General features: G+C 67.2%; 77 protein-coding genes, 1 tRNA gene and 2 pseudogenes (1 of these 80 running past the window's edge). 34 read left to right on the top strand and 46 right to left on the bottom strand.

Features of this window, described 5'->3' with window-relative positions:
* On the top strand, positions 1-171 hold the end of the coding sequence (gene lipL, locus MSP7336_RS06370; RefSeq protein ID WP_113963315.1) for an esterase/beta-lactamase LipL. The gene continues 1,143 nt to the left of window position 1, outside the view; the window shows 171 of its 1,314 coding nt (coding positions 1,144-1,314); its start codon lies beyond the left edge, outside the window; its stop codon occupies positions 169-171.
* Here the strand turns inward: lipL and MSP7336_RS06365 are convergent.
* The 10 genes and pseudogenes from MSP7336_RS06365 to MSP7336_RS06320 form a co-directional block, all read right to left on the bottom strand.
* Positions 138-473 (bottom strand): hypothetical protein, encoded by a 336-nt coding sequence (locus tag MSP7336_RS06365; RefSeq protein WP_244917428.1) that lies wholly within the window; start codon positions 471-473, stop codon positions 138-140. The genes lipL and MSP7336_RS06365 overlap by 34 nt on opposite strands.
* 172 nt (positions 474-645) lie before the next feature.
* Positions 646-1,683: an RNA 3'-terminal phosphate cyclase gene (rtcA, locus tag MSP7336_RS06360; protein WP_113963314.1), complete on the bottom strand. Its 1,038-nt coding sequence runs from the start codon at positions 1,681-1,683 to the stop codon at positions 646-648.
* An 82-nt stretch (positions 1,684-1,765) separates the two neighbouring features.
* A complete protein-coding gene (locus MSP7336_RS06355) occupies positions 1,766-2,203 on the bottom strand; it encodes an Hsp20/alpha crystallin family protein (RefSeq protein ID WP_069397345.1) in 438 nt (145 codons plus the stop codon).
* Positions 2,204-2,269: 66 nt separating this feature from the next.
* Positions 2,270-4,372, bottom strand: a complete 2,103-nt coding sequence (locus MSP7336_RS06350) for an amylo-alpha-1,6-glucosidase (RefSeq protein WP_113963313.1) — start codon at positions 4,370-4,372, stop codon at positions 2,270-2,272.
* Positions 4,369-5,502: a glycosyltransferase family 4 protein gene (locus MSP7336_RS06345; RefSeq protein WP_084226564.1), complete on the bottom strand. Its 1,134-nt coding sequence runs from the start codon at positions 5,500-5,502 to the stop codon at positions 4,369-4,371. The genes MSP7336_RS06350 and MSP7336_RS06345 overlap by 4 nt, the downstream gene beginning before the upstream one ends.
* Before the next feature lie 132 nt (positions 5,503-5,634).
* The gene (locus MSP7336_RS06340; protein WP_113963312.1) at positions 5,635-8,217 is read right to left on the bottom strand and encodes a cation-translocating P-type ATPase; all 2,583 of its coding nucleotides are present in this window, start codon (positions 8,215-8,217) and stop codon (positions 5,635-5,637) included.
* Positions 8,218-8,355: 138 nt separating this feature from the next.
* The gene (locus MSP7336_RS06335) at positions 8,356-9,795 is read right to left on the bottom strand and encodes an RtcB family protein (RefSeq protein WP_280524356.1); all 1,440 of its coding nucleotides are present in this window, start codon (positions 9,793-9,795) and stop codon (positions 8,356-8,358) included.
* Positions 9,792-10,247 (bottom strand): archease, encoded by a 456-nt coding sequence (locus MSP7336_RS06330; protein ID WP_084226556.1) that lies wholly within the window; start codon positions 10,245-10,247, stop codon positions 9,792-9,794. The genes MSP7336_RS06335 and MSP7336_RS06330 overlap by 4 nt, the downstream gene beginning before the upstream one ends.
* A gap of 10 nt (positions 10,248-10,257) precedes the next feature.
* Positions 10,258-10,908: pseudogene (locus MSP7336_RS06325) on the bottom strand (phosphoribosyltransferase); the annotation flags it as partial.
* A 229-nt stretch (positions 10,909-11,137) separates the two neighbouring features.
* Positions 11,138-12,328: a DDE-type integrase/transposase/recombinase gene (locus MSP7336_RS06320; RefSeq protein WP_113963309.1), complete on the bottom strand. Its 1,191-nt coding sequence runs from the start codon at positions 12,326-12,328 to the stop codon at positions 11,138-11,140.
* A 305-nt stretch (positions 12,329-12,633) separates the two neighbouring features.
* On the opposite strand from MSP7336_RS06320, the gene MSP7336_RS06315 reads away from it, so the two are divergent.
* From MSP7336_RS06315 to MSP7336_RS06300, 4 genes are all read left to right on the top strand, one after another.
* The gene (locus tag MSP7336_RS06315) at positions 12,634-13,212 is read left to right on the top strand and encodes a hypothetical protein (protein WP_069397340.1); all 579 of its coding nucleotides are present in this window, start codon (positions 12,634-12,636) and stop codon (positions 13,210-13,212) included.
* The gene (locus MSP7336_RS06310; RefSeq protein WP_142706753.1) at positions 13,209-16,277 is read left to right on the top strand and encodes an ATP-binding protein; all 3,069 of its coding nucleotides are present in this window, start codon (positions 13,209-13,211) and stop codon (positions 16,275-16,277) included. The genes MSP7336_RS06315 and MSP7336_RS06310 overlap by 4 nt, the downstream gene beginning before the upstream one ends.
* Positions 16,270-16,791, top strand: coding sequence for a hypothetical protein (locus MSP7336_RS06305; RefSeq protein ID WP_113963307.1), 522 nt, complete (start codon positions 16,270-16,272; stop codon positions 16,789-16,791). The genes MSP7336_RS06310 and MSP7336_RS06305 overlap by 8 nt, the downstream gene beginning before the upstream one ends.
* Positions 16,792-17,057: 266 nt before the next feature.
* A complete protein-coding gene (locus tag MSP7336_RS06300) occupies positions 17,058-18,221 on the top strand; it encodes a CapA family protein (RefSeq protein ID WP_113964796.1) in 1,164 nt (387 codons plus the stop codon).
* On the opposite strand, the gene MSP7336_RS06295 is transcribed toward MSP7336_RS06300, so the two are convergent.
* The 6 genes from MSP7336_RS06295 to MSP7336_RS06270 all read right to left on the bottom strand — a co-directional run bounded on the left by MSP7336_RS06295 (position 18,218) and on the right by MSP7336_RS06270 (position 24,054).
* Positions 18,218-19,531, bottom strand: coding sequence for a phosphoribosyltransferase family protein (locus tag MSP7336_RS06295; protein WP_113964795.1), 1,314 nt, complete (start codon positions 19,529-19,531; stop codon positions 18,218-18,220). The genes MSP7336_RS06300 and MSP7336_RS06295 overlap by 4 nt on opposite strands.
* 64 nt (positions 19,532-19,595) lie before the next feature.
* A complete protein-coding gene (locus MSP7336_RS06290; protein WP_069397337.1) occupies positions 19,596-19,811 on the bottom strand; it encodes a hypothetical protein in 216 nt (71 codons plus the stop codon).
* A 488-nt stretch (positions 19,812-20,299) separates the two neighbouring features.
* Entirely contained in the window at positions 20,300-21,103 is an 804-nt protein-coding gene (locus tag MSP7336_RS06285) for an HPF/RaiA family ribosome-associated protein (protein WP_113963306.1), read from the bottom strand.
* Between the two features lie 55 nt (positions 21,104-21,158).
* Complete coding sequence (locus MSP7336_RS06280; protein ID WP_113963305.1) at positions 21,159-23,246, bottom strand: adenosylcobalamin-dependent ribonucleoside-diphosphate reductase; 2,088 nt, start codon at positions 23,244-23,246, stop codon at positions 21,159-21,161.
* 18 nt (positions 23,247-23,264) lie between these two features.
* The gene (locus tag MSP7336_RS06275) at positions 23,265-23,531 is read right to left on the bottom strand and encodes a DUF1918 domain-containing protein (protein ID WP_113963304.1); all 267 of its coding nucleotides are present in this window, start codon (positions 23,529-23,531) and stop codon (positions 23,265-23,267) included.
* Positions 23,532-23,619: 88 nt separating this feature from the next.
* Entirely contained in the window at positions 23,620-24,054 is a 435-nt protein-coding gene (locus MSP7336_RS06270; protein ID WP_069397333.1) for a CBS domain-containing protein, read from the bottom strand.
* 227 nt (positions 24,055-24,281) lie between these two features.
* Between MSP7336_RS06270 and MSP7336_RS06265 the strand changes: the two genes are divergently transcribed.
* Positions 24,282-24,881 (top strand): Rv1733c family protein, encoded by a 600-nt coding sequence (locus MSP7336_RS06265; protein WP_244917425.1) that lies wholly within the window; start codon positions 24,282-24,284, stop codon positions 24,879-24,881.
* On the opposite strand, the gene MSP7336_RS06260 is transcribed toward MSP7336_RS06265, so the two are convergent.
* On the bottom strand, positions 24,878-25,456 hold the full coding sequence (locus MSP7336_RS06260) for a TIGR03086 family metal-binding protein (RefSeq protein WP_113963302.1): 579 nt from the start codon (positions 25,454-25,456) through the stop codon (positions 24,878-24,880). The genes MSP7336_RS06265 and MSP7336_RS06260 overlap by 4 nt on opposite strands.
* Positions 25,457-25,479: 23 nt before the next feature.
* Here MSP7336_RS06260 and MSP7336_RS06255 point away from each other — a divergent pair, with 23 nt between their 5' ends.
* The gene (locus MSP7336_RS06255; RefSeq protein WP_113963301.1) at positions 25,480-26,304 is read left to right on the top strand and encodes a crotonase/enoyl-CoA hydratase family protein; all 825 of its coding nucleotides are present in this window, start codon (positions 25,480-25,482) and stop codon (positions 26,302-26,304) included.
* Between the two features lie 29 nt (positions 26,305-26,333).
* A complete protein-coding gene (locus tag MSP7336_RS06250; RefSeq protein WP_069397329.1) occupies positions 26,334-26,531 on the top strand; it encodes a hypothetical protein in 198 nt (65 codons plus the stop codon).
* A gap of 43 nt (positions 26,532-26,574) precedes the next feature.
* On the opposite strand, the gene MSP7336_RS06245 is transcribed toward MSP7336_RS06250, so the two are convergent.
* Complete coding sequence (locus tag MSP7336_RS06245) at positions 26,575-27,942, bottom strand: HNH endonuclease signature motif containing protein (protein ID WP_113963300.1); 1,368 nt, start codon at positions 27,940-27,942, stop codon at positions 26,575-26,577.
* Between the two features lie 123 nt (positions 27,943-28,065).
* On the opposite strand from MSP7336_RS06245, the gene lipE reads away from it, so the two are divergent.
* From lipE to MSP7336_RS06230, 3 genes are all read left to right on the top strand, one after another.
* Positions 28,066-29,310 carry a lipase LipE gene (gene lipE, locus MSP7336_RS06240; protein ID WP_113963299.1) on the top strand — a complete coding sequence of 415 codons (1,245 nt, stop codon included), beginning with the start codon at positions 28,066-28,068 and terminating at the stop codon, positions 29,308-29,310.
* 18 nt (positions 29,311-29,328) lie between these two features.
* Positions 29,329-29,730 carry a hypothetical protein gene (locus MSP7336_RS06235; RefSeq protein ID WP_069397326.1) on the top strand — a complete coding sequence of 134 codons (402 nt, stop codon included), beginning with the start codon at positions 29,329-29,331 and terminating at the stop codon, positions 29,728-29,730.
* A gap of 91 nt (positions 29,731-29,821) precedes the next feature.
* Positions 29,822-31,012 carry an IS481 family transposase gene (locus tag MSP7336_RS06230; protein ID WP_113963298.1) on the top strand — a complete coding sequence of 397 codons (1,191 nt, stop codon included), beginning with the start codon at positions 29,822-29,824 and terminating at the stop codon, positions 31,010-31,012.
* Between the two features lie 43 nt (positions 31,013-31,055).
* On the opposite strand, the gene MSP7336_RS06225 is transcribed toward MSP7336_RS06230, so the two are convergent.
* Both MSP7336_RS06225 and MSP7336_RS06220 read right to left on the bottom strand, forming a co-directional pair.
* Positions 31,056-31,142 (bottom strand) — tRNA-Ser (locus MSP7336_RS06225).
* Positions 31,143-31,163: 21 nt separating this feature from the next.
* Positions 31,164-31,667, bottom strand: a complete 504-nt coding sequence (locus tag MSP7336_RS06220) for a MarR family winged helix-turn-helix transcriptional regulator (protein WP_069397325.1) — start codon at positions 31,665-31,667, stop codon at positions 31,164-31,166.
* A 66-nt stretch (positions 31,668-31,733) separates the two neighbouring features.
* On the opposite strand from MSP7336_RS06220, the gene MSP7336_RS06215 reads away from it, so the two are divergent.
* Positions 31,734-32,705, top strand: coding sequence for an NAD(P)H-quinone oxidoreductase (locus MSP7336_RS06215; RefSeq protein ID WP_181786600.1), 972 nt, complete (start codon positions 31,734-31,736; stop codon positions 32,703-32,705).
* Between the two features lie 5 nt (positions 32,706-32,710).
* On the opposite strand, the gene MSP7336_RS06210 is transcribed toward MSP7336_RS06215, so the two are convergent.
* The gene (locus MSP7336_RS06210; RefSeq protein ID WP_113963296.1) at positions 32,711-33,907 is read right to left on the bottom strand and encodes a cysteine desulfurase-like protein; all 1,197 of its coding nucleotides are present in this window, start codon (positions 33,905-33,907) and stop codon (positions 32,711-32,713) included.
* 109 nt (positions 33,908-34,016) lie between these two features.
* On the opposite strand from MSP7336_RS06210, the gene MSP7336_RS06205 reads away from it, so the two are divergent.
* The 6 genes from MSP7336_RS06205 to MSP7336_RS06180 are packed head-to-tail and all read left to right on the top strand — an operon-like array spanning position 34,017 to position 39,273.
* A complete protein-coding gene (locus tag MSP7336_RS06205; protein ID WP_113963295.1) occupies positions 34,017-35,972 on the top strand; it encodes a DUF6541 family protein in 1,956 nt (651 codons plus the stop codon).
* A 16-nt stretch (positions 35,973-35,988) separates the two neighbouring features.
* Positions 35,989-36,504, top strand: coding sequence for a bacterial proteasome activator family protein (locus MSP7336_RS06200; RefSeq protein ID WP_069397379.1), 516 nt, complete (start codon positions 35,989-35,991; stop codon positions 36,502-36,504).
* A 12-nt stretch (positions 36,505-36,516) separates the two neighbouring features.
* The gene (gene wzt, locus MSP7336_RS06195) at positions 36,517-37,323 is read left to right on the top strand and encodes a galactan export ABC transporter ATP-binding subunit Wzt/RfbE (RefSeq protein WP_069397321.1); all 807 of its coding nucleotides are present in this window, start codon (positions 36,517-36,519) and stop codon (positions 37,321-37,323) included.
* Positions 37,320-38,210, top strand: coding sequence for a galactofuranosyltransferase GlfT1 (glfT1, locus tag MSP7336_RS06190; protein WP_113963294.1), 891 nt, complete (start codon positions 37,320-37,322; stop codon positions 38,208-38,210). The genes wzt and glfT1 overlap by 4 nt, the downstream gene beginning before the upstream one ends.
* The gene (wzm, locus tag MSP7336_RS06185; RefSeq protein ID WP_113963293.1) at positions 38,207-39,040 is read left to right on the top strand and encodes a galactan export ABC transporter permease subunit Wzm/RfbD; all 834 of its coding nucleotides are present in this window, start codon (positions 38,207-38,209) and stop codon (positions 39,038-39,040) included. Before glfT1 ends, wzm begins: the two co-directional genes overlap by 4 nt.
* Positions 39,041-39,087: 47 nt before the next feature.
* Positions 39,088-39,273: a CsbD family protein gene (locus MSP7336_RS06180; protein ID WP_113963292.1), complete on the top strand. Its 186-nt coding sequence runs from the start codon at positions 39,088-39,090 to the stop codon at positions 39,271-39,273.
* A gap of 2,227 nt (positions 39,274-41,500) precedes the next feature.
* Here the strand turns inward: MSP7336_RS06180 and MSP7336_RS24745 are convergent.
* The 6 genes and pseudogenes from MSP7336_RS24745 to MSP7336_RS06110 all read right to left on the bottom strand — a co-directional run.
* Positions 41,501-41,893: pseudogene (locus tag MSP7336_RS24745) on the bottom strand (PGRS repeat-containing protein); the annotation flags it as partial.
* 971 nt (positions 41,894-42,864) lie between these two features.
* Positions 42,865-43,092: a hypothetical protein gene (locus tag MSP7336_RS06170; protein ID WP_142706751.1), complete on the bottom strand. Its 228-nt coding sequence runs from the start codon at positions 43,090-43,092 to the stop codon at positions 42,865-42,867.
* A gap of 219 nt (positions 43,093-43,311) precedes the next feature.
* A complete protein-coding gene (locus tag MSP7336_RS24450) occupies positions 43,312-47,229 on the bottom strand; it encodes a PGRS repeat-containing protein (protein ID WP_181786596.1) in 3,918 nt (1,305 codons plus the stop codon).
* A gap of 960 nt (positions 47,230-48,189) precedes the next feature.
* Positions 48,190-52,002, bottom strand: coding sequence for a PGRS repeat-containing protein (locus MSP7336_RS24445; RefSeq protein ID WP_181786594.1), 3,813 nt, complete (start codon positions 52,000-52,002; stop codon positions 48,190-48,192).
* 776 nt (positions 52,003-52,778) lie between these two features.
* Positions 52,779-56,324 carry a PGRS repeat-containing protein gene (locus MSP7336_RS24555; RefSeq protein WP_483403568.1) on the bottom strand — a complete coding sequence of 1,182 codons (3,546 nt, stop codon included), beginning with the start codon at positions 56,322-56,324 and terminating at the stop codon, positions 52,779-52,781.
* 1,401 nt (positions 56,325-57,725) lie between these two features.
* Positions 57,726-62,027: a beta strand repeat-containing protein gene (locus MSP7336_RS06110; protein WP_142706745.1), complete on the bottom strand. Its 4,302-nt coding sequence runs from the start codon at positions 62,025-62,027 to the stop codon at positions 57,726-57,728.
* A gap of 989 nt (positions 62,028-63,016) precedes the next feature.
* Between MSP7336_RS06110 and MSP7336_RS06105 the strand changes: the two genes are divergently transcribed.
* The 8 genes from MSP7336_RS06105 (at position 63,017) to MSP7336_RS06070 (ending at position 77,859) form a co-directional block, all read left to right on the top strand.
* On the top strand, positions 63,017-63,502 hold the full coding sequence (locus tag MSP7336_RS06105; protein WP_113963285.1) for a GreA/GreB family elongation factor: 486 nt from the start codon (positions 63,017-63,019) through the stop codon (positions 63,500-63,502).
* 20 nt (positions 63,503-63,522) lie between these two features.
* Positions 63,523-63,939 (top strand): GtrA family protein, encoded by a 417-nt coding sequence (locus MSP7336_RS06100; protein ID WP_113963284.1) that lies wholly within the window; start codon positions 63,523-63,525, stop codon positions 63,937-63,939.
* Between the two features lie 33 nt (positions 63,940-63,972).
* Positions 63,973-65,343 carry a decaprenylphosphoryl-beta-D-ribose oxidase gene (dprE1, locus tag MSP7336_RS06095; protein ID WP_069393964.1) on the top strand — a complete coding sequence of 457 codons (1,371 nt, stop codon included), beginning with the start codon at positions 63,973-63,975 and terminating at the stop codon, positions 65,341-65,343.
* Positions 65,344-66,108: a decaprenylphospho-beta-D-erythro-pentofuranosid-2-ulose 2-reductase gene (gene dprE2 / locus MSP7336_RS06090; RefSeq protein WP_113963283.1), complete on the top strand. Its 765-nt coding sequence runs from the start codon at positions 65,344-65,346 to the stop codon at positions 66,106-66,108. It begins immediately after the preceding gene.
* Positions 66,109-66,110: 2 nt separating this feature from the next.
* Positions 66,111-68,009: a galactan 5-O-arabinofuranosyltransferase gene (locus MSP7336_RS06085; RefSeq protein ID WP_113963282.1), complete on the top strand. Its 1,899-nt coding sequence runs from the start codon at positions 66,111-66,113 to the stop codon at positions 68,007-68,009.
* Positions 68,009-71,242, top strand: coding sequence for an arabinosyltransferase domain-containing protein (locus tag MSP7336_RS06080; RefSeq protein ID WP_113963281.1), 3,234 nt, complete (start codon positions 68,009-68,011; stop codon positions 71,240-71,242). Before MSP7336_RS06085 ends, MSP7336_RS06080 begins: the two co-directional genes overlap by 1 nt.
* A gap of 69 nt (positions 71,243-71,311) precedes the next feature.
* Positions 71,312-74,581: an arabinosyltransferase domain-containing protein gene (locus MSP7336_RS06075; RefSeq protein ID WP_113963280.1), complete on the top strand. Its 3,270-nt coding sequence runs from the start codon at positions 71,312-71,314 to the stop codon at positions 74,579-74,581.
* Positions 74,582-74,691: 110 nt separating this feature from the next.
* On the top strand, positions 74,692-77,859 hold the full coding sequence (locus tag MSP7336_RS06070) for an arabinosyltransferase domain-containing protein (RefSeq protein ID WP_069394283.1): 3,168 nt from the start codon (positions 74,692-74,694) through the stop codon (positions 77,857-77,859).
* Positions 77,860-77,880: 21 nt separating this feature from the next.
* Here the strand turns inward: MSP7336_RS06070 and MSP7336_RS23530 are convergent, their stop codons facing one another.
* Together MSP7336_RS23530 and MSP7336_RS06065 are read right to left on the bottom strand one after the other, a co-directional pair.
* Positions 77,881-78,336 carry a hypothetical protein gene (locus tag MSP7336_RS23530; protein ID WP_139819727.1) on the bottom strand — a complete coding sequence of 152 codons (456 nt, stop codon included), beginning with the start codon at positions 78,334-78,336 and terminating at the stop codon, positions 77,881-77,883.
* A gap of 75 nt (positions 78,337-78,411) precedes the next feature.
* Positions 78,412-80,700: an outer membrane protein assembly factor BamB family protein gene (locus MSP7336_RS06065; protein WP_084226244.1), complete on the bottom strand. Its 2,289-nt coding sequence runs from the start codon at positions 80,698-80,700 to the stop codon at positions 78,412-78,414.
* A 1,077-nt stretch (positions 80,701-81,777) separates the two neighbouring features.
* On the opposite strand from MSP7336_RS06065, the gene MSP7336_RS23710 reads away from it, so the two are divergent.
* Positions 81,778-82,011, top strand: a complete 234-nt coding sequence (locus MSP7336_RS23710; RefSeq protein WP_181786589.1) for a hypothetical protein — start codon at positions 81,778-81,780, stop codon at positions 82,009-82,011.
* Between the two features lie 70 nt (positions 82,012-82,081).
* Positions 82,082-82,750 (top strand): hypothetical protein, encoded by a 669-nt coding sequence (locus tag MSP7336_RS23705; protein ID WP_181786587.1) that lies wholly within the window; start codon positions 82,082-82,084, stop codon positions 82,748-82,750.
* Between the two features lie 553 nt (positions 82,751-83,303).
* On the opposite strand, the gene MSP7336_RS06055 is transcribed toward MSP7336_RS23705, so the two are convergent.
* The 11 genes from MSP7336_RS06055 to glf form a co-directional block, all read right to left on the bottom strand.
* A complete protein-coding gene (locus MSP7336_RS06055) occupies positions 83,304-84,857 on the bottom strand; it encodes an acyl-CoA carboxylase subunit beta (RefSeq protein ID WP_069393969.1) in 1,554 nt (517 codons plus the stop codon).
* Positions 84,854-90,142 (bottom strand): polyketide synthase Pks13, encoded by a 5,289-nt coding sequence (gene pks13 / locus MSP7336_RS06050; RefSeq protein ID WP_113963277.1) that lies wholly within the window; start codon positions 90,140-90,142, stop codon positions 84,854-84,856. Before pks13 ends, MSP7336_RS06055 begins: the two co-directional genes overlap by 4 nt.
* 11 nt (positions 90,143-90,153) lie before the next feature.
* Entirely contained in the window at positions 90,154-92,049 is a 1,896-nt protein-coding gene (fadD32, locus tag MSP7336_RS06045) for a long-chain-fatty-acid--AMP ligase FadD32 (RefSeq protein WP_113963276.1), read from the bottom strand.
* A 281-nt stretch (positions 92,050-92,330) separates the two neighbouring features.
* On the bottom strand, positions 92,331-93,350 hold the full coding sequence (gene culp6, locus MSP7336_RS06040) for a carboxylesterase Culp6 (RefSeq protein WP_113963275.1): 1,020 nt from the start codon (positions 93,348-93,350) through the stop codon (positions 92,331-92,333).
* Between the two features lie 101 nt (positions 93,351-93,451).
* On the bottom strand, positions 93,452-94,345 hold the full coding sequence (locus tag MSP7336_RS06035) for an alpha/beta hydrolase-fold protein (RefSeq protein WP_084226245.1): 894 nt from the start codon (positions 94,343-94,345) through the stop codon (positions 93,452-93,454).
* A 147-nt stretch (positions 94,346-94,492) separates the two neighbouring features.
* Positions 94,493-95,611 (bottom strand): diacylglycerol acyltransferase/mycolyltransferase Ag85A, encoded by a 1,119-nt coding sequence (gene ag85A, locus MSP7336_RS06030; RefSeq protein WP_084226246.1) that lies wholly within the window; start codon positions 95,609-95,611, stop codon positions 94,493-94,495.
* Positions 95,612-96,022: 411 nt separating this feature from the next.
* Positions 96,023-98,002 (bottom strand): terminal beta-(1->2)-arabinofuranosyltransferase, encoded by a 1,980-nt coding sequence (gene aftB, locus MSP7336_RS06025; RefSeq protein ID WP_425325733.1) that lies wholly within the window; start codon positions 98,000-98,002, stop codon positions 96,023-96,025.
* The gene (locus MSP7336_RS06020) at positions 97,980-98,894 is read right to left on the bottom strand and encodes a decaprenyl-phosphate phosphoribosyltransferase (protein WP_113963274.1); all 915 of its coding nucleotides are present in this window, start codon (positions 98,892-98,894) and stop codon (positions 97,980-97,982) included. The genes aftB and MSP7336_RS06020 overlap by 23 nt, the downstream gene beginning before the upstream one ends.
* Before the next feature lie 10 nt (positions 98,895-98,904).
* Complete coding sequence (locus MSP7336_RS06015; protein ID WP_069393976.1) at positions 98,905-99,459, bottom strand: phosphatase PAP2 family protein; 555 nt, start codon at positions 99,457-99,459, stop codon at positions 98,905-98,907.
* Positions 99,452-101,338 (bottom strand): glycosyltransferase, encoded by a 1,887-nt coding sequence (locus MSP7336_RS06010; protein WP_069393977.1) that lies wholly within the window; start codon positions 101,336-101,338, stop codon positions 99,452-99,454. Before MSP7336_RS06010 ends, MSP7336_RS06015 begins: the two co-directional genes overlap by 8 nt.
* On the bottom strand, positions 101,335-102,531 hold the full coding sequence (glf, locus tag MSP7336_RS06005; protein ID WP_069393978.1) for a UDP-galactopyranose mutase: 1,197 nt from the start codon (positions 102,529-102,531) through the stop codon (positions 101,335-101,337). Before glf ends, MSP7336_RS06010 begins: the two co-directional genes overlap by 4 nt.
* 256 nt (positions 102,532-102,787) lie before the next feature.
* Here glf and MSP7336_RS06000 point away from each other — a divergent pair, with 256 nt between their 5' ends.
* Together MSP7336_RS06000 and MSP7336_RS05995 are read left to right on the top strand one after the other, a co-directional pair.
* Entirely contained in the window at positions 102,788-103,747 is a 960-nt protein-coding gene (locus MSP7336_RS06000) for a hypothetical protein (protein ID WP_113963273.1), read from the top strand.
* 167 nt (positions 103,748-103,914) lie between these two features.
* Complete coding sequence (locus MSP7336_RS05995; protein ID WP_113963272.1) at positions 103,915-105,528, top strand: N-acetylmuramoyl-L-alanine amidase; 1,614 nt, start codon at positions 103,915-103,917, stop codon at positions 105,526-105,528.
* Between the two features lie 12 nt (positions 105,529-105,540).
* Here the strand turns inward: MSP7336_RS05995 and MSP7336_RS05990 are convergent, their stop codons facing one another.
* Genes MSP7336_RS05990 through MSP7336_RS05980 form a run of 3 tightly spaced genes read right to left on the bottom strand, consistent with a single transcriptional unit; the run spans position 105,541 to position 107,922 of the window.
* Complete coding sequence (locus MSP7336_RS05990; protein ID WP_425325732.1) at positions 105,541-106,359, bottom strand: HAD family hydrolase; 819 nt, start codon at positions 106,357-106,359, stop codon at positions 105,541-105,543.
* A 37-nt stretch (positions 106,360-106,396) separates the two neighbouring features.
* Positions 106,397-107,137, bottom strand: coding sequence for a lysophospholipid acyltransferase family protein (locus tag MSP7336_RS05985; RefSeq protein ID WP_069393982.1), 741 nt, complete (start codon positions 107,135-107,137; stop codon positions 106,397-106,399).
* Between the two features lie 5 nt (positions 107,138-107,142).
* Positions 107,143-107,922 carry a lysophospholipid acyltransferase family protein gene (locus tag MSP7336_RS05980; RefSeq protein ID WP_069393983.1) on the bottom strand — a complete coding sequence of 260 codons (780 nt, stop codon included), beginning with the start codon at positions 107,920-107,922 and terminating at the stop codon, positions 107,143-107,145.
* A gap of 92 nt (positions 107,923-108,014) precedes the next feature.
* Here MSP7336_RS05980 and MSP7336_RS05975 point away from each other — a divergent pair, with 92 nt between their 5' ends.
* A complete protein-coding gene (locus MSP7336_RS05975) occupies positions 108,015-109,565 on the top strand; it encodes an MBL fold metallo-hydrolase (RefSeq protein ID WP_113963271.1) in 1,551 nt (516 codons plus the stop codon).
* Positions 109,562-109,891 (top strand): PH domain-containing protein, encoded by a 330-nt coding sequence (locus MSP7336_RS05970; protein WP_069393985.1) that lies wholly within the window; start codon positions 109,562-109,564, stop codon positions 109,889-109,891. Before MSP7336_RS05975 ends, MSP7336_RS05970 begins: the two co-directional genes overlap by 4 nt.
* A 51-nt stretch (positions 109,892-109,942) precedes the next feature.
* Here MSP7336_RS05970 and MSP7336_RS05965 read toward each other — a convergent pair whose 3' ends face one another.
* Both MSP7336_RS05965 and MSP7336_RS05960 read right to left on the bottom strand, forming a co-directional pair.
* Positions 109,943-111,502: a phytoene desaturase family protein gene (locus tag MSP7336_RS05965; RefSeq protein ID WP_113964790.1), complete on the bottom strand. Its 1,560-nt coding sequence runs from the start codon at positions 111,500-111,502 to the stop codon at positions 109,943-109,945.
* A gap of 46 nt (positions 111,503-111,548) precedes the next feature.
* Positions 111,549-112,175: a TetR/AcrR family transcriptional regulator gene (locus tag MSP7336_RS05960; RefSeq protein ID WP_113963270.1), complete on the bottom strand. Its 627-nt coding sequence runs from the start codon at positions 112,173-112,175 to the stop codon at positions 111,549-111,551.
* A gap of 70 nt (positions 112,176-112,245) precedes the next feature.
* On the opposite strand from MSP7336_RS05960, the gene MSP7336_RS05955 reads away from it, so the two are divergent.
* Entirely contained in the window at positions 112,246-112,719 is a 474-nt protein-coding gene (locus MSP7336_RS05955; RefSeq protein WP_113963269.1) for a DUF2834 domain-containing protein, read from the top strand.
* Here the strand turns inward: MSP7336_RS05955 and serS are convergent.
* On the bottom strand, positions 112,716-113,969 hold the full coding sequence (gene serS / locus MSP7336_RS05950; RefSeq protein ID WP_113963268.1) for a serine--tRNA ligase: 1,254 nt from the start codon (positions 113,967-113,969) through the stop codon (positions 112,716-112,718). The genes MSP7336_RS05955 and serS overlap by 4 nt on opposite strands.
* Positions 113,970-114,080: 111 nt before the next feature.
* Between serS and MSP7336_RS05945 the strand changes: the two genes are divergently transcribed.
* Positions 114,081-115,343, top strand: a 1,263-nt coding sequence (locus MSP7336_RS05945) for a septum formation family protein (protein WP_425325765.1), incomplete at its 3' end; no start/stop codon positions are given.

The following is a 115,343-nucleotide window of genomic DNA, read 5'->3' as shown; positions in this document are numbered from 1 at the left end:
GACCAAGCCACGTTCATCGGATTGGGCGCACTGCTGCGACGCGGCGTCGCCGCGGCCCAAAGGTACGGCTTTCACATCGTGCCCGACCTCGGAGCGCCCTATCCCCAGCCCGCCGACGGCCGCCACCGGATCGACCCTCATTGCCACCGCAGATCCTCATCCAGTTGCTGAGCGTGTCTGTCACGTTGCTCCGCCGAGCGAGTATCAATCGTGACTTCTTGCCAGTACGCCGGACTGTAGAGATGAATGTCATTGCCACTGACGATCTTTAGCACGCCGCCCGTGAGAATTTCATAGGCGGCATCGTCTGGATACTCGTCATCCTCGTTGCGATCTTGAACCTGTATCCACATTTTCATGGTCGGGAAGCGGTCCTCTACATCGGCGGCGAATCCGGGTCTTGACGCTACCGCCCCGATGGCCGCATGCCCGGAGTCGCAGGTCCCGTTCATCTGTGCCAGAAGTCCCCACAAGGCGACCAACGTCCCGAACGGCAGCGACTTCGGGCCCTGCCGCGCTTCGGCCAGGTGATCCGATACCCGTGCGATGAACTCGTCTCAGCTGCCGGCTTGCGCCGCGATGTGCTTTCAGCGGCTGCACCAGACGATTGATCACGATGCTCCTTCTGGGGGCGGTGCGATCGGTTCACCGGATCAGCCCAACTCCTTGAATCTGCACACTTTTGCCGTCGCTGGCCACCTGCGCGCCGAATTGGTCGACGAGCCACAGGTTTGTCTCGAGGTGAGCACTGGTGCGCGGCACGATGTAGCTCGAACTGCCGTGGGCCAGCGCGCAGAACAGTACGAGTTGATCGGCCAGGTGACGATCCACCGTCGCCGCACTGCGCACGTCTTCGAGGAACGTCGCCGCGACGTAGCGGCCGATCTGTTCCGACGATCGGCGATACGTTGCGGCCCGGTCGGCACCGAGTCGGCTCCCGGTGCTGCTGGTCGCCCATATCGCCAGGCACGCGCCGGGATTGGCCGCGGTGACATCCTCGACGCGGTCGATGGCGCAGGTCATCCCCCCGGCTTGGATCTGCGCCTCACATGCCGATGCCATGCGCCGGCTCACTTGTCGGTCCGCCAGGTGGCTGGACAATGCGACGCCGTGAACGTCGCGAATCTGACCGGGGGCGTTGAGTTCCAGCGCGTCGAGTCCAGTACGCCTGGGTGAGACGGTCAGTTCGATGATGCCGCCGCCTGCCGGCAGGTACCCGGGCCGGATGACGTCGAGCGACACGTCCACCCCCATCGATTTGAGCAGCGGGGCGAGCACATGTTGCATGTGAAACGGTGACGGGGCGAAGTCTTGAATCAATCCGCCTGTGATGCGCGCGCGTACCGGCGCAGCGGCGAAGCATGCCACCGGCAGCACTCCCAACGCCAGCATGGTGGCCGAGCCCGAAGTGCCGATGTCCCATTCGAAGCTCCCGCCGCGGATATCCGGTCCGGGGATGAAATCGAATGCGCGGCTACCGACTTCGACCCCATCGACCGTCGCTCCGCACAGCTGCGCACAGGCCTGCACGTTCGTCATGTGTTGGGGTCGCAGCCCGGGTTGGGGGCGTTTCTGCCGAGCGTTGACGACGCGGACCGGCTCGCCGCGCAGCGCCGCCAACGCCACCGCGTAGCGGACGATGGTGCCGCTGCCGGACATCTGCGCGCCGTCAATGGTGATCACTGGCGACCCTGTCTACCGTTCGGCTCATGGAGCGGCCCCGGAGTCGGCTGGGATCCATCTCCGGGGCCGCAGGGAAACAGGCTCAGCTCGCGGCTTGCACCGGAACATGCTTCTCGGCCGGGGCAGCCCGTTCGGGAACGGCGACGTCCACGGTCAAGATGCCCTTGTCGTAGGTGGCCTTGATGTCTTCCTCATTGGCGCCCGCCGGCAAGGTGACCGACCGGAGGAACGAGCCGTAGGAGAATTCCGAGCGGCCCTTGTTTTCCTTCTTTTCGGTGCGTTCGGCCTTGATCGTCAACTGGCCGTTGCTCACCGTGATGTCGACATCCTTGTCCGGATCGATGCCGGGAAGCTCGGCCCGCAGCAGGTAGTGGCCGTCGGCCAATTCGTCTTCGATCCGGATCATGTGGGTGTCGAACAGCGGACGCAGGCTTGCCGCCCATGACGGAAAGCCGGTAAACATGTCAGACCAATCCGGCAGCCAGGACCCCGGCTGCCTGCGACGAGCGAGAGTCGACATGAGATCCTCCTTGATATCGGGTTGTCGTTGTGGGAGTTACCGTTTCCATCCTTCGCTTTTTGATGATCAACAGGTAGAGGCCGAAGTCCCATTCCGCGCAGACGTGACGAGTCGCCAATCGTCGGGCAGCCCGCGGGAAGTCACCGCCGTCCCTTGGGCCTCGATGTGCACGGTCGCCGGGCCGAGCCGCAGTTCGGTGAGCGCGAGTTTCCCCCACCGTTGCGGCAAGCGCGGGATCACGGTCAGTGTCCGCTTCGGCGTATGCGGCTCCAGGCCCAGAAACGACCGCACGAGCAGCAGGGGCGCGGCGCTGGCCCAGCCCTGGGGCGCGCACGCGGTGGGATAGGGCACCGGTCGGACAAACCGCGATCGGGAAAAGCCGCAGAACAATTCGGGCAGCCGCCCGTCGAACGCGTCGGCCGCGTCGAGCAGACCGCTTGCGAGCCGCTCGGCGAGCTCGACAGCGCCCGGCACGTGCCGGTAGCGCAGCAGGCCGGCGACCGCGATCGCGGTGTCGTGCGGCCAGACCGAGCCGTTGTGGTAGCTCATCGGGTTGTAGGCGCCCATCGTGGTGGCCAGGGTGCGCAACCCGAACCCGGAATCCATCTGCTCGCCGGAAAGCCGCTCGACGATGTCGGCGGCGTGCTGGTCGGTGGCGATACCGGTCCACAAGCAATGCGCGACGTTGCTGGTCAACGCGTCGACACGACGTTTACCGCCATCCAGAGCGACGGCGTACCAACCCTTTTCAGGAAGCCAGAACTCCTCCAAGAACTTGCCGCGCAGGGTGTCGGCCTGATCGCGCAGGCGGCTGGCCGCCGCCGGATCGCCGAAGGCCTCGGCCAGTTCGGCGCGCCCCAGCAGCGCCGCATAGTGGTAGCCCTGCACCTCGCACAGCGCGATCGGCGGTTCGGCCGGGTGTCCCTCGGCGTCGTTGATCGCGTCGTCGCTGTCCTTCCAGCCCTGATGGATCGGGCCGCAGGTGGTCGCCCGCTGGTACTCGATGAAGCAGTCGCCGTCGCGGTCGCCGTACTTCTCGGCCCAGGCCAGCGCGGCGTCTGCGGCGGGAAGAAGCGCCCGCACCGCGGCTTCGTCGGCTCCCCACCGCCAGGCCTCGGCCAGCAGCATGACAAACAGCGGCGTGGCATCGACCGAGCCGTAGCACGCGACGCCACCTCGGGTGTCGTCGGTGCCCGAGCCGCGACGCAGTTCATGCAGGATCCGGCCGGGTTGCTCCTCGGTCATGGGATCGACGTGGCGGCCCTGCAGCCGAGCGAGCCGCCGCAGCGTGCCGATCGCCAGGCCGACATCGAGCGGTAGCGCCATCCACGCGGTCAGCAGGCTGTCGCGGCCGAACAGCGTCATGAACCAGGGTGCCCCGGCCGCGACGAACGGGCCGGCCCCGGCGTCGTCGTCGCGGATCAGCAACGCGCCCAGATCGCTTTCGGTCCGCCGCAACACCTGGGCGAGTACCGGATCATCGGCGCTCAGGTCGGTCGCGGTGTCACGCCATGCACCGAGTTTGCGTGCAGGCGAGGCGGTTTCGCCGGTCCGACTGCGACGCGCCGGTGGCGGCGCGTGGGTCTGGCCGGGCTGCGCGAGGATCTCGGCCTGCCAGCGCTCATGGCCGGGCAGCACGATCTGCCACGACAGCACTTTGGGTATCACGGTGGGGTCTGCGGATGCGATCACCGGCAATGTGCGCAGGGGATCTGCCAGATCGGTGAGCACCAGTTCGGTTCCGAACACGGTGGGTTCCGCGCCGTGCAATGGTGCGCGGCCCTCTTTGACCGCGTACAGGTCGGCGAAATCGGCGTCGACGTGAACCTCGAGCGAGACCACAGTGGTCTCGTCGGTGAGGTTCTCCAGCGTGATGGTTTCGCGCAGGCCCCCGCCGATGACTCGTTCCCGCACCAGCAGCAGGCCGGTATCGGCGAAGCCTGCCCGCGGTGCTCTGCGCAAGACGAACTGTGCCGCAAAGGCTTCCGGGGTCTGCACGGACAGCGCCTCGGGCGTCTGACCGTCCAGCAGGAGCTCGTAGCGCGACAAGAATCGGGTATTGCGGACGAACAACCCGTGCGCGGTTCCCGGAACAATGTCGCCGTGGGTGTTGGACAGACAAAACGTCGAGCCCTCCACGAGGGTGACTGAGCCCGCAGGCGCAGTCATGCGCTCATCTCCATGACCTGGCGATCGACGCGGAGCGCTTGGCGGTAGATGTGCTCGTAGCCGTCGGCGAGTTGCTCGATACCGAAGTGGGCCTGGACGTGTCGGCGACAGGCCTCCGGATCGAGCTGCGATGCCTGCCGGATCGCATCGGGCAGCTCGCGTGGATCATCGCAGATGAACCCGGTGACACCGTCGACGACGACCTCGGGGACTGCGCCGCGGCGCAGCGCGACAACCGGCGTCCCGCAGGCCATCGCCTCGATCATCACCATGCCGAACGGTTCTTCCCACTGCACGGGAAACACCAGGCAACGGGCGTCACACAACAGGCGGCGTTTGGCGACCGCATCGGCTTGACCGAACAGCGAGTCACTTTCCCCCAGCAGGGGCTGGACCATCTCGCGGAAGTAGGCCTTCTCGGCAGGCTCGTCGCACTTGCCGGCAAGAACCAGCGGGACCCCGGCCTGATGGGCGGCCTGCACGGCCAGATGGGGTGCCTTGTCGGCAACAAAGCGGCCCAAAAACAGGGCATAGTCCTGCTTTTCGGCCTGAAATGGCCAATCGTCGATGCGCAGCGCGTTGTGGACGCGGCCCACCCAATTCAAATCGGGCGCCAGTACGCGCTGACGGTCGCTGATAGCGACCAGATGCACGTCGCTGCCGAGGCCGCGGTAGTAGTCGTACAAGTCACCGTGAGCGGGCCCGTGCGCGGTGACCACCAACGGCAACCCGAGCTCGCGATAGGCCGCCGCGTTGAGCGGCCCGGCCAGGGTGTGATCGTGGACGATATCGACCCCGTCGGTCTTGGCGAGCCTCTCGACTGCGCGTCGCGACCGCAGCGCATGCACGACCTCGGGGACCGGCTTCCCAAGCAGCTCGGGCACGGTGCGATCCCACAACGGCTGAAACTGCGCGGCGGTGCCCGGCCGGCCGGCGCCCAGCAGGGTCACCCGATGCCCGTGTGCCACCAGCGCATCGGCCAGATCGGCGACCACCGCTTCGATACCCCCGTATGCGGTGGGCGGAACCTCAAAGTAGGGCGGTGCCACCAAGACGACACGCAGCCGCCGAGGATGACCGTCGCCGTCGGCCAGTCCGGTGCGGAACCGACGGCTGGTTGCCGAACCCATTGCTGCATTCACGGTTTCATCGAGCTTCATCGCCAAGTCCTCCGAAATCGCCAACCACCATCCCCACAGTTAGTCGGATCGTGCGGAAATCCGTAGGGCCTACCGGCTCCCACCCAAAGGGCCCAACGTCCCTTAGCTCAACCGCGGTGCGCGGGTAATTCGCTTGTGGACTGTGTCGGCGGCCAGCACCGCGGGGGCGGTGAGCAAGGCGGCGAGGACGCCGATGAGGCTGGGCGGCGACTGGCCGAGCAGGTGTGCGAGGGGCGGGATGTAGAGGAACGCGGCCAGCATCACCAGCTCGGCGAGGACGGCCCCGATCAGCAGCCGGTTGTCGCGCAACGGGATCTGCCAGGCGAACCGGACGGTGCTGCGGCAGGCGAACGCGTTGGCCACCTGGCCGAAGACGATCGCGGTGAAGGTGGCGCCGGAGGCGGCCAGCATCGTCGCGCCGGCGGGGAACGGATCACCGAACCACCAGCCGGCGGCGAGGAAGGAGATCACGAAGGCGGCAAGGCTGATCGTCGCTTCGACCGGGCCGAGAATGCCGAACGCGCGGGTGAACAGCCTGCGGTCGATCAGGTGTCCGCGAGTCGGTGGACGGTCGAGCACGTGGCTCGCAGGTGGTTCGGCACCGAGGGCTAACGAAGGCAGAACGTCTGTTCCGATGTCGAGGGCGAGCACCTGCAGCACGCCGATGGCCAACGGGAAGGCCCCGCCCGAAAGTGCCCAGACGACAAACGGAGCGAGTTCGGCGACGTTGTCGGTGAGGTGGTAGGTGAGAAAGCGGCGGATGTTGACGAACGTCGACCGGCCCTGCTCCACGGCGGCGACGATGGTGGAAAAGTCGTCGTCGAGCAGAACAAGGTCGGCGGCCTCGCGGGCGACGTCGGTGCCGGAGCGGCCCATGGCGACGCCGATTGCGGCCTCCTGCAGGGCCGGCGCGTCGTTGACCCCGTCGCCGGTCATGGCGACGACGTGTCCGCGGGCTTGCAGAGCTTGGGCGATGCGCAGTTTGTCCTCGGGGGTCACCCTGGCCACGACGGTGCCGTCGCGATCCAAGAGCTCGCCCAGCCGGGCCTGGTCGGCCGGCAGCTCATGCCCGACGAACACCCGATCGCTGCTGCCGGTGAGCCCGACTTCACGGGCGATCGCGCCGGCCGTGTCGGGATGGTCTCCGGTCATCATCGCGACCCTGATGCCCGCCCGCCGGCACGCGGCAAGCGCGGCCGCGGCTGCTGGGCGTGGAGGGTCCTCCAGTGCGATCAGTCCCAGCAAGTTCAGGTCGGTTTCGGCCTCGTCGGCCGTCGTGGGCAGCGCGCCGGTGACTTCCCGGGTGGCGACGGCGATGACACGCAGGCCGCGCCCGGCCAGCCGGCGCAGCGCGTCCGTCGCCCCGGGTTGCGGGCCACAGCGGGACAGCATGGCGTCGGGTGCGCCCTTCACCAGCACCCGGTTTCCGACGACGACCGACATCCGGCGCCGGCGCGCGTCGAACGGGAACCGGGCTCGTTCGGGACGGCTCTGGATCTCGACGTCGACGTCGACGCCGGCGCGGCGGGCGAACGCGTCAAGCGCGGCTTCCATCGGGTCGCCCTGCGCAGTCCAGCGCCCGTGTCTGCGTACCGCCTGGCCCGAAGAGCAACGACGCGCGGCCAGCGCGAGGTCGGCCAGCGGGCCGCTGCAGGCCGGCGGCGTGCAGGTAAGCTCCCCGGTGGGTTCATAACCGTTGCCGGCGATGGTGACCGTGCCGCCGGGCATCCAGACCTCCACCACCGACATCTCGTTGCGGGTGAGTGTCCCGGTCTTGTCGGTACAGATAAACGTCGTTGAGCCAAGGGTTTCCACGGCCTCGAGGTGCCGCACCAGCGCGTGACGTTCAGCCATCCGCTGGGCACCCATGGCCAGCGAGAGAGTGACGGTGGGCAGCAGGCCCTCGGGGACGACGGCCACGCTGACGCCGACGGCGAACAGGAAACCGTCGGCGGCGGGTGTGCCCAGGAGCAACGCGATCGCGAAGAACCCGACACCGACGGCGATCGCGATGGCCGCGATGATGCGCGACACCCGGTCCAGCTCGCGCCGCAGCGGGGTCGGCGGGGGTCGTTGTGACGCAGTGAGTTTCGCGATGTCCGCGAGCCGGGTTCGTGCCCCGGTGGCGACCACCGTTGCTTGGGCCTCGCCTTCTACGATGAAGCATCCCGCGTAGAGCTGATCGCCCGCCGCAGGGTGCTCGGGCACGCTCTCCCCGGTCAGTGTCGAGGTGTCGACCGCCAGCGCGTGCACGGTGTCGAGGCGCAAATCCGCTGAGATGCGGTCGCCTTCGGCCAGCAGCACGAGGTCGCCGGTTACCAGCTCCTCGGCGGGCACCTGAATCGTGGTCCCGTCGCGCACGACGGTGACCTGCCGGGGCAGCAGGCCACGCAGGTGCTCGGCGGCGTGCGCGGCCTTTTGTTCCTGCGCGAAAGCGAACAGCCCGTTGAGCACGATGACCACGAACACCGCAATGCCCAGCTGCGGCATGCCGGCGATGAAGGCCAGCCCACCCGTCACCCAAAACAGCAAGGCGAAAAAGTGCACCATCTCCGAGATCAGGAGCCGCCAAGCCGGCACCTTGCGCCGCACGGGCAGCGTGTTAGGCCCCTCGGCGGCCAGCCGTCGCGACGCCTCGGCCGACGTCAACCCACGCGGCTCGGTCACACGCTCAGCCGTGCTCATGACCGTCGGGCATGCCGTGTGGGATGGCGTCGGGTCCACCAGAGCCCGACAGCCACTGCGACAGCGCACAAGATCGCGGCAATCACGACCGCCGCCGAACACAATGCGATCACTTCGACGGCGGTCATCCGCGCTCCCTTAGCCTTTCACCACTCCCAGCGGCACGAGCCGGGCGACCTTACGCGCCAGCCCGGCACGGTCGCTGGTCTCGATCACTTCATCGACGTCCTTGTAGGCGTCGGGTTTTTCCTCGGCGAGGCCGCGTCGCGAGGTGCCGCGCACCAGGATGCCGCGGTCCTTGAGGCTTTTGCGAAGGACGTCGGCGTTGGTGCCGCGGGCGGCCGCATGGCGGCTTTGCACCCGGCCGGCGCCGTGCGCGGTGGAAAAGAATGCCGGGTTGTCGCCGACACCCACCAGCACGTAGGAGGCGGTGCCCATGGTTCCCGGTATCAGCACCGGCTGGCCTACCTCGGCCAGGTCGGCCGGTAGCGCCGGGTGATGGGGCGGCAGCGACCGGGTCGCGCCCTTGCGATGCACACACAGGGTTCGGGTCTTGCCGTCGACGTGATGCTGCTCGATCTTGGCGAGGTTGTGCGAAATGTCGTACAGCACATCCAACGTGGTCGCCGTGTGCGCCTCGAACACCCGACGGGTGGCCTCGGTGAGCAGCTGCCGGTTCGCGCGACCGTAGTTGGCCGCGGCATTCATCGCGCCCAGGTATGCCTGGCCCTCCGGGGACGCGACGGGCACGCACGCCAGCTGCCGATCGGGCACCGTAATGCCGTAGCGGGACATCGCTGCCTCCATCTGGCGGACATGATCGGTGCAGATCTGATGGCCAAGCCCCCGCGAGCCGGTGTGGATCATCACGCACACCCTGCCCTCGGCCAGGCCCATCCGCGTGGCCACCGCCGAGTCGTAAACCCGGTCCACCGTTTGGACTTCCAGGAAGTGGTTGCCCGAGCCGAGGCTGCCGATCTGACCCAGACCCCGTTCGATGGCCCGCTCGCTGACCGCTGTCGCGTCGGCCCCCGCCAGCACGCCGCCGTCCTCGCAGCGCTCCAGGTCTTCTGCAACGCCGTGACCCTGTTCCACCGCATACCGGGCGCCGCCGGAGAGCACGCACTCCAGGGTCGCGCGGTCGCGCACCCGCCACACGCCCTTAGTGCCCACCCCGCGCGGTATCGCGTGGTCCAGGTGGTCCATCACCGCACTGATCGACGGCTGGAGTTGCTCGCGGTCGAGGTCGCGAGCCACCAGCAGCCGCACCCCGCAGGAGATATCGAAGCCGACCCCTCCGGGGGACACGACCCCGCCGTCATCGACGTCGGTTGCCGCCACGCCACCGATCGGGAATCCGTAGCCCCAGTGAACATCTGGCATCGCAAACGACGCGCGCACGATTCCTGGCAGCGTGGCCACGTTGGCGACCTGAGTCAGGGCCATGTCCTCGTGTTCGTCGGGCAGCAGCGCTTTCGTCGCGTACACGATCCCGGGCACCCGCATGGCGCCTTCTTGCTCGATGCGGAATCGGTACGGCGTTTCTTCGATGATCTTCATCCGCTCGGCCTCCCTCACACATCAAGCGTCACCAGGCATCGCCAGCCGGCATCACCGTGCGACAGCCGGAGATCATTGAGGGACACCGCCTTTGGCACCGCGCCCACCTGGGGCAGGGTGCTGGCGTCGACCATCTCGAAGATGACCTCCACGCTGTTGCCAGTGTCGCGCAGGGTGAGGTCGACGGGCGCTTCACCCTCGACGTCCAACAAGTAGATGACCTCCTCGAGCACGGCGACCAGCAGATCGTCGTCGCGCTCCTGCGTGAGCCGGGACCGGCGGGTGTGCGTCGGGCCGGCTACCGCGGTGTCCACAAAGCTTTCGACGGCGCCGAGCACCGCTTGCTTGATGCAGCCATCACGGGTGGGCGCCCACGCCTCGATCCGCAGATCAGCCGTGTGCGGCACGCTTCGATGCCCTGATGTGCTGTGCACCATGACTTTTCGACTCCCGCTACACGCCGGGCACATCCTGCTGGTGATTTTGGTTGGCGCGATCCAGCAGCTCGACGACTTCGTCGTCGGACGTCTGAGTGAAGTTGCGATAGCCCTGACCCACGGCGAAGAAGAACTGCGGCGTTTGTAGGCACACAATTTCGTCGGCGTAGCCGGTGAATCTCTCGGCGATGTCGGCACCGGCGATCGGCACCGCCAGCACAACCCGGCTGGCACCGCGGGCGCGGGCGACCTGACAGGCTGCTTTGGCCGTCGCGCCGGTCGCGATGCCGTCGTCGACGATCAGGGCGGTGCGGCCCGCCAGCGGGATCGGCGCACGTCCGCTGCGGAAGCGCTCCGCGCGGCGCTGCAGTTCGGCCCGCTGGTCGGCTTCGACCGCCGACATCTCCTCCTCGGACAGGCCGGCGTCCCGCACGACGGCGTCGTTGATCACCCGCGCGCCGTCCTCTCCGATGGCGCCGAAGGCCAGCTCGGGATGGAACGGCACCCCGAGCTTGCGCACCAAGAGGACATCCAGCGGTGCCCGCAGCGTTGTGGCGACTTCGAAAGCCACCGGGACGCCGCCGCGCGGCAAGCCCAGCACGACGATGTCCTGGCCGCGCAGTGGTTTCAGACGCTCCGTGAGCTGGCGCCCGGCATCGACGCGATCCGCGAACGGCCGCGTGTCATCGCGCAACGACGCCAATCGGTGGGCCAGCCACCGTAAGGCATCCTCGCGGTTACGGGACTGCGTCATAACCCCAGTGTGTCGCGCATCGGCGGCGTAGCGAAGGGCCATATGACCATTGCCGTCGGGACCAAGGCCTTCGATGGTCACAACGCTCGGTAATCCCCGTCCGAGGGTTCAAATCCCTCCGCACTGCCATTGTGATGTCTCAAGACATACGAATAGCCCGAACCCTCGTTTAGGGTTTGGGCTTTTTTGTTGGTCGACCGCTGGGCATGCCGCGGGGTTGGTAGTCGCGGGTGGGGTCGAGTGTTAGCTGGCGGAGGAGTTCGCCGGTGGTGGCGTTGATGATGCGGATGTTGAGGTCTTGGACGAGGACGAGTACACGGGTGCGAGCGTGGGTTCGTCCGACGCCGATGTGGTGTAGGCGTCCGGCGTGGCGCAGGGTGAGTTTTCCGAATTGGTCGATGCGGTCGGTGCGTACCCGGTTGTGGGTGTCGATGGATGTTGCTGGGTTGGCTTTGGGTCGGGCGGTGTAGGCGGTGGCGGGGGTGGCGTGATGGGGCAGGGATCGGTGTGGGCGGCGGTGGTTGTATTCCTCGGCGAAGGTGTCGAGTTGGGTTTGTAGCTCGGCGAGGGTGGGGGCGCGGGGTTGTCCGTTGATCCATTTTTTGAGGGTCTGGCGGCAGCGTTCGACTTTTCCGCAGGTGGTGGGGTGGTTGGTGGTGGAGTTGATCTGGGTGACGCCCAGGCGGTGTAGCTCGTTTTCGAATGCGTTGCGGCCACCTTTGCCGCCGGAAAGGCGGGTGGTGAAGACCATGCCGTTGTCGGTCAGGGTTGAGGCTGGAATGCCATGAGTTGCATAGGCTTTGCGGAATGTGTCGAGCACGATGGGTCCGGTGATGCGCAGGTGGGCGGTCAGCGAGAGGACGTAGCGGGCATGGTCGTCGAGCCAGTCGAGGATCTCCACGTGAGAGTGGTCGGCTAGCCACCAGTGGGTGAAGTCGGCTTGCCAGCGTTCGTTGGGTTGTTCAGCGGCAAAGCGGATGTAAGAGGACTTGGGCCGCTTGTGCGGGTGGGGTGCGATCAGCCCGGCCGCGCGCAGATGCCGGTAGATCGAGGCGGCCGAGACGATGCACCCATGGCGGTGTTGCAGATGCCAGGCGATCGTGTACGGCCCATTGTCGAGGCCTTTGCTCGCCAGCTTTTCCCGAAGCTCAATGATCAGCTCGATGGTGTCTTGCGCCAGCCGGGTGGGGGTGGTGTGCGGCCGGCGTGAGCGCGGCTGGAATGCGGCCTCGCCCTCCAGACGGTAGCGGGCCACCAGCCGGCTGACCCAGCCCTGGGAGACCCCATACTCGAAGGCCACCTCAGATTGGCTGCGGCCCTCAACGACAACGGCAGTGATGACTAGACGAGCCTTCGACACCCGCCGACAGTCGGGCGCTCACCTTATTCCGATGTCTTGCGACACGCTATTCGCATGTCCTGAAACCACACACCTCCGCACCGCCAACTGCCCCGCCGGTGTCTGCGCAGTTCAACCAGTGTTTTGCGGGTGGTGGCATCGGCTTCCACCCCCGGGGAACAGCCTCTCGGGCGCCGGGCCAGTACTCACGACTCCTGAAATGCAGTAGTCGACTACTCAGGACAGACCTTGCGAAAGCGCTGAGCATCGTGATGCGGGCCCAACGCCGGCCAGCAACACCTTCAAAGCGCCAACGGAGCAAAACAATGGCTAGCAGCGCCTACTCATGGAATCCGGCACCCGATCCGGCCCGCAGCACCGCCGCTCACCAGCGCCGGCCGGACCGCGGCAACTTGGTCGGCAGGAATGTCGGCCACGCTGTCATCGAAGGCCGGGTCCGCAACGTCGACAAAGGAATGCCGATCAACAACCAGGCCATAGTGCACTTCCGAGTCGAGCAATTCGACCGCGATGGCACCCGGCGCAGGATGGTATCGGTCCAGTACACCTCCTCCGGCGGATCGTTCGGCGGCAAGGATCTCGCGATTCATGACGGCGACCTGGTCCGGGTGCACGGGCAATGGGACGACGGCAGCATCGTCGCGCAGCGGGTGGAAAATCTCACCACTGGGGCGTCCAGTAAGGCCCCGAAGCCATTCAGCCCGCTCAAGCTTGTGATGATCGGCGCCGCCGTGCTGCTCGTCCCGATAGTGATCTTCTTAATCGGTACCTTCGCCGTCATTCCGATTTTCGAGAAGCACGAACGAGACACCACAAGCAGCTGGTGCCAGGACATGGTCGACGCCGGAATGCAGCCGCCGGCTTCGCAGTGCGGTACGCCATGACGGTCGCCACCGTCAGCGGCACCAGCCTCGACTACATCCAGCGGGTCGGTTTCGAACCACCGCAGGTGGAGCAGACCCGGGTCACTAGAGCACCGGCCGGCTCGCGAACGATGCTGCATGTCAGCGGGATCGGGCGACTGGGCAAGCACGAGAAGACGTCGCACCAGGCCGATGACATTCTGGGTGTCGACGACCTGTTGGTCGGTATGCACACCTCGCGGGTGCCGCTGGCATTCCGCGTGGGTCACATCGGTGGTACGGCGCGTGTCGAGTTCGGCACGTGGCTTCCCGGCACCTCCGACGGCACGGCGTTGGCGCGCCACACCCAGCTGTTGGAGTCCGGGTTGCGCTCGCTGTATCCCTCGATCGACATCACCGCGGTCGAGGCGCACGCCGGTCGGTGGCCACGAGGCGGACTGGTGATGGGAGTCCCGACGTTCAAGCTCCCGACCACAGGTGAGGGTGTCCGCCAGGTGGACCGACTGCTTCGCGCATTGTCTGGCCGCGACTGGTCCGCCCTGGTGTTGGCCCAACCCATCGATGACGCCCCGGTGCGCGATCTGAGGCTGCGCCTGATCAACGAGATGCGCGCAGTGCAGACTGATGCTGTCGATTTCGGTGTGCCCAGCCCGCTGGCCGAGAGTTACCTGGAAATGCTTGCCGCGCAGTTGGAAACGCTCAACAGCGGCCAGGGCGCAGGCACCTGGCGGACGGCCGTTTACATCCTGAGCGATCACGCCGGATATGACGAAGTGGCCAGCCTGTGGCGGGGGATCTACTTCGGCAACGAGTCGACACCTGAACCACTGCGGGTGTTCGACCGCGCTGATGCGCCAGCGCTGGCCGAGGCCTGGGCGTTGCCGGACCCGGTGGCAGCCGACAACCCGCCGGGGTACTACCGCCACCCGTTCCAGCACCAGACGCTGCTGAACTCGGCTCAGCTGGCCACCTATCTACAGTTGCCGCAGGTGGAGACACACGGCTTCGCCATCAAGGACATCGCGGACTTCGACGTCGTCACCGCCGCGCCCAATGTCGGCGACGTCACGCTCGGCCACATCATCGAACGGCGGATCGTCACCGGGCATACCTATTCCTTCGATCCCAACCGGTTGAACCGCCACGGGTTCATCTCCGGGGTGACTGGATCGGGCAAGACCAATACCGTGTTCCAGATCATCGGCGAAGTTGCTGCCCGTAAGATTCCGTTTCTGGTGGTCGAGCCCGCCAAAACCGAGTACCGGGCCTTACTCAATGATCCTGAGATCGGTTCCGCAATAAGCGTTTTCACGCTCGGTGACGAGCTGGTCTCACCGTATCGACTGAACCCGTTCGAGGTGCCCGACGGCATTCCCGTTTCGGTCCACCTCGACATGCTGCGGGCGGTGTTCAATGCGAGCTTCGGCATGTGGACCCCGCTGCCGCAGGTGCTGGAGACCTGCCTGCATGAGATCTACGCCGATCGGGGCTGGGACATCACCACCAACACCAACCCGCGCCTGCGGGGGTGTCGTGACCGGTCGCTGGCGTTCCCCACGCTGACCGAACTTGTCCGCAAGGTCGAGGTCACCGTCCCCAAGCTCGGGTACGACGAGAAGATCGCCAACGACCTCAGTGCCGCGTTGCGCACCCGGTTGAACAGCCTGCGCACCGGTGGCAAGGGCCGGATGCTGGACACCCGCCATTCCCTGGACTTCTCAGAGTTGTTGAGCCGGCCCACCATTTTGGAGCTGGAAGGGATGGGCGATGACGATGACAAAGCCTTCCTGATGGGTTTGGTGATGATCCGGCTCATCGAACACCGGCGCGCCCAAGGCGATTATGACGGGCTGCGCCATCTGTTGATCATCGAGGAAGCGCATCGGCTGCTGGCCAACACCGCACCCAAAGGCGGCGGTTCGGAAGGCGAAGGCGATATGAAAGGCAAGGCGGTAGAGACATTCTCGAACCTGCTGTCGGAAATCCGGGCCTACGGACAAGGCGTGTTGGTGGTCGATCAGGTCCCCACCAAATTGGCACCGGACGTAGTGAAGAACACCAACCTGAAACTGGCACATCGATTGGTCGCCGGCGACGACCGCCAGGTGGTGGCCGACGCCATGGTGATGACCAAAAGCCAGGAGTTCGCCCTGGCGACGTTGCCGGTCGGCTGGGCGGTGGCCTTCAACGACGGCGAGGACGCATCGCTGCTGTTGCGCATCCAACGCCGCAAGGGCGGTACGGGTACCTGGCCCACCGACAGCGACGTGCGAGTCCGGATGACCGGCGCCATCGCAAACACAGGGTGCGCTGAATTGGTGGCCTGCCCGCGCGCTTTGAACATCGTCGAAACCCCCTCGGTGAAGCGAGCATTCGGTCGGTCGGTGTTGTCCGCCATCTACAACCCGGGCGGACTGGGCCGGACCTGGCCGGATCTGGTGAGCCTGGTCGAGCCGCTGCGGCCTCGCAATGTCAACCGTGATGTGTTGCTACGGTGCGTCATTCACCGAGGCGCCGAGCAATGGGCCGATGCCGCGGGTGCACGTAGCGGGTGGACCTTCGATGACACCGCCAACGTCGCCGAACTGATCGGTCGGGCGATGAGGGCAGCGCAGGACGGAAACGACAGCGATCCGGCGCTCGAGGAACTGCGCCGGCAACTTCGGATGCTGCGCGGCGAAGGCTTCGGTCCGTTCCCCGCATGCGGTCAGATATGGGCCACCGACCCCACCGACGCGTGCGCGTGTGCGGTTCCGGTAGCCGAGCTCGTGGCCTCCGGACAGTTCAACGATGAATGGGTCACCGCACGCAACGACGACATCAGCAACGACGGCCTGCCCGCAACCTGGAATCTGTGCGGTGACGCGGCTTTTGAATTGGTCGAACTCCCATCGGATGAGGTACCGGACGAGCACGCGGTGCAGGTACGCGATACGGCGCACCGCGTGAGGCTCTGCTTCGCCCAGCAGATGCTCGGCGCCGCCAAGGGGGCCCACCCCGCTGCTCAACGGCGTTCGCTGGCAGCTCTGTTCACCGAACGGCAATTCGAAATCGAGCTCGAAAAAGAAGGAGAAGACAATGGCTGACAACATCACCAAGGATCGGACCCGCAGGACTGAAAGGCAGGAGCAGGAGCGGCGCAACCCGCGCGACCGCGGCGACTTCTCCCGGTCCTACCGGAACTGCCCAGGCGATGCCGACACCGACAAGAAGACCGGCGACCAGCGCACCGGCGCAGGTGACAACAAACGGCCGTGGAAAGAAACCGACAAGTCCGGCAACATCCACACCAAGAGTTCCGAAACCAGGACAACGAACGACGGGTCAAAGCACACGACGACCACCAGGACATCCGACTCTTGGACGGACAAGAAGAGCGGAATCGAACGCCAAAGAGACACCGAGACAACGGTCACGAAGGACAAGTCCGACTGCAGCACGACAACGTCGAACACGACCACCGATAGGACGACTCAGAAGGACGGCAAGACGACGTGGAAGGTGACTACCCAGACCGAAACTCGCGATAGGAACAACAACAAGACCCACGAAGAAAAGCAGACGAAGACCTATTCCGCGGACAACAAGTGGGGCATCTGACCCGCGCCGACGCGTGAGGTCCGGCACCGCCGGGAAACTGCCCCGGCTACCGCCGGGCCGATGTGACCTTCGAGCGCGCTGTTGAGGACTTTCGACCCCTCGCGCCATGGCGGGGTGGATGGGATGGTTTTCGGTGCCGGGGAAACCGGTGGTCTGTCCCGAAGAGCGGCATGGTCGAGTAAGGGCGATAAGGCGTGATCGCGACCTCAATGCGGTAAACGCACATGCCGCCTTCGGGCAGATCTGTGTATCCGCGGGGGTCCAAGGTGGCTAGCAATTCCGACATCGTGACCGTGCTGCTGGGCGGGGACGTCATGCTCGGCCGTGGCGTCGATCAGATCCTGCCCCATCCGGGCGAACCGGTGTTGCACGAACCGTATATGCGTGACGCTCGGGGATATGTGCGGCTGGCCGAGTATGCCAACGGGACGATTCCGCGCCCGGTGGACTGGGATTGGCCTTGGGGCGAGCTGCTGGGGATTCTCGAGACCGCCGCACCCGACGTCCGTCTGGTCAACCTGGAGACAACGATCACCACCGCCGGAGAATTCGCCGAGCACAAAGCGGTGTGTTACCGCATGCACCCGGACAACCTGCCCGCACTGACCGCGTTACAGCCCGACGTGTGCGCCCTGGCCAACAACCACATTCTCGATTTCGGCTACCAGGGGTTGACCGACACGGTCTCGGCTCTCGCTCAAGCGGGAATCCAGGGCGTCGGGGCGGGGGACGATCTGGCCACCGCGCGGCGCCCGGCGGCGGTCCCGGTCCACGGTGAACACCGGGTGCTGGTCGGCTCGGTCGGGGTGACGTCCAGCGGCGTTCCCGACTCGTGGGCCGCGCGTCACGATCGGCCCGGGGTGTGGTTGATCCGCGATCCGTCAGCGTGTGTCGCCGACGGTGTCGCGGCAGAAGTGCTGGCGCACAAGCGTGGCGGCGATATCACGATCGTCTCGGTGCACTGGGGACCCAACTGGGGCTACGCCGTGGCGGCTAACGAGATCGCGTTCGCGCACCGGTTGATCGACGCCGGTATCGACATCGTCCACGGACACTCCTCACACCATCCCCGCCCGCTTGAGATTTACCGCGACAAACCGATCCTGTACGGCTGCGGTGATGTCATCGACGACTACGAGGGCATCGGCGGCCGCGAATCGTTCCGCAGCGAGCTCAGGCTGCTGTATCTGGCCCGTATTCATCGCGTCAGCGGTGTCATGGTCTCGCTGCAGCTGATTCCGCTGCGTGTGCGGCGGATGCGACTCGAGCGTGCCTCGCAGGCCGACGCCGGGTGGCTGCGCACCACCATCGAGCGCATCAGCCGCCGGTTCGGCATTCGTGTCACATCTCGACCCGACGATCTACTGGAGGTCGTCTCCTTGCGCCGCGCCGCGGACACTCGGATGACTCCGGCGAGGGTCGGCGGCTAAACGGACAGCTGGTCGATGAACCAGTCGCGGGCCAGCGCCGCAACCTGTTCGAGGGCGCCGGGTTCCTCGAACAGGTGGGTGGCGCCGGGCACCACAGCGAGCTCGCACGGTCCGGGGATGGCGGCCTGTGCGCGCCGATTCAGCTCGAGCACAACCTCATCGCGGCCGCCGACGATGAGCAGCGTCGGCACCACGACGTCGTACAGATACCTGCCGGCCAGATCGGGCCGGCCGCCGCGGGACACGGCCGCCTTCACTTTCACCTGGGGATCGGTGGCGGCGACCAGTGCGGCGCCCGCGCCGGTGCTGGCGCCGAAGTAGCCGATGGGCAGTGGCGCGGTGTCGGGCTGGGCGGCCACCCAGGCGGTGACGTCGACGAGCCTTCGGGCCAGCAGTTCGATGTCGAACACGTTGGCGCGGCTGCGTTCCTCGGCCGGGGTGAGCAGATCGAACAGCAGGGTGGCCAGCCCAGCCTGGTTGAGCACCTCGGCGACGTAGCGGTTGCGGGGGCTGTGCCGGCTGCTTCCGCTGCCGTGAGCGAAAACCACGATGCCGCGCGGCGCCTCGGGGATCGTCAGGTGCCCGGTCACCGTCACCGGCCCTGCGGTCACGTCGACCTCCTCGTCACGCAACAGCGGGTCGCCGGCCAATGCGGTCTCGTCGTAGCCTGCGTGGGCACGGCCGAGCAGCGCGATCACTTCGTCGTCGGAGGTCTTGCGGAATCGGCGGTAGCCCTGCCCGACCGTGACATAGCCGTAGAAGGGGGGCGTTTCCAGACACACCACCTCGTCGGCGTATGAGCGCAACATGTCGACGACGTCCGGCGAGCCCACCGGGGCGGCGAGCACAATCCGCTCGACACCCTGGCCGCGGGCCGCCTGACACGCCGCCTTCGCGGTTGCCCCGCTTTCGAACCCGTCGTCGATGATCAGCACCACCCGCCCGGCCAGCGGGATGCCGTCGCGACCGTGCCGGTACAGGTCAACCAGATGCCGCAGTTGGCTTTGTTGCGCGGCTTCGACGTAGTCGACTTCTTCGCTGCTTACCCCGGTGTGCTCCAGCACGGCGTCGTTGATCACCCGCACCCCGCCCTCGGCGATGGCGCCGAACGCAAGCTCGGGCTGAAACGGCAGCCCGAGCTTGCGCACCACCAGCACGTCCAGCGGCGCCTGCAGGGCCTTGGCGACCTCGAAGGCAACTGGTACTCCGCCGCGCGGAATGCCTAGTACGACGACATTTTCACCGCGCAACGACTCCAGGCGCTGGGCCAGCCGGCGGCCGGCATCGGCACGATCGCGGAACAACTGCATGTGGTCAAGTGTGTCGCGATGCGCCGATGCGCCGAAGGGTCCAACGGCCACTCATGTGCAGGACTTATGCCCTGACGGCGTCGATCTTGTCGAGGTAGGAATCCAGCCCCCAACGCGCCATGTGGGCCTGATACCAGGCCTGGGTCAGCGTCGGCGCGCTGGTGTAGCGCTTCGGATCGGCCGTGGCCATGGTGCGCTCAGTGAGCAGCGCCATCAATTCGGCACGGTTGCGATCAGCCGGGGTCGCCCAGCGCAGTCGGTCAGTGGCAAGTGTCGTCATTTGTCCAAAGCGAACGCGACAGGCTCGCTTGGTATTCCAAGCGTTCGGGCGGTCTATCGCTGTTGTTTAAGACTTTTCGCGATCTTGATGCTCTTGCGTCTCCTTACCCTCCTGGGCCGGGGCTTTGCGCTCACTCACCGGTCGACGCGATCGGAAGTATGTCTCCGCCATCAGCAGGCGCCGGATCGCTTCCAGCGCACGATTACTGGCCACCACTGTGCTCCTCCTGTCACGAAGACCGCGGCATCGGCGACGGCGTGAAAGCCGGCATTGTCGACGACGCGAGCGACCTCAAGTTGTCCAAGGAATTACTGGAGGCGTCCGCCAAGAATTGCCAGGCGCGGTCATCGTCGCCGCGGCGGGGCAGCGACGCAGGATCGCTGTCGAGAGCGTTCATGCGTCCATCGTCTCGATGCGCCGGCGTGTCGGCATAGGGTCCGAAGTCCCCAAAACGTGAGGTGGACTTGACTTTCGGGCTTACTGGGCCGTCAGCCTGCGGGGGTGATCAGCCCGTAATGCCCGTCATAGCGGTGATACAACACGCAGGCGCGGCCCTGCGCCGCATCGATGTAGAACAGGAACGGCAGGTCGAGCAGGTTAAGCCGCTCGATGGCTTCCTGCTCAGTCAGACATGGTGCCGGCTGTGAGCTGAAGGTCACCGGCAAGTCAAATGGCTCGAGTTCCTCAGGATTCACCGGTGTCACTTGCGCCAAGCGCCAACCCGTCGGGCCGGCGCGGTACAACACACTCGCCATCCCGGTGCATTTCTCGTTGAACAGGTGGAACTCGTAGTCGAGCATGTCCATGTCCACTGCCGCTTCGTCGATCGTGCAGGACGAGAGGGTGTACGACTTGCGCCGCACGATTCGGCGTTCTTCGGGCGGCCTGGGAAAGTATTTGGGCCGGTGCGTGGGCTCGGACTGGTGCCGCCACTCATGCGGAAGGCTCACCGGTAGCGCTCCGCGTCGTGATTCCCAATGCTCGGCGGTCCGCTCGAGCCGGCGCCGTAGTCGAGCCTCGAGCCGATCGATCGCCTCGCGCGCGGTGGTGCCCTCCACCTGGGCGCGGACCAGGCGTCCGTCCACGTCGAGATTGGCCTGCGCGACCACGGCCCGCTGCACTGCCGGGTCGGGATGTCTCGTCAGTCTGACGCGAGCGTGCCGTACCGGGCGATGCGTGTACCGACCGAGCCCCCCGATCTTCTTACGCGCGTACGGCGCCACATCCGGCATCTGGCCGTGCGTGGTCACCTCCACGTCGAAGAAGGTCGGCAATTGATTCCTCTCCCTCATGGTTTGTTGCTACGCCGCAGGTCGACGCGGACACGAGGGCCAAAGGTCACCTCCCTCAGAACTCGCAGGTACGAGCAACGCAGCCGCCACTGAACTCCGTATCGGCCTGGGCCAGCGCGGGGTCGGGCGCGGCGTAGGACAGCACCTGTTCGTCCCGGCTGCCGTAGCGATACACCGTGATGCCCTTGACCTTCGCCTTCCACGCAGCCAGGTAGATCGCGCGGACGTCGTCGACCGTCGCGGTGGCAGGCAGATTCACCGTCTTCGACACCGCGGCGTCGACGTGGCGCTGCACTGCGGCCTGCATCCGCAGATGCCACTCGGGAGCGATCTCAGCTGCGATCGGGAACGCCGCCCGCACCTCGGCCGGCAACCGCGAATAGCTCCGCACTCCCCCTCGCTGCGCGATCTCGTCGATCAGCTCGTCGCGATAAAACCCTCGATCGCGGGCCAGCCGGTCAAAGCACGGGTTGACCTCCAGCAGGCGCCTGCCGACGATGGCCCGGGTGAAGGCGATGGCGAACATCGGCTCGATTCCCGCGGTGGTGCCGGCGATCAGCGAAATGGTGCCGGTCGGCGCGACGGAGGTGAGCTGTGCGTTGCGCCGCGGTCTTGAACGCGCGAACCGGCTGTCGGAGAACGCGGGAAACGAGCCCTTGTCTTCGGCCAACCGCCGTGACGCCCTGTGCGCCGACTGCTGAATGCGGCGCATGACCTGGCCGGCCAACCGTACGGCCTCCTCGCTGTCGTACGGAATACCCAGTACGGCAATAAGTTCCGCTAAACCCATCACACCGAGCCCGATCTTTCGGGTCGCCCGGGCGGCCTCGGCGAGTTCGGGGAAGGGGTAGCGGCTGACGTCGATCACGTCATCGAGGAACCGCACGGCCACCTCGGTGGTGTCGGCGAGTTTGTCCCAGTCGACGCGGCCGTTGCTGACCATGCGGGCCAAATTGATCGACCCGAGATTGCACGACTCGTACGGCAGCAGCGGAACCTCGCCGCACGGGTTGGTCGCTTCGATTCGGCCCCGCGCCGGCACCGGGTTGGCCCGGTTGATCGTGTCCAGGAACACCAGGCCGGGATCGCCGCACGCATGCGCGGCGTCGCAGATGGCGTCGAACAGCTCCGCGGCCGGGATGCGGGCCACCGTCTTGCCGGTGCGCGGATTGACCAGCCGGTGTGTGCCGCCACGTTCGACGGCGCGCATGAACGCGTCGGTGACACCGACCGACAAGTTGAAATGCGTTAATTTGTCCTGTGATTCGATTTTCGCGGTGACGAAATCGCGGATGTCGGGGTGCGACGCATCCAGCACCGCCATGCAGGCACCGCGACGGCGCCCGCCCATCGCGATGACACTGGCGGCCGTGTCATAGAGCTGGAGGAACGACACCGGTCCGCTGGCGGTGCCACCGGTGCCGGCCACCCGATCCCCGGCGGGACGCAAGCGGCTGAACGCATATCCAGTGCCGCCGCCGCTGCGCTGAATCTCGGCGGCGTGCCCCAACGTGGTGAAGATCGAGTGCAACGAATCCTCAACGGGCAGCACGAAACAGCCGGCGAGCAAGCCCAGGTCGGTGCCGGCGTTCATCAGGGTGGGCGAATTCGGCAGAAACTCGAGGTTGCGCATCAACGCCGAGAACCGCTCGGCCCACCGCGTCGACGAACCCAGTTGATAGTCATCTTCTGCCGCCGCGACGAAGCGCGCCGCGCGATCCATCATCTGGCCGGTCGACTCGATCGGCCGGCCCGTCTCGTCGCGCAGCAGATAACGCTCGCGCAGCACGGTCGCGGCGGCCAGACTCAGCTTCAGCTCGTCACGGACACCAAGTAATTCCTTGGCCGCGCGCAGTTCGGCACGGCGCTGCCGGTAGATGATGTAGGCGCGGGCGACGTCGTGCAGACCGGCTTCGCCGAGCTGCTTCTCGACGAAATCCTGGATCTTCTCGACGTGCGCGATTCCGGGTCCGAGTGAGTCGGCGACCGCCCTCGCCACGGCCACCGGCATGTCCGGATCGTCATATGCGACCTCGCGGGCCGCCCGCGCGACCGCACCTTCGATCCGGACGATGTCGAAAGGTACCAGCGTCCCGTCGCGGCGCCGGACCTTCGCCGGCCACCCGGCGGTCGCCGACTTCATCACCTGACCCGACGCCGCCTACCCGCTTTGGCCGTGCAGGACCGCCGACTGCGTCGCACCGAACCGATGTTGTGCCCGCTCGTCGGCTTCTTGCTGCTCCTCGGCGGTGACGACGATCGCGTCCGGTCCCGGAAACACCGTCGCCTCGTGATCCGAGTCAAGCCACCGCACGACGTACGGCGGTGAGCCATCGGGTGAGTGCACTTCGGTGATCAGGCCCCGCTGATCCGGTCGATCGATCGTCGTTCCCTTGATCACCAACCAGTCACCAACTTTGGCCTTCATCAGCTACCCCTTTCTTACGGCCTCAATCGTTGGGGTTGCCCTCTCGTAGCCACTCACAATCGATGATATGAGCGGCGGCCGCCGAAAGTCAGTGGCTGGTGAGCGCCTGCGGAGCGCAAACCGCTTTGGCGAACTGCACGATGGCGTGTTCGGGCAGGTGCCGCGCGATGTCGGCTTCACTGATCATGCCGACCAGGCGGTGATCTTCGATCACGGCCAACCGTCGGACCTGGTGCTCCTCCATGACGCGAAGCACCTCTTCCATGCTGGCGTCGGCGTCGACGTAGTAGGTGTGGCCCTGGGCCAGCTCGGCGGCGGTGGTGGTGTTGGGATCGTGCCCGGCGGCGATGCACTTGATGACGATGTCGCGGTCGGTGATCATCCCCTTCAGGCGGTCATCGTCGCCACAGATCGGCAGTGAGCCCACGCCCAGGTCGCGCATGCGCTGGGCCGCGGCGGTCATCGTCTCGTGCTCACTCACACATGTTGCGCCGCTGTGCATGATGTCACGGGCGGTAGTCATGGTGTACTCCTTGAAAATCGTCGGTAACCCGGGTGATTCGGCTCCCGGGCAATTCGATACTTGAACGCGGTGAGCACGCCGATCTAGGGCCGTTCGGCCTTCGATGTGTTCCGGCTGGCAAGGACCAGTGCCCTTCGGCGCGAGGGCCATCCGACCCTAGAAGCCGCCAGCCGGCTATGGCGATCATCAAAAGGTCAGCACTGAGCAGGTTGACCCAAGGAGATGTCGTGGACACCTACATCCTGGGCCCACCGCGATGGCGAATACTTCGAGCGTTGGGCCGTAACCCGTTGGTGCGCACTAGTGATCGCATCGAGGCCCTGGTGTGGATGCTCGCGGTGATGGTGTCGATCCTGGCCATCCCGGCCGCCGCCGCGATCGGCACCGCGGTGCACGAGTCGATGAGCAACCGCTACGCCGAGCAGGCCCAAACCCGGCATCTCGTCCCCGCGACGGTGATCGACGGCCGTGCCACCAACGAGCCGTCGATAGCGAAGACGACGATCACCGTGGATGCGCGCTGGTTCGTCGGCGGGCGCGAATACACCGGCACAGTCGACGCGCCGCCCACCGTCAGGACCGGCGACCAGATCGACGTCTGGGTGGACAACAACGGTCGTCGGGTCGCGAAGCCGACACCGGTTTCTGCTGCCGCCACTGACGCGGCGCTGGTCGCACTGGCGATCTGGCTGACCGTGGACACCGCGGCGGCCACCCTCTACATGGTCACTCGGTGGGCCGCCGACCGCTGCCGCGCCGCCGGGTGGCAACGCGACATCGATATCCTCGTCGGCCACGGCGGCGGCCGGGCCAACAGCCAGCGCTAGGGCTGACGTCCGGTGAAGGCGACCAGCCGGTCCAGGGGCGGCGCGTCGTCGGGCACGTCGACGGGGTCGTCGAACCCGGCTCGCACGCGGCCCTCCGGCGTGATGAACTTTTTCGCTTTGCCCAGCACGTATTCGGCGAACGAGTCGGCGACGTCGATGGGATAACCGATCGCCTTCGCGTAATCCCAACCGTGGACCAGGAATTCAAGCGAAAGGATGCCGGCGGCGAAGGTGGCGGGCACCTCGTTGGGCCCGATCGTGACGGTGCCGTCCAGGCCCCGCTGATGCCAGGCGTCGAGCGCGGGCCGGGCCGCGGCGATGACCTGGCGCTCCACCGAGTCGCCCTGGTCGCGGTCGGGAACCTGCGCGCCCGCCGCGCCGCCGAGCAGGGTGATCGCGTTCAGCAGGTGGTCGGTCAGCTGCTCGACGTTGAATTCCGAGCACGGCGTGGGTTTAGCCAAGTCGTCGCGTGCGATCGGATGCAGAACCTGCTGCAGAACGCCGAGTGTGGCTTCGGCGCTGGCGAGTTCGTCGTTGGGTGGTGAGTCGGGTCCGGGTCGTAGGTCGGCAGGCATGCCCTCCACGGTACGGTCTGTTCATGGGTCAGCCGTATGAATCCGTCACCGTCGAGACCAAAGATCACGTCGCGCAGGTGACGTTGATCGGACCAGGCAAGGGCAACGCGATGGGCCCGGCGTTCTGGTCGGAGATGCCGGAGGTGTTCGGCGCGCTGGACGCCGACCGTGAGGTGCGGGCCATCGTGCTCACCGGGTCGGGCCGCAACTTCAGCTACGGCCTGGACCTGCCGGCTATGGGCGGGTCGCTGACCGCGGTCATGACCGAGGCTGCGTCGGCTCGGCCCCGCGCGGAGTTCCACGCCGAGGTGACGCGCATGCAGAAGGCGATCAGCGCCGTCGCCGACTGCCGGACCCCCACCGTCGCGTCGGTGCACGGCTGGTGCATCGGCGGCGGCGTCGACCTGATCTCGGCAGTGGATATCCGCTATGCCAGCGCCGACGCCAAGTTCTCGGTGCGCGAGGTCAAGCTGGCGATCGTCGCCGACGTCGGCAGCCTGGCCCGGCTGCCGTTCATCCTCAACGACGGGCACCTGCGGGAACTGGCGCTGACCGGTAAGGACATCGACGCGGCTCGGGCGGAGAAGATCGGCTTGGTCAACGACGTGTTCGACGACGCGGAGGCTTCGCTGGCCGCCGCGCACGCCACCGCCGCCGAGATCGCCGCCAACCCGCCGCTGACCGTGCACGGCATCAAGGATGTCCTTGACCAGCAACGCATTTCGGCTGTCTCGGCGAGTCTGCGCTATGTCGCCGCCTGGAACGCAGCGTTTCTGCCGTCCAAGGATCTGTCCGAGGGGATCGCGGCGACGTTCGCCAAGCGGCCCCCGGAGTTCACCGGAGAATAAGGACCGCCGCGATTGGGAACACTCGGGATATGTCTACTTACCGAGTGCTCAATCCGCACGGCGAGGTCGTCGCCACCAAGGACATCGCCAGCGCCGAAGACGCGCATGCCTGGCTCGTCGACACCAAAGGCGACAAGACCGAGCTCGGCTGGCGAATGGAGGTCAACATCGACGGCGATTGGCGCTTCTTCGACCAGACCGACGGCGACCGCGCCGCAGGCGGCTGAGGCGGCGTTCGTCCGCCAGCCCCGACCTTGTACTGATTACTGCCTACGGATCGTCGTCGTCTTCGTTTTTGCGGAGGAGTTTTTCGGGGTGGTGGTAAGTGTTGGTGCGGGGTTGGCCCCGGTCGAGGTGTGGGGGTGGGATCCATTCGGTGTCGCCGTGAGTGTTTTTGCGGGTGGTCCAGCCCTGTTCGGTGACGAGTTTGTGATGCGTTCGGCAGCACTGAGTGAGGTCATTGACGTCGGTGGTTTTGCATTGGGAGTAGTCGGTGCAATGGTGGGCTTCGGTGAGGTAGCCGGGCACCGTGCAATTAGGGAAGCTGCAGCCGCGATCTTTGGCGTGCAACACAATTCGCTGCCCTGGCGAGGCGAGGCGTTTGGTGTGATACAGCCCGATCGCTTTGCCCTTGTCGAAGATGCATAGGTAATGGTGGGCGTGGGAGGCCAGCCGGATCACATCGCTCATGGGCAACAAAGTGCCGCCGGCGGTGAGCGCTTTGCCCGCACCGGCCTCGAGCTCTGCCAGGGTGGTGGTGATGATGATGCTGGCCGGTAACCCGTTGTGTTGACCGAGGTCTCCGGAAGCCAGCAGGGCGCGTCCGGCGGCGTTCAGGGCGTCGTGGTTGCGTTGGCCGGCGCTGCGGGTGTCGTTGTCGATGGCCGCCTGCGACGGAGTGCCGCTCACACAGGGGGTGCAGTCGTCGGGGTTGCACATGCCCGGCGCGGCCAGTTTGGCGAACAGCGCATCGATGGTCGCGCGGGCCTCGGGGGTGAGGTAGCCGCTGATTTTGGACATGCCGTCGATATCTTGCTTACCGATGATCAGGGTGCGCCGTCGTGCCCTGTCGTTGTCGGTGAAATCGCCGTCGGGATTCAAACAGTCAGTGAGCCGGTCGGCCAGCTTGGCCAACTGGTCGGGCCGAAACTCGCCGCCCTCGGTTGCGAGTTGGGCCTCGGCGTGCTCGGCGGTCTCCACATCGACCGCGTCGGGCAACCGATGATAGAAGTTGCGGATCACCGCTACGTGTCCGCCACCAATCGTGCCGGCACGCTGGGCCTCGGCGGTCGCCGGCAACAACGGCTCCAGCGGCTCACCGGTCATGGCGCGGCGCGGGCCCAGGTCCGCGGCCTCCCCGATGCGCCGGTTGGCCTCCGCGCGGGTGATGCGCAGCCGCTCGGCCAACGCAAACGACAACTTGCCACCCAACTCGCTCTCGTCGGCCTGCTCGCCGATCTGATTGATCAACGGGTGCTCCACCGCCGGCAATTGACGGCGCACCTTCTCGCAGCGCTCCAGCATCGCCAACGACTCCGGCACGGTCAACACATCAAATGTCAGATCCAGGGCGCGTTTGAGGGCGGCGTCAAGCGCGTCGAAGACCGCCACGATCTCCTCACGACTACTCGAACGCATGTTCGAATCTTATAAGAGGGGTCCGACACCCTCACCCCCAAAATCCCAGCTTGTGGGCAAAACCCAAACTGTGGATAACTCCGCGAGCCACCGCCAAGCCGGCGAGCACGTAACCTCGCAGCGATGAGCATTTCCGACGGCACCATCCGGGTACCAGCCGACCTCGACGCTGTCACCGCGATCGGCGACGAGGACCATTCCGAGGCTGACCCCGCGGCCATCGAGCGGATCTGGCAGGCGGTTCGCCACTGGTATCAGGCCGGGATGCACCCGGCGATCCAGCTGTGCCTGCGCCGCAACGGCAAGGTCATCCTCAACCGCGCGATCGGGCACGGCTGGGGCAATGCCCCGACCGATCCACCCGACGCGGAAAAGGTTCCGGTCCGCACCGACACCCCGTTCTGCGTGTACTCGTCGGCCAAGGCGATCACCGCCACCGTCGTGCACATGCTGGTCGAACGCGGGCACTTCTCGCTCGACGACCGCGTGTGCGATTACATCCCGACGTACACCAGCCACGGCAAGGACCGCACCACGATCCGGCATGTGCTCACGCACAGCGCCGGTGTCCCGTTTCCGACCGGGCCGAAGGCGGACCTCAAACGGGCCGACGATCACGAGTACGTGCAGGAACAGCTGGGCAAGCTGCGGCCCCTGTACCGACCGGGGCGGGTGCACATCTACCACGCGCTGACCTGGGGCCCGCTGATGCGCGAGATCGTCTATGCCGCCACCGGCAAGGACATCCGCGACATTCTGGCCACCGAGATCCTCGACCCATTGGGCTTCCGCTGGACCAATTTCGGTGTCGCAGCACAAGATGTCCCGCTGGTCGCGCCCAGCCACGCCACCGGCCGGCAGCTGCCCGCACCGATCGCAGCGGCGTTCCGCAAAGCGATCGGCGGTACGGTCCACCAGATCATCCCGCTCACCAACACACCGCTGTTCCTCACCACCGTCGTTCCGTCGTCCAACACCATCTCAACTGCCGACGAGCTGTCGAGGTTCGCCGAAATATGGCGTCGCGGAGGTGAACTCGACGGAGTCCGCGTCTTGCAGCCGGAAACACTGCGTGCGGCGGTACGCCAATGTCGGCGTCTGCGACCGGATTTGGCGACGGGCTTGGCGCCGGCACGGTGGGGTACCGGCTTTCAGCTGGGCACGAACAGATTCGGGCCGTTCGGCCGTAACGCGCCGGCGGCGTTCGGTCACCTCGGCTTGGTCAACGTCGCGATGTGGGCCGACCCCGAGCGGGAGTTGGCCGCCGGGTTGATCAGCAGCGGCAAGCCCGGTAAGGATGTCGCGCCTAAGCGCTACACGGCGTTGATGGACCGCATCGCCGCCGAGATCCCACGGGTGGCTCGCTGATACGGCAGAGTTAGACAAATGACGTCACCGCAGTACCCCGGGACGCCGCAGCAGCCGCGATATCCGCCATTCCGCCCGGTGCACGCCCCGACTCAACGCTCGGCCGCCGACGTCACCGCGACGTCGGTCATGTCGGTGTTCGCCCTGCTGGCGGGGATGGGGTCGTTCTTCTTCTCCTGGTTTTTCGCGATGGCCACCGACGCATGCATGTCGGAATGCAACACCACCCCGCTCGATTTGGCGTACCTCGTCACCTGGGGCGGCATCGTGATCGCGGGACTCGTCGCACTGGTGGGCATGAGGGTGGCAGGAAAGCGTGGTTGGGCGATGTGGATCTGGCCGACAGTGTCGCTGGTGTTGATCGTGGTCACATTCCTGATCGGCCTGGAACTCGCCAACTCGCTGATAACCCAGGGTTAGCAAAACGCGGTGGCGGAGGTGTGTGGTTTCAGGACATGCGAATAGCGTGTCGCAAGACATCGGAATAAGGTGAGCGCCCGACTGTCGGCGGGTGTCGAAGGCTCGTCTAGTCATCACTGCCGTTGTCGTTGAGGGCCGCAGCCAATCTGAGGTGGCCTTCGAGTATGGGGTCTCCCAGGGCTGGGTCAGCCGGCTGGTGGCCCGCTACCGTCTGGAGGGCGAGGCCGCATTCCAGCCGCGCTCACGCCGGCCGCACACCACCCCCACCCGGCTGGCGCAAGACACCATCGAGCTGATCATTGAGCTTCGGGAAAAGCTGGCGAGCAAAGGCCTCGACAATGGGCCGTACACGATCGCCTGGCATCTGCAACACCGCCATGGGTGCATCGTCTCGGCCGCCTCGATCTACCGGCATCTGCGCGCGGCCGGGCTGATCGCACCCCACCCGCACAAGCGGCCCAAGTCCTCTTACATCCGCTTTGCCGCTGAACAACCCAACGAACGCTGGCAAGCCGACTTCACCCACTGGTGGCTAGCCGACCACTCTCACGTGGAGATCCTCGACTGGCTCGACGACCATGCCCGCTACGTCCTCTCGCTGACCGCCCACCTGCGCATCACCGGACCCATCGTGCTCGACACATTCCGCAAAGCCTATGCAACTCATGGCATTCCAGCCTCAACCCTGACCGACAACGGCATGGTCTTCACCACCCGCCTTTCCGGCGGCAAAGGTGGCCGCAACGCATTCGAAAACGAGCTACACCGCCTGGGCGTCACCCAGATCAACTCCACCCCCAACCACCCCACCACCTGCGGAAAAGTCGAACGCTTCCACCAGACCCTCAAAAAATGGCTCACCGGACAACCCCGCGCCACCACCCTCGCCGAGCTACAAACCCAACTCGACACCTTCGCCGAGGAATACAACCACCGCCGCCCACACCGATCCCTGCCCCATCACGCCACCCCCGCCACCGCCTACACCGCCCGACCCAAAGCCAACCCAGCAACATCCATCGACACCCACAACCGGGTACGCACCGACCGCATCGACCAATTCGGAAAACTCACCCTGCGCCACGCCGGACGCCTACACCACATCGGCGTCGGACGAACCCACGCTCGCACCCGTGTACTCGTCCTCGTCCAAGACCTCAACATCCGCATCATCAACGCCACCACCGGCGAACTCCTCCGCCAGCTAACACTCGACCCCACCCGCGACTACCAACCCCGCGGCATGCCCAGCGGTCGACCAACAAAAAAGCCCAAACCCTAAACGAGGGTTCGGGCTATTCGTATGTCTTGAGACATCACAAACGCGGTGGCGGAGGGATTTGAACCCCCGGACGGTTTTAGCCGTCTCTCGCTTTCAAGGCGAGTGCATTAGGCCGCTCTGCCACGCCACCGCCGACCAGCGTAACGGGGCGCTAAGCCTTCGAAGACCGCCCGGTGCGCTTCAGCGCGACGCTGATCCGCCGGCAGTTCTCCCCCATCGCCGCGACCTGCGAACGTGACAACGGTCCCAGGAAGTGGGTCTGCACGCCCTGCGCGTAGGTGACCATGGCCCGCTGCACCGCCTCCCGGCCGTCGTCGGTGATAGTGGCGAACACTCCGCGGCGGTCATCGGGGCTGGCCGAGCGCCGCACCAGACCCTGTATCTCCAGGCGCCGAATCTGGCGGGTCAGCCGACTCGGCAGCGACGGCAGCGCGTCGGCCAGATCGCCCATTCGCAGCGAGCCGCCGCGCGCTTCGTCGAGCATTTCCAGCACCCGCACGTCGACCAGCGACAGCTGATGCGCCTCGGTGAGGCACCGGTTGAGCGCGGCGTACAACCGCAGCGTGGAGTCCAAGTAGTTCTGCCAAGACTTCTGCTCAGCGATATCCAGTCCGGGCATCCGGCTGGCTGTCCGGCCGGCGATGAGGCCGTTCATCCCGTCATGCTATGTGACACTTCGCGGTTGAAACAGGCGAAATCACAAGACGGTAGCGTGTCGAGAATGCATGCCATCGTCGTCGACGCCGATCAACTCCTTTGGCAGCAAGTACCCGACGTCACGCCCGCCCGCGGCGAAGTGTTGATCAAGGTCGCCGCGGCCGGCGTCAACCGCGCCGACGTGCTGCAGGCCGCCGGCCGCTATCCGCCTCCGCCCGGCGCCAGCGAGATCCTGGGCATGGAGGTCTCGGGCACGGTCGCCGAAACAGGCGATGAAGTAACGGAATGGTCGGTGGGGCAAAAGGTTTGCGCGTTGTTGGCCGGCGGCGGGTATGCCGAGTACGTCGCGGTGCCGGCCGGTCAGGTGCTGCCCATTCCGGACGGTGTAGAGCTGCACGACGCGGCGGGGCTGCCGGAGGTGGCGTGCACGGTCTGGTCGAATCTGGTGCTGACGGCCGGGCTGCGGGAGGGCCAGCTGGCCCTGATCCACGGCGGGGCCAGCGGAGTCGGCACCCACGCGATTCAGGTGGCGCGCGCGCTGGGCGCGCGAGTCGCGATCACGGCGGGATCGCCAGAGAAGTTGGAATTCTGCCGCCAGCTGGGCGCCGAGATCACCATCAATTACCGCGACGAGGATTTCGTCGCCAAGATCAAGGAAGTCAGCGACGGCGCCGACGTCATCCTCGACATCATGGGCGCGGCCTATCTGGACCGCAATCTCGACGCGCTGGCCACCGACGGCCAGCTGGTCGTCATCGGCATGCAGGGCGGCGTCAAAGGCGAACTCAACTTGGGCAAGCTGCTGAGCAAACGGGCGCGCGTGATCGGGACGACGCTGCGGGCGCGACCGGCCGCCGGACCGCACAGCAAGACCCGGGTGGTCGCCGCCGTGGCGGAGTCGGTCTGGCCGATGATCGCCGACGGGCGGGTCCGGCCTGTCATCGGCGCCCGGATGCCGATACAGCAGGCCTCAGCAGCGCATCAACTGCTCACCTCGGGTGGGGTGATCGGAAAGATCGTGCTGACGCTGGATTAGCTGGATCAGCCCAAAGACGCTAAAGCCCGCACCAACTGGTCGACCTCGGCCATGGTCGAGTAATGCGCCAGCCCGACGGTCACCGCGCCGCCGACATCGTTGACTCCGATCACGTCGAGCACCCGCGACGTCGCGTTGGAGATCGCCAGAATTCCGTTGTCCGCCAACCGTTGCACCACCCGCTCGGCCGGGACCTCGTGCACGGCGAACGTGACCACGGGTATGCGTGCCTCTGGCTGACCAATCACCACCACCAACGGCAGCGACCGCAGCGACATCATCAGATAGTCGAAGATCCGATCCATGTAGTCGCTCGCGGATCTCATTGAGACGGCGAGTCTTTCACGCCGGGTTCCGCGGGCCGACTCGTCGAGCGAAGCCAGGTACTCGATACTGGCGACGAGTCCGCCCAGCAGCCCGAACTGATGCGCGCCCACTTCCAGGCGAGCCGGCCCGGTCGCGTGCGGGTTCGTCGACACCGACCCGAACGAATTGATCACCGCCGGATCGCGGAACACCAACGCGCCCACGGGCGGGCCGCCCCAACTGGCCGCGTTCACCGTCACCACGTCGGCGTCGATCTCGTCGATGTCGATCAGCCGGTACGGCGCGGCCGCGGAATGGTCGACGACCACCAGGCCACCGACTTCGTGGATCAACTTGGTGACGGGCCGCAGATCGGTCACGGTGCCCAAGGTCCCCGACGCCGACGTCACCGCGACCAGCCGCGTCGACTGGCCGATCAGGCTCTCCCACTGCCACGTCGGCAACTCACCGGTTTCGATGTCGACCTCAGCCCACTTCACCTTGGCGCCGAACCGGTTTGCTGCGCGCAGCCACGGGGCGATGTTGGCCTCGTCGTCGAGGCGGGTCACGATCACCTCGTAGCCCAGGCCCGCCCGTGACGAGGATGCTTCGGCCAGCGATGCCAGCAAAACCGCTCGGTCGGCTCCGAGCACCACCGCGCGGGGGTCGGCGTTGAGCAAGTCGGCCACCGCCTGACGGGCCGCTACCAGCACGGCGGCGCTGCGCTGAGCCGACGGGTGCGGACCCACAGCAGTGGGGAAGGAACCGCGGAATGCCGTCGATACGGTGGTGGCCACCGATTCGGGAATCAGCATCCCCGCGGGTGCGTCGAAGTGCACCCAACCGTCTCCGAGCGACGGATGCAATCCGCGTACCCGGGCGACGTCGTATGCCATGCCAGCCACCTTCGAGTTCCCGCATATCCGCAAACCATTACGGTTGCGGGGCGCCCAGATACGTCCCCGCCGACCCGAGCCCGGTCGCCCGGCCAGCCATACTAGTCCAGTGGGGCTGACGTTCGGAACGCTCGTTGCTTTGTTTTTGCTGATAGTGCCCGGGGCGATCGTCGCACGCAGCGCGCAGCTAACGTGGCCCATCACGGTGGCGGTCGGCCCGGCGCTGACCTACGGTGTCGTCGCGCTGGCAATCATCCCGTTCGGTGCCATCGGAATCGCTTGGAACGCTTGGACGGCGTTGGGCGCGCTGACCGTCGTCACGCTGCTGGCGGCCGTTTTCCGGGCGGCGCTGACGCGCTTCCGCGACGTCGACGGCGAAGTGCGGGCATTGACCGGCGCGGCGGCCGCGACAGTGACCGCCGCGGTTGTGCTGGGCGCGGTACTGATCTGGTTGGCGGCGCTGCGCGGCATCCCGGACTGGCAATCCATCCCCAGCACCTGGGATGCGGTCTGGCACGCCAACACCGTGCGCTACATCCTCGACACCGGCCAGGCGTCGTCGACACACATGGGGCAGCTGCGCAATGTGGAGACCCAAGACCTGCTGTATTACCCCTCGGCGTTTCATGCGCTGACCGCGGTGTACTGCCAGCTGACCGGCGCCGCGCCCACCACCGGCTACACGCTGAGCGCGCTGGCCGCCGCGATCTGGCTGTTCCCGGTCAGCGCCGCGGTGCTGACCTGGCGGCTGCTGCGCAGCCGCACCACCGAAACCCGCGCCGTCGCGGCAAGCGCCGCCGCGGCGATGCTGGCGGCATCATTCACCGCGCTGCCCTACGTCGAGTTCGGCACCGCCGCAATGCCCAACCTCGTCGGCTACGGCCTGGCGGTGCCGACGTTTGCGCTGATCACCTCCACGTTGCGGCATCGCGACCGCGTCCCGATCGCGGTGCTGGCGCTGGTCGGGGTCGTCTCGGTGCACATCACCGGCGGAATCGTGGTCGTGTTGTTCCTCGTCGCGTGGTGGCTGATGGAGGGCCTGTGGCATCCGGTGCGCGGCCGGGTCCAGGATGCGGCCGCGCTGGGTGCCGTCATGGTGCCGGCGATCCTGGTGCTGTTGCCGCAGTTTTGGGCGGTCAAACAGCAGGAGGACATCATCGCCGGGCATTCGTTTCTGACGCACCGCAGCACCAAGCGGGGGGTTTTCGACGCGGTGTTCCAGCACACCCGGCACCTCAACGACTTCCCCGTGCAGTACGCCCTGATCGCCGTGACCGCTGTCGGCGGGTTCATCTTCCTGTTCCGCAGGATCTGGTGGCCGCTGGTGGTGTGGCTGGTGCTGATGGTGGCGATCGTCGATGCGGGAACGCCGCTGGGCGGGTCGATCGGAAAGGTGGCCGGGGCGTTCAGCAAGTTCTTCTACAAGGATCCGCGCCGGCTTTCCGGGGCGGCGTCGTTGCTGTTGATGCCGATGGCCGGTCTGGGGCTGTTGGCGCTGGTCGCGCTGCTGGTGGTCGCCGTGCGCCGCCTCAGCGACCGGCGGCTGCCGTGGGCCGCGGTGACCGCGAGCCTGCTGGTGACGGTCAGCCTGCTCAGCGCGTGGCATTACTTTCCGCGGCACCGGTTCTTGTTCGGCGACAAGTACGACTCGGTGATGGTCGACCGACGTGATCTGGAGGCGATGGCGTATTTGGCCAAGCTGCCCGGCGCGCGAGACACCTTGATCGGGAACGGCAACACCGACGGCACGGCATGGATGTACGCCGTCGCGGGGTTACATCCGTTATGGACGCACTACGACTACCCGATGCAGCAGGGCCCGGGTTATCACCGGTTCATTTTCTGGGCTTACGCCGACGATGCGGACACCGATCCGCGGATCGCCGACGCGGTTCGGGTACTCAATATCCGCTACGTCCTGACCAGCACACCGACAGTAAGAGGGTTCGCGACGCCTGACGGACTAGTGTCACTGGACAAGTCGAAGTCGTGGGTGAAGATCTATGACAATGGCGAAGCCCGGATCTACGAGTGGCGTGGCGCCCCGACAGTCCGACAAGCCTAGAGGGAGAGTGACTGGATTGAGTACCGACAACCGCGACGACGGCATCGAGGTCATCGGCGCCGACCCCCGTCTGATGGCCAAGAACAAGCCTGACGAGGAGGAGGACTCCGAGGACCAGTCGTTGACCGACCTGGTCGAGCAGCCCGCCAAGGTGATGCGTATCGGCACCATGATCAAGCAGCTGCTCGAGGAGGTGCGGGCCGCGCCGTTAGACGACGCCAGCCGCAACCGGCTGCGCGAGGTGCACGCCACCAGCATTCGCGAGCTCGAAGAAGGGCTGGCCCCGGAGTTGCGTGAGGAGCTGGACCGGCTGACGCTGCCGTTCAGCGAGGGAACCCCGTCGGACGCCGAGCTGCGTATCGCCCAGGCGCAGCTGGTCGGCTGGCTGGAGGGGCTGTTCCACGGAATTCAGACGGCGCTGTTCGCCCAGCAGATGGCCGCGCGTGCGCAACTGGAGCAGATGCGCCAGGGTGCGCTGCCGCCGGGAGCCGCCCGCGGCGGGCACGGGCACGGAACCGGTCAATACCTGTAAAGCAGCACACCGGTGTCCGTCCCGCACATCGAGACACGCAATGCGTGGGTGGAATTTCCCATCTTCGATGCCAAGTCGCGTTCGTTGAAAAAGGCTTTTCTCGGTAAGGCCGGCGGCACGATCGGGCGAAACGCATCCAACGTGGTGGTCGTCGAGGCGCTGCGCGACATCACCATGACGCTTGAGTTGGGTGATCGCGTCGGGCTGGTGGGACATAACGGCGCCGGGAAATCGACTCTGCTGCGGCTACTTTCGGGCATCTACGAACCCACCCGCGGTACCGCGTCGGTGACCGGCCGGGTTGCGCCGGTGTTCGACCTGGGGGTCGGGATGGACCCCGAGATCTCCGGCTACGAAAACATCATCATCCGCGGCCTGTTTCTCGGGCAGACGCGGCGGCAGATGCTCAGCAAGGTCGACGAGATCGCCGAGTTCACCGAGCTGGGCGATTACCTGTCGATGCCGCTGCGCACCTACTCCACCGGTATGCGGGTCCGGCTGGCGATGGGCGTGGTCACCAGCATCGACCCCGAGATCCTGCTGCTCGACGAGGGTATCGGCGCGGTGGACGCCGACTTCTTGAAGAAAGCGCAGTCGCGGCTACAACAACTGGTGGAGCGCTCCGGAATCCTGGTGTTCGCCAGCCATTCCAACGAGTTCCTGGCACGGCTGTGCAAGACCGCCATGTGGATCGACCACGGCACCATCCGCATGACCGGCGGCATCGAGGACGTGATCCGGGCGTACGAGGGTGAAGACGCCGCCCGGACTGTGCGCGAGGTGCTGGCCGAAACGGCCGGCGACGAGGTGTCCGGATGAGTTCGGTGTATGCCGTCGTCGTCACGCACCGGCGCGCCGACGAACTGGCCAAGTCGCTTGATGCGCTGACCACCCAGACCCGGTTGCCCGACCACCTGATCGTGGTCGACAACGGTTGTGAATACCGGGTAGCGGAACTCGTTGCAGCGCAGCCGGTTCCGACGACGTATCTGGCATCGCGCCGAAACCTCGGCGGTGCGGGCGGATTCGCGCTCGGCATTCTGCACGCTTTATCACTGGGTGCGGATTGGGTGTGGCTGGCCGACGACGACGGCCGGCCGGCCGACAGTCAGGTGCTGGCCACGCTGCTGGATTGCGCTGCCACGCACGGGCTCGCCGAGGTGTCGCCAATGGTGTGCGACGTCGAAGACCCGCAGCGGCTGGCTTTTCCGCTGCGCCGCGGCCTGGTGTGGCGCCGGCTTGTCTCCGAGCTGCGGGCCGATGAGGCCGACCTGTTGCCCGGGATCGCGTCGCTGTTCAACGGGGCGCTGTTCAGAGCGTCGACGTTCGAGGCGGTGGGCGTGCCGGATTTGCGGCTTTTCGTGCGCGGCGACGAGGTGGAGTTGCATCGTCGGCTAGTGCGCTCCGGTTTGGCGTTCGGGACTTGTCTGACCGCGACGTACTTGCATCCGTGCGGCTCTTCGGAATTCAAGCCGATCCTGGGCGGGCGCATGCACACCCAGTACCCCGAGGACCCCGCCAAGCGGTACTTCACCTACCGCAACCGGGGCTATCTGCTGTCCCAGCCGGGCTTGCGCCGATTGCTCTTGCAGGAGTGGGTGAGGTTCGGCTGGTTCTTCCTGGTGTCCCGGCGCGACGTCGCCGGTCTGTTGGAGTGGATCCGGTTGCGGCGCTTGGGACGTCGAGAGAGGTTCAGGCGACCATGACGACCTTCGAAGACGCCGCGGCGCAATCCAAGACGTTGGCCCGCGCGTGGCGTGATCTGGTGGAGGGCTTCCTGCGCCGGGAACTGTGGCTGCACCTGGGCTGGCAGGACATCAAACAGCGGTATCGGCGCTCGGTGCTGGGCCCGTTCTGGATCACGATCGCGACGGGGACGACGGCGGTGGCCATGGGAGGCCTGTATTCCAAGCTGTTTCGTCTCGACCTAGCTGTGCACCTGCCGTACGTGACGCTGGGTCTAATCATCTGGAACCTGATCAACGCGGCCATCATGGAGGGCGCCGACGTGTTCGTCGCCAACGAGGGGCTGATCCGTCAGCTGCCCGCGCCGCTGAGCCTGCACGTCTACCGGCTGGTGTGGCGGCAGGTGATCCTGTTCGCGCACAACATCATCATCTATGCAGTGATCGCGATCATCTATCCCAAGCCGTGGTCGTGGGCCGATCTGATGGTGATTCCCGCGCTGGGTTTGATCGTGCTCAACGCGGTTTGGGTGTCGCTGTGTTTCGGCATCCTGGCCACCCGCTACCGCGACATCGGCCCGCTGCTGTTTTCAGTGGTGCAGTTGCTGTTCTTCATGACGCCGATCATCTGGAACGACGAGACGCTGCGTCAGCAGGGCGCGGGCCGGTGGGGCAAGATCGTCGAACTCAATCCGCTGTTGCACTACCTGGATATCGTGCGGGCGCCGCTGCTGGGCGCCCAGCAAGAACTGCGGCACTGGATCGTGGTCGTCGTGTTGACTGTGATCGGTTGGGTTTTGGCGGCGTTCGCGATGCGCCAGTACCGCGCCCGGGTGCCGTACTGGGTGTAAGCACACCTCCTCCGCGGGTACCCAAGGCGGGCAGAGGAGGTTTCACGATGAGTGCAATCGATAAGGCCCGAAACAAGTTGCAAAAGCTCGGCGGTCGAGCCAAAGAAACCATGGGCCGCGCCAGAGGTAACCGCAGGCTTGAAAACCGGGGCGTGGGCGAGCAGTTCAAGTCAGACCTGAAGGACGCCGGCGAGAAGGTCAAGGACGCGTTTCGCGGCGGCCGTGGGCGCTGACGGTAACTGACGTTGCTGCCAGGGATTGCTATGCCGGGTCGTCCGGGCCGTTCGGACCCCTAATGGAGCCTCCGTCCGTCTCGCCGCCGCCCGCTTGGACGATACTTGCAGTGCCGCCGTCGCCGCCGGTGTGACCGGCGCCAGTGCCGTTGCCGCCGTCTCCACCAATAACGCTGAAGTTCCTCACCGCCGGCTCACCGGGGGGAGCGTCTTGCCTAGGCAGTCCCACCCCGACGAAGACGTCGGCGCCATTGCCGCCGGCGCCGCCGTCGATACCGGCGCCGCCGTTGCCGCCCGCAGCACTGTTGTCGACGGCGGTGCTGGTGCCGTTGTAGGCGAAGATGTCGCTGTCGCCGCCGGTGCCGCCCGTGCCACCAGCGCCATCGCCAATGCCGCCGGCGCCGCCCTGCGACACACCAGCAGCCTCGGCGTCCTCACCGCCCGCGCTGATCCTGGCATTGCCGCCGACACCACCGGTACCGCCGTCGGCGGCCTCGCCGCCATCACCGCCGGACGACACACCGTGGGCCGTCCCACCAGGACCGCCCTGGTCGGGACCGATGGGGTCCGTACCAGTCGTAATGTCCGAGCTCTCGATGACTGAGCTGCCGCCGTCGCCGCCCTGGCTGCCGGAGCCGGTTGCGGCACCGCCGTTACCGCCGGTGGAGACGCCATAGGACAGACCGCCAGCACTGTTGGAGTTGAGTCCGCCGTCGCCGCCGACACCGCCGGTACCGCCGTCGGTGGCGTCACCGCCGTTGCCGCCGACGGCAACGGCACCATTATCGGCAGTCCCGACGGTGCCGCCGTCATCGACTACGAAGCCGCGACCACCGTCACCACCCACGCTGCCGCTGCCGGTGGCGTCGCCGCCAGCGCCGCCGGTGATGCTGGCGTTGGTCACGGTGCCGTCATCAGTTGCCACGACAGCAGCCTCACCACCGGCGCCACCGGCGCCTCCGTCGGTGGCGTCGCCGCCAGCGCCGGCTGTGATGCCGACGCCAGCGATGACGCCGCCGTCAGCTGCAAACGCAACAGCCTCACCACCGGTGCCGCCCGCGCCACCGTCAACGCCGATGCCGCCAGCGCCGCCCTCGACTGCGGTGTCGGAGATGCTGTTACCGCCGTCCTCGGCGTCGATCACCGCGTCACCGCCGTTTCCGGCCGTCGAGCCGGCCAGCGTGCCGTCCGCGCCCGCGCCGCCGATAGCGGTGCTGTCACTGACGGCACCGCTTTGGAAAACAATCGCGGCCGTGCCGCCAGTGCCGCCGTCCGCGCCTGCGGCACTGTCGGTGCCGTCACCGCCGTCACCGCCGGCACCGCCGATGACAGTGTTGTTGGTGACGGCGTCGCTACCTGTGCCGCTGAGCCTGGCGTCGCCGCCATCGCCACCGTCGCCGCCATCGTGGCCGCCGGCACCGCCGTTACCGCCCGCCCCGCCGTTACCGCCGGTGGCGACCGTGTCGCTGACCGCGCCGCCATCGGTGGCGCTGATCGAGGCGGAACCGCCGGTCCCGCCGGCGCCGCCCGTGGCTTCGGTGCTTCCGGCGCCGCCAGCCCCGCCGGTGCCGCCGGTGGCGGTGACGTTGGTCAGCGCGCCCCCGTTGGCGGTGGACGTCTGGGCGGAGCCGCCGCCACCACCACCGCCGCCGCCCAGCCCGGCCTCTTCGGCCGTGCCGACACCGCCGGCACCACCGGTACCGCCCTTGCCGCCGACCGCGCCGGTGCCCTCGGCATCGCCTTGGCCGCCGGCGCCGCCGGCGCCGCCATCGCCGTGAATTCCGGCCACGCCCGTGGTGCCATCCTCGGCGCCGGCACCACCGGCCTTACCGGCAGCGCCGCCGCTACCCACCTGGGCGCCCCCGGTCCCGCCGGTGCCGCCGGTCCCGCCATTTCCGGTGCTGTTCGGATTGGCAAAGTCACCGGCCGCACCGGCACCACCGGCGCCGCCATTGCCGCTGTTGCCACCAACCCCGCCGTCACCGCCGTCCCCGGCTAGACCCGCGGAACCGAAGATGCCGCCCTCACCGGCGGCACCGCCGTCGCCGCCGTTACCAGCATCCCCGCCGCTGCCGCCGTTACCACCGGTGCCACCGGTGCCGTCCCCCTCACCGGCGAAGCTGCCCTCGGCACCGGTGGCCCCGACACCACCAACACCGCCGTTGCCGCCAAGCCCGCCTTGGCCGCCGTTGCCGCCGTCGCCGAACAGGCCGCCTTTGCCGCCCTTGCCGCCGTTACCGCCGTTGGTGCCATCACCACCATTGCCGCCGACACCGCCGTTGACCCCGGCTACACCAGCAGCCCCGGCTGCGCCGTTACCGCCGGCGCCACCGTTACCGCCATTGCCGCCGTTGCCGAACAAGAACGCGTCACCGCCGGCGCCGCCACTACCCCCGGCGAGCTCAGCAGTGCCGGCACCACCGTTACCGCCGTTACCGCCGTCGCCCCACAACAGGCCACCGGCACCCCCGGCACCACCGTCGCCTCCGTCGCCACCGTCGCCTCCGTCGCCGCCGTTGCCGAACAAGAACGCGTCACCGCCCGCACCGCCGTCGACACCAGCCTCAGTGCTATCCCAGCCGTCACCGCCGTCACCGAACAACAGACCGCCGTCTTGGCCATCGGGGCTTTCCATCGTCCCGTCGACGCCGTTACAGATCAGCCCGCAGGTATCACCGAGCGACCACCCTGCGGCCAATGCGTTGAGCTGGTCATCGACAGCATCGCCGAACGGCGTGCCGATCCAGTTGTTGACAAACCACTCGTTGAGCTCCTGCCCGAACGCCAAGAACGGGTCAGTCCCTGCAGTCGCGTTAGCGTCCAAGCCGAAATTGTCGAAGCCGAGCATCCACGACGCCGGATTCAGCAATGCCTCCAAACCACCGGCGTCGAACTCCGCCGCAGGCGCGCTCACCCACGCGGCGGGGTCGAACAGGTCGAACAAGTCCTCGAAGTCCGCATGCGCCGGCGGTGCCGCCGCCAGCGGGCCCAGCCCAAACGCCACAACCGACACCGCACTAGCCCCCAATCCGGCGACATGCGCGCCACGACCAGCCTTTCCCTTGCGTGTTTGACGATTCCGCTTGCTGTGTTGCCCGCCCATCTTGTGTTTGCCTCCCAATGCCGCGGGGAGCGATCGATCTCAGTCGTCGCTAAGGAAACTATTAGCGCACTTTTGGCCATAAAACGAGACCCGAAAATGAGATTTCCCGGGAGGCCGGCTATTGCCTCCGAGATAGCAAATTAGCCTTTATATGCTAGATGCAAATTTATTGCAGTTAGCATTTCATTCACGTTAATTGTGCAGTTACAGCAACCAAGCCGATGTACTCGGCGTCGCGGACGAGCGCCGGCCCAACGCCTTACAGCTTCTCAGTCCCCCACTCGCCTGCCTAATCAACGGCCAGAGGCACGGCCCAAAGTACATCAAATTGCACAATAACCGGTTCGTGCTTCCAGGCGCCTAACGCCTAATTCACAGCAAGTATTCAGCAATATGACAGCCGACTCCCCGCCGCCATTACGCACCCGCGACAATCATCGAGCATTCAACCGGTCGAATGCGAACCACGGCTGCGAATACTGTTGGTGTTATGGCGGGTTGTTCACGCCATCGTGACCCTCACGGAACCCTCCGTCGGTTTCGCCGCCGCCGAGCTGAAAGATAAGTAGCGTGCCACCGTCGCCGCCCCTGTGGCCGGCGCCGGTGCCGTTGCCGCCGTCTCCAGCGATAGCGGTGAAGTTCTTCATAGACGGCTCACCGGGAGGAGCGTCTTCATTAGGGAACCCCGCCCCGATATCGGTGTCACCGCCGGTCACGCTGAGCATAACGTCGCCCGGCTCGACCAGCGCACCGAAATAGAAGTCGCTCGACTGGCCGCGGCAATTGCGCAGCCGGATCCGGGCAGCAGAAACACAATGAATGAGTTAGCTCCACGCTTTCGCCAATACCCGCGACAATGATCGAGGAATCCAACGGCACAAAAGCGAACCGCGGCCCAGGTTTCCTGGGCCGCGGTAGCTGTTGGTGCGGTTACCTCACGGGTGATTCGCGCCGTTGTCGCCGGTGATGTTCTTTCCGTCGTTCTGGCCGCTGTCTTGCTGGAAGACACTGCCCTCTTGACCATCGCCGCCGGTCACGCCGGTGCCGGTGCCGCTACCGCCGTTGCCGCCGACGAGGGTGTTGTTACTCGCCGACGGCTCACCGGTGGGAGCACCCGCGTCCGGGTTTCCGGCCCCGACGTTGGCGTCACCGGCGTTCCCACCGGTACCGCCGTCGATACCGTCGCCGCCGATGCCGCCGGTAACGCTGTTGTCGGTGGCGGTACTGGTGCCGTCCAGGGCGGTAATCCGGCTGTCGCCACCTTCGCCGCCCTTGCCATCAGTGCCGTCGCCGAGACCACCGATGCCGCCCTGAGACGTACCGCTGGCCTCGGCAGTGCCGCCGCCTGCTGCGATGCTGGCCTTGCCGCCGACACCACCGGTGCCGCCGTCGGTGCCCAGGCCCCCGTCACCGCCGGTCGACGTACCGTGAGCCGTCCCGCCGGCACCACCCTTGTGCGAACCGAAGAAGTCGGTGATCTTCGAGCTCTGAATGTCAGAGCTACCGCCGGCACCGCCGGTGCCGCCGGTGGTGGCGTCGCCGCCGTCACCGCCGGTGGAGGTGCCATACGACACACCGCCCGCACCGTTGGACTCGAGCTCACCGAAGCCGCCCGTACCGCCCGTGCCGCCGTCTACGGCGTCACCGCCGTTGCCGCCGACGGCAATGGCAGCGTTGTCCGCGGTGCCGACGGTGCCGGCATTGCCGCCCGGGTTGCTGGTGTTGTCGACGACCAGGAATGCGGAGCCGCCGTTTCCACCTGTGCTGCTGGGGCCGGTCGCAGCGCCGCCGTCGCCGCCGGTGGCGCTGGCGTTGGTGATGACGCCGGCCTTAATGCCCACGGCAGCAGCCTGGCCTCCCGTACCGCCCGTGCCGCCGTCGGCGCCGAGACCGCCGACACCGCCCGTGACGGTGGTGTCGGAGATGTTGGCACCGGTGTTGGCGCTGACGTTGGCCGCACCGCCGGTGCCGCCCGTGCCGCCGTCGATGCCGGTGCCGCCGGCGCCGCCCTCGGCGGTGGTGTCGGACACGCTGGCACCGTTGGCGGAGCTGATGCTGGCCGCACCACCGGTGCCCGCGGTCGAGCCGGCGAGCGTGCCGTCCGCCCCCGCGCCGCCGGTGGCAGAGCTGTCAGTGAGAGTGGCGCCACCGGTGCTAACGACGTTGGCCTCGCCACCGGTGCCACCGGCCCCGCCGGCGGCGGAGTCGGTGCCGGCCCCGCCGGCACCGCCGACACCGCCGGTGGCGGTGCTGTTGGTGACGATGCCCGCCGGGCCATAGCCGTTCACCGTTGCGTTGCCACCGGTGCCACCGGTGCCACCGTCGTGACCGGCTCCAGCACCACCGGCCCCGCCGGCCCCGCCGTTACCGCCCCGGGCGGTGTTGTCGGTACCGGCCCACAGGTGGCTATTGCCGCCCGCGCCACCGGTACCGCCGGCAGCACCGTCGGTGCCACCATTGCCGCCGACCCCACCATTACCGCCGATGGCACTGCCACCGGAAAGGGTGCTGGAGGACACCGCGTAGCCGTAACCGCCATTGCCGCCGTCGCCGGCGCCCGTGCCGGTACCGCTGTTGCCGCCGTTGCCGCCGACGCCGTGGCTGCCGGTAACGACGCTGCCGTACTCACCGAAGACAGCACCCCTGCCGCCGTCGCCACCGGTCGCGCCAGCAGCTAGGCCGGCACCGCCCGTCCCGCCGATGCCAACACCATTGGTGACGGTGCCGCCGCTAGGTTGGTAGCCCAGCCCGGCGTCCACCAATCCGCTGCCGCCGCGGCCGCCGGTACCGCCGTTCAGGGCGTAGCCGCCGGTGCCGCCGGTGGCGGTGCCGGTCGCGGTGGCCGCGTGGCCAAGCCCACTGCCAGCCACCACCTGGGCGCTGCCGCCGTCGCCGCCCACGCTGTCGGCGCCGGTGGCCGCCCCGCCGTTACCGCCGGTGGCGGTACCGCTCGCGGCACCCGGGTGCGCTGCGTCGCCGAAGCCGCCCGAGATCCGGCCGAGCCCGCCGTTACCGCCCTGGCCGCCGTCAATGCCCACACCTCCGGTGCCGCCGGTGGCCGAACCGCTCGCGGTGCTGTGCGTGCCGGTGGCGTCGATAATCGCGGCGCCGCCGTTGCCGCTGGTGCCACCGCCAGTGCCGCCGACCCCGCCGGTGCCGCCGGTGGCCGACGCGGCGTTCACCGCGCCGCCCTGGCTGGCCGTGACCGTGGCGGACCCGCCGGTCCCGCCGGCATCGCCGATGGACTCCGTGCTGCCGGCACCGCCTTTACCGCCGGTCCCGCCGGTGGCCGTGACGTCGGTCAGGGTGCCGCCCGTGTCGGCGGACGTCTTGGCCCAGCCGCCGCCGCCACCGCCGCCGCCGCCAAGGCCGGCGTCTTGGGCCGTGCCGACACCGCCGGCACCGCCGGCACCGCCGTCGCCGCCGACCGCACCGGCGCCGTCGGCATCGCCTTCACCGCCGGCACCGCCAGCCCCTCCGTTGCCGTAAGTCCCGTTGTCGCCAGTGGCGCCAGTGTTGCCGCCGTTACCGACGCCAGCGGCGCCACCGTCGCCGCCTTCGCCCACATGGTCACCACCAGTGCCGCCGGTGCCACCGGCGCCGCCATAGCCTTGGCTGTTCGCGAGCTCAAAGTCGCCGTCTGCGCCGACGCCGCCGGTGCCGCCATTGCCGCTGTTGCCACCGACGCCACCGTCACCGCCGTCACCGGCTTGGCCCGCGCTGCCGAATGTTCCGGCAGCCCCGGCGTCACCGCCCTTACCGCCGTTGCCGGCATCGCCGCCGCCACCGCCATTACCACCGGTGGCACCGGCTCCGTCTCCGCTACCCGCGAAGCTGCCGGCCAGGCCCGTGGCGCCGGTACCACCGACTCCGCCGTTACCGCCGACACCGCCTTCGCCGCCGTTGCCGCCGGCGCCGAGGAAGCCTCCCTTGCCGCCCTTGCCGCCGTCGCCGCCGTCAGTACCAGTGCCGCCGTTGCCGCCAACACCGGCGTTGACCCCGGCTACGCCCGGATCGCCGGCAACGCCGGTCCCGCCGGCGCCACCGTTACCGCCATTACCGCCGTGCGAGAACCAAGCGAATAGACCGGCGTCACCGCCAGCACCTCCATTGCCGCCGTCGTCAGTGGCAGTGCCAATGCCGCCGTCGCCACCGTTACCGCCGTTGCCAAAGAAGAGGCCACCGTCGCCACCAGCGCCACCGTCGGCGTTGGCACCGCCATCGCCGCCGTTACCGCCGTTGCCGAACCAGAACGCGTCGCCGCCGTTGCCACCGGACGTCCCGGCCTCGGTGCTATCCCAGCCGTCACCGCCATTACCGAACCAGATACCGCCGCCTTCACCATCGGGGTTGTCCATGGTGCCCTCAGCACCGTTGCAAATCAGGCCGCACGCGCCGGCTGTGGGATCGCCGGCCGCCGTGGGCAGCGCCGCATACCAAGCGTTGAGCTGGTTATCCACGGCGTCGCCGAACGGCGTGCCGATCCAGTTGGTCTCAAACCAGTTGTTGAGCTCCTGCCCGAATGCCATGAACGGATCGGTCCCCGCCACGGCGTTAGCGTCCAGGCCGCCGAGGTTGTCGAAGCCGAGCAGCGAACCCCACGAGGCGGGGTTGAGCAGTGCCTCCAAGCCGCTGACGTCGAAGTCAGGAGCGGTTGCGCTCGCCCAAGCGGTCGGGTCGAAGAGGTCGAACAGGTCCTCAAAGTCGGCGTGTGCCGGCGGTGCCGCGGCCAGCGGGCCTAGCCCGAACGCCAGAAATGCTCCCGCGCTGGCCCCCAGTCCAGCGAGATGTGCACGACGGCGAGACTTCTCCTTGCGTGCTTGACGATTCCGCTTGCTGTGTTGTCCCGCCATTTGTGTGCCTTGCCCTCCCAGAGACATGCTGGAGCGGTCGCTCTCAGTCGCGTTAAGGTAACTCTTAGGTGCACCGTTTTCTCCCAAACGGGACAACTGACCCAAATGTATTTGAACAATCATCTAATTGGCTCCGCACAGCAAACGATGACGATCGATTGTGTCTACAAAGCCGCAGCCCTCAGTGCCTGAGCCAGCAGGAGCATGCAGACTCAGCGAATGTCGGCCAAAACATATCAGTGGGCGGCGGCGACGAGGCCCAGGCGACGTCTAGGGCGTACGTGCGTCCAAGAAACTCTCAGCAATGTCCGTTGCCATCCAGTAGGCGCCCGGGGCCTTCGCTGGGGTCGGGGGCACCCCGGAATTGCGCGGTCCGCTAGGCATGAATCATTTGCAACACAGGAAAGTTCGCGCGGCGAGCCATCGTTTCACCGTGTGTGTCCTAGCCGCTTGAACCGCGGGCGTCCATCCGCATACCGCCCAGTTCAATGTGAACCGGTAGCCGCTGCGGCGGTAGCACAGCAAATGGAATTCCAATCGATCACACAGGTTGTCATCGGGAATCTACGCAGGGCCGCCGGAGCAGCAACTCTGCCGCTGTAGCCCTACATGCAACGCGCGATCAGGGCCTTGGATCCACGGGGGCGTGCTAGCAAATGGCCGTGCTGATCGCCGCTGCTACTGTACGGCGACGTTCCTTATCTAGGAACTGGGACGCTGGCCCCAGATTCTGGATCCTTCCAGCACCTTTCACAGGTCGGCTGTACCAGTCGAAGGGCGTCTCTGCTTCCAGTGGCCACGCAATCCATCGCCTAACCCGCCGAAATGGGCACCCACAGGCCAGTCATCGCGCACTGTCGGCAATACCCGCGCCAATGGTCGAGCAACTAACCGGTCAAATAGCGAACCGCGGCCCAGGGAGGGGAAACCCGGGCCGCGGTCGCCGTTGGCGCTATTACCTCACGGCTGATTCGCACCGTTAGCACCGGTAATGGTGTTTCCGTCCTTGTGGCCGCTGCCCGGCTGGAACACAACAAGCCCTTGACCGGCGCCGCCAGTGTTCCCGGCACCCGTACCGCTACCGCCGCTGCCGCCAACGACCGTGTTGTTACTCGCCGACGGCTCACCGGTAGGAGCACCCGGATCCGGCCTCCCGGCCGCGACGTTGGCGTCACCGCCGATGCCCCCGGCACCGCCGTCGATACCGGCGCCACCGTCGCCGCCCGTGACACTGTTATTGATGGCGGTGCTGGTGCCGTTTAATGCCAAGATCCGGCTGTTGCCTCCAGCGCCACCCTTGCCACCAGCGCCATCGCCAGTGCCACCGGTGCCGCCCTGCGACGTGCCGGCCGCCTCCGCGTCCTCACCGCCCGCGGTGATCCTGGCATCGCCGCCGACACCACCGGTGCCGCCGTCGGTGGCGTCACCGCCGTCACCGCCGGTGGACATGCCGTGGGCCGTCCCACCAGGACCGCCCTGGTTGGGACCGAGAAGGTCCGATACGACGGAGCTCGAGATAGAAGCGTTACCGCCGCGCCCGCCCTGGCTGCCGGAGCCGGTGGCGTCACCGCCGTTGCCGCCGGTGGAGGTGCCGTACGACAACCCACCCGCACCGCTGGACCGGAGCTCACCCACGCCGCCGCTGCCGCCATGGCCGCCGTCGGTGGCATCACCGCCGGCGCCGCCGATGGCAACCGCAGCGTTGTCAGCGGTGCCGACGGTGCCACCCGGGGCCGAGCTGTTGGGCCTGACGAGCAGGACGCCGAGGCCACCGTTACCACCGACGCTGCCAATACCGGTGGCATCGCCGCCGGCGCCGCCGGTGGCGCTGGCGTTGGTGATCGCGTTGGTGACGCCGCTGGTGCCGGGAGTCGCCTCAACATTGACGTCACCACCGGCGCCACCCGTGCCACCGTCGGCGCCGACACCGCCAGCACCGCCGGTCGCGCTGACGTCGGTGATGATGCCGAAGCTTGCCTCCATATTGGCGTCACCACCGGCGCCACCTGTACCACCGCCGGTGCCAACGCCGCCGGCCCCACCCTCGACGGTGCTGTCGAAGATCCAGCCACGCTCGGTAGCGCGCATGATCGCGTTGCCGCCGTTGCCGCCGTTGCCGGCTGTCGAGCCGGCAACCGAGCCGTCCGCGCCCGCGCCGCCGATGGCAGTGCTGTCCGTGACGCGGGAGGCCCCAACGCCACCGATGGTCGCCCGTCCACCGGTGCCGCCGTTCGCCCCGGCGGCGCTGTCGGTGCCGTCACCGCCGTCCCCGCCGGCCCCGCCAGTGGCGGTGTTGTTGGCGACGATGTCGGGTTGATTGCCGTCGATGTTGGCCCTGCCGCCGGCGCCACCAGCACCACCGTCATGGCCGGCTCCGGCACCGCCGTTACCGCCGGACCCGCCGTTACCGCCCATCGACGTGTTGTCGGTGCCCCCACGCAACTGCGCGGCGCCGCCCGCGCCACCGGTGCCGCCGAGAGCGCCGTCGGTGCCACCGTTGCCACCGACTCCGCCGTTGCCGCCGATGACAATGCCGCCGGAGATGCTGCCCCTTCTCGTCAGCACCAGCGCGTACCCGCCCTTCCCGCCACCGCCGGCGCCTGCGCCGGTGCCGCTGTTACCGCCGTTGCCACCAGTGACCTGGGTGCCGGTAACGACGCTGCCCGACGTGACGGAGAAGTTGGCTGCACCGCCGTCGCCACCGGTAGCGCCGGCGGCCAAGCCCGCGCCGCCAGCGCCGCCGGTGCCGACACCGTCGATGATGGTGCCGCGGTCGCCGGTTCCGGCACCGAGCAGTGCGCTGCCGCCGTTGCCGCCGGTGCCACCGTTCAGGGCGTAACCGCCGTTGCCGCCGGTGGCCGTGCCGGTCGCGGTACCACGGCCGTCGGCGCCTCCGGCCTGCAGGGTGCCCGTGCCGCCGTAACCACCAGTGCTGCCGATGCCGGTTGCGTCGCCACCGTTCCCGCCGATCGCGGTGCCGCTGACCGAACTGTCGCGGGCGGCGTCAAGTACCGCCCCTCCGCCGTCGCCGCCGTGGCCACCGCCGGTGCCGACACCCCCGGTGCCACCGGTGGCCGAGCCGCTAACGGTGCCGTCCGCACCGTTGGCCGAAATGAGCGCCGCTCCGCCGTGGCCGCTGATCCCGCCGCCGGTGCCGCCGGCCCCACCGGTGCCGCCAGTGGCAGAGGCGTCGTTGACTACGCCACCATTAGTGGCGCTGACCGTCGCGGAGCCGCCGGTCCCGCCGGCGCCGCCGACGGTTTCGGTGCTACCGGCACCGCCGACCCCGCCGGCCCCGCCGGTGGCGGTGACGTCGTCGGCCAGCACGCTGTCCGCGTCGGCGGATGTCTTGGCCCAGCCGCCGCCACCACCGCCGCCACCGCCCAGGCCAGCTGCTTGGGCTGTGCCGACACCACCGGCGCCACCGGCACCGCCCTTGCCGCCGACCGCTCCGGTGCCGTCGGCATCGCCTTGACCGCCGGCCCCGCCGGCGCCGCCATTGCCGTGAATTCCAAAGGCGCCGTCGTTACCCGCGGTGCCGCCGTTACCAGCGCCAGCGGCGCCGCCTCTGCCGCCGTTGCCCACATGACCACCGCCGGCCCCGCCGGTTCCCCCGGCCCCGCCATTGCCATTGCTGTTCGGATTGTCAAAGTCGCCGGCCGCGCCGACACCGCCATTGCCGCCATTGCCGCTGTTGCCACCAGCACCGCCGTCACCGCCGTCACCGGCTAAGCCCGCGGTCCCGAAAATGCCTGCGGCACCGGCATCACCGCCCTTACCGCCGTTACCTCCGGCACCACCGCCGCCACCGTTACCGCCGGTGCCGCCGGTGCCGTCTCCCTTGCCCGCGAAGCTGCCGTCAATACCTGTGCCACCGTCGCCGCCGTCACCGCCGTCACCGCCGTTACCGCCTTGGCCGCCGTTACCGCCGGCGCCGAAGAAGCCGCCCTTACCCCCCTTGCCGCCGTTACCACCATTGGTGCCACCACTACCGTTGCCACCGGCACCGCCGTTGGACCCGGCTACACCGGCAGCCCCGGCCACGCCGTCACCACCGGCGCCACCGTTACCGCCGTTACCGCCATGCGAGAACCACGCGAACGCACCCGCATCGCCACCGGCACCACCGTTACCGGCGGAGATCAAGGCGGTACCGGCGCCACCGTTACCGCCGTCGCCGCCGTTACCCCAGAACAGGCCGCCGGCGCCACCTGCACCACCATCGGCGCCGACACCACCGTCGCCGCCGTCACCGCCGTTGCCGAACCAGAATGCGTTGCCGCCGTCGCCGCCGTCGACACCAGCCTCGGTGCTATCCCAGCCGTCACCGCCGTCACCAAACCACAGACCGCCATCTTGGCCATCCGGGCTTTCCATGGTGCCGTCGGCGCCGTTGCAAATCAGGCCACATGAGCCGGCCATGGGATCGCCAGCCGCTGCGGACAGCGCCGCATACCAAGAGTTCAGCTGGTTGTCGATCGCGTCACCCAGTGGCGTGCCGATCCAGTTGTTGACAAACCACTCGTTGAGCTCCTGCCCGAACGCCAAGAACGGATCAGTGCCCGCGGTCGGGTTAGCGTCCAGGCCGCCGAGGCTGTCAAGCCCGAGCCATGACTCCCACGAGGCCGGATTCAGCAGCGCCTCCAAACCGCTAACGTCGAAGTCAGCGGCAGGCGCGCCCGCCCAGGCGCTCGGGTCGAACAGGTCGAACAAGTCCTCGAAGTCGGCGTGTGCGGGCGGTGCTGCCGCCAGCGGGCCCAGCCCGAACGCCAAAAACGCCCCCGCACTAGCACCCAGTCCAGCGACACGTGCGCGACGACGAGCCTTTCCCTTGCGAGTTGGACGATTCCGCTTGTTGCGCTGACCAGCCATTTTTGTGTTGCCTCCCAATGCCGCAGGAACGACGCCTCTCAGCCGCCGTTAAGGTAACTATTAGCGCAATTTTGGCCATTAAGCGAGACCCGTAAGTGAGATTTTTTGGGGAGGTCGGCTATTGCTTCTGGGATAGCAAATTAGGCTCTATATGCTACATGCTATTTTTTTGCAATTAGCATTTTATTCGATCGAATAGTGCAGTTACAGCAAAAAGCGCTGCACTGGGCGGCTGTGGGTCGCACGCGGACGCAAACGTCTTACAGATTCTTAGTCCCACCCACGGCAGAACCATCTTGTCGACTCACACCAACAACGTTGCCGCACAGGCGAAATACCTGATCAGCGGCTAGGCATGATCTCGCCTGGGTGGCGCCGCAATTGGCAACATGCGTCCGATCGTCTGCATTCGCGATGGCCAAAGTACATCAAATTGTACGAAGTCGGGTCGATTGTGCGCCGAACCAGAACTCGAAGCCCGCATTGAGCATTCGTCGGTCGGCGCGCTGCAGCCGATTGCGCAGCAGGATCCGGGCAGCGGACGCAATGAATGCAGGCAAGTCATCTGCACGCTGTCGCTAATACCCGCGACATGGTCGAGCAATTAAGGCCTCGAAAGCAAACCGCGGCCCAGGAGAAGGGGAACCTGGGCCGCGGTAGCTGTTGGTGCGGTTACCTCACGGGTGATTCGCGCCGTTGTCGCCGGTGATGTTCTTTCCGTCATTCTGGCCGCTGCCTTGCTGGAAGACATCGACCTCCTGACCATCGCCGCCGGTGTTGCCGCTGCCGGTGCCGCTACCGCCGTTGCCACCGACGAGGGTGTTGTTACTCGCCGACGGCTCACCGGTGGGAGCACCCGCGTCCAGGTTTCCGGCCCCGACGTTGGCGTCACCGGCATTGCCGCCGACACCGCCGTCGATACCGTCGCCGCCGATGCCGCCGGTAACGCTGTTGTTGGTGGCGGTGCTGGTGCCGTCCAGGGCGGTGATGCGGCTGTCGCCGCCGGCGCCACCCTTGCCATCAGTGCCGTCGCCGAGACCACCGATGCCGCCCTGAGACGTACCGCTGGCCTCGGAGGTGCCACCACCGGCGGCGATGCTGGCCTTGCCGCCGACACCACCGGTGCCGCCGTCGGTGCCGAGGCCGCCGTCACCGCCGGTTGACGTGCCATGAGCCGTCCCGCCGGCACCACCCTTGTCCGGACCGAAGAAGTCGGTGATCTTCGAGCTCTGAATGTCAGAGCTACCGCCGTCACCGCCGGTGCCGCCGGTGGTGGCGTCGCCGCCGTCACCGCCGGTGGAGGTGCCATACGACACGCCCCCCGCACCGTTGGACTCGAGTTCACCGAAGCCGCCCTTGCCGCCATGGCCGCCGGAGACGGCGTCACCGCCGTTGCCGCCGACGGCAATGGCAGCGTTGTCGGCGGTCCCGACGGTGCCGGCATTGCCGGTCGGGTTGCTGGTGTTGTCGACGACCAGCCAGCCGGCACCACCGTCACCACCTGTGCTGCCGTTGCCGGTCGCAGCGCCGCCGTCACCGCCAGTGGCGCTGGCGTTGGTGATGACGCCGGCGTTGCCGGCGAAGGCACCAGCATCGCCGCCCTTACCGCCCGTGCCGCCGTCGACGCCGAGGCCGCCGGCACCGCCTGTGACGGTGGTGTCGGAGACGCTTCCATCGCTGGTGGCGCTGATTCCCGCGGCACCGCCGTCGCCGGCGGTCGAGCCGGCAAGCGCGCCGTCCGAACCAGCGCCGCCGGTGGCGGAGCTGTCACTGACGTGCGCACCGTTGCTGTTGATGTTGGCCGCGCCTCCGGTGCCGCCGTCCGCGCCAGCCGCGCTGTCGGTGCCGTCACCGCCGGCCCCGCCGGCTCCGCCGGTGGCGGTGCTGTTGGTGACGACGTCGGGGTCGCCGGAGCCGTTGATGCTGGAGTTGCCGCCGGTGCCACCGTTGCCGCCATTGTTGCCGGCTCCGGCACCGCCGTTACCGCCCGCACCGCCGGCCCCGCCGGTGGAGGTGTTGTCGGTGCCCACCCACAGCTGCGCGTTGCCGCCGTCACCGCCGTTGCCACCCAGAGCCCCGTCGGTGCCGCCGTTCCCGCCGACCCCGCCGGCCCCGCCGGTGGAGACACCACCGGACACCGTCCGCGCCGAATCCAGGTAGCCGTAGCCACCCTTACCGCCGTTGCCCGCGCCGGCGCCGGTGCCACTGTCACCGCCCGCGCCGCCGATGGCGGTGCCGTTGGTGGTGGTCGCGCCGTACTGGCCGATCACAAAGCCCCGGCCGCCGTCGCCGCCACTGGCGCCATCGAAGCCGTCACCGCCAGCCCCACCGGTACCGGTGCCGTTGATGACCGTGCCGCCGCTCGGGGCACCGCCGGTACCCGCGCCGACGATGCCGTCACCGCCAGCCCCGCCGTGGCCCCCGTTGCTGCCCGCGCCACCCGCGCCGCCGGTGGCAGTACCCGTCGCGGTAGCACCGGTGCGGCCGTATCCGGTGTCGGATATGAGCCGCCCGCGGCCGCCGTCACCGCCGGTGCTGCCCGTGCCGGTTGCGTTGCCGCCCGTACCGCCGACCGCGGTACCGCTGGCTGAGCTGTTGGGGGTGTTGCTGTAGCCGCCCGCGATGATGGCCGCTCCGCCGTCGCCGGCTTGGCCGCCGTTGCTGCCGACACCACCGGTGCCGCCGGTGGCCGAACCGCTGGCGGTGCTACCCCAACCGGAGGCCGAAATCAGCACCCCTCCGCCGTCGCCGCTGGTGCCACCGCCCGTGGCCCCGGCTCCGCCGGTACCGCCGGTCGCGGAGGCGTTGTTCACTGCACCGCCATTTCTGGCTATGACCTCGGCCGAGCCGCCGGTCCCACCGGCGTCGCCGATGGCGTTTGTACTGCCGGCACCGCCTTTACCGCCGGTTCCGCCGGTGGCGGTGACGTTGGTCAGCGTCCCGCCAGTTTCGGTGGACGTCATGGCCCAGCCGCCGCCACCACCGCCGCCGCCGCCAAGGCCGGCGTCTTGGGCCGTGCCGACACCGCCGGCGCCACCGGCACCACCCTTGCCGCCGACCGCACCATCACCGGAGGCAGCACCCTGCCCGCCGGCCCCGCCGGCGCCGCCGTTGCCGTGAATCCCGTAGGCGCCATCGTTACCCGCGGTGCCGCCATTGCCGGTGCCAGCGGCGCCCGCTTTGCCGCCGTACCCCACGTGGCCGCCGCCGGATCCGCCGGTGCCCCCGGCGCCGCCATAGCCGTTGCTGTTCGGGTTGTCTAAGTCGCCGGCCGCGCCGACCCCGCCAGTGCCGCCATTGCCACTGTTGCCGCCGGCGCCGCCGTCACCGCCGTTGCCGCTGTTGCCCGCGAGGCCGAAGATGCCGGCAGCCCCGGCGTCACCGCCCTTGCCGCCGTTACCGCCGTCGCCGCCGCCACCACCGTTGCCGCCGGTGCCACCGGTGCCGTCTCCGCTACCCGCGAAGCTGCCGGCCAGGCCCGTGGCGCCGGTACCACCGACTCCGCCGTTACCGCCGACACCGCCCTCGCCGCCGTTGCCGCCGACGCCGAGGAACCCGCCGGTGCCACCCTTTCCGCCGTTACCGCCGTTGGTGCCGTCGCCACCGTCGCCGCCGGTACCGCTGTTGACCCCGAGTACGCCCGGATCACCGGCAACGCCGGTTCCGCCGGCGCCGCCGTTACCGCCATTACCGCCGTGCGAGAACCAGGCGAATAGTCCGGCATTGCCGCCGGCACCACCGTTGCCGCCGTCGAGGCCGGCAGCAGCATCGCCGGCGCCGCCGTTACCGCCGTCACCGCCGTTGCCGAAGAAGAAGCCACCGTTGCCGCCGGCACCACCATCGGCGCCGGCGCCGCCGTCGCCGCCGTTACCGCCGTTGCCGAACAGGAATGCGTTGCCGCCGTCGCCGCCGTCGACACCAGCCTCGGTGCTATCCCAGCCGTCACCGCCGTTACCGAACCAGAGGCCGCCACCTTGACCGTCAGGGCTCTCCATCGTGCCGTCGGCACCGTTACAGATGAGGCCGCACACGGTAGTGGGGCTGCCGGCCGCTGCCGCCAGTGCCCCGTACCAGGTGTTGAGCTGGTTGTCGATCGCGTCACCCAGTGGCGTGCCGATCCAGTTGTTGACAANGCCGCCGTCGACACCAGCCTCGGTGCTATCCCAGCCGTCACCGCCGTTACCGAACCACAGGCCGCCACCTTGACCGTCAGGGCTCTCCATCGTGCCGTCAGCACCGTTACAGATGAGGCCGCACACGGTAGTGGGGCTGCCGGCCGCTGCCGCCAGTGCCCCGTACCAGGTGTTGAGCTGGTTGTCGATCGCGTCACCCAGTGGCGTGCCGATCCAGTTGTTGACAAACCAGTCGTTGAGCTCCTGCCCGAACGCCAAGAACGGGTCGGTGCCCGCCACGGCGTTAGCGTCCAGTCCGCCGAGGTTGTCGAAGCCGAGCAGCGAACCCCACGAAGCCGGGTTCAACAGCGCGTCCCACGAGGCCGGGTTCAGTAATGCCTCCAAACCGCTGGCGTCGAAGTCAGCGGCAGGCGCGCCCACCCAGGCGCTCGGGTCGAACAGGTCGAACAAGTCCTCGAAGTCGGCGTGTGCGGGCGGTGCTGCCGCCAGCGGGCCCAGCCCGAACGCCAAAAACGCCCCCGCACTAGCACCCAGTCCAGCGACCTGTGCCCGACGGCGAGCCTTCGTCTTACCTGCTTGACGATTCCGCTTGCGGTGCTGTCCGGCCATTTTATGTTGTGTCCTCCCGAAAACATGCATGCTGGAGCCGGTCGCTCTCAGTCGGCGCTAAGTTAACTCTTAGGTGCACCCTTGTCCCGCAAACGGCACAACTGATCCAAATTTTTTTGAACAATCATCTAGTGAGCTTCAGGACAGCGAACTACAGCGATGGATCCTGAGGACAAAGGCACAGCGGCAGCACCTGATCCGGCAGATGCGCAGCGAATACCGGTCGGGACGTGTCTGTTGGGTCGCACGGTGAGGCCGAGACGACGTCGAGGGAGCATGTGCGCCCAAGAAAATCTCGGCAGTGTCATTGACACCCAGCAAGCTCCCAGGCTCTCGGCGGCATCCCCGGGATCCAACGGCCCGCTATGCGTGAATCATTTGTGCAACAGGTGAATCCGTGTGGTGCGCTATGGATGCACCACGTACGTCCCAGCCAGTTGTGAACGCCGGCGGGCCGTACGCTGTACCGCCACTTCGACGCGAACCAGTAGCCGCTGCCGCATTAGCTCAGCAAATGGAACTCACATAGGAGCCACATGTTGTCGTCGGTAATTTGCGTCATGTAGCAGGTCTAGCAATTCTTGCAGCGTAACAGACGCACGATTCTGTCGCTGGACGACAGGGTCGTCACAGCAAACGGCTTCGCTAATAGACACTACTTACTGTACGGCACCGTTCCTTATTTGAAGTCTGGTACGACCGTTCCGGTTCGCCGATTTTTCACAGCTTCGGGTGCGTGGTCAGGCGGCTGTGGTCTCAGTTTTGGGCGACAATTGCAAGCCACCGCCGGCCGACTGAACCGGGGGGCTAGGCCGTCGCGCGCACGGCACCAAAAGCGAACCGCGGCCCAGGGTTCCTGGGCCGCGGTCGCTCTTGGTGCTGTTACGGAACGTCGTTGCCGGGGTGACCAGTAGCGGATTGTCCGTCCTGGTTGTCGTCGCCGTAGGCAAAGACATCGCCGTTGGTGCCGTTGCCGCCGTTATTGCCGGGGCCGGTACCGTTGCCGCCGGATCCGCCGGTGGCCGTGGCGTTATCCGCAGACGGCGTGCTCGTCCCAGGCGTCGTCGGGTTGCCCGCTCCGATGTTGCCGTCGCCGGCGTTGCCGCCGTGGCCGCCGTTGATACCATTCCCGGCCACGCCGCCGGTGGCAATACCGTTGGTTGCCGAACTGTCCTCGCCGAGTGCCACAATCCGACTGGCACCGCCGTTTCCGCCTTGGCCGCCAGCGCCGCTACCGGAACCGCCGTCGGCTCCCTGAGATGTGCCGCTAGCCTCGGCTCCGGTCCCACCGGCAGAGATAGCGGCCTTGCCGCCGTTTCCCCCGTGGGCGCCGGTGGTGGCGTTGCCGCCGTCACCGCCGGTCGACGTACCGTGGGCCGTCCCACCAGCACCACCGGCCATCGGTTCAGTGCCGAAGGCAGTGATCTTCGAGCTCTGAATGTCAGAGCTGCCGCCGTTACCGCCGACGCTGTTGGCGCCGTCGGCGTCACCACCGTTACCGCCGGTGGAGGTGCCGTACGACACGCCGCCCGCACCGTTCGACTCGAGTTCACCGAAGCTGCCGTTGCCTCCATGGCCGCCGTTGGTGCCGGCCCCGCCGTCACCGCCGATGGCAATGGCAGCGTTGTCAGCCGTACCGACAGTGCCCGCATCGCCCATTTGGAGGCTGGTGTTGTCGACGACCAGGTAGCCGCCGCCGCCGTTACCGCCGACGCTGCCAGTGCCGGTACCGGCGCCGCCGTCGCCGCCGGTCGCACTGCCGTTGGTGATGGTGCCGCCGACAGTTGCCACGGCAGCACCGGCACCGCCCGTGCCGCCCGTGCCGCCGTCGGTGCCGGCCCCGCCAGCACCGCCGGTGACGTCGACGCCGTCAACCGTGCCGCCCGTGGTAGCCGAGACTGTGGCCGCGCCGCCGTCGCCCCCGTTGGTGCCGGTCCCGCCGGCGCCACCAGTGGCCGTGCTACCGGCGACACTGCTGTCCGCACCATCCGCCGTGATGCTCGCAGTGCCGCCGACGGCAGTGTCGCTGGTCGCTCCTGCGACCGCGTGGCTATCAGTGATCGTGCCGTCGTCAGTGGCGCTCACCGTCGCAGAACTGGCGAGTCCACCGGAACCACCGTCGGCGCCCTCGGCACTGCTGCCGGTAATGGTGCCACCGGTAGTCGCCTGGACCAGACCACTTCCGCCCTGATTAGTGGTGCTGGGGCCGCCAGGATTCGTGCCGGCGTTCCCGCCGATGGCGGTGCTGCCACTGATGTGGCCGACGCCACTGCCGGGGTCGCCGAACACGCCGGCGAACACGTGCCCCTGACCACCTTGAGCGCCGGTGCCGCCGTCAAGGCCGTCGCCGCCGTTGCCGCCGGTAGCAGTGCTGTCGGTAGCGGTGCTGCCGTCAGTGTTGGCAACGATCCTGCCCTGGCCGCCGACGCCACCATGACCACCACCGCTGGCCGCGCCGCCGTCACCGCCGGTGGCGGTGCCGCTGGCCTGACTGTCTACACCGAAGGCCTGGATGTTGCCGATGGTGCCGTTACCGCCGACGCTGTTCGCGCCGGTGGCGTCACCGCCGTTGCCGCTCTGGCCGGTGCCGCTGGCTTGGGCCCCGTCGGCCAGAGCTGCCACCTGACCGCTGCTGCCGTTGCCGCCGGTGCCACCGTCGGTACCGTTACCGCCGTTGCCGCCGATGCCACTGCCGTCCGCGGTGGCGCCATCTCCGCCAGCCACGACACTTCCGATGCCGCCGTTACCGCCGGTGCTATTGGCCCCGGTGGCGGCGCCGCCATCACCGCCGGTCCCGACGCCGCTGGCCGTTCCGCCGTTGCCTCCGATGCCAGGCCTGACAAAGCCAGCCTGGATATTGCCGTCACCGCCGTTACCGCCGGTAGCCCCGGCGCCGGTGGCGTCGCCGCCCTCACCGCCGGTGGCGACGCCCGAAGCGCTGCCACCGGTGCCACCTTGGGCGCCTGCGCTGATCTCGGAGCTACCGCCGGTACCGCCGGTGCCACCATCGGCACCGTCACCGCCGGCACCGCCAGTGGCGCTGGCGTCGGAGACCGTACCGCCAGCGTTCGCCGCGAGGACGGCGTTACCACCATTACCGCCGGTGCCACCGGTGCTGCCGCCACCGCCGTCACCGCCGGTGGCGGTAGTGCCGTTAGCGACGGTGCCGCCGTTCGTGGCGGTGATAAAGGCTAGACCGCCGTTGCCAGCGGTGTCGCCGGCTAGTCCGCCGGCCCCGCCGCCACCGCCGATGGCTTTGCCGCCGGCCGCACTGCCCGCGCCGCCGGACTCGACGGCAGCGAGACCTCCGGTGCCGCCCGCCCCACCAGCAGTGGTCGCAGTGCCGTCACCTCCGTCACCGCCGGCACCACCGATGGCGACCCCGGTGGACGTGCCACCGCTGCTGGCGGAGACGAGGGCGCCGCCGCCACCGCCGCCACCGCCGCCGCCGTGGCCGGGCCCAGTCGCGGTGCCGTCAGCACCTGCGCCACCGGCACCGCCGGCACCGGCGGTGGCATTGGGGCCACTGGCCGCCCCAGCCCCACCGTTACCGCCGGCCCCGCCGCCGCCGTCGGCGGTGCCGTGTGTCCCAGCCTTACCGCCGGTGCCACCGGTGCCGCCCGTGCCGCCGTTGCCCTGGCTGATGCCGCTGGTGAAGTCGCCGGCCGCGCCTGCACCGCCAGCACCGCCAGCGCCGCCATTGCCGTAATCGCCGCCGTCACCGCCGTCACCGCCGTTACCACCCACGCCGCCGTTGGCCCACGTGCCGGTCGCGCCTGCACCGCCAGTGCCGCCGTCGCCACCGCTGGTGGCCAAGACACCGTCAGCACCATCGGCGCCCTTGTTGGCGCCGGTGCCGCCGGCCGCACCGCCGGTTCCGCCCTTGCCCACGCTGGTGCCGCGGTTTCCGCCGTCACCGCCGTTACCGCCGTCGGGGTGCGCAGCAGTACCGGCCGCACCCGCACCACCGGCGCCGCCCTTGCCGCCGTCACCGCCGACGCCGCCGTCGCCGCCGTCACCGGCCTTACCCGCCTTGCCGCCAATGCCGGCTCCGCCTGCCGCGCCGCCCTTGCCGCCGTTGCCGGCGTCGCCGCCGCTGCCACCGTTGCCGCCCTTACCGCCAGTGCCGTCGCTGTCAGCGAAAGTGCCGGTCAAACCGAGGGCCCCGGTGCCACCGACGCCTCCGTTACCGCCGACACCGCCGAGCCCGCCGTTGCCGCCGACGCCGAACAGCCCAGCATCGCCACCGGCACCGCCGTTACCGCCATTGGTGCCCTCACCGCCGTCACCACCGTTAGCGCCTGGGGTGTTCGGGGTTAATCCGGCCGCCCCGTTACCGCCGGCGCCGCCGTTACCGCCATTACCTCCGTTGGAGAACCAGGCGAATTGGCCTGCGTCACCGCCGTCGCCGCCGTTACCGCCATTGAGCCCGGCAGCGGCATCGCCGGCGCCGCCGTTACCGCCGTCACCGCCGTTGCCCCAGAACAGGCCACCCGTACCACCGGCACCACCATCGGCGCCGACACCGCCGTCGCCGCCGTCACCGCCGTTGCCGAACCAGAATGCGTTGCCGCCGTCGCCGCCGTCGACACCAGCCTCGGTGCTATCCCAGCCGTCACCGCCGTTACCGAACCACAGGCCGCCACCTTGACCGTCAGGGCTCTCCATCGTGCCGTCAGCACCGTTACAGATGAGGCCGCACACGGTAGTGGGGCTGCCGGCCGCTGCCGCCAGTGCCCCGTACCAGGTGTTGAGCTGGTTGTCGATCGCGTCACCCAGTGGCGTGCCGATCCAGTTGTTGACAAACCAGTCGTTGAGCTCCTGCCCGAACGCCAAGAACGGGTCGGTGCCCGCCACGGCGTTAGCGTCCAGTCCGCCGAGGTTGTCGAAGCCGAGCAGCGAACCCCACGAAGCCGGGTTCAACAGCGCGTCCCACGAGACCGGGTTCAGTAATGCCTCCAAACCACTGGCGTCGAACTCCGGAGTGGCACTCACCCAGGCGCTCGGGTCGAACAGGTCGAACAAGTCCTCGAAGTCGGCGTGTGCCGGCGGTGCTGCCGCCAGCGGGCCCAGCCCAAACGCCAAAAACGCCCCCGCACTAGCCCCCAGTCCAGCGACCTGTGCCCGACGGCGAGCCTTCATCTTGCGTGCATGACGATTCCGCTTGCTGTGTTGTCCGGCCATGTTTGTGTTTGTCCTCCCAAAACATGCTGGAGCCGGTCGCTCTCAGACGGCGCTAAGGTAGCTCTTAGGTGTACGTCTGTCTAAGAAACCGGACAATTGATCCACAACTTTTTTAGAAAAATCGTCCGTTGGCTCCCATAGCAAACTTCTGCTTGATCTGTGAATCTGAAATACGCTGTAAGAAGGCCTCATTCGGCGCAGCGATTCCGCAGATTCAGCGAATCTCTGGTACAACACACTTGCGGCGACGCGCCCGTGGCAAAGGGAACGGCGACCTCGTCCGGTGTATCCAAGAAGATCGCAGCAGTCTCAGCCGCCACTAGGCGCGGCTCGGTGTCCGCCCCTCAAAGGCACTGACATTCCAGGCGAGTGCGGGCAGCCTGCAAGCTTTAAATCGGTTGTGGCCCAGGAGAATGCAAGAGTATTTCTTAGGAGACATTCGGGTCTCGTGGCCGCCGCTGACCGACAGCGGCAAGTCCGCATGCGTTGAGAACTTCGACATGAACCCCTTAGCCGCTGCGGCGGTGGCACCGGCAAAACAACGTCCATCAAGATCGCGGCGATCGGTGGGCAATCTGCACCGAGGCCGCAGCATTTTGCAACTCAAGAATATAGACGAACAAAAACGCCTGTGCGCAACACGATTAGACCCTCGCCGCACTTACACGATCATCGCAGCAAACGAGGCGCCAGACGCCCGCCACTTAGTGTACGGCATCGTTCCTTCGCCAGAAATCTGGTACGTCCGTCTAGGTTTGCCGATCCGTACAGCACTTTCACAGCTCAGCGAGCCAGACCGAAACGCGTCCCATCCCGGCTGTCTGGCATCAACGCGAGTCACGCGCCGGACCGAACCGGGCGAGGGAGCCGTCACGCGGAACGTTCGTAAAACCCTCACCGCATGCACGAATAATTGGTTAACTGCAACACGGTCTTGGCAATCCTGTCGGTGGCAACCGCCGCGTCGCGCGAAGAAAAGGTCAGCAATAGTGAGCGAGCAAGTTGAGCCCAAGGGGCTCTCCGATGAGGCGCGCGAGCGCATCACCGCCGAACTGGCCCGGATACGCGAGCGGCGCGACCGGCTGGAGGCAGAGGTCAGAAGCGACCGCGGTGCGGTGAGCGATCACGCGGACGCCGCCGATGCCATCCAGCGCGCCGACGAACTGGCCAGTCTCGACGAGCGGATCATCGAACTCGACCGCCTGCTGCGGGCCGGCCCGGCACCGTCGGACGAAACCGGACTGCTGCCCGGCGGCACCGAGGTGACGGTGCGTTTCGATGACGGTTCGGTGGTCACCATGGAGGTGATTTCGGTCATCGAAGCGACTCCCGTCGGGCGTGAAGCCGAGACGTTGACCGCCGGCAGCCCGCTGGGGTTGGCCCTGGTAGGGCACAAGCCGGGGGACAAGGTGACCTATACGACACCGCACGGTGAGAACCAGGTCGAGCTGCTCGACGTCAAATATCCGCACTGACCCCGACTAAACTGCCCGCGATGGCCGAGATCGCCCCGTCGCGCGCGCAGCTGAGTTTGACCACCCAGGTGTGGCGCTTCGTCGTCACCGGGGGGCTCTCGGCGATCGTCGACTTCGGCCTCTACGTACTGCTTTACAAAGGGATCGGCCTGCAGGTCGATGTGTCCAAGGCGACCAGTTTTGTCGCCGGCACCATCACCGCCTACCTGATCAACCGGCGCTGGACGTTCCAGGCGCCGCCGAGCACCGCCCGGTTCCTGGTCGTCATGGCGCTGTACGGGATCACCTTCGCGGTCCAGGTGGGGCTCAACCACCTGTGTCTGGCGCTGCTGGACTACCGCAACTGGGCGGTGCCGGTGGCCTTCGTGATCGCGCAGGGCACTGCCTCGGTAATCAACTTCATCGTGCAGCGCTCGGTGATCTTCCGGCTGCGCTGAACGGACCCCCGCGGGCGGTACCCTCATTCACTGATGTTTCCCACGAGTAGCAAGCGGCTGACCGGGTGGGGCCGCACCGCGCCATCGGTCGCGCAGGTGCTCAGCACGCGCGACCCGGAGGTGATCGCCAAAGCGATCGCCTGCGCTGCCGACGCCGGCGCACGCGGGGTCATCGCGCGCGGGCTGGGCCGCTCCTACGGGGACAACGCGCAAAACGGAGGCGGCCTGGTCGTCGACATGACGACGCTCAACCGCATCCACTCCATGGACGCCGACACCCGCCTGGTCGACGCCGACGCGGGCGTCAGCCTGGACCAGTTGATGAAGGCGGCGCTGCCGTTGGGGCTGTGGGTCCCGGTGCTGCCGGGCACCCGCCAGGTCACCATCGGCGGGGCGATCGCCTGCGACATCCACGGCAAGAACCACCACAGCGCGGGCAGCTTCGGCGAACACGTGCGGTCCATGGACCTGTTGATGGCCGACGGAACCATCCGCACCATCACCCCCGACGGCGACGACGCCGACCTGTTCTGGGCCACCGTCGGCGGCAACGGGCTGACCGGGATCATCCTGCGGGCCGTCATCGAGATGACCCCGACCGAGACGGCGTACTTCATCGCCGACGGCGACGTGACCTCTAGCCTGGACGAGACCATCGCCTTTCACAGCGACGGCAGCGAGGCCAACTACACCTACTCGTCGGCCTGGTTCGACGCCATCAGCCCGCCACCCAGGCTGGGGCGCGCCGCGATCTCCCGCGGCTCGCTGGCCCGCCTCGAACAGCTGCCTAAGAAGTTGCAGCGCAATCCGTTGAAATTCGATGCGCCGCAACTGCTTACGCTGCCCGATATCTTTCCCAACGGGCTGGCCAACAAATACACCTTCGGCCCGATCGGTGAGCTGTGGTATCGCAAATCCGGGACCTACCGCGGCAAGATCCAGAACTTGACGCAGTTCTATCACCCGCTGGACATGTTCGGCGAATGGAACCGCGCCTACGGACCGGCGGGCTTTGGCCAGTATCAGTTCGTCGTGCCCACCAACGCCGTCGACGAATTCAAAAGCATCATCCGCGACATCCAAAAGTCGGGCCACTACTCGTTTCTCAACGTGTTCAAGCTGTTCGGACCGGCGAACAAAGCACCGCTGAGCTTCCCGATCCCCGGCTGGAATGTGTGCGTCGACTTCCCGATCAAACCAGGTCTCGGCGAGTTCCTCGACGAACTCGACCGCCGGGTCTTGGAATTCGGCGGACGGCTCTACACCGCCAAGGATTCGCGCACCACCGCGGAAATGTTCCACGCCATGTACCCACGGATCGACGAGTGGATTGCCGTGCGCCGCAAGGCCGATCCAAGCGGTGTGTTCGTCTCCGATATGGCCCGACGTTTGGAGCTGTTGTAGATGGTGTTTGACGCCGTAGGCAATCCGCAGACCATTCTGCTTTTGGGCGGTACCTCCGAAATCGGCCTGGCCATCTGCGATCGCTACCTACAGAACGCGCACGCGCGGATCGTGCTGGCGTGCCTGCCCGACGATCCGGGCCGCGACGACGCCGTCGCGCAGATGAAAGCCGCCGGCGCCAAAGGGGTGGAGTTGATCGACTTCGACGCCGTCGACACCGACAGCCATCCGAAGGTGATCGAGCAGGCGTTCGCCGGTGGCGACGTCGACGTGGCGATCGTGGCGTTCGGGCTGCTCGGCGATGCCGAAGAGCTGTGGCAGAACCAGCGCAAAGCCGTGCAGATCGCCCAGATCAACTACACCGCAGCGGTTTCGGTGGGTGTGCTGCTCGCCGAGAAGATGCGCGCCCAGGGCTTCGGCCGGATCATCGCGATGAGCTCCGTCGCCGGTGAGCGCGTCCGGCGGTCCAACTTCGTCTACGGCTCCACCAAAGCCGGCCTGGACGGCTTCTATCTGGGGCTCGGAGAGGCGCTGAAGGAGCACGGCGTACACGTCCTGGTCATCCGGCCCGGTCAGGTGCGAACCCGGATGAGCGCACACATCAAGGAGGCGCCGCTGACCGTCGACAAAGAATACGTCGCCAACCTCGCGGTCACCGCGTCCGCGAAAGGTAAGGAATTGGTTTGGGCGCCAGGAACATTTCGCTACGTGATGATGGTGTTGCGACACCTCCCACGGCCGATCTTCCGCAAGCTCCCGATCTGATAATGCGGAATGCGCTGGCCACCATCGGCCAGATGATCATCGCTGCGGCGGTAGCCATCGCGGTGGCCGTGGTGTCGCTGAGAGCCATCGCTTCGGTGAACTGGCCGGCCTACCCCTCGTCGAACCAGCTGCATGCGCTGACCACGGTCGGCCAAGTCGGCTGCATCGCAGGGCTGTTCGCGGCGGGCTGGCTGGGGCGACGCGGGTATCGAGTGCTCGCGAGGCTGGGCGGGCTGGTGTTCGTGTCGGCGTTCTCGGTGGCGACATTGGGAATGCCGTTGGGCGCCACCAAGCTCTACCTGCACGGCATCTCCGTCGACCAGCAGTTCCGCACCGAATACCTGACCCGTCTCACCGACAGCTCCGCGTTGCAGGACATGACCTACCTGGGGCTGCCGCCGTTCTACCCGCCGGGCTGGTTCTGGATCGGTGGGCGGGTGGCGGCGCTGACCGGAACACCGGCCTGGGAGATGTACAAGCCGTGGGCGATCACCTCGATCACAATCGCGGCGGCGGTCGCGCTGGTGTTGTGGTGGCGGATGGTGCGTTTCGAATACGCGCTGATCGTGACCGCCACCACCACCGCGGTGACGCTGGCCTACAGCTCGCCCGAGCCGTACGCGGCGATGATCACCGTGCTGCTGCCGCCGGTGCTGGTGCTGGCGTGGTCGGGCCTGCGCGCCGCCGAACGTGCGGCTAGCCGCACACCCGAGGTCGACGGTGCGGCTGGGCGCACACTCGCGGCCGGGGGCGCAGGCTGGGCGGCCGTCGTCGGTGCGGGCATCTTCCTCGGCGTCACGGCGACCTTTTACACGTTGCTGTTCGGCTTCACCGCGTTCACCGTTACCCTGATGGCGCTGCTGCTGGCCGCCACCCGGCGACGGCTGGACCCGCTGATCCGGCTGGCCGTCATCGGCGTGATCGCCGCGGCGATCGGCGCGATCACCTGGCTGCCTTTCCTATTGCGGGCGATGCACGATCCGGTCAGCAACACCGGCAGTGCCTACCACTACCTGCCGGCCGACGGCGCCGAGTTGACCTTCCCGATGCTGCAGTTCACCCTGCTCGGCGCGCTGTGCATGGTGGGCACCGTGTGGCTGGTCATGCGCGCCCGCACCAGCACCCGGGCGGGCGCGCTGGCGATCGGCGTGGTCGCGATCTACCTGTGGTCGCTGCTGTCGATGCTCACCACGCTGGCCCGCACCACACTGCTGTCCTTCCGGCTGCAGCCGACACTGACCGTGCTGCTGGCCGCCGCCGGCGCGTTCGGCTTCATCGAACTCACCGCCGCACTGTCGAAACGCGCACGCGCCGCGGTGCCGGCCGCCGTCGCGGTCGGGCTGGCAGGTGCGATCGGGTTCAGCCAGGACATCCCCGGCGTGCTGCGCCCGGACATCACCATCGCCTACACCGACACCGACGGCTCCGGCCATCGCGGCGACCGCCGACCCGCGGGCGCGGAGAAGTACTACCCCACCATCGACGCCACCATCACCCAGACCACCGGGCGCCCGCGCGATGAAACCGTGGTCCTGACAGCCGACTACAGCTTCCTGTCGTATTACCCCTACTGGGGATTCCAGGGGCTGACGTCGCACTACGCCAACCCGCTCGCGCAGTTCGACAAGCGGGCGGCCGCGATCAAAAGCTGGTCCAAGCTCAAGACCGCCGAGGAGTTCATACACGCGCTGGACACCTTGCCGTGGCAAGCTCCGACCGTGTTCTTGATGCGACGCGGCGCGAACGACAACTACACCCTGCGGCTGGCCGAAGACGTCTACCCCAACCAGCCCAACGTCCGTCGCTACACCGTCGAGTTCGACGCCGACCTGTTCAAAGACCCACACTTCCAAGTCAGCGAAATCGGGCCGTTCGTCCTGGCCGTGCGGAGCGCGCGCTGATGGCCACCGCAACCACCCAGGTCGGGCCGTTACCATCTAGGCCCGTGACTGACGCGGGAGCAAACTACCGGGCCGCCCGCGTCGTCGCCGTCGTCGCCGGTCTGCTCGGCACCCTGCTGGCGATCGCCACCCCGTTTCTGCCGGTCAAACAGACCACCGCCCAGTTGAACTGGCCACAGAACGGCGTGCTGAGCAGTGTCGAGGCGCCGCTGATCGGCTACGTCGCCACCGATCTGTCCATCAGCATCCCGTGCCAGGCCGCCGCCGGACTGACCAAGACCAACAGCGTGCTGCTGTCCACGGTGCCCAAACAAGCGCCCAAAGCCGTCGACCGCGGACTACTGATCGAGCGGGTCAACAACGACCTGCTGGTCATCGTCCGCAACACCCCCGTCGTCGTCGCGCCGCTGAGCCAGGTGCTCAGCCCGGGTTGCCGCAAGCTGGTGTTCACCGCCCACCCCGACCAAGTCACCGGCGAGTTCGTCGGGCTGACCCAGGGCCCCAACACCGAACACCCCGGCGAACCGCTGCGCGGCGAACGCGGCGGCTATGACTTCCGCCCGCAAATCATCGGGGTGTTCACCGACCTGAGCGGACCGGCGCCGCCCGGGCTGACCTTCTCGGCGACCATCGACACCCGCTACAGCAGCTCACCGACCTGGCTGAAGCTGGCGGCGATGGTCCTCGGGGTGACGCTGACCATCGCCGCCCTGATCGCGCTGCACGTCTTGGACACCACCGACAGCACCCGGCACCGCCGCTTCCTGCCACCGCGGTGGTGGTCGATCACCGGGCTGGACGCGTTGGTCACGGCGGTGCTGGTGTGGTGGCATTTCGTCGGGGCCAACACCGCCGACGACGGCTACATCCTGACCATGGCCCGGGTGTCCGAGCACGCCGGCTACATGGCCAACTACTACCGCTGGTTCGGCACCCCGGAGGCGCCGTTCGGCTGGTACTACGACCTGCTGGCACTGTGGGCCCACGTCAGCACCACCAGCATCTGGATGCGACTGCCCACCTTGCTGATGGCGCTGGCCTGCTGGTGGCTGATCAGCCGCGAGGTCATCCCCCGGCTGGGGCATGCCGTCAAGCACAGCCGCGCCGCGGCCTGGACGGCGGCCGGGGTGTTCCTGGCGTTCTGGCTGCCGCTCAACAACGGTTTGCGGCCCGAGCCGATCATCGCGCTGGGCATCCTGCTGACCTGGTGTTCGGTCGAGCGGGCGGTGGCCACCAGCCGGCTGCTGCCGCTTGCGGTGGCCTGCATCATCGGTGCGCTGACGCTGTTCTCCGGGCCGACCGGTATCGCGTCGATCGGCGCCGTGCTGGTGGCGATCGGGCCGCTGCGCACAATCTTGCACCGGCGCACCAGGCGGTTCGGCGTCCTGCCGCTGGTCGCGCCGATCCTGGCCGCCGCCAGCGTCGCCATCATCCTGATCTTCCGCGACCAGACCTTCGCCGGTGAGGTCCAGGCGAACATGCTCAAACGGGCCGTCGGGCCCAGCCTGAGCTGGTTCGAGGAGCACATCCGCTACGAGCGGCTGTTCTTAGCCAGCCCGGACGGGTCGGTTGCCCGCCGCTTCGCGGTGCTGGCGTTGGTTGTGGCGCTGGCGATTTCGGTCGCGATGGCGTTGCGCAAGGGCCGAATTCCCGGCACCGCCGCGGGCCCGAGCCGGCGCATCATCGGCATCACCGTGATCTCGTTCATCGCGATGATGTTCACCCCGACCAAGTGGACGCACCACTTCGGGGTGTTCGCCGGGCTGGCCGGATGCTTGGGCGCGCTGGCCGCCGTCGCGGTCACCGACGTAGCCATGCGGTCACGACGTAACCGCACACTGTTCGCGGCGCTGGTGATGTTCATCGTCGCGTTGTCGTTCGCCAGCGTCAACGGCTGGTGGTACGTATCGAACTTCGGCGTGCCGTGGTCAAATGCGTTCCCAGAGTGGCATTTCGGCTTCACCACGATGCTGCTCGGGCTGACGATGCTGGTCCTGCTGGCGGCGGCGTGGTTCCACTTCGTGAACAACAGCTCCGATTCGCCGAGCCGGCTGCCTCGAATCATGCAGTCGCCGTTGGGGATTGCCGCGTGGTTCATGGTGTTCTTCGAGGTGCTGTCGCTGACCCTGGGGATGACCGACCAGTATCCGGCGTGGTCGGTGGGCCGCTCCAACCTGGAAGCGCTAACAGGTAAGACCTGCGGAATGGCCGACGACGTGCTGGTAGAGCAAGACCCCAATGCCGGCATGCTGACGCCAGTCGGCTCGTCGGTGAAAGACGCGCTGGGCGCGGGCTTGACTGAAGGCTTTGAGCCCAACGGCATTCCGGCTGACGTGTCGGCCGACCCGGTGATGGAACGCCCGGGTGATCGCAGCTTCCTCAACGACGACGGGCTGGTCACCAGCAGCGAGGCAGGCACCGAGGGCGGGACCACCGCGGCGCCCGGCATCAACGGGTCCAAGGCGCGGCTGCCCTACAACCTCGACCCGGCCCGCACCCCGGTGCTGGGCAGCTGGCGCCCGGGCGTGCAGGCGCCGGCGTCGTTGCGCTCGGCCTGGTACCGGCTGCCGCCCCGCGACGAGGCCGGGCCGCTGCTGGTGGTGTCGGCGGCCGGCCGGTTCGACGCCGACGAAGTGCAGGTGCAGTGGGCCGACGACAAGGGCGCCGCGGAAGGAAAGCCCGGCGGCTCAATCGAGTTCGGTGACGTCGGGGCTGCCCCGGCGTGGCGTAACCTGCGGGCGCCGCTGGATGCCATCCCCCGCAGCGCCACCCAGGTGCGGGTGGTCGTCACCGACGACGACCTGGCGCCGCAGCACTGGATCGCGGTGACCCCGCCGCGGATCCCGCGGCTGCGCACGCTGCAAGAGGTCGTCGGCTCGGCCGATCCGGTGCTGCTGGATTGGCTTGTCGGCCTGGCCTTCCCGTGTCAGCGGCCGTTCGGCCACCAAAACGGTGTCATCGAGGCGCCCAAGTGGCGGATCCTGCCCGACCGGTTCGGCGCCGAGGCCAACTCGCCGGTGATGGACAAGAACGGCGGCGGCCCGCTGGGGCTCACCGAGTTGCTGGACCGTGCGACGACGGTGCCGACCTATCTCAAGGACGACTGGTTCCGCGATTGGGGGGCGCTGCAGCGGTTGACGCCGTACTACCCCGATGCGACGCCGGCACGGCTCGATCTGGGTTCGGCGACGCGCAGCGGCTGGTGGAGTCCGGCGCCGCTGCGCCACTGGTGAGCGCACGGTGTGCCGCCGCGCGGGCGGCATCGTCGGAACCCGCCTATGCGTCGCATACGATCGACCCTCGTGCCCCACGACGGTAAACAGCAGCGCATCGCGCGCGTCGTCGCCGTCGTGGCCGGAATCGCCGGCGTGCTGCTGTGCGGGCTGGTTCCGCTGCTTCCGGTGAAGCAGACCACCGCGACGATCCTGTGGCCGCAAGGCACCGCCGATGGGCATGTCACCGACATCACCGCGCCGCTGGTCTCGGGCGCGCCGCGGGCACTGGACATTTCGGTGCCCTGCTCAGCGATCGCCACCCTGCCCCCGGACGGTGGCCTGGTGCTCTCGACGCTGCCGGTCGGCGGATTCGAGGCCGGTAAGAACGGGCTGTTCGTCCGCGCCAACAAAGACACCGTCGTGGTCGCGTTCCGTGACACGGTGGCCGCCGTCGCACCGCGGTCGGCGATCGGCGCCGGCGCCTGCAGCGTGCTGCACCTCTGGGCCGACGTCGGCGGCGCGGGCGCGGATTTCGTCGGGATCCCCGGCGCGGCCGGCACTCTCGCGCCGGAGAAGAAGCCGCAGGTCGGCGGCGTCTTCACCGACCTCAAGGTGCCCCCGCAGCCGGGGCTGTCGGCCCGCGTCGACGTCGACACCCGATTCATCCTCGCGCCCACCATGCTTAAGCGGGCCGCGATGGTGCTCGGCGCGCTGTCGGTGCTGACCGCGATCGTCGCGTTGGGGATTTTGGACCGCCAATCCGGTCGGCGGGCGCCGCGCGGCTGGCGGCATCTGTGGCAGGCCGGGGTCGCGACCTGGCTCGCCGACGCCGGGGTGATCGGGACGCTGCTGGTCTGGCACGTCATTGGCGCCACCTCCTCGGACGACGGCTACAACCTGACCATCGCGCGGGTGTCCCACCAGGCCGGCTACCTGGCCAACTACTACCGGTATTTCGGCACCACCGAGGCGCCGTTCGACTGGTATCTGGGGCTGCTGGCGCACCTGACGTCGATGAGCACCGCCGGCGTCTGGATGCGGCTGCCGGCCACACTGGCCGGGATCGCGGCCTGGCTGATCATCAGCCGCTACGTGCTGCGGCGGCTGGGCCCGGGCAAGGGCGGCCTGGCCGGCAACCGGGTGGCGGTGTGGACGGCGGGCGCGGTGTTTCTGGCCGCCTGGCTGCCGTTCAACAACGGGCTACGGCCCGAGCCGCTGATCGCGCTGGGCGTGATCCTCACCTGGGCGCTGGTGGAAAGCGCGATCGCCACCCGGCGGCTGGTGCCGGCGGCGGTGGCGATCATCGTCGCGATGCTGACCGCGACGCTGGCGCCGCAGGGGCTGATCGCGGTGGGCGCGCTGCTGACCGGGGCGCGCGCGATCGCCCGGATGATCGACCGGCGCCGCGCATCCGATGGCCTGTTGGCGCCGCTCGCGGTGCTCGCGGCGTCGCTGTCGGTGATCACGATCGTGGTGTTCCGGGCGCAGACGCTGGCCACGGTCGGCGAGTCGGCGCGCATCAAGTACAAGGTCGGGCCGACGATCGCCTGGTATCAGGAGTGGCTGCGCTACTACTTCGTCACCGTCGAGAGCAACGTCGACGGCTCGATGGCGCGGCGGTTCGCGTGGCTGGTGCTGTTCTTCTGCCTGTTCGGTGCACTGGTCGTGCTGCTGCGGCGCGGCCGGGTGGCGGGATTGGCCAGCGGGGCGACGTGGCGGCTGATCGGCACCGCCGCTACGGGGCTGTTACTGCTGACCTTCACGCCGACGAAATGGGCGGTGCAGTTCGGCGCCTTCGCCAGCCTGGCCGGTGCCCTGGGCGCGGTGACCGGGTTCGCGTTCGGGCGGATCGGCCTGCACAGTCGCCGCAATCTGTCGCTGTACATCACCGGGCTGCTGTTCCTGCTGGCGTGGGCGACCTCGGGGATCAACGGGTGGTTCTACGTCGGCAACTACGGGGTGCCGTGGTTCGACATTCAGCCCGTCATCGCCAGCCATCCGGTGACGTCGATGTTCTTGGCGGCCTCGATCGTCACCGGATTGCTGGCCGCCTGGCAGCACTTCCGGATGGACTACGCCGGGCACACCGAGATCGCGCCCACCCGTCGCAACCGCATTCTGGCGTCGACCCCGCTGCTGGTGGTGGCGACGATCATGGTGTTGGCCCAAGTGGGCTCGATGGCCAAGGCCGCCGCCGTCCGCTACCCGATGTACACCACCGCCAAGGCCAACCTGGCCGCGCTGAAATCCGGGCTGAGCGACACCGCGTGCGCGATGGCCGACGACGTGCTGGCCGAGCCGGACACCAATGCCGGTCTGCTGCAACCGCTTCCGGGTCAACAGTACGGGCCGGCAGGGCCGCTGGGCGGAGTGAACCCGGTTGGCTTCAGCCCCAACGGCGTCGCCAAGGATCTGTCGTCGGATCCGGTGGTGTCCAAGCCAGGGCTGGTCAACTCCGATGCCTCACCGAACAAGCCCAACGCCGCGATCACCGATGCGGCCGGCACCGCGGGCGGTTACGGCGCCGTCGGTGTCAACGGTTCGCGGGCCGCACTGCCGTTCGGTCTGGATCCGGCGCGCACCCCGGTAATGGGCAGCTACGGCGAGAACAGCCGGGCCGCCACCGCCACCTCGGCGTGGTACCAGCTGCCGGCCCGCACCCCGGACCGCCCGCTCGTCGTCGTCTCGGCGGCCGGAGCCATCTGGTCCTACAAAGAGGACGGCGACTTCAGCTATGGGCAGCAGCTGAAACTGGAATGGGGCGTCACCCGCCCGGACGGCTCGACGCAACCTTTGGGTCAGGTATATCCGATCGACCTTGGGCCGCAACCGGCTTGGCGTAACCTGCGGTTCCCGTTGGCCACGGCCCCGCCGGAGGCCAACGCGGCGCGCATCGTCGCCTACGACCCCAACCTGAGCTCCGAGCAATGGTTCGCGTTCACCCCGCCGCGGGTGCCGATCCTGCAGACCCTGCAGGAGCTGATCGGATCGCAGGCCCCGGTGCTGTTGGACATCGCGACCGCCGCGAACTTCCCGTGCCAGCAGCCGTTCTCCGAACACCTTGGCATTGCCGAGCTTCCGGAGTACCGCATCCAGCCCGACCACAAGCAGACCGCGGCGTCGTCGAACCTGTGGGAGTCGGCCGAGGATGGTGGGCCGTTTTTGTTCACCACCGCGCTGCTGTGGACCTCCACCATCCCGACCTACCTGCGCGGCGACTGGTACCGGGACTGGGGCCAGGTGGAGCAGTACCACCGTCTGGTCCCCGCCGATGAGGCGCCGAACGCCGTGGTCGATCAGGGCGTCACCACCGTCTACGGCTGGAGTCGCCAAGGACCGATTCGAGCGTTGCCATGAGCGATCGCAAGCGCGGCGAAGCCGGGCGCAGCGGGTCGCGACCCGAGCAGCCCATGAGCGATCGCAAGCGCGGCGAAGCCGGGCGCAGCGGGTCGCGACCCGAGCAGCCCATGAACCGTGACGTGCAGCTGGCTCGCTGGGTGGCGACGATCGCCGGACTGGTCGGCTTCGTGTTGTCGATCGCGACGCCGCTGTTGCCCGTCGTGCAGACCACCGCGACGCTGAACTGGCCGCAACAGGGTCAGTTCAAAAACGTTACTGCTCCGCTGATTTCGCAGACACCCGTGGCGGTGACGGTCAGTGTGCCCTGCTCGGTCGTGCGGACGCTGCCGCCGCGGGGCGGGCTGGTGCTGGGCACCGCGCCCAAACAAGGCCGAGACGCCGCGCTGCAGGGGCTGTTCATCAACGTCAGCCGCCAGCACGTCGACGTCACCGACCGCAACGTCGTGATCGCCGGCGCGCCGCGAGACCAGGTCGCCGGCCCGCAATGTCAACGGATCGAGATCACCTCCACGCACGCCGGCACATTCGCCACCTTCGTCGGGCTTCCCGGAGCACCCGGGCAGCCGGCGGGCTTCTCCGACCCGAATCTGCGCCCGCAGATCGTCGGGGTGTTCACCGACCTGACCGGTCCAGCGCCGCCCGACCTGCGACTGTCGGCCACGATCGACACCCGATTCACCACGCAGCCAACGGTGTTGAAGTCGGCCGCCATAGTGCTGGCGATCATTTCCACCATTGTCGCGCTGATCGCACTGTGGCGGCTGGACCAGATGGACGGGCGCCGGATGCGCCGGCTCATCCCGGACCGCTGGCACGGCTTCAGTCTGGCCGACGCCACGGTGATCTTCGTATTCCTGCTCTGGCACGTGATCGGGGCGAACTCGTCCGACGACGGCTACATCCTCGGGATGGCCCGCGTCGCCGACCACGCCGGCTACATGTCCAACTACTTCCGCTGGTTCGGCAGCCCGGAGGACCCGTTCGGCTGGTACTACAACCTGCTGGCGCTGATGACCCACGTCAGCGACCAAAGCATCTGGATGCGGTTGCCGGACTTGGTCGCCGGGCTGCTGTGCTGGTTGCTGCTGTCGCGCGAGGTGCTGCCCCGGCTGGGCCCGGCGGTGGCGTCGAGCAAGGCCGCGATGTGGGCGGCCGCCCTGGTGCTGCTGGCGGCGTGGATGCCGTTCAACAACGGTTTGCGTCCCGAGGGCATCATCGCGGTGGGATCGCTGATCACCTACGTGTTGATCGAGCGGTCGATGTACTCGGGCCGGATGACGCCCGCGGCGCTGGCGGTGGTCGCCGCCGCGTTCACGCTCGGCATCCAACCCACCGGCCTGATCGCGGTGGCCGCGTTGGTGGCCGGTGGTCGTCCGATCCTGCGGATTCTGGTGCGACGGCACCGTCTTGTCGGCACCTGGCCGCTGGTGGCCCCGATGCTGGCCGCCGGCTTCGTGATCCTGCCGGTGGTGTTCGCCGACCAGACACTGTCAACAGTGTTGGAGGCCACCAGGATTCGCGCTGCGATCGGGCCCAGCCAAGCCTGGTACACCGAGAACCTGCGTTACTACTATCTGATCCTGCCCACCGTCGACGGGTCGCTGTCGCGGCGGTTCGGCTTCTTGATCACCTTCCTGTGCCTGGCTGCCGCGTTGTTCATCATGTTGCGGCGCAAGCGGGTTCCCGGCGTGGCCCGCGGGCCGGCGTGGCGGCTGATGGGCGTCATCTTCGGCACCATGTTCTTCTTGATGTTCACCCCCACCAAGTGGGTGCACCACTTCGGGCTGTTCGCCGCGGTGGGTGCGGCGATGGCGGCGCTGACCACGGTGCTGGTCTCGCCGAAGGTGCTGCGCTGGTCGCGCAACCGGGTGGCGTTCGTCGCCGCGGTGTTTTTCCTGCTGGCGCTGTGCTTCGCCACCACCAACGGCTGGTGGTACGTGTCGAGCTACGGCGTGCCGTTCAACAGCGCGATGCCCAAGATCGACGGAATCACAGTCAGCACAATCTTTTTCGTGCTGTTCGCGTTGACCGCGATGTACGCGATCTGGCTGCACTTCGCGTCCCGCGACCGCGGAGAAGGCCGGCTGGGCCGCGCGCTGACCGCCGCACCGGTGCCGATCGCCGCCGGTTTCATGGTCGTTGTGTTCATCGCGTCGATGGTGGCCGGCATCGTCCGTCAATACCCCACCTACTCCAACGGTTGGTCCAATCTGCGCGCGTTCATCGGCGGCTGCGGGCTGGCCGACGACGTGCTGGTCGAGCCGGACACCAACGAGGGTTTCATGGCGGCGCTGCCCGGCGACTACGGTCCGCTGGGCCCGCTCGGCGGGGTCAACCCGGTCGGCTTCACACCCGACGGTGTGCCGGAACACACTGTGGCCGAGGCGATTCGGATGGTCAGCCCGCCGCAGCCGGGCGTCGACTACGACTGGTACGCGCCGGCCAGGCTCAAGACCGCGGGCGTCAACGGATCGACGGTGCCGCTGCCCTACGGCCTTGACCCGGCGCGGGTTCCGGTGGCGGGCAGCTACACCAGCGGCCCGCAGCAGCAGAGCCGCCTCACCTCGGCCTGGTATCGACTGCCGCCGCGCGACGACGGGCATCCGCTGGTGGTTGTCACCGCGGCGGGCAAGATCGCCGGTAACAGTGTGCTGCACGGACATACTGACGGGCAGACCGTCGAGCTGGAATACGCGCGCGCCGACCTGGCCCCGGCCGGCCGGCTGGTGCCCTACGACTTGTACGGCGAGCAGCCCAAGGCGTGGCGCAACCTGCGGTTCGCCCGCTCCGAGATGCCCGCCGACGCGGTGGCCGTGCGGGTAGTGGCCGAGGATCTGTCGCTGACCCCGGACGACTGGATTGCGGTGACGCCGCCGCGGGTGCCCGAATTGCGGTCGCTGCAGGAGTATGTCGGCTCGTCGCAGCCGGTGCTGATGGACTGGGCGGTCGGGCTGGCGTTCCCGTGCCAGCAGCCGATGCTGCACGCCAACGGGGTCACCGAGATTCCCAAGTTCCGCATCACTCCCGACTACACCGCCAAGAAGCAGGACACCGACACCTGGGAGGACGGCGTCAACGGCGGCCTGCTGGGCATCACCGACGTGCTGCTGCGCGCGCACGTCATGGCCACCTACCTGTCGCGGGACTGGGGCCGCGATTGGGGGTCGCTGCGCAAGTTCGACACGATCGTCGACGCGCAGCCGGCGGAGCTCGAGCTCGGCACTGCCACCCGCACCGGGTGGTGGTCACCGGGCCAGATAAGGATCAAGCCTTAGCTTTTAGCCGCAACAGCTGTCTCAGGGTTCTCGGGCCGGCACAGGCGACACGGTGAATTTGGGCGGGTGCTCCGGTGGCACCGGCAGCCCCCAGGGTGGCTCGCGCCAGCCCGGATCGGGATAACTGCGCGGTGGCTGCTGGTTAGTTGAAGCTGTGGCGGGCAGTTGCTGGTTACCCCCCGGCGGCGCTACTTGCGACTGGTGTACGTGCTGGACAAGGTTATTCAAAATCCAAACCGCGCCGATAACAGCCGTAATGGCTGACAGCACCAGGGCGGCCCAGCCAAGCCAGCGCAATGTTGTTTTCTTTGGACCTGATCGCTTAGCCTCGGCCGCTTTCGATTTCAACGGCTTGAGCTCGACAATGTAGTCGCGTTGCGCCCGCGCATCGAGCACAGATCGGTCAGGCGAGGCTCCGGTGGGCGAAGTCGGGGCTTCGGGCGGTTCGGGGATGCCCGTGGTTTCTTCGCTATCCATCGGAGGCTCTCCCTCATCATCGAAGTGATGGACCTCAGCTAAGCATGGCTGGCCCTACATTCCGTAGCTGGCGTTTTACCAGTATTTCGTGGACCCGTCGGGACCGGCCGAGGTGCTGACCAACTTGGCGAAACAGTGCTCGTTGTCGAAACCCTGTTGTTGGCACCAAACATTCGCCTCGTCCGGGCCTGGGAAGGTCGCTGCGGCCACCGTGACCCACCACCCTGGTTCGCTGAATACAGACCACTCGTTGCTCCAGAGCATGCGTACATCGGTGAATCGCAGACGCAGCGCGAGGAATTCGTGGAGGATCGCGCAGTCGTCCCAGACCTTGCCGTCGGCCTCCAGCCCGGCGTGCTTGGAGCTGAGCTGTGCGAGCCAGTGCCCGTTGAGCTTGGTCATGATGAACGATCGGTCGCTGTCGGCCTGACTGCGCAATGCCTGTGAGCAGTTGCTACCGATGTCGGTCCCGGGCGGTGTGTACCCCGAGCCTGCCGTGGCCGACGGTGTCGTTCCCGGGTTCGTCGCTTGCTGCGCGCCGCCGCTCGGTCGTTCGCACTCGACCAGGATCCCGGGCTTCGCCGCAGCGCCTGCCGAGGAATCGACACCGGCCGAATCGGTCCCGAGGGTGTCTGGAAGTCGCCAGAACGCGCCCTGCGGGAATGTCAGCTCGACGGTGGTGCCGCCACCGCCGGAACCAGACGCTGGGGCAATGCCTATCGGATTCGAGCTGAAATCAAATGTGCCGGAAGCGATCACGCCACTGTCGTCGTGAATTGTGATGGAGGTGCCGGCGGCGCCGAGGACGTCGCCGCCTGGGCATGTTGCCGTCACCTTCAGGGTGACCACGAGCCCACCGCTGGCAGTGCGGAACGTCTGCGGGGTGAAGATGGGTGCGCTGCCGCAGCGAGTGTAGTAGCCACCGCCGTTCTGCTCTGCGGGCCCGGCGGTGTGACCCGCGCTGGATCCGGGTTCCTGAGCCGCGCCGCCGGTCGCGCCGTATGCCGTGATGGAATCGCCGGTGACCACGACGAACTTGTCGCCCGCCGCGTAGAGATAGGCGGCCGTACGCTCTGTATTTTTCGGGTAGTAGCTCGCTCCAGCCGTCGGGATGGGCCCCTGCATTTTCCATTCGGGGTTCCCTGTAGCGGCATTGGTGGCGGTGATGGTGCCGTCGTCGGCGAGCGCGATGACGCGGATACCGTCGCTGATCACGGCATCGGCGAACCGTGAACTCCACGGCGCGACCGTGCCATTCGGTCCAGTCCACACCGTCTGGCCAGTGCGGGTGTCATAGCCTTGTAGCGCACCCTTATCTGTCACGCCGACGGTGATGCGATCGGTCACCACAACGACGCGACTGATCCACGTCGCAGCGGACCAAGTCGATGTGCTCGCACCCGGGCGGTACAGGCGACCGCCGACCACGACCATCCCCGCCAGGTCGCGCGAGGTGATCGCTGGCTGTTGCTGCGTCGGTCCATCGGAGCCGTTCAGAGGATTCTCAAGGGCGGGCAATTCGGTGGTCGTCCCGTTCGGGTGCACAACCTCGTAACCGCTCGTCGTACGCTGACTATTCGAATCTACGGAGCCGACCAGACTGCCATCGGCAAGCACCTCACCGGCGCCGACGTTCTTGGATAGCAGATGCCCGTCGTCAGCAGACAGTACTACTTGGGTGCCGTTCCTCGACGCACCGACCAGGCCGCGGCCCACCCTGATCCAAACGAAGCCCGGCCCCGACGAGATCGGTACATCCGGGGCCACGGACCAGACCTGATGGCCGACACCCTCGAGCTTTGTCACGCGCATCGCGGATCCATTAGCGTCGCTGCCGACTAGGTAGACAGCCCGGCCGTCGAAAGCCGCTTCCCCGTGGATGCCCTTCGGGACAACCAAAGTGTTTGTCTCGGTGCCATTTCGTACGTCGATGAAGCCAAACCGCTCCTGATCATCCGTCGACTTGGAACATGCGATCAGGTGCCCGGCAATCTGGGCCGGACACCTCGCCTCGACCTGTGTGGTCCATGGTTGTCCGGTGGCCATATTCACACCAGCCAGGACGTGTTTGCGCTGGCTGTCGTAATCGGAGCCGGGTAGTGAGATTGCGATGCCACCGTCGTCCACCAAGGCAGGTGGGAAGGCGATCATGCCGTCTCCGACTGCAGAGCTCAACGTGAACGCACTGGCACCCAATTGATCGGCGGTCACTTTCCACGCCACCGACGGTGCCGTGGGGAATTCCCTGGTCAACTGACCAGGCACCGGCCCAGCCCCACCGTCCGATCCGCTGTGCGACCACCGCCAGACAACGACACCTGCCGCCACCAGTGTGATCACCGCGGCCACCACGCCGATTACCACAATGGGACCATGCGCCCCCTGCGGGCGACCGGGCGTTCGTGGCGCCCAACCGCTTCCAGGCGCAGGATGCGCATGCGCCGAACCAGACGATTGGAACCATCCTGGTTCGGTCGCACGACGGTCGTCCGGCCGCTGATCGGGCCAGCCGGAACCGCCAGTACTGGGCATGGCTGGTATCCAATCAAAGGCGATTACGAACTACCATCGTTCGTTCGGCCGACACCCACCTACTTGGAGATGAGTCTGTGATTACGTCGGGGCATTTGTGTGGGCTGCGGCTGGGTTTGCCGCGAGCGGGCGCAGTTGTACGCAGTTACCCGGCGTGTCGCGTACAAACACGCCCGCTCGCCGACAACGAGGGCGCCCGCGCGCGACGATTGCCGCAGCTCTCTCAGGGTTCTCATTCTTCGCTCAGTTGCGACCAGCGGCGATCGCGTCATCCGTTCGGATGACTGCCATCGAATTGGCGCTCGATCAGCCGGGCAACGTGATTACATTTTGCAGGTGAGGCGAGCCGGTCCGTACCTGTTGCCATTCTTGACGCGCGTAGCGACACTGGCTAGTGCTATCGGTGGCTCGAGCGCAACGGCGTCCGCCGATACGTCAGTTGAACTTGGCGCAGCATCCTCGCCGACCTTACCTTTTGCGATTACGGCATCGGCTGCGATACGTGAGCTGAATTCACCTGCTAGGCAGAGTCATTGACGCGTAGAAGCTCGGCGCACCAAAGACGGGAGCGGTAATGGGCGTTTTGATCGGTATCGGAATATGGGCGTTGGTGGCCTACCTCGTCTACAAACTATTCAGGCGAACAATGACTCGTAATCGTCCAGCTGGACAGAAATTTGAGCTGACGCCGGCAACTGCAGCAGCGATCCTCGGCATGCTCGTTTTCATCCCCGGTCTCTGGATTCTGAAGGTCGAGGGATGGCAGGAGACGATGTCGATCGACATCGACACGGGACAAACATCCACCACCAGTACTTTCGGATCCCAACTAGCTAGGGCTGCAGTGTACTTCGCAATCGGAGCTGCCCTACTTTTCGCAGCGAGGATTCTGGCGGAGAAGCAGACCTCTTGGCCGCCATCGGTGCAACAACTAATGCGACAACCACGACCGACCCCGCGCAGCTCCCCCAACGTATCACCTCCGACGAACGACCCTTTCAACAGAAGCGCTCCGGTGACAGCTCGATTCAATCCACCACCGAATTGGCCACCTCCTCCACCAGGCTGGTCACCGGACCCAAGCTGGAAACCCGACCCATCCTGGCCGCCCGCACCGCCGGGGTGGCAGTTCTGGATCGATGATTCGCCGACGCCTCGTGGGGAACTAACGAATATTGGCAGACAAGGGGTCACGGCTGACAGACCGCAACCTATGGGCCCCGGCCGCAACGATGAACGCGACGCAATGCAAGGAATGTACTCCGCAGCAAGCGACGGCAGCTCACGTGTGCCATGGCCCGGAAACAACACCGGCAGCAAAACCTATGGCCAATTACTTTTAAATCCTCACAATGTCAAGACACTTGCCGGCGGGATCGGCATTTTAGTCGGTTCGCTCATAGTCGTCGCTGGTGGCCAGCAAGCAAAGGTTTTCGGGCTGTTGATGATCGCCGCCTGCTGGGCGATATTCCTCCGACACGGCTACCACGAGAGCGCGGGCCTACGACTACAGACCCGAATCCCAGCCGCCGAGGCTGCCCAGATCATCACCGACCTTGCCAGCACCGAACAAAGCGCGGCGTCCAACGTCCAACTCACCGGTTCCCAGCCCGGGCAATTGCACTTCACCGCTTACACGCTCCCGAATCCGCTGTCGTTTCGCGTCACGCTGCATCCAGACGGCGCCGGATCCACGTCAGTCTCGACTCACCTCGTCAAATGGACTTGGCGACAATCTCGTTCATACTTCATACCCGTGCCCTTTACCAAGCGAATAGACGGCTACGGCGCATACAAGTCGTTCGCAACCCGCGCGCTCGACGCACTCAAACGATGTGACCCGGCGCTGACCGGCGGGTTTCAGAACAATCCGTCAGACTGACCGCCCCTGGCGATAAGCAGACGAAGTAGCCACGGCCGACCGTCCAGATCAGCTCCACCGTCGCATCGGGTGTGGTTGCCGCGCTATTGATTTCACGACAGAATGAATCGACGGCCCATTCGGCGTCGGGCTGTCAAGTCGTCGCTGATGTAGCCCGCGAATGGCAGTCGGTGGGCCAGTCCGACAATGCCGCGGCTATGCAGGGGGGCCGGCCCGAGGATCCCGAAGGTTAGACCGCTCTCGGCGACAAAAGCCGTCACGGGGGTTTGGTGTCATCCGCCGACCTCAAAAAGAATTTGGGCGCATGGGCGGACAGTTTTGCCGAGTTCGCCGACATCGCGCGAACCCTGGCCAGTGTCCCTGAGGATGTCCGTTTCAAACGATATGTCGAAGTAGTCAACAAAGTAGCCCACGGCACGGATGCATGACAGACGGCGTGCCCCTCCCCTTCCCGCGAGCGGGCGCAGTTGTACGCAGTTACCCGGCGTGTCGCGTACAAACACGCCCGCTCGCCGACAACGAGGGCGCCCGCTCGCGCCAAAAAGAGAGAAAACTAGATCGGGGTGAGGCCGTGCTTGCGCTGGACTCGGTCGAGTTTTTGCTTGTCGCGCAACAGCTTCAACGACTTGCGTAGCAGCAGACGAGTTTCGTGCGGCTGGATCACCCCGTCGATGTAGCCACGCTCGGCGGCAATCCACGGGATCGCCATATTCAGGTTGTAGCCCTCGATGAATTGCCGCTTGACCTCCTGTGCCTCGGGCGCATTCGGGTCGGGGAAACGTTTCATCAGCAGCTGCGCGGCCCCGTCGGCGCCGATCACCGCGATGCGCGCGGTCGGCCAGGCGAAGTTCAGGTCGGCGGACAGCTGCTTGGAGCCCATCACCGCGTACGCGCCGCCGTAAGACTTGCGGATGGTGATCGTCACCTTCGGCACGTCGGCTTCCACGACGGCGTTGAGGAACCGGCCACCGCGTTTGATGATGCCGCCCTTTTCCTGCTCGACGCCGGGCAGGAAGCCCGGGGTGTCGACCACGAAAACCAGTGGCAGGTTGTAGGAGTCGCAGAACCGGATGAATCCGGCGGCCTTGTCGGACGCCTCGTTGTCGATCGAGCCGGACAAGTGCATCGGCTGGTTGGCGATCACGCCGACCGGATGGCCGTCGACCCTCGCGAACGCGGTGATGATCGCCTGGCCGCGCTGCGCGGCGACGTCGAAGACATCGCCGTCGTCGAAGATCCGCAGCAGAATCTCGTGCATGTCGTAGGCGGTGTTGTCGTTGTCCGGCACGATCGAGTCGAGCTCCAGATCGCTCGGCGTGATTTCCGGTTCCAGACCGGGGTTGACGATCGGCGGGTCGTCGAAAGTGTTGGCCGGCAGGAAGCTCAGATAGTCGCGAACATACTGGAACGCCGCGGCCTCGTCCTCGACGACCTGATCGATGTTGCCGTAGCGGGCCTGCGCGTCGGCGCCGCCGAGCTCGTCGAGGGTGACGTCCTCGCCGGTGACGTCCTTGATGACGTCGGGCCCGGTGACGAACATGTAGCCCTGCCCGCGCACCGCCACCACCAGGTCGGTCTGGATCGGCGAATACACCGCTCCCCCGGCGCATTTGCCCAAAATGATCGAGATCTCCGGCACCAGGCCGCGCAGCAGCTCGTGGCGGCGGCCCAGCTCGGCGTACCAGGCCAGCGAGGTGACCGCGTCCTGGATTCGGGCGCCAGCGGAGTCGTTGATGCCGATGATCGGGCAGCCGACCATCGCGCACCATTCCATCAGCTTGGCGACCTTGCGGCCGAACATCTCGCCGACGGAACCCTGAAACACGGTCTGGTCGTGGCTGAACACCGCCACCGGCCGGCCGTTGATGCGGGCGTGCCCGGTGACGACCCCGTCGCCGTAGAGCGCGTTGGGGTCACCGGGTGTCTTGCACAGCGCGCCGATCTCCAGGAAGCTGCCCGGGTCGACCAGCGCATGGATGCGGGCGCGGGCGCTCGGGATGCCCTTCTTGTCCCGCCGAGCGATGGCCTTGGGATCACCGGGTTCTTTGGCCAGTTCCAGCTTTTCGTGCAGTTCGGCCAGCAGCTCCGCGGTGGTCTTGGTGGTCACTTACTCTCGCTCTCGCCTTGGATCTTGTTGAGCGCCTGCGTCATATGAGCGCCGACCTTGGCGATGATCGGCTCGTCGATGGCCTGGATGTGCTCGCCGCCGATCGGCACGATCTCCAAGTCCGACACGTACTCGCCCCAGCCGCCGTCGGGTTTGCGGGTGGCGTAGCGCGGTTCGAACATGATCGCGTCGTCGTGGTAGCGGTCGGCCATGTAGAGGGTGACATGGCCGTCGTAGGGCTGGATTTGGGCGGTGTCGATGGCCCGGTTGTCCAGATACGACGTGCGCTGGTGTTCGATGATCCCGCCGGGGATCTGCACGCCGCTTTGCTTGACGGCCTCCAGCACCAACCGCACCTGACCCTCGTCGTCGAGTTGTTCCAGCTGCTCGTAAGGGATTTCGGGGATCTCGACGTTAAAGGTCCGCTCGGCGAAGCGGGCGTAGCGCTCCCAGCGCTTGCGGATCTCCTCCTTGGTCTGCGGGATCTCCTCACCTGCGCGCACGGTGTCGATCAGCCCGACGAACGGCACGTCGCAGCCCTCTTGTTTGAGCCCGATCGCGCAGGCGTAGGCCAACACCCCGCCCAGCGACCAGCCGACCAGGATGAACGGCCCGTCGCCCTGCATCTCACGCAGTTTGGGCAGGTATTGGCGGGCCCGCTCTTCGATGGTGCCCTCGACGCGCTCGAAGCCGTACATCGGAGTGTCCGCCGGCAACCGGTTGAGCAGCGGCTCGTACACCACCGTCGAGCCGCCGGCGGGGTGGAAGACGAACACCGGTGGCTTGGTGGAACCTTCCGGTCTGGCCCGCAGGGTGCGCACGAACCCGTCGACCTGCCCGGCCTCAAGATACTCACGCACGGTGCTCGCCAACGTCTCGATGGTGTCGGCGGCCTTGACGTCGTCGGCGGTGATGGTGCCACCGGCGCGTTCGGAAAGCCGCTGCGCCATCTTCTCCGCGGCGGCGTCGTCGAGCTTGGGCAGCGGGTTGAAGATGCCACCCGGGGACTTGCCGGTGACGATCGCCCAGGTGGCGAACGTGACTCGCTCGGCGGCATCACGTGGCGGTACGTCGGCACCCAACGCCTCGGTGATGGCCTGCTGGTTGAGCGCCTGAGCGGCCGCTGCCAGATTCGGTTGCGCCGCCGGGCCTTCCGGGTTGGTCGGCGGCGGCGGGATCGGCACGTCGGAGGCCGGTGGTGCTTGCGGGTCAGGCGCGGGCGCGGCCACGCTGGCCGGCGTAGCGCCGGACAACAGCGCCGCCTGCTCCTTGGCGATCTCCTCGGCGGTCTTAGTCTTCTGGTGCTCGTGCAGAGCCTGCACCTCGTCGCGATGCTCGAGCGCGTACTTGATCAGTTCCTCGACGTTGTAGAGGTTGGCGTCGCGCACCGCCTGCAATTGGATTGGTGGCAGGTCGAAGTCGTACTCGACGCGGTTCTTGATCCGCACTGCCATCATCGAGTCCAGCCCGAGTTCGATCAGCGGCACCTCCCACGGCAGGTCTTCGGGCTCGTAGCCCATCGCCATCGACACGATGGTGGCCAGCCGCTCGCGCACCGTCTCGCCGGAATCCGGTGACCAGCGCTGCAATCCGCCTACCTGGCGGGCAGTGAGGCTGTCCTGCACCGGCTCGTCGGCTTCGGAGGCTTCCTCGGCGGCCGGGGCCTGCGTCGGTGCCGCGGTGACGGGCGCGGCGACGGCCGCACCGGCGCCGACGGCCGTAGGCAACACCGCCGCCTGCCCGGACCGCGACACCAGCGCGTCGTAGACCAGCGTGAAGGACTCGTCGATGCGGGCGTGCACCTGGACCGACGCCCCGCCGGGGTGCCGGGTCAGCGTGGTCACCAGCCGGGCGCCGTCGGCGGGCACCGCCCGCTGCTCCGAAGCGACCAGCTGCGCATCCGAAAGCACTTGCGACGCCGCGGCCTTCACCAGCGCAGCCAGATCGGTTTCACCACGCGGCGCGTACTCCCAAACGTGGCGGCCGTCGGGCATCGCGACGTGGGTGCCGGGCATGATCACCGACCCGTCGCCGGCGAAGTGCGCGTCGAGCCAGTGCTCCTTGCGGCGGAACCGGGTCGGCGGGATGTTGGCGTAGTCCTCGGGACCGCTCGCGCGGCTGAACAGTGTCCAGATGTCGAGGTCGTGGCCGTAGACGAACAGCTGGGCCATCGCCGTGGTCATCGCGTCGACGTCGTCTTGCTTACGGGCCAAGGTCGCAATCAGTTGCGCGTCAGGCAATCCCGCGGCAGCGGTGGTCAACCCCACCTGCATCAGCGCCACCGGGTTGGGCGCGAGCTCCAAGAACGTGGTGTGTCCGGCGTCGACGGCGTTGCGCACACCCTGGGTGAAGTAGACCGAGTGCCGCAGACCCTTCTTCCAGTAATCCACGTCGTGGATCGGCTCACCGCCCGGCCGGATGTAGCTGCCGTCGTGCACGGTGGAGAAGTAGCCGCACTGCAGCGGCATGGGCTCGATGCCCTGCAGCTCCGCGGTGAACTCGCCCAGCAGCGGATCCATCTGCGCGGTGTGGCTGGCGCCCTTGGTTTGGAACTTGCGGGCGAACCGGCCCTCGGCTTCACAGCGGGCGATGATCGCGTCGACCTGTTCGGGCGGCCCGCCGATCACGGTCTGGGTCGGCGCGGCGTAGACGCAGACCTCCAGATCGGGGAAGTCGGCGAAGACCGTCTTGATCTCGTCGGCGGAGTACTCCACCAGCGCCATCAGCCGGATGTACTCGCCGAACAGCATCGCCTCGCCCTCGCCCATCAGCCGGGCGCGCGGGACGATGATCCGGACGGTGTCGCGCAGCGAGAGGCCGCCGGCGAAGTACGCGGCGCCCGGCTCGCCCAGCGACTGGCCGATCACCGCAGCGGGTTTGGCGCCGTGCGCTTTGAGCAGCTCGCCGAGCGCGATCTGGATGGCGAAGATCACCAGCTGGACGGCTTCGATGGGGTATTCGACGGTGTCGTCGGTGTAGTCCACCGAGTCGTCGAGGATCATCTCGAGAATCGAGACCCCGCGCTCGTCTTGGATCAGCGCGTCGATCTTGTCGATCCACTCGGCGAAGATCGGATCGCGCAGATACAGGTTCTTGCCCATCTTGCGGTGCTGGGCGCCGAAGCCGGCCAGCACCCACACCGGGCCGTTGGCCACCGGCCCGTCGGCGGAGAACACGTTGGGTCTCTGCTTGCCTTCGGCGATGGCGCGCAGGCCCTTGATCGCTTCCTCGTGGTCACGGGCCAGCACCACCGAACGCGAGCGGCCGTGGTTGCGCCGCGACAGCGCCCGGCCGATCGACTCCAGCGACGATGCCTGTCCCTCAGGGCTTTCCATCCAATCGGCCAGCTCGGCGGCGGCGGCCTTCTTGCGGGACGTCAAGAACGCCGACACGGCCAGCGGCACTAATGGGGCCGGAGCCTCTTGCTCGGCAAGCTCTTTCAGCGCGGCCTCTTTGAGCCGCTTGGCTTCCTCGGTCATGCCGGGCAGTTCGTATTCCGGCTCCGCGGCCACCGGCGCGTGCTCGTCATCCCCGGATTCGGCGAACTCGCCGTACTCGTCGAAGCGGACGTGCCCGTCGTGCTGCTCGGCAGGAGTTTCGGCAGGCTGAGCTTGCGGCTCCGGCTCGGCCTCGCGTTCGACGACGTCACGCGGCAGCACCTCGCGCAACACCACATGCGCGTTGGCGCCGCCGAAGCCGAAGCTCGACACCCCGGCCACCGCGTAGCCGCCGTAGCGTGGCCAGTCGGCCACCGTGTCAAGGACTTTCAGATGCGCGGTGTCGAAGTCGATGTAGGGGTTGGGCCCGGCGTAGTTGATCGACGGCGGCAGCTTGTCGTGCTGCAGCGCAAGCACCGTCTTGACCAGGCTGGCCGCGCCGGCCGCCGACTCCATGTGTCCGACGTTGGTTTTGATCGCGCCGAGCAGGGCCGGCTTGTCGGCCGGCCGGCCGCGGCCGACCACCCGGCCCAGCGCCTGGGCCTCGATCGGGTCGCCGAGAACCGTTCCGGTGCCGTGGGCTTCGATGTAGTCGACGGTGCGCGGGTTGATGCCGGCGTCCTTGTAGGCGCGGCGCAGCACGTCGGCCTGGGCGTCGGGGTTGGGCGCAATCAGGCCGTTGGACCGGCCGTCGTGGTTGACCGCGCTGCCGGCGATCACCGCCAGAATCTGGTCGCCGTCGCGGCGGGCGTCGTCGACCCGCTTGAGCACCAGCATGGCGCCGCCCTCCGAGCGGGTGTAGCCGTCGGCGTCGGCGGAGAACGACTTGATCCGGCCGTCCGGCGCCAACACCTCACCGATCTCGTCGAAACCGAGGGTGACCGCCGGGGTGATCAGCGCGTTGACGCCGCCGGCCAGCGCGACGTCGCATTCACCGCTGCGCAGCGCCTGCACGGCCTGGTGCGTGGCGACCAGCGAGCTCGAACACGCGGTGTCCACCGCCACCGACGGACCGTGGAAGTCATAGAAGTACGAAACCCGGTTGGCGACAATCGAACTTGCCGTACCGGTGATCGCGTACGGGTGCGCGACGGTCGGGTCCGACATCGCCAGGAAGCTGTAGTCGTTGACCGAGGTACCGATATACACGCCGACGGATCCGCCGCGCAGGCTCGACGCCGGAATGCGGGCGTGCTCGAGCGCCTCCCAGGTCAGCTCCAGCGCCATCCGCTGCTGCGGGTCGATGTTGTCGGCTTCGGTCTTGGACAGCGCGAAGAACTCCGAGTCGAAACCCTTGATGTCCTTCAGATAACCGCCGCGGGTGCGGGCCTTTTTGATCCGCTCGGCCAGCCGCGGCTCGGCCATGAACTCCGACCAGCGGCCCTCGGGCAGGTCGGTGATCGCGTCGCGGCCTTCCAGCAGCGCCTGCCAGGTCTCCTCCGGAGTGTTCATGTCGCCGGGCAACCGGGTGGACACGCCCACCACCGCGATGTCGACGCGGTCCACCGGACCGCTTCGCGTCCAGTCGATGTCGTCGGCCTCGTCGCCGGCGACTTCGGGGTCGCCCTCGACGATCCAGGTGGACAGCGTCTCGATGGTCGGATGCTCGAAGGCGGCCGCGATCGACACCGTGACGCCGGTGCGGTCCTCGATGTCGGCGGCCATCGCCACCGCGTCGCGCGACGACAGACCCAGTTCCACCATCGGGGTGGCCTCGTCGATCGCGTCCGGCGACTGCCCAGTGGCTTTGGCGATCCACTCGCGCATCCACTGGCGCACTTCGGCGACAGTCATGTCGGTACGAGCCGACTTGGCAGGGGCGTCGGCAGGAGCTTCTGTATCAGTCATAGTCGTCGGGGTCAGTCGGCTCGGTCGGGGAAGGCGTTGGGGGCCGCGACCCCGCTGCGCAGGGTTCCGTCGATGTAGGCGGCCCGGCAGGCACGACGCCCGATCTTGCCGCTGGACGTGCGCGGCACCGAGCCGGCTTGCACCAGCAACACGTCGCGCACCGTCACCCCGTGTCGCACGGCGATGGCCGCGCGGATGTCGTCGGCGATGGGCTGGTAGTCCAGCTTGTGCGCACCCGGCGCGCGCTCACCGACGATCACCAACTGCTCGGAGGTGTCGTCCGGGTCGTACTTCAGGCCGGCGTGTGGATTGTCAAAGACCGCCTGCGGCAACTGGTTCAACGGCACCGAGAACGCGGCCACAAAGCCGGTGCGCAGCGCGCGGGTGGCTTCCTGCGCCGAGTACTCCAGGTCCTGCGGGTAGTGGTTGCGTCCGTCGATGATGACGAGATCCTTCACCCGGCCGGTGATGTAGAGGTTGCCCTTGTAGTAGGTGCCGTAGTCGCCGGTGCGCACCCACAGCCCGTCGTCGGGAGCACCCTCGGCGTGCGATGGGCTGGTCCGCGACTTGAGGATGTTCTTGAAGGTCTCCTGGGTCTCCTGGTCGCGCTTCCAGTAGCCCAGACCCATGTTCTTGCCGTGCAACCAGATCTCGCCGATGTGGCCGTCGGGCAACTCGCTGGCGGTGTCGGCGTCGACGATCACCGCCCACTCGTCGACACCGACTTGGCCGGCAGCAACCTGGGTGACGGCGCTCGGCGCATCCTTGTCGACCTCGACGAACCGGTGGTTGTTCAACGCCTCCCGGTCGACGTAGATGATGGTGGGCGCCTCGTCCATCGGGGTGATCGACACGAACAGCGTCGCCTCGGCCAGGCCGTAGCACGGCTTCATCACCTTTTCCTGCAGGCCGTACGGCTTGAACGCTTCGGTGAACTTGCGCATCGACGACACCGAGATCGGCTCGCTGCCGTTGAGCAGCGCCTTGACGTTGGACAAATCCAGCGGCGGCTCGTCGTCCTTGGGCAATCCGCGAGCCGCGGCGTGCTCGTAGGCGAAGTTGGGCGCAACCGAATAGGTCGGGCCCGTGTCGCCTTCGGTGCCGGCGAGGGCGCGCATCCAGCGAATCGGCCGGCGCACCACGGCGGCCGGCGTCATGAAGGTGCAGTAATAGCCGAGCACCGGCGAGAGCATGATCGCGATCAGGCCCATGTCGTGGAAGAACGGCAGCCAGGTGACGCCGCGGTCGCCTTCGACCCCTTCGAAGGCGTTGAGCACCTGGACCACATTGGTGGCCAGGTTCAGGTGGCTGATCTCGACGCCGGTCGGTACCCGGGTGGAGCCGGAGGTGTACTGCAGATAGGCGATGGTGTCGACGTCGGGGTTGGTGGGTTCTTCCCAGGTGGAGGCGACGTCATTGGGCACCGCGTCGACGGCGACGACACGCGGCCGCTCCTTGGCCGGGCGGGACCGGAAGAACTTGCGGACGCCTTCGGCCGAGCTGCTGGTGGTCAGGATCGTCGACGGGGTGCAATCGTCGAGCACCGCGTGCAGACGTCCCACGTGACCGGGCTCGGCCGGGTCGAACAGCGGCACCGCGATCCGCCCCGAGTACAAGATGCCGAAGAACGCCACCAGGTAGTCGAGGTTTTGCGGGCACAGGATGGCAATGCGGTCGCCCGGTTGGGTGACCTGCTGCAAGCGGGCGCCGATCGCGCGGTTGCGAGCACCGAACTCCGCCCAGGAAATGTCGCGGGCAACGCCGTCGCGTTCAGTGGAGAAGTCCAGGAAACGGTAGGCGAGCTTATCGCCGCGCAGCGATGCCCACCGTTCGACGTGACGAACCAGATTGGCGTTCTCGGGGAATCTGATCTCACCGTTCACGACGAACGGGTTGTGGTACGCCATCGGCACTGTCTCCTGTCAACCACGCGTCTTGGGCTAAGTGTGCGAGCTCCGCGGACGCTTTCCACCGGACGTCGGTCGCCGGCCCGGCCGGCGTGTCCTGCCTGCACCGTGTGTTGCGAGCGCCAAACCTCACAGATGCTACAGAAACACGATCGCAGCCGACCGCAACCGCATCGACCCGGCAGGCCGATCGGAGCCCTTCTTAGTTATCTCTTAATGTTAAGGGTCAGTGCGCTGCGGACCAAATCAAAATGCACCGCTTATCAGAACCGTTATGTCGGTCATCCGTGCTTGGGATGCGGCGCGTTCTTGATCAGCTCGCGGGCCCAGTTCAGCGTCCACTCGGTGGCCGGCTGGCCGTCCAAGCTCCAGAACTGGGTGGTGTTGTACAGCGCATGCACCGGTTGCCCCGCGCCGCCGGCCAAAGTGTCCAGCGTCTTGGGCAGGTTGACGATGCTGAAAGCCTCTTGCGGTGCGGCACAGATCAAGTCGCCCTGTCCGCAGATCTCGTAGGTCCGGTCATTGAGGTCACCGAAGCCGCCGGGCCGCGGGCCGGTCATCGTCAGGCCCATGCCAGACAGCACCGGAACCTCGTGCAGGGTGATCTCGGCGCCCTGGCCCGGCGGGTTGGGCCCGATGTCCTTGCCCACACCTGGTTGGCGACGACCGTCAGCGATCAACGTCACACCCAGCACGAGGTCAGCGTCGACCGGCCCGCGCCCGTTTCCGATGTCGCTGGCGATGTCGCCGGCGATCACCGCACCCTGCGAAAAGCCGATCAACACATAGCTGGTCAACGGGCATCTTTCGTTCATGTCGGTCAGCGCTTTGACCGCCGCCCGGGTGCCTTCTTTGCGGCTGTCGTTGTAGGACATCTGCTTGTCGTTGGACAGCGGATTGTGGAACTCAGCCGTGTAGGGAACCGTGTAATCCTCGAGCCGGCTGCTGTCGAATTCCTCGCTGAGCGGCCGGGTGACGTTGAGCAACAACGCGTTCGGGAATTGGACCGGGTTCAGCGGATTGTCCTGCGGCGAGGACTCCCAGGTGCCGGGAATCGACAGCAGCTGCACATCCGGGCAGCTGGCGTCCTGGAAGGCCGGTCGCGGCTTGTGCGGGCGGGCCGGGCTGCTGGTCGGCGGCACGATGCTCGGCGGCACCGCGCTGGGCGGCGTTTTCGGCTGGCGCAGATACATCACCACGAAAAGCAGCACCAACGCCACGACCAGTGCGACCGACGCGGCCGCGATCAGTCCCAGAATGCGGCGACGTCTACGGCGCGCATTAGCAGCCTTTTTAACCATGTCTCCTGCTGGCAGAGTCATTCGCAGTCGACGGCCGTGCAGCGGCCGTCGCACCCTGCTTCACGGTACCGGGCTGCAAGGCACCGGCGCCGATGACGGCGTCAGCGAATGGCGCCGACGATGTCGCTGGACATCACCGCCAGCTGAGAGGACCACGAACCCCAGCCGTTGTCGGCCTGCGGGAACTCGAAGTGCCCGTTGTGGCCGCCGACGTTGCGGTACTGCTGGTAGAAGAAGTGGCCGTCACCGGCGGCCCAGGCCTGCTGGCCGATCACCGCGGCCGGGTTACTGGCGCCGCCCTGCGGGGCGTACACCCATACCCGGGTGTTGTTGGCGGCCAGCAGCGCGGCGTGTTCGTCCGGGTCGTGCCACTTCCACCGCCCGAGCTGCGGGGCGCCCCACATGCCGTAGGCGTCGACGCCGCCAAATTGCGCCATGCCGGCGGTGATTGCGCCGTTCTCGTCGGTGCCCGACGGGCGCAGGATGCCCGACATCGAACCGGCATAGCCGTACCGGTCGGGGTGGAAGCACGCCAGTGCCATCGCGCCGTAGCCGCCTTGGCCGGCGCCGACGACCGCGTGGCCATTCGGGGCGAGTCCCTTGTTGGCGGCCAGCCAGTCCGGCAGCTCGCTGGACAAGAAGGTGTCCCACTGCTTGCTGCCGTCCTGTTCCCAGTTGGTGTACATGCTGTAGGCGCCACCGGCCGGGGCCGCCACCGAGATGCCCTTGCCGGCAAGCGTGTTCATGGCGTTACCCGCGGTCACCCAGTTGCTGAGCTCTGGATGGGCATCGAACGCGTCCAGCAGCACGACCATGTGCGGGCCGCCGGCCAGGAAGGCCACCGGGATGTCGCGGCCCATCGCGGCCGACGGCACCATCAGGTTTTCGTAGTTCGCCGCGCGCGCCGCACCGGCGCCCGTTACCAGCACCACTCCCGATGCGACCGTCAGCACGGCAGCGAACAGCACCCTTGCCAGCGTCGACAGACCCCTCATGTCCACCTCACTCGTGTATCGCTTCATCAACCCCGTGCAGGGCCCCGGCCCGCAACGTAGTGAATCACACCACACTCGACGGGATAGATGGAACGACTGACGGCGGCGACCATGAGGTCGCCGCCGTCGGCCATGTCGTTGTGTCGGCTAGCGGCCGGTGCCCGCAGCGACCGGGGTGCCGCCGCTGCCTTGCGGAGTGCCCTGGCTGCCGCCGGTGGTCTGGCCGGCCGCGTTGACCTGGCTGCCCTGGGCGGACTGGCCGGTGTCGGCGCTGCCACCGGGCGTGGCGCCCAGCGTGTGCTGCAGGTCTTCCTTCATGGCGCTCAGCTGCTGGCCCCAGTACTCCCAGCTGTGCGTACCGCTTTCCGGGAAGTTGAACACCGCGTTGTGACCGCCGCCGGCGTTGTAGGCGTCCTGGAACTTGATGTTGCTGGTCCGCACGAAGCCCTCGAGGAACTTCGCCGGCAGGTTGTCCCCACCCAGCTCGGACGGCTTGCCGTTACCGCAGTAGATCCACAGCCGGGTGTTGTTGGCGATCGTCTTACCAACGTTGAGCAGCGGGTCGTTGCGCGCCCACGCCGGGTCTTCCTTCGGGCCCCACATGTCGGCGGCCTTGTAGCCGCCGGCGTCACCCATCGCCAGGCCGATCAGTGACGGCCCCATCCCCTGCGACGGGTCCATCAGGCCGGACATCGCGCCGGCGTAGATGAACTGGTCCGGGTGGTAGTTGGCCAGGTTCAGCGCGGACGCCCCGGCCATGGACAGGCCGACCGCGGCACTGCCGGTGGGCTTGACCTGCCTGTTGGCCTGCAGGTACTGCGGCAGCTCGCTGGTGAGGAAGGTCTCCCACTTGTAGGTCAGGCAGCCGGCCTTGCCGCACGCCGGCTTGTACCAGTCGGTGTACCAGCTGGACTGCCCGCCGACCGGCATAACCATCGACAGGCCGGACTGGTAGTACCACTCGAAGGCCGGGGTGTTGATGTCCCAGCCATTGAAGTCGTCCTGAGCACGCAGACCGTCGAGCAGGTAGACCGCCGGTGAGTTGGCGCCGCCGCTTTGGAACTGGACCTTGATGTCGCGCCCCATCGCCGCCGACGGCACCTGCAGGTACTCAACCGGCAGACCGGGCCGCGAAAACGCTCCCGCGGTCGCCGAACCGCCGGCGACGCCGATCAGCCCGGGCAGCAGGGCGGCCGCGGCGGCGCCCAACGCGAGTCGGCGCGGCATCCCCTTCGCCGCGCCGAGAACTCTGTCAACAAGCTTCATCCGTGCTTCATCCTCATCTTGTGTTGGCCCATGTTTCGGGTCGGACTGCATGCGCTGTGTCCAACGTGCCCAGCGGGCGGCGCAGCAGTGCCCGTGTAGTCAACCACACCTTGTCGGCAACCCTCTCATCGAGACCACCGACAAACGCGGCTGCCGAGGGGTGTTGGACGTCACAGCAGAACGTGGTTGCACCGCGTCGGTGAATGTGCCCGCGCACCGTTCTTTGCCGGTGAGCGAGAGGTTTCGGCGTTGCTGTCGTCGTGGGATGTGGGCTGTTACAGTGGCGAGGCCGGCGAGGAAAAAATTCACATCGAATTCGTCGCTCCGTCTCTTCGATGCACAAAATCGGACGAGGGCCGCCATCGTCACTAGGGTTCGGCAAGCGAGATCAGCGATGACTCACGACACCAGCTACGGCCCGCCGGCCGGCATCCCGTTGTACGCCGGGGCGCCGGCTTCGGGAATTTCGAGCCCACACCGGACCAGGTCGTAGAGCGGAACGCGGTCGATCCGATACTTGGTGAACTCATAGGAATGCAACAGGTTTGAGACGAACCGATGCGGGCCCATCGGCCCGCGAACCGAGTTGAGCACCGCCTGGGTCGCCGGACATTTCAGTGCCGCTTCCGCCTGGGCGACCCACTTGGCGTCGAGGTAGCCGGGAACACCCGGATACCACTTCACCCACGGGCCGTCGGCGATCACCCAGTCCGGGAACAAGTTCTTGTCGTGACCGATCCGGCCGTACTTCAGCCGGTCGGTATGCGTGGCAAGCGGATTCGCCAACCCGATCTGGTCGATTACCCGCACGTCCAGGCCGACATTCATGCCCAGCATGCCCAGGTTGGTGAAAAACACTGTGTGCGGGCCCTTTTCGTCCGGCCCGCGCGGTGCCTGCTCCGGAATCACCGGGACCAAGTCCCACCGGTCGTAATCGCCCGACGGCAGCAGCAGCGCGCCCTCCGGCGTGTTGTTCATCGCCACCAGAACCGCACGCATTCGCGGATAGTCCAGGTAGTCGGCCGCGGTGAGTGGATGCGCATGCCCGGTCGCCTGGGCGTAGAACCGCCGCTCGTCGACGATGCCCGAGTAGGTGACGCGGGTCGCGTCGTCACCCATCCCGGGCGAATTGGCCGCCCACAGCGACCATCCGGCCACCGCGAGCCACAACGCGCTGACGCTGCCCGCCAGCCAATAACCGGTCTCCCGGGTAAAGCGTGATCCGTCCGGAAACACGACGGGCACCACCGCCACCGGTGCCAGCAAACAAAACAGCGGCACCAGCAACACCCGGCCGTGCATGAAGTCGCCGCCTTGCCGGATCCAGTAAAAACCCTGAAGCAGGCCGCTGACGATGATGAACGCCACCACCGCGGCGGGGCTTTGCACGAAGCGGGCCAGCGGCCCGTATTCCCGCGGCGGGGTGCGCCTATTCCAGACGGACCGGGCGCGGGAGGTCAGCAGCAGCAAACCCAGCACCAGCAACAGCAGCGCCGGCACCCACAGCGCGTAGGGGCGGTTGAAGTTGGACAGGTAGCGCATCCCCTGTGGCCACTTGTCGCCGGCGGCGTCCTTGGCCAGCGCGGTCGCGGGGAACAACAGCGCGTAGTAACCCATCCGAAAGATCTGATAGCCCACCGGAAGCAAGCCGCCGGCCAGCACGATCAGCGCCCGCCGCCGCCAGGTCCGCGCCGCGATCAGCATCATGATCAGCGCCAGGCCGCCGATCAGCGCCAGCTCGGGGCGCACCAGGACGCTGCAGCCCGCGACGAACGCCAGCGCACCGGTGAACAAACGGCCCGGCGGTCGGGTTCGCAAGGCCTGCGACCAGCAGACCATCATCCACCACAGCAGCCCCAGATAAGCCAGCACCAGCCCGTTCTCCAGACCGGATGTCGCGAAGTCGCGCGCCGGTGGCACCGCGATGTAGACCAGCGCGCCGGCCGGCAGCATGATGGCGCGTTGGCCCAAAAGGCTTGGCGCATATAGCCGCCCGGTGCCCAGCATCAGCAGCACGACGCCGAGCACACTCAGCGCCAGCGCCAGCACCAGCGCGACGTACTCCAGCCGCATCGGCCCGGCAAGCCAGCTGCCGGCGTAGATCAGATAGGTCCACAGCACCGACGTGTTCGCCTCCACCCGCTCTCCGGCGTTGAACACCGGACCGTTGCCGACCAACAGATTTCGCACCGTGCGCAAGACGATCAGTCCGTCGTCGGCGATCCAACGGCGTTGCCAGGCACCCCAACCGAACAGCGCAGCGACGATTGCCGCGCTGGCCCACAGACTGACTCGCACCGTGGTGTCGTAGGGGAATGACGAGCGGGCCGGCACGGGGACGGGTCGGCGGGGTGAGGCCGTGGCGGTGCTAGCCGAACGCAACAGCAGCACCAACGGTCCCAATCCAGGTCAGCGCCAGAAGCTGTAAGACTCTGTCGCGCAACGCAATATCTTCGGGTTCGCCTGCCAGCCCGCCGTCGACGTCGACCGCGTACCGCAGAACCGCGATGGTGAACGGAACTATCGACACCGCGAACCAGGTGCCGGTGTAGCGGTCGCGTTCGAACGCCCACAGCCCGTAACAGACCACCAGCGCGGTCGCCGACATCGTCCACACGAAGCGCAGGTAGGTGCTGGTGTAGCTCTCCAGCGACTTGCGGATCTTGGCACCCGTTCGTTCGGCCAATTGCAGTTCGGCGTAGCGCTTGCCGGCGACCATGAACAGCGACCCGAATGCCGCCATCAGCAGAAACCATTGGGACAGGAAAATATCGGCAGCCGCGCCGCCGGCGATGGCCCGGATCAAATACGCCGATGAGACGATGCAAATGTCAATCACCGCTTGGTGTTTGAGGCCGAAGCAGTACGCCAACTGCATGCCGATATAGACGGCCATCACCACCGCCAAGTTCGGCGTCAGCCACCAGGCGATGACGAGTGAGGCCACCCCGAGAATCGCCGCCAGCATGTAGGCCAGCCACTCAGGCACCACACCGGCCGCGATCGGCCGGAACCGCTTGGTGGGGTGCTCGCGATCGGCCTCCACGTCGCGGACGTCGTTGATCAGATAGACCGACGAGGCGGCCAGACAGAACACCACGAACGCGACGGCTTCTTTGCCGAGCACGTCGACGTAGTTGTAGCGGACCTCGGTTCCCAGCGCGGCCACCGGCGCCGCCAGCACCAGCACGTTTTTCACCCATTGCCGTGGGCGGATCGCCTTGGCGACGCCAACGATCAGGTTTGCCGGAGGTCCGGTCACCGGCACCACGTCCTCACTCATCGGCCACCCCTTACAACCGCCCGTCTAGCCGGACCGCGGCGGCTGCCACGGTCGCGCCGACACCCACGCCGACTGCCACGTCGCTGGGATAGTGCACGCCGAGCAGCATCCGAGACAACGCCATCGGCGGCACCAGCAGCGCCGGCAGCCGCGAGCCGGTGGCCCGCATCAGCAGCAGCGCCGCCGCGGTGGTGGAGGTGGCGTGCGCCGACGGGAAGCTCAGCCGGCTCGGGGTGCCGACGTGCACGGCGACCGCCGGATGGCGTGGCCGCTCGCGGCGCACCACCCGCTTGATCACCACGGCGGCAGCGTGCGCGGTGAACGCGCCGGCCCCCACCAAAAGCCATGCCCGCCACCGGTGCGGCTGCAGCAGCGCACCGAGCGCCGACACCGCCAGCCAGCCGAGGCTGTGTTCGCCGAAGTACGACAGGCCGCGCGCCGAACCCAGCATTCCGGGCCGCTCGGCCAGCGCCGATTGGATTGCCGCCAAGGCGCGCAGTTCCCCGCGTGGCGCGGTGACGCGACCCGGCGGCGCCTCCCGTGCGGGAGCGCGTTGCTCAGTCATGGCCTTCTACAGCGAGAAGGACGCTTTCCCACTTCTGCTTGCTGGACAGCACCGGCAACGCCTCGCGGTACACCCGCCGCATCTCGTCGAAGCGGCTGGCCAGCTTGCGCTGACGGCGCAGCGACTGCCACAGCAACCCGAACATCTTCGCCCGGTCACGCTTGCGGTACACCACACCGCGGCCGTCGGCGGTGGTGACGGTGGCCCCGTCGAGCGTGCACAGCTTGAACCACCGGGCGTCCTGGGTCGGGATGTTCAGCTGCGGGCGGTGGTGATGTTCCGGATCGGCCTTGGTGAGGTTGTGCAACGCTCCGCGGGCCAACCGGTAACCGATGGCCACCGGGTGCACCGGCGGACGCATCTGCCGGTTGCGCCGCGACGGCGCCGGCAACTCGTCGGCCCCCGGCAGCACGACGGCGTCCGGGTACTCCTTGCGGATGCGGTGCACCTCCGGCAGCGCACTTTCCAGGATCGAGAAGATGTGTTCGGGGCCGGCCAGGAAATCGTCGATGGCTTTGTTTTGAATCGCTACCGTCGAATATTCCAGACAGGCAAGGTGTTTCAGTGTCGCCTTGAGGTGGCTGCGCACCAGGCCCATGATGTTTCCGTCCCAGTGCATGGCCGCGACCACCAAGCGGTTACGCAGATGGAAGTAGGCCTGCCAGTCGATGGCGTCGTCCTTGTCGCTCCACGCCATGTGCCAGATCGCGGCGCCGGGCAGGGTGACGGTCGGATAACCGTGTTCGGCGGCACGCAGCCCGTAGTCGGCGTCGTCCCATTTGATGAACAACGGCAGCGGCTGGCCCAGCTCCTCGGCGACCTGGCGGGGGATCATGCACGTCCACCAGCCGTTGTAGTCGACGTCGATGCGCCGATGCAGCAGGTTGCTGCGAAGGTTGTTGTCGCTCAACGGGAATTTGGCGAAGTCGTGGTCGTACTCGGTGTGCGGCGCGGCGGTCCACATGAAGTTGTCCCGGTCCACCACCTCACCCATGATGTGCAGGTGCGACGGCTCCTGCAGGTTGAGCATCTGACCGCCGACCAGCATCGGCGACTTGGCGAATCGGTGCATGGCCAGCACCCGCAAAATGGTGTCGGGCTCGATACGGATGTCATCATCCATGAACAGGATCTGCTGGCAGTCAGTGTTTTTCAGCGCCTCGTACATCACCCGGCTGTATCCGCCGGAGCCACCCAGGTTGGGTTGGTCGTGAACGGACAGCCGGTTGCCCAGCGCGGCGGCGGCTGCGGCGAACTCCGGGTGGTCACGTACCTTCGAGGTGCCTTGGTCGGGCACGATCACAGCACCGATCACCTTGTCCACCAACGGATCCGAGGTGAGGTCCCGCAGCGCGTTGACGCAGTCGCTGGGCCGGTTGAAGGTCGGGATGCCCACCGCGATGTTGGCCACGCCCGGCGCCGGCACCGGCGCGTACCAGCCTGCGCTTTGCAGCACGACCTCGCTGTCGCTGGTGATGTCGAACCAGATCCACCCGCCGTCCTCGAACGGCTGTAGGTCCACCTCGAATTCGAGGGCCTCGGGCTGCTCGGCGCTGCCGGCGAAGTTGCGGCCTTCGATGTAGATGCGCGCACCGGTGGCCTTGGTGCGGTACATATCGACGCGCCCGGTGCCGGCCAACTCGGCGCGCAGCACCACCGAGGTCAGCGTCGTCCAGCGTCGCCAGTAGCTGGCCGGAAACGCGTTGAAGTAGGTCGCAAACGACACCTCGGACTCCGCGCCGATCTGCAGCGACGTGCGGGTGGCCGGATGGGCGCGGCGCGCGTTGGTCACCGACTCTTCCACGTAGAGCTTGCGAACGTCCAGGGGCTCGCCTGGGCGGGGCAAGATCACACGAGCAAGCAGGCTCACTGCGCTCATTTGGCGCCGCTCCTTTCCTCTAGCGGCAGACCGTCGCGCAGATGCGGCGCAAGGGTGTTCTCGTACATATTCAGTGCGCTGGCGATGGCCATGTGCATGTCCAGATATTGATAGGTACCCAGCCGCCCGCCGAAAAGCACCTTGGACGAAGCCGTCTCGGCCTTGGCCCTGGCCCGGTAGGCGCCCAGCACGGCGCGGTCGGCCTCGGTATTGATCGGATAGTAGGGCTCGTCGTCGTCGCCGGCGAACCGCGAGTATTCCCGCATGATCACCGTCTTGTCGGTGGGGTAGTCGCGTTCGGGGTGGAAGTGGCGGAACTCGTGTATGCGGGTGTAAGGCACGTCGAGATCGCTGTAGTTCATCACCGAGGTGCCTTGGAAGTCGCCCGTCGGTAGCACCTCTACCTCGAAATCCAAAGTGCGCCAGCCTAACCGGCCTTCGGAGTAGTCGAAGTAGTGGTCCAGCGGACCCGTGTAGACGACCGGCGCGTCCGGGCTGGCGGCGCGCAACTGGTCACGCACCTCGAACCAATCGGTGTTGAGCCGGACCTCGATGCGCTCGTCGGCGGCCATGTTTTCCAGCCACGCGGTGTAGCCGTTGACCGGCAGGCCTTCGTAGGTGTCGTTGAAGTAGCGGTTGTCGAAGGTGTAGCGCACCGGCAAGCGGGTGATGTTGGCCGCCGGCAACTCTTTGGGGTCGGTCTGCCACTGCTTGGCGGTGTAACCCTTGACGAACGCCTCGTAGAGCGGCCGGCCGATCAGCGAGATCGCCTTCTCCTCGAGATTGCGGGCCTCGGCGGTGTCGATTTCGGCGGACTGCTCGGCGATCAGCCGGCGGGCCTCATCGGGTGAGAAGTACTTGCCGAAGAACTGCGACACCAGACCCAGATTCATCGGGAACTGATAGGCCTGCCCGTTGTGCATGGCGAACACGCGGTGCTGATAGCCGGTGAACTCGGTGAACTGCCGCACGTAGTCCCACACCCGCCTGTTGGAGGTGTGGAACAGGTGCGCACCGTATTTGTGCACCTCGATCCCGGTCTGCGGCTCGCGCTCGGAGTACGCGTTGCCGCCGATATGCGGGCGCCGCTCCACCACCAGCACGCGCTTGCCGAGCTGGGTCGCCACGCGCTCGGCAACCGTCAAGCCGAAAAACCCGGAGCCGACGACGAAGAGGTCGAAACGAGAGGTCATCGGTTGAACAGGGTATCCGACCGGACAGCCGCCGCCCGCTTCGCAGCGCCCGGGAGCGAGGCTGTATCGCGCCGTGCGCGGCGAACGGGTCGCCACGAGGTGACAAAGGTCGCGATCTGCTCACGATTACATATCGTCACTCTAATCACACTATTCACATCAGTACCATCGATCACGTGGCCTGATCGCCAGGCACCGTGCCGCATTTCGCCGGCATGCGAACGGGGACCACCAAGTCCGCATTGAGGAGACTTTCGTGCCGAACCGACGTCGACGCAGGCTTTCGACAGCCATGAGCGCAGTCGCCGCTCTGGCGGTCGCGAGTCCTTTTGCTTATGTCGCGGTCTGCCAATTGACGGCCGACACCAAACCGGCTCCCGAGCACCACGAGTTCGTCCGAGCCGCGGAAATTACCGACCTGCCCGGCGAGCTGATCTCGGCGCTGTCCCAGGGACTGTCACAGTTCGGGGTCAACCTGCCGCCGGTGCCCAGCCTGACCGGCACCACATCGACGGTCTCGCCGGGGTTGACCAGCCCGGGTCTGACCTCGCCCGGCCTCACGACGCCGGGTCTGACCACACCCGGCCTGACCACACCCGGCCTCACGACACCTGGTCTGACCACACCCGGCCTGACCACACCGGGTGTGCCCACACCTGGCACGCCGGGCCTGACCGACCCGTCGCTCACCAGCCCGGACCTGACCGCGCCGGGTGCTACACCGGGCCTGACCACGCCGGGAGCTACGCCGGGAACCACGATGCCGGGCACCACGATTCCCGGCGCCACGACGCCCGGCACCACCACGCCCGGGCTCACCGACCCGTCGCTGACCACCCCGGGGCTGACCAGCCCGGCCGGAGTCACGCCAGGACTGACCAGCCCGACGGGTGTGGACCCGGCGTTGCTCAGCCCGGGCCTCACCTCTCCGGGCGAGATGCCGATCAGCGAGCCGATCGGATTGGACCCCGGGTTGGGTGGCACCTACCCGATCCTCGGCGACCCCTCGTTGGGGGCGATGCCGGCGGCGAGCTCCAGTGGCGGCGGCGGCCTCATCAGTGAGGTGATGAATGCCGCCAACCAGCTCGGTGCCAGCCAGGCTATCGACCTGCTCAAGGGCTTGGTGATGCCGTCAATCGCGCAGGCCATGCAGGGCGCCGCCAACGGTGGGGCAGCCGCCGCGCCCGTCCCGGCACCACCGCCTCCGCCGGCCTGATCCGGCCTGACCCGGCACATTTGGATTGTGTCCCCTAACGGCACCGCAGATGTTGGCTCACCCCTTCGGGCTCAACTCTGCGGTGCCGTTGCCGGGTCGGTGAACTAGTCCACCGCCGCGCCGTGTCGCATCATAAGCAACAGACGTCACATAAGTAACATCGGTGCGTGCCGCTCCGCCGTCGCCCGCCGGCGATACTGTTCACCGCCGTCACAGCGACCCTCGTCGTCGTGCCGTGGGCACTCACGCCGAGTGCGCCTGAAGACCGGCCAGCCGGCCCCGGCGACACCCAACTCACCCAGCAGCCCCTGGTCGGGCTGGGCGGAGGTGTATCGGTCCGGGAAATCAGCCGGCCGACACCGTTCTCCATGGTGGCGCTCACCGGCGGCGATCTGACCGGCACCTCGGCGCGGCTGCGCGCCAAGCGCGCCGACGGCTCCTGGGGTCCCTGGCACGACGCTGAGCCGCTGGGCTCGACCAGCGACGGCGGCCCGCACGGCACCGACGCGGTCTTTGTCGGCAAGACGACGACGGTGCAGATCGCGGTCACCCGGCCGGCCGATGCACCACTGACCACACCCCCGCCGGTCGCGAGGCGGACCGAGGCCGCACTGGGTTACCGCCCGGCGACGGTCGAAAAGCCACTGCCGCAGAACATTTCGGCGGTCCTGATCTCCCCGCCCCAGGCGCCGGCCGACAACCAGTGGACACCGCCCGCGGCGGTGATCGCGCCGGGCCAACCACCCCACATCATCAGCCGCGAACAGTGGGGCGCAGACGAATCCCTCCGATGTGGAACCTCGGTGTACGACAACGGGATTCGCGGCGCAGTGGTCCACCACACCGCGGAGAGCAACGACTACGGGCCGCTGGATTCCGCGGACATCGTCCGGTCGATCTACGCCTACCACACCCAAACGCTGGGCTGGTGCGACATCGCCTACAACGCCCTGGTCGACAAGTACGGCCAGGTGTTCGAAGGCCGCGCCGGGGGGCTCAGCAGAGCGGTCGAGGGATCACACACCGGCGGATTCAACCGCGACACCTTCGGGGTGGCGATGATCGGCAACTTCGACGACGAGCCACCCACGCCGATTCAGCTGCGCACGCTGGGCCGGCTGCTCGGCTGGCGGCTGAGCATCGACCACGTCGACCCGCACGGCACCGTGATGCTGACCTCGTCGGGCGGGCCCAACACCAACTTCCCGGACGGCGCAACACCGGCATTGCCCGCGATATTCAGTCATCGCGACGTCGGCGCCACCGACTGCCCCGGCAACGTCGCGTACGCCCTGATGGACGAAATTCGGGATATCGCAGCAAGATTCAATGAACCACCGGGGCCGCAGGATCTGGAGGCAGCACTGCAGGGTGGCGAGATCCATGCCCGGTGGCAGTCGATGGGCGGTATGAACAGCCCGCTGGGCGCGCCGACGTCGCCGGAGGCCACCGCGGCCGGTGACGCCCGGTATGCCACCTTCGACAAGGGTGCTATCTACTGGTCGCCGGTGACCGGCGCCCAGCCGCTCACCGGCGCCATCTACGACGCCTGGGCAGCGCTCGGCTACGAGCGTGGCGCTTTGGGACTGCCGACCAGCGGGGAAATCCAAGAGCCGCAATGGATTTCGCAGAACTTCCAGCACGGCACGTTGAACTTCAACCGCGAGACCGGCCGCGTCACCCGGGTCATCGACGGCGTCGCGCAGGAATTACCGCCACCGTCGCCGAGCGGGCCCCCGGTGCAGCTGGAGCGGTTCTCACCGGTGCACCCGGCCGCCTGATCCCGGCGAGCGCTACGACAGCCACCAGCGTTCCAACACCCGCGCCACCCCGTCGTCGGTGTTGGGTGCGGTGATCTCGTTGGCGGCGGCGATCGCGTCGGGGTGCGCGTTGCCCATCGCGACGCCGTGACCGGCCCGCAGCAGCATCGGCACGTCGTTGGGCATATCCCCGAACGCGACCATGTCGTCGTCGGCGATGCCTGACGGCTGCGCAATCTCGGCGATACCTGTCGCCTTGTTGACGCCCTGCGGGACAATCTCGACCAGACCGTTGTTGGTGGAGTACGTGATATCGCCTTGGCTGTCAATATGTTTGGCTAGTTCGGCTGCCATGTCGCCGCTGCTGGCCCCGGCCTTGCGGATCAGCAGTTTGATCGCCGGTGCGCTGAGCAAGTCCTCGATGGACACCTCGGTGTTGTCGGGGTTGAGCCAGGCGTGTTCATAACCCGGGGAGCTGACGAACTGCGGTGTCGCCGTGTCGTGGGCGCTGTGCCCGATCCGTTCGACGGCCAGCCCGACCCCGGGAATGGTGCGCCTGGCGATCTCCGCCAGCTGTGCAAGCGTATCGACCGAGAGAGTGCGCGCCGAGACCACCTGGTCGGTTGCCGGGTCGTAGATGACAGCGCCGTTGGCGCAGACCGCCATCGGTGCGAGGCCGAGTTCGTCGACAACCGGCTGCACCCAGCGCGGCGGACGTCCGGTGGCCAATACGAACCGCGTGCCGGCAGCGACCGCGGCGTGGATGACATTGCGGGTACGCGCGGTGATCTTCTCGTCGGCGGTGAGCAGGGTGCCGTCGACATCGCAAGCGATGAGCGCTGGCAACGTCACGGCAATCTCCTGTGGTCTAGGCAGCCCGAACCCGGGCTCATGCTCCACGCTTTCGGGCCCGTTCGGCCCGTTCAGCTTCCTCGAGCACTTTCGCCTCGTCCAGCGTGGGTGCTCCGCCACCCAGGCGGCGTGGTACCCAGAACGCCCCTTCGGGGTGGGGATATTCCTCTTGCACCCGGTGCAACAGCGACGTCATCTCGTCGCGCAGCGCGGTTTCGAGTTCTTCGACGCCGCCCCGCGGGGCGAGCGGCGGACCGGCCGCCACCGTGACCGGGATCTTCTTGCGCCCGAGGTTTCTGGGATGGTCTTTGGTCCAGATGCGCTGCGTGCCCCACACGATCAGCGGCACGATCGGCACCTGAGCCTCCAGCGCCATCCGGGCGGCGCCGGTCTTGAACTCCTTGAGCTCGAAGCTGCGGCTGATGGTGGCCTCCGGCATCAACCCGACCACTTCTCCCTCGCGTAGCCGTTGCACCGCGACGGCATACGCCTGTTTGCCGGCCGCCCGGTCCACCGGGATGGTCTTGGTGTGCTTGATCAGGAAATTGACCACCTTCACCTGCTGCATCTCGGCCTTGATCATGTAGCGGATGCGTCGGCCCCGGTAATGCACGGCAAGCCCGGCCGGCAGCCAATCCACGTAGCTGGTGTGGTTGATCGCTATCACCACGCCGCCGGTGGCGGGAATGTTCTCGAGGTTCTGAAAGGTGATGTCGGTCCCGGTGAGACGCACCAATGCCTTGGCGGCGATCTCGAGAGTTCGGAAAACCGGTTCCATACCCGCTACTCCGGTGCAGCCTCCGAGTCGGAGCGACGGGCGGCCCGGGCCGCCGCCCGCCGGCTGGCTTCCTCGGCATCCAGCACAGCGGCCTGCGCCAACGTGGGAGCGCCGCCGCCCAGCCGGTGCGGTACCCAGTACTCGCCGGGCGGATGAATCCCGTAGGAGTCTTGCGCCCGCTCGAGCAGATGCTGCATGCGGGAATGCAGCAACGTTGTCAGCTCCGGTGCCGGCAGCGTCGGCTCGATCGGCTCGCCGACGGCCACTGTGATCGGCACTTTGGGACGCAGCAGATTCTTCGGGTGGTCTTTGGTCCAGATGCGCTGGGCGCCCCACACGATGTGCGGGATGATCGGCACGTCGGCGGCGATCGCCATCCGCGCGGCACCGGACTTGAGCTCTTTGATTTCGAAACTGCGGCTGATCGTGGCCTCCGGGTAGACCCCGACGAGTTCCCCGGCGTGCAGCGCTGCGACGGCGGCCTCGAACGAGGCAGCCCCGTTTTCCCGGTCGACCGGGATGTGGCGGCAGCCGCGCATGATCGGCCCGGAGATCTTGTGGTCGAACACCTCCTGCTTGGCCATGAATCGCACTTTGCGGCCGAGGCCCTGCTGGTAGGCGGGCAGGCCCGCGAAGGTGAAGTCGAAATAGCTGGTGTGGTTGATCGCGATGACGGCCCCGCCGGTCCTGGGCAGATGTTCGACCCCGGTGACGGTGAAGCGTAAGCCCTGCACCCGCCAGGCCAGGCGAGCAAGCTGGATGATCGTTCCGTATACCGGCTCCACGGCCTCAACCCTAAACTTTTGCGCCCGGAGTGCGTCGGGGGCCGTCGAAGGAATCGGGCCGGCGAGCCGACCCCCGCTAAGCTTGGGCGGCAATGCAGGTCACCAGCGTCGGCCATGCCGGCTTCCGGATCGAGACCCGGGCGGGCAGCATTCTGTGCGACCCGTGGGTCAACCCGGCCTACTTCGGCGCGTGGTTCCCGTTTCCGGACAACAGCGCATTGGACTGGGACGCGCTCGGCGACTGCGACTACCTCTATGTCTCGCATCTGCACAAGGATCACTTCGACGCGCAGTTACTCGCCGAGCATGTGAACAAGCAGGCCGTGGTGCTGTTGCCGGATTTCCCGGTCCCGGATTTGCGCGACGAGTTGACCAAGCTGGGTTTTCACCGGTTCTTCGAGACGACGGATTCGGTGAAGCACCGGGTCAGCGGGCCCAAGGGCGAGCTGGACATCATGATCATCTCGCTGCGAGCGCCCGCGGACGGCCCGATCGGCGACTCGGCGCTGGCGGTCTTCGACGGCGAGACAACGGCGTTCAACATGAACGACGCCCGGCCGGTCGATTTAGAGCCGCTGCACGCCGAATTCGGCCACGTCGACGTGCACATGCTGCAGTACTCCGGCGCAATCTGGTACCCGATGGTCTACGACATGCCTGCCCGGGCCAAGGAGGTGTTCGGCGTCCAGAAGCGCCAGCGCCAGATGGATCGGGCCCGCCAATACATCGCGCAGGTCGACGCCACCTGGGTGATCCCGTCGGCCGGCCCGCCGTGCTTCTTGGACCCTGAGCTGCGTCACCTCAACGACGACCACGGCGATCCGGCCAACATCTTCCCCGACCAGATGGTGTTCCTCGACCAGATGCGCACCCACGGCCATGACCGCGGACTGTTGATGATGCCCGGTTCGACCGCGAATTTCACTGGCGCCCAGTTGGATTCATTGCTCCACCCGCTGCCCACGGAACAGGTCGAGGCGATCTTCACGACCGGCAAAGCGGCGTATATCGCCGACTACGCCGCCCGGATGGCGCCGGTGCTGGCGGCGGAGAAGGCGCGTTGGGCGCCGGCGGCCGGTGAACCACTTCTGGAGCCGCTGCGCGCAACGCTCGAGCCGATCATGCTGGCCAGCGACGAGGTCTGCGACGGGATCGGCTATCCCGTCGAGCTGGTGTTGGGGGCGGAAACCGTCGTCCTCGACTTCCCGAAACGCACCGTGCGTGAACCGGTTCCCGACGAGAAATTCCGCTACGGCTTCGCGATCCCGCCGCAGCTGGTGCGTACCGTGCTGCGCGACCATGAGCCCGACTGGGTCAACACCATCTTCTTGTCCACCCGGTTCAAGGCGTGGCGAGTGGGCGGCTACAACGAGTACCTGTACACCTTCTTCAAATGCCTGACCGACGAGCGTATCGCGTACGCCGACGGCTGGTTCGCCGAAACCCACGACGATACGGCGTCGATAACGTTGGACGGCTGGGAGATTCAGCGTCGCTGTCCGCACCTGAAGGCCGACCTGTCGAAGTTCGGTGTGGTGGAGGGCAACACCTTGACGTGTAATCTGCACGGCTGGCAGTGGAACCTACAGGACGGCCGCTGCCTCACCGCGCGTGGCCACGAGCTTCGGTGTAGGCGCCTATGAGCACGCAGCAGTATGACGACGGCCTGGTCCAACTGGATCGGGAAGCAATCACGTTGCACCGCTATCACTTTCCGTCGGGTACCTCGAAGGTCATCCCGCTGAGCGCCGTCCGCGGATACAAGGCTGAGCCGCTGGGACTGTTTTCGCACCGGTTGCGCCTCTGGGGCACTTCGGATCTGCGGCGCTGGCTGCCGTTGGATGTGCGCCGACCGTTCAAGTCGACGTTGATCACCCTGGACGTACCGGGGACCTGGCCCAGCCCCGCGTTCACGCCGGCCGACCCGCAAGAGTTCACTGCATTGCTGGACGAGCTACTGAGCCGTTGAGATTGCACACGGTGTCGTGGTTGCCGCGAATCAACAACCCTGCGCGCAATCTCAACGCCCGGCGTCGGCCAGTGCCTGACGGGCGGCGTTGTAGCCGGGGATGAACGTGATGCCCGGCCCGCCGTGGCATCCCGCACTGCCCAGATACAACCCGTCGATAGGAATGGGCTGACCGAGAAATCCTTGGGGGCCGGGGCGGTTGGGGCCGATCTGGTTGGGGTTCAACAGGCCGTGGCAGTAGTCGCCGCCCGGAGCACCGAACATGACACCCATGTGCCTGGGTGTGAACGTGGTGTGGCGGATGATGCTTCGTTCGAAGTTCGGTGCCAGCCGGGTGATCTTGTCGATCACCCGCTGGCCCATCTCGACTTTCGCCTGACCGTAGTCCACGCCGCCTTCGATCGGGAACCACAGCGCGAACGCCGACGCGGCGTGCTTGCCCGGGGGTGCCAGGTCGAGATCGTTCTGCGACGGAATCTGCAGCACCACCGTCGGATCGGCCGGCACGATGCCGCGCCGGCAGTCCTCCCACTGCTGCTGGACGTCTTCGGGCGTGCAGAACAGGCCGATCGATGCCTGCATGGCCGGCTCGTTGAGCGCCTCGTACGGCGCGGCGAAGCTGGGCGCTTCGTCCAGCGCGAAGTGCATCTGCAGATAGCTGCCGCGGTGGTCGGTGCGCGCAAAGCGTTCCCGGATGTCGGCCGGCAGCGCAGCCGAATCGACGAGCTCGTTGACGGTGAGGTCGGGCGCGATGCCCGAGACCACGATCGGCGCGGTGATGGTGTCGCCGGCCTCGGTGCGCACCCCGCTGACCTTCCGGTTGTCGACGAGAATCTCGGTCACCTTGGTGCGTAGCCGCACTTCGCCGCCGTGGTTGGTGAACGTGTCGCACAGATGCGCGGTGAGCGCGCCGATCCCGCCGCGCAGCTTCTTCATCTGCATGGTGTCGCCGTCGGGGACGCCCAGCCCGAACGCCAGCGCTGCGGCGCTGCCGGGGGTGGCCGGCCCGCGATAGAGGGTGTTGACGGCCAGCACGGTCATCGAGCCGCGCAGCGCGCCGTGCTTTTCGCGGTCGGGAAGATAGCGGTCCAGCACATCGGTGACCGAGCCGAACAGCATCTCATCGATGGCCGAGCGTTCGAATTCGTTGGTGGCGCAGGCGTACATCTCGTCGAGAGTCTTCGGCGGCGCGCCGGCGTCGAACCGGCCCAGTGCCCGAGTGGGTGCCTGGCTCCAGGCCATCAGCCCGGCCATGCCGTTGACGGCGTCGGCGTCGTGCACCTCGTTGAGGTGGGTGAACAACTTGACCGGGTCGCTGTACTGGATCAACGGATCATCGCCCACACCGCGCAGCGCGACCGACATGACGTCCAGGTCGATCGTCGGCAGGGTGTCCAAACCCAACGCCTCGACAACCACGGCCGCCGTCGGGAACTGCACCGACCCGGCGATCTCGAACCGGTAGCCGTCGAACAACTCGACCGTGGAGGCCATCCCGCCGGCGTAGAGCTTGGATTCCAGGCACAGCGTGCGCAGCCCGGCGCGCTGCAACATCACCGCGGCGGCCAGCCCGTTGTGCCCGGCACCAATGACGATCGCGTCGTAGTCCATGTCGCCCTCCGAGTGCAGGCTGGCATGCTTCGCCAAGTTTTGTCAATTATGACGAAACTGCGGGCGCTGACCAGGTGTCGGAGATACCGGCGCGCAGGGACTCCAGCGCCGCGTGGCACATCCGCGCCAGCTCACCGAGCGAGCGGTCGTCGCCTTCCATCCATACCTCCATGGCGCCGAAGACAGCCGCCGCGATACACCGGGCGGTCACCGCGAAATGCAGCTGGGCATCCGGTTTTTGCGCGGCCGGGCCGCTACGGCGTTGCAGCTGCGCGTGGATGGAGTCGGCGAAGTCGGCCTGGACATCGCGGATATGGCGGGCGATGCGGTCCGGGTCGAGCTCGGCGCCTCGCAGCGCGGCGATCTTCGTCACCGCTTCGACGTCGTAGGGAAACGCGAAGATGGCCGACTGCACCGAGTCGATGACCGGCTCGTCGGCCGGCCTGGCGTCCAGCGCCGCGCGAAACCAGGTCAGGCCGGTGTAGTCGGCGAACAGCAAGTCGTGTTTGGAGCTGAAGTGCCGATAGAAGGTGCGCAGCGATACGCCGGCGTCCGAGGCGATTTGCTCGGCCGAGGTTTCTTCCACGCCCTGGGCCAAGAATCGCACCAGCGCAGCCTGGATGAGCGCCTCGCGAGTGCGCTCGCTGCGCGCCGTCTGCGCCGGCCTGACCATGCCCGTAAAGTACCGCATCCAGTTCTGTCAATATTGACAAAACTATCCGGGTCCGGCGACACTGCCCCGCATGGTCTCACTTCTGGTGCACGCAATCCTGGGACTGACGGTGATCGGGTGGATCGTCGCGTCCAACCCGGCCGTGTTCGCGCGGCCTGCCCAGGGGCCGCGGTTCTCGCCGCTGGAGTGCCTGTTCTACGCGGTCGGTATCGCGTCGATCATCTTGGGCTGGTATTTCAACATCCGGTTCGTCCGGGAGTACGCCGCCGGCAATGCCAATCCTATTTGGGGCCCGGGCAGTTGGTCGGACTACATCCGGTTGATGTTCACCAATCCGGCGGCGGGTTCGGCCAGTCAGGACTACACGATCGCGAATGTGATTCTGCTGCCGTTGTTTACCATCGTCGACGGGTATCGGCGTGGGCTACGGCGTCCGTGGCTGTATTTCGTGTCGAGCCTGTTCACCAGTTTCGCCTTCGCGTTCGCGTTCTACTTCGCCACCGTCGAGCGCCAGCACCGGCACGAGCTTTCCCCCGCGGCCTAAGGCTCGAGGACCTCGGTGCCGACGAAGGGCACCAGCGCTGCGGGCACTCGCACGCTGCCGTCGGGCTGCTGATGGTTTTCCAGGATGGCGACCAGCCAGCGGGTGGTGGCCAGCGTGCCGTTGAGTGTGGCGGCGATCTGCGGCTTGCCGCCCGCGTCGCGGTAGCGGATGGCGAGCCGACGCGCCTGAAACGTGGTGCAGTTCGACGTAGAGGTCAGCTCACGGTAGGTGCCCTGGGTGGGGATCCAGGCCTCGCAGTCGAACTTGCGGGCCGCCGACGAGCCGAGATCGCCTGCCGCGACGTCGATCACGCGGTAGGGCACCTCGATCAGGCTCAGCATTTCGCGCTGCCAGTCCAGCAGGCGTTGATGCTCGGCTTCGGCGTCGTCGGGCACGCAGTAGACGAAGGCCTCGACCTTGTCGAACTGGTGCACGCGGATGATGCCGCGGGTGTCTTTGCCGTGACTGCCGGCTTCCCGGCGGAAACACGACGACCAGCCCGCGTAGCGCAGCGGTCCCGCGGACAGGTCGAGAATCTCGTCGGCGTGGTAGCCGGCCAGCGGCACCTCGGAGGTACCGACGAGATAGAGGTGGTCGGCTTCGAGGTGATAGACCTCTTCGGCGTGCGCGCCGAGGAATCCGGTGCCCGACATGACTTCTGGGCGCACCAGCACCGGCGGGATCATCAACGTGAAGCCATTGTCGACGGCCAGCCGGACCGCGAGCTGCAGCAGCCCCAGCTGCAGCAGCGCGCCGCGGCCGGTCAAGAAGTAGAACCGCGACCCGGACACCTTGGCCCCGCGTTCCATGTCGATCAGACCCAACGACTCGCCGAGCTCTAGATGGTCCCTGGGGTTTTCGATCGCCGCCGGCTCCCCGACGGTGTCCAGAACGGCGAAGTCCTCCTCCCCGCCGGCGGGCACCCCGTCGAGGACGACGTTGGGGAGCGCCAGGTAGGCCGCGGTGAACGCCGCCTCGGCGTCGGCCTGTTTAGCCTCGGCCGCCTTGACCTCCTCGGCGAGTTCCTTGGCGCGCTGCAGCAAGGCCGGGCGCTCGTCGGCGGATGCGGCGCCCACCTTTTTGCTGGCGGCCTTCTGCTCGGCGCGCAGCGAATCCGCCGCCGAGATCGCGGCCCTGCGCTGACGGTCGGCGGCCAGCAGCGTATCGACCATTGCGGGGTCCTCGCCGCGGCTGATCTGGGAGCGACGGACGGCGTCGGGGTCTTCGCGCAGCAACTTCAGGTCGATCACGGCCTAGAACACTACTTTTGATCGCCACGCCGCAGGACGGCGGCCACCGAGGCGCCGACTCGGCAGCAACAATCGCATCATTTGTCACAGCCCTCGGCGCGGCCTGTCAGAATAGACCCAATGTTGGATGCACCCGGGCAGGACAAACCGGTCGCCGACCAGCCGGTATCCCGGTCGTCGCGGTCCGGGTGGCTCCGGACCCTGCACGCGTCGGCTACCCGTCGCGCATTGCTGCTGACCGCGCTGGGCGGACTGCTCATCGCCGGAATCGTCACCGCCATCCCGATCGGCGACGGCGGCCGGCTGGCCGGCTACATCGACCCGGTGCCGGCTACCGGAGCCAAGGGCAACGAAGCGTTCAACCGTGCCGGTCGCGGCGACTGCCTGATGTGGCCGGACAAGTCGCCGGAGGCCGCCACCATCGTCGACTGCAAGGACGAGCACCGCTTCGAGGTCGCCGAGTCCATCGACATGCGGACCTTCCCGGGCTCGGAGTACGGCCCGGACGCTGCTCCGCCGTCGGCGGCGCGCATCGAACAAATCAGCCAGGAGCAGTGTGAATCGGCGGTGCACCGGTATCTTGCCACCAAGTTCGACCCGAACAGCAAGTTCACCATCAGCATGCTGTGGTCCGGTGACAAGGCATGGCGGCAGGCCGGTGAGCGCCGGATGCTGTGCGGGTTGCAGTTGCCCGGCGCCGACAACCAACAGCAGGTCTTCAAAGGCAAGGTCGCCGACCTCGACCAGTCCCGGGTGTGGCCGGACGGCACCTGCCTGGGCATCGATTCCTCGACCAACCAGCCCACCGACGTCCCGGTCGACTGTGCCGCCCCGCACGCGATGGAGGTCACCGGCACGGTCAACGTGGCCGCGAGGTTTCCCGAGGCGCTGCCCCCCGAGCCGGAACAGGACGCCTTCATCAAAGAGTCCTGCACCAAGCTGACGGACGCCTACCTGGCGCCGGTCCAGTTGCGCAGCACCACCCTGACATTGATCTACAGCACCCTGTCGTTGCCGAGCTGGTCGGCGGGCAGCCGCGAAGTTGCCTGCAGCATCGGCGCCACACTGGGCAACGGCGGCTGGGCCACGCTGGTCAACAGCGCCAAGGGGCCCTTGTTGATCAATGGTCAGCCACCGGTCCCGCCGCCGGACATCCCGCAGGAGCGGCTCAACCTGCCGCCGATTCCGATGCCCGCGCCGAGTTCCGGGGGGTCGAGTTCGTCGACGGCGGGCTCGACCGGATCGACCGGCCAACAGCAGCAGCAGCGGCAGGGCAACGAGCACCTGCCGCAACAGCCGGCAGGCCCGCCAGCCCAGCAGCAACCGGCAGCTCCCGCCCAGCAGGAGCCCGGAGCGCCGCCACCGGAGGCCTGG

Origin of the sequence: Mycobacterium shimoidei (genome assembly GCF_900417275.1) — a bacterium.
Classification (GTDB): domain Bacteria; phylum Actinomycetota; class Actinomycetes; order Mycobacteriales; family Mycobacteriaceae; genus Mycobacterium; species Mycobacterium shimoidei.
Note: the sequence above shows the minus strand (reverse complement) of the source record. Positions and strands in the feature narration are given on the sequence as shown.

Coding starts and splice junctions, on each gene's coding strand:
- MSP7336_RS06355 (WP_069397345.1), bottom strand. CDS start 2,203: ATGTCGACTCTCGCTCGTCGCAGGCAGCCGGGGTCCTGGCTGCCGGAT.
- MSP7336_RS06350 (WP_113963313.1), bottom strand. CDS start 4,372: ATGACTGCGCCTGCGGGCTCAGTCACCCTCGTGGAGGGCTCGACGTTT.
- MSP7336_RS06345 (WP_084226564.1), bottom strand. CDS start 5,502: ATGGGTTCGGCAACCAGCCGTCGGTTCCGCACCGGACTGGCCGACGGC.
- MSP7336_RS06340 (WP_113963312.1), bottom strand. CDS start 8,217: ATGAGCACGGCTGAGCGTGTGACCGAGCCGCGTGGGTTGACGTCGGCC.
- MSP7336_RS06330 (WP_084226556.1), bottom strand. CDS start 10,247: ATGTGCCCGGCGTGTAGCGGGAGTCGAAAAGTCATGGTGCACAGCACA.
- MSP7336_RS06315 (WP_069397340.1), top strand. CDS start 12,634: ATGGCTAGCAGCGCCTACTCATGGAATCCGGCACCCGATCCGGCCCGC.
- MSP7336_RS06310 (WP_142706753.1), top strand. CDS start 13,209: ATGACGGTCGCCACCGTCAGCGGCACCAGCCTCGACTACATCCAGCGG.
- MSP7336_RS06305 (WP_113963307.1), top strand. CDS start 16,270: ATGGCTGACAACATCACCAAGGATCGGACCCGCAGGACTGAAAGGCAG.
- MSP7336_RS06295 (WP_113964795.1), bottom strand. CDS start 19,531: ATGCAGTTGTTCCGCGATCGTGCCGATGCCGGCCGCCGGCTGGCCCAG.
- MSP7336_RS06290 (WP_069397337.1), bottom strand. CDS start 19,811: ATGACGACACTTGCCACTGACCGACTGCGCTGGGCGACCCCGGCTGAT.
- MSP7336_RS06285 (WP_113963306.1), bottom strand. CDS start 21,103: ATGAGGGAGAGGAATCAATTGCCGACCTTCTTCGACGTGGAGGTGACC.
- MSP7336_RS06280 (WP_113963305.1), bottom strand. CDS start 23,246: ATGAAGTCGGCGACCGCCGGGTGGCCGGCGAAGGTCCGGCGCCGCGAC.
- MSP7336_RS06275 (WP_113963304.1), bottom strand. CDS start 23,531: ATGAAGGCCAAAGTTGGTGACTGGTTGGTGATCAAGGGAACGACGATC.
- MSP7336_RS06270 (WP_069397333.1), bottom strand. CDS start 24,054: ATGACTACCGCCCGTGACATCATGCACAGCGGCGCAACATGTGTGAGT.
- MSP7336_RS06260 (WP_113963302.1), bottom strand. CDS start 25,456: ATGCCTGCCGACCTACGACCCGGACCCGACTCACCACCCAACGACGAA.
- MSP7336_RS06255 (WP_113963301.1), top strand. CDS start 25,480: ATGGGTCAGCCGTATGAATCCGTCACCGTCGAGACCAAAGATCACGTC.
- MSP7336_RS06250 (WP_069397329.1), top strand. CDS start 26,334: ATGTCTACTTACCGAGTGCTCAATCCGCACGGCGAGGTCGTCGCCACC.
- MSP7336_RS06245 (WP_113963300.1), bottom strand. CDS start 27,942: ATGCGTTCGAGTAGTCGTGAGGAGATCGTGGCGGTCTTCGACGCGCTT.
- lipE (WP_113963299.1), top strand. CDS start 28,066: ATGAGCATTTCCGACGGCACCATCCGGGTACCAGCCGACCTCGACGCT.
- MSP7336_RS06235 (WP_069397326.1), top strand. CDS start 29,329: ATGACGTCACCGCAGTACCCCGGGACGCCGCAGCAGCCGCGATATCCG.
- MSP7336_RS06220 (WP_069397325.1), bottom strand. CDS start 31,667: ATGAACGGCCTCATCGCCGGCCGGACAGCCAGCCGGATGCCCGGACTG.
- MSP7336_RS06215 (WP_181786600.1), top strand. CDS start 31,734: ATGCATGCCATCGTCGTCGACGCCGATCAACTCCTTTGGCAGCAAGTA.
- MSP7336_RS06210 (WP_113963296.1), bottom strand. CDS start 33,907: ATGGCATACGACGTCGCCCGGGTACGCGGATTGCATCCGTCGCTCGGA.
- glfT1 (WP_113963294.1), top strand. CDS start 37,320: ATGAGTTCGGTGTATGCCGTCGTCGTCACGCACCGGCGCGCCGACGAA.
- wzm (WP_113963293.1), top strand. CDS start 38,207: ATGACGACCTTCGAAGACGCCGCGGCGCAATCCAAGACGTTGGCCCGC.
- MSP7336_RS06180 (WP_113963292.1), top strand. CDS start 39,088: ATGAGTGCAATCGATAAGGCCCGAAACAAGTTGCAAAAGCTCGGCGGT.
- MSP7336_RS24450 (WP_181786596.1), bottom strand. CDS start 47,229: ATGGCGGGACAACACAGCAAGCGGAATCGTCAAGCACGCAAGGAGAAG.
- MSP7336_RS06110 (WP_142706745.1), bottom strand. CDS start 62,027: ATGGCCGGACAACACAGCAAGCGGAATCGTCATGCACGCAAGATGAAG.
- MSP7336_RS06100 (WP_113963284.1), top strand. CDS start 63,523: ATGGCCGAGATCGCCCCGTCGCGCGCGCAGCTGAGTTTGACCACCCAG.
- dprE1 (WP_069393964.1), top strand. CDS start 63,973: ATGTTTCCCACGAGTAGCAAGCGGCTGACCGGGTGGGGCCGCACCGCG.
- dprE2 (WP_113963283.1), top strand. CDS start 65,344: ATGGTGTTTGACGCCGTAGGCAATCCGCAGACCATTCTGCTTTTGGGC.
- MSP7336_RS06085 (WP_113963282.1), top strand. CDS start 66,111: ATGCGGAATGCGCTGGCCACCATCGGCCAGATGATCATCGCTGCGGCG.
- MSP7336_RS06080 (WP_113963281.1), top strand. CDS start 68,009: ATGGCCACCGCAACCACCCAGGTCGGGCCGTTACCATCTAGGCCCGTG.
- MSP7336_RS06070 (WP_069394283.1), top strand. CDS start 74,692: ATGAACCGTGACGTGCAGCTGGCTCGCTGGGTGGCGACGATCGCCGGA.
- MSP7336_RS23530 (WP_139819727.1), bottom strand. CDS start 78,336: ATGGATAGCGAAGAAACCACGGGCATCCCCGAACCGCCCGAAGCCCCG.
- MSP7336_RS23705 (WP_181786587.1), top strand. CDS start 82,082: ATGGGCCCCGGCCGCAACGATGAACGCGACGCAATGCAAGGAATGTAC.
- pks13 (WP_113963277.1), bottom strand. CDS start 90,142: ATGACTGATACAGAAGCTCCTGCCGACGCCCCTGCCAAGTCGGCTCGT.
- fadD32 (WP_113963276.1), bottom strand. CDS start 92,049: ATGGCGTACCACAACCCGTTCGTCGTGAACGGTGAGATCAGATTCCCC.
- culp6 (WP_113963275.1), bottom strand. CDS start 93,350: ATGGTTAAAAAGGCTGCTAATGCGCGCCGTAGACGTCGCCGCATTCTG.
- MSP7336_RS06035 (WP_084226245.1), bottom strand. CDS start 94,345: ATGAGGGGTCTGTCGACGCTGGCAAGGGTGCTGTTCGCTGCCGTGCTG.
- ag85A (WP_084226246.1), bottom strand. CDS start 95,611: ATGAAGCTTGTTGACAGAGTTCTCGGCGCGGCGAAGGGGATGCCGCGC.
- MSP7336_RS06020 (WP_113963274.1), bottom strand. CDS start 98,894: ATGAGTGAGGACGTGGTGCCGGTGACCGGACCTCCGGCAAACCTGATC.
- MSP7336_RS06015 (WP_069393976.1), bottom strand. CDS start 99,459: ATGACTGAGCAACGCGCTCCCGCACGGGAGGCGCCGCCGGGTCGCGTC.
- MSP7336_RS06010 (WP_069393977.1), bottom strand. CDS start 101,338: ATGAGCGCAGTGAGCCTGCTTGCTCGTGTGATCTTGCCCCGCCCAGGC.
- glf (WP_069393978.1), bottom strand. CDS start 102,531: ATGACCTCTCGTTTCGACCTCTTCGTCGTCGGCTCCGGGTTTTTCGGC.
- MSP7336_RS05985 (WP_069393982.1), bottom strand. CDS start 107,137: ATGGAACCGGTTTTCCGAACTCTCGAGATCGCCGCCAAGGCATTGGTG.
- MSP7336_RS05975 (WP_113963271.1), top strand. CDS start 108,015: ATGCAGGTCACCAGCGTCGGCCATGCCGGCTTCCGGATCGAGACCCGG.
- MSP7336_RS05970 (WP_069393985.1), top strand. CDS start 109,562: ATGAGCACGCAGCAGTATGACGACGGCCTGGTCCAACTGGATCGGGAA.
- MSP7336_RS05965 (WP_113964790.1), bottom strand. CDS start 111,502: ATGGACTACGACGCGATCGTCATTGGTGCCGGGCACAACGGGCTGGCC.
- MSP7336_RS05960 (WP_113963270.1), bottom strand. CDS start 112,175: ATGGTCAGGCCGGCGCAGACGGCGCGCAGCGAGCGCACTCGCGAGGCG.
- MSP7336_RS05955 (WP_113963269.1), top strand. CDS start 112,246: ATGGTCTCACTTCTGGTGCACGCAATCCTGGGACTGACGGTGATCGGG.